Source organism: Apibacter muscae, assembly GCF_007845635.1.
GTDB lineage: Bacteria > Bacteroidota > Bacteroidia > Flavobacteriales > Weeksellaceae > Apibacter > Apibacter muscae.
Window position 1 is genome coordinate 1 of record NZ_SELG01000032.1, and the last position, 115343, is coordinate 115343.

Here is a 115343-nt window from a genome sequence, read left to right on the forward strand (position 1 = left end):
TATGCTCTTTCTTTTGATTTTTATTCTCATCTGTTCTAATCATTTTTCTCTATATATTTTATATGCGCTTTTTAATTGCTAATCCCCCCCCCAAAAAAAAACAGGCTGATAAGACAGCCTGTTGGTTTTTTATTTTTTTAATTACATTCGATTTGGACTTTCAATTCCTAATAAATATAAACTTAATGCTATTACTTGTCCTGTGAACTGTGCTAGTTCTAATCTTAAATGTTTTTGTTCAATTGATTCTGAATTTAATATGGGATAGTTTTGATATAAATGATTAAATTCTTTAACTACTTCGTACACATAGTTTGCAATTATGGATGGATTTAGATCATGAGCTGATTTTTCAATTGCTTCTGGAAAATATGATAATTGAATTATTAAATTTTTTTCTACTTCATTCAATTTATTATCATTATTAACAGTATCTTGAGGCTGTTCTTTTCTTAATATAGATTGTATTCTTGCATACGTATATTGAATAAATGGACCTGTATTACCATTAAATTCTACACTTTCTTCGGGATTAAATAAAATTCTCTTTTTGGGATCTACTTTCAATATATAGTATTTTAAGGCTCCTAATCCTACTGATTCATTTATCTTAGATTTTTCTTCTTGTGTAAATTCGTCTAATTTTCCTCTTTCAATTGAAATTTGTTCTGCTGTTTCAATCATTTCCTGCATTAATTCGTCTGCATCAACTACTGTCCCTTCTCTAGATTTCATCTTTCCACTCGGTAAATCTACCATTCCATATGAAAGATGATACATATGATCCGCCCATGTGTATCCTAATTTTTTTAGCACTAAAAATAAAACTTGAAAATGATAATCTTGTTCATTGCCCACCGTATAAATTAGCTGATCTAATTTATATTTAGCAAAACGTTCTACTGCAGTTCCTAAATCTTGAGTCATATAGACTGAGGTTCCATCTGCTCTTAGTAATAGTTTTTGATCTAATCCTTCTTCAGTCAGATCAGCCCAAATGGATCCGTCTTCTTTCTGCAAAAGAATCCCTTTTTCTAATCCTTTTTCAACTATATCTTTACCCAATAGATAGGTATTACTTTCGTATTGAATTATATCAAATGATACCCCTAACTGTTTGTAAGTCATTTCAAATCCTTGATAAACCCAATGATTCATTGTATGCCACAATTCTCTAATTTCAGTATCTCCTTCCTCCCATTTTCTTAACATCTCTTGAGCTTCCAATAAAATTGGTGCTTTTTTCTTAGCTTCTTCTTTTTCATACCCTTTGGTAACAAGTTCATTCACTTGTTTTTGATATTCCTTATCAAAGATTACATAATATTTCCCTACCAGATGATCTCCTTTAAGTTTTGATGACTCCGGCGTCTCTCCTTCTCCATATTTTTGCCAGGCTAGCATAGATTTACAGATGTGTATTCCTCGATCATTTATTATTTGCGAAGTGATGACTTCATTACCTGCTGCCTTTAATATTTTACTAATGGAATACCCTAATAGATTATTTCTAATATGCCCTAAGTGAATTGGTTTATTTGTATTTGGTGATGAATATTCTACCATTATTTTATTTCCAAGCTCTTTCTTTATACCAAATTCTGGGTTGGAATAGTTGTTATTCAAAAAATTTATGAATAATTTGTCTTGTAGGGTGATATTTAAAAATCCTTTAACAACATTATATGAGTGTATTATCTCCTTTTCTTCTAGTAAAGAATTTCCAATAGTATTTGCAATTTGTTCAGGCTTTTGTTGCAAATATTTTACTAGGGGAAAAACAACTAAGGTATAATCTCCTTCAAATTCGTCTTTGGTTTTTTGTATTTCTATTGTATCTATTTCTAATCCGAAAATTCTTTTTATAGCTTTGATGCATATTTCTTTTAGTAGAGATTTAGGATTCATTATTTTATAATATTGTTTAAAACTTAATTTTTTTTTTATTAAAAATATGATGTAGATTTAATCTAGTTTTTAGTATTGAAATACATTAAAATATTGTCTGATATATATTTTAATTGTTCATCCTCTAACTCAGAATGCATAGGCAATGAGATCACTTGATTAATTAATTGATCTGTAATTATGAAATCTTGATCTTTATAATCATCACTAAAATAGGCTTTCTGCTTTCTTAATGGCACTGGATAATATATCATGGCTGGAATCTCTTTTTCAAGTAGATATTTTTGTAATTCATCTCTATTTGAATTTACAATCTTAAGAGTGTATTGGTGAAATACATGAGTTGAATATTCCGCTCTCGTTGGTACTTGCAAATTTGGATGGTTAGCAAATTCTTTGTCGTAATAGTCTGCTGCATTCATTCTTTTTTTATTATACTCATCTAAGTGTGGTAGCTTTGCATTTAATACTACGGCTTGTAAGGTATCTAATCTTGAGTTAACTCCTATCTCGTCATGATAATATCTTTTATACATTCCATGATTCACAATTCCCCTAATTTTATGTGCCAAATTTTCATCATTAGTATAAATGGCTCCTCCATCTCCATAGCAACCTAAATTTTTGGATGGAAAAAAAGAAGTGGTTCCAATTGTACCAATAGTTCCAGATTTTTTAGTTGTTCCATCACTAAATATATAATCTGCTCCTATGGCTTGTGCATTATCTTCAATAATATATAGATTATGTTCTTGAGCAATTTTCAATATTTCTTCCATATTGGCGCATTGACCAAATAAGTGAACTGGAATAATAGCTTTTGTTTTGGGGGTAATAGCTTTTTTTATTGCTTCTGGATGAATTGTAAATGTGTTGTAATCTACATCGACCAAAACGGATTTAAGGTTTAAAAGGTTAATCACTTCTACAGTAGCTGCAAAAGTAAAATCTGCTGTAATTACTTCATCTCCGGGTTTTAAATCTAAAGCCATTAAAGCAATCTGTAACGCATCTGTACCATTGGCACAAGGAATAACGTTTTTAACCTGTAAATAATTTTCCAAATTATTTGCAAATTGGGTAACTTGTTGTCCATTAATAAATGAGGCTGTATTTAATACTTGATCAAATCCTTTTTGTATTTCTGCTTCTATACATTTGTATTGGCTAATTAAATCAACCATTTGTATTTTTTTCATCTTCAGATTGCATTTATAAATACAAATTTACTAAATGATTGTCAACTGCTTTAGTTTAAAATAAAAAACTCTTATAAATATTTATAAGAGTTTTTTATTTTAGTAATAATTATAATTTATTTTTTTGGTTGCTGAGATTGAACGTTTAAATCTTTATTTTGTTCCTCATCCATTTGCTTTATACCTCCTTGTGGAATCGCTTGTTGATCTTTTTTAGAATCTGGTTTAAAATCTACCAATTCAACTTCAAATATAAGCGTTTGATTAGGACCTACAGGACCATTTTCTCCATAAGCCAATTCAGAAGGCACATATAAGGTGTACTTACTACCTTTATTCATTAGCTTAACGCCTTCCTGCCATCCTGGCACTACTTGGTTTAACGGTATATCTACAGGCTTACCATTAATTTTTTTTGAATCATCCGCTACATATCCATCAATAGTTTTAAGTACATAGTTAACAGATACAATGTCTTCACTAGTTGGATTTGCTCCTGTACCTTCTTTTTCAACCTTATATTGTAAACCGGATGGTGTGGTCTTAACACCTGATTTCTTTTTATTTTCTTCTAAAAATTTCTTTCCTTCTTCAGCATTTGATTTCTTTACTTTTTCTGCATGATCTGGAATATAGGTTGTCATGAAAGATTGTATCGAATCTTCCGGAAACAAGGATTTTTTCCCTTCAAGTTTGTCTTTAATTCCTTGCATAAAAACATCCCAATTTATAGTTTTGTCAAAACCTTGAGCTTTAAGGTTTTGAGCCATGTTTGAACCAATAATATAAGACGCTTTTTCATCATTAGTTTTTAAAGTACTAACGGAAGCAGAATTTCCAGACTTTTTATCACAAGAAACAACAGCCATACCTACGACTGCTAGTAAGAATACTTTTTTAATCATTGTTGAAAATATTAAAATGATTTTATAATTTATTTGTTATTCTGAATGCCTTGCACCTCCTGTGCATCTTGTGGTTGAGCTTGGAAATCAACTAAATCAACATCAAAGATTAATACAGAATTAGGACCAATTTCTGAACCTGCTCCATTTTCTCCATACCCCAATTCCGAAGGAATATAAAATCTATATTTAGAACCTTTGTTCATAAGTTTAACTCCTTCAGTCCATCCCGGTATAACTTTATCTAAAATAAATTCTACAGGTTGTCCGTTGTTACTTTTATCGGAAGAATCAAATACTTTTCCATCCAACAATTTCCCAGTGTATTTAACTTTTACTTTATCGGTTGCATTTGGAGTTTCTTTACCCGTACCTTTGGATAAAACCTCATATTGTAGTCCTGAAGCTGTAGTTATAACTCCTTTTTTCTTTTTATTTGCAGCTAAAAATGCTAATCCTTCTTCTTTATTTTTTTTACCTAAAATCTCTCTTTTTTGCTGTAATTCTGCCATTTTTTTCTGACCAAATTTTTGCATGAAAACATTTATAGAGTCTTGGGTAAATAACAATGGTTTTTCAGCAAAAACGTCATTCATCCCCTGACCTAAAACTGTAACATCAATATCTTCAGATAAGTCTTGTGCTTTTAAATTTTCAGCTATGTTAACACCTATAGAATAAGAAAGTTTTTCCTTATCTGTAGTTATTTTTGTTGTTTTTTGAGCAAATGCCGGTAGTGCATATACACATAATGCTACCGCAATGATGTTTTTCTTCATTTATTTTTTATTAATATTTATAAATTCCTAAATAACGTTTAAATGATAAGTTAAGAATTTAAATTTTACGTATTTTTTAAGTGTCAAATAATATGCCAAGCGTTTAATACAAAACCTTATTGATTTGTTAAAATTATATATTAAATTAATTTATAATTATATCATTTACTTTGTTCTATTAAATCCTCCAATTCTTCAATTTATTTTCTGTATAGTTCTATCTGCTCTTCATATTGTTGAATTAACTCTGCATTTTTTGTTGGAACTATTTGCTCTTCTGGTTTAGTCATGGATATAAAATCAACCAATTCAACTTCAAATATAAGTGTTTGATTGTGTCCTACAAAGCTATTTTCACCATAAGCTAATTTAGCATGCACATATAGGGTGTTCTTACTACCTTTATCCATTATCTTAACACCTTCCTGCCATCCTGACACAACTTGGTTTAACGGTATATCTACAGGTTGACCATAAATATTTTTTGAGTTTTCCACTACATATCTATCAATGGTTTTATGAATATAATTGACTAATAAAATGTCTTCGTAAGTGGTTTTCGCTGCCCTACCTTCTTTTTCTACCTTGTATTACAGACCGGATGGTGTGGTCTTAATACCTGATTTCTTTTTATTTTCTTCTAAAAATTTCTTTACTTCTTCAGCATTTGATTTCTTTACTTTTTCTGCATGATCGGGAATATACGTTGTCATGAATGATTTTATTAAATCTTCTGGAAATAAGGATTTTTTCCTTCTAGTTTGTCTTTGAATCCTTGAATAAAAACATCTCAATTGATAGGTTTGTCAAAACCTTGAGCTTTATGATTTTGAGACATGCTTGAACCAATAATATAAGATGCTTTTTTATCATTGGTGTTTAATTTTAATAACCTTTGGGATAAGGTAAAAGTTGTTGATAGTAAAGCAATTAAATAACTAGTTGGTTTTATAATTTTATTATATTTTAAATTTTATTTAGAAATCAAGCCTGAAATCATTTCTTAATTTCTCCAGCCAAGGATTTTCTTTTAGCATTTTTTGGTATTTGTCTTTTTCTGACAATGATATATTTACAGTTGATTGTTTAATCTGGTAGGTAAATTCAATGGAAAAATTATTTAATTTATATTTCAACTTTTGAAAAAAATCTTCTCGTAAAGTCTCAAATTCTTCGTAAGAAGAATTTGAAGGAAATTCAAAACTAATTAAATATTTGTCTTTTAAATTGCATTTAGCTGAATTTAAAGCATTAAAGAGAATTGGCTCTTCTAATTTTAATTTTTCTAAATAGTCATTCCAAAATAATATAACTTGCTCTTCATTGAACTCATCTTTTGGTTTTTGCGTGGTATCTAAACTTAAATTTTTATCAATTTTTTCTTCTGTAGTTTCTAGTATGTTCTTAATTGAAAGTAAAGAGTTAGTATTTGACAATTTACTTTTAGGTAATTTTATTTGCTGGGGTAGTTCAATATCCTTGCGTTTTTCTTCAATGGTATGGTTTATAACCTGTGAAGTTTTTAAAGCATTTAATTGATTTTCTGTTGGAACGGATTTTACCGTATTAAAATTTCTTAATCTTTGTGGTAAAATTATTCTAAACTTTTTTTTTTACTCGAAGTAAATTCGTCAGTAGTTATGGATGCAAGTTGCATTAAAGCAATTTCTATAGACAACCTTGAATTTTTTGAACTTCTATAATTTATATCTGCTTGATGACATATTTCGATAGCATTTATTAAAAATTTAGGTTTACATACTTGCGCTTGTTCGATATACTTTTTCTTTGTAGACTCCCCAACTTCTAATAATGATATGGTTTGAGGGTTTTGGGCAACCATCAAATCTCTAAAGTGACTACCTAAAGATGCTATAAATGATTGAGGATCAAACCCTTTTTTTTCAATTTCATTAAAAACAAGTAGTAAATTTGGTATATCATTATTTAAAGCCATATCTGTAATTCTAAAAAAACAATCATAATCTAATATGCTTAAATTTTCAGTTACTGCTGACAGGGTTAAATTTTTTTGTGTAAATGTAACTAATCGATCAAAAATTGATAACGCATCCCTTAAGCCTCCATCTGCTTTTTGAGCTATGATATGAAGAGCATCTTCTTCGTAATTAATTTTTTCTTTTATAGCGATTTTTTGTAAATGCTCCTTGATATCGATTACTTCAATCCTTTTAAAATCATAAATTTGGCAACGAGATAGAATTGTTGGTATTATTTTTTGTTTTTCTGTCGTAGCTAAAATAAATATGGCATGTGCCGGAGGTTCTTCCAATGTTTTTAAAAATGCATTAAAAGCTGCATTGGATAACATATGAACCTCGTCAATTATATAAACTTTATATTTACCAACTTGGGGTGCATATCTAACTTGTTCAATTAAGTTACGTATATCATCCACAGAATTATTCGAAGCTGCATCTAACTCAAATATATTAAAAGCAAAGTCATTTTCATCAGTCTCTCCAAATTTTTCGTTAATTTTTCTTGCTAATATACGTGCACAAGTAGTTTTTCCTACACCTCTAGGTCCGCAAAAGAGTAAAGCTTGAGCCAATTGATTATTTTCAATAGCGTGTTCTAAAGTATCTGTAATATGACTTTGTCCTACTACAGAATCGAATTCTAAAGGTCTATATTTTCTTGCAGAAACAACAAAATTATCCATACCTTACAAAGGTACTATTTTAATTTAAATTGTGTTTAATATGAAAAATATTTCTGTATTTGTACTTTAATATTAATAAAATCTAATAAAGATAGATAATATTTGATAATAATAAATATTAAATATGAACCCTGAAATTTTCATTAATTAATAATCCGGCAAATACATATACTATTTAAAATTTCTAACATTATAAATAATACATAAAAATTTACCATAAAACAAAATATTCAGTACAAATACATTAATTGTATAGGAATTTTTAACAAAAAAAGTTAGTACAATGCACTAACTTTAACAATAAAAAATTGATATATTTTATATTAATTATCTTTTAGCTCTATAGTCACTAACTGACAATTGTTTTCTGCCTTTAGCTCTTCGTCTTGCTAAAACTTTTCTTCCATTAGGTGTAGACATTCTTTCACGAAACCCGTGTTTGTTTCGTCTCTTTCTTTCTGAAGGTTGAAATGTACGTTTCATTGTATATTATCTTATATCGTTATTCGTTTCTAAAACTTTTCAAGGGTGCAAATATAATATTAATTTTTAATAATACTGCTTAAATCTATTTTTTTATTCAAATATAAAAAAATAATTGTTAAATTAAGTATAGATTATTTTTAAAGCCAATTATTTGTTTGTACTTATGAGTATAATACTATCCATTTTCATTTTTAGATAATCTTTTTTTCTTTTGTAATTAGATTTCAATTCTTCCTTTCTTTTTTTATATTTATTTTTAGATAAACTATTTTCTTGTCTCTCTAACTGATCTTTTTGTAGATCATATTCATTTTCTAACTTATCTAATTGTAGCTCAAGCTCATTAAATTTTTGATATTGCTGAGCCAATTCAGGATTATCATAAAATGCAGAATTCAAACCTGATTGCTCTCCATTTATTAATTTATTTATTTCACTTAAATATTGAGATTTCAATTTCCTCTTCTCTACCCCTTTTTCATAACCTGAAAGTTTAGGATCCATACCTATTGCTTTCATTTTGAATCCCAATTCTTTTTTAAGAATTGCAATTTGCGATTTCTTTTCAGCACTTATGTTATGATTATTTTCAAAGGGTTTGAAATCATTCTCCCAATCAACCTCATCACTTAGACTATTGGATGAAGTTATTTCTTTTGAAGATAAATCAGCAGGACTAGAATCTTTATTATTAGAATTGCACGATAATAATAAAAAAGAAATACTATAAATCAATATATGATTAAATTTCATAATTTATAAATTAAATTTTATTTAACAAATATAATTATAAACTTATGTTATTTAAATAATTTTTGAATTAGCTGAAATATAAAAAGCAAATCAATAAGCCGGATTCTGTCATTTTTTATTTCTAAAAAAGCCTTGTTATTTATCTAGAATAAAGATTACTCTTTATTTCGAACTGCCTACCCCTCAACAACGGGCGGATCACCCTTAAAAGCTGATATACATAGCATTGCACCTTATAGAGTTTACCTGATTTCACTACAGCCTAACTGTACATTCTTTCTGTTGCACTTGTCCTCACTTTACAGTGGACGGGCGTTACCCGCTATAATATCCTACGGTGTCCGGACTTTCCTCTTTTACTAATGAGTAAAAGCAACAAGGTTGATTTGCTTTTTTGCAAAAATACATTATTAGAATTTCTGAATCTAATATTTAATCAAAATAATTACTTTTGTTTAAATTTTAAAATTTACATGTACACATTAGAGCAGCTTCAAGAAGGCATTATATATTTAATTGATAAACCTCTAGATTGGACTTCCTTTGATGTAGTAAATAAAATTAAATGGAGAATTAAAAGACATTTTAATGTAAAAAAAATAAAAGTCGGACATGCCGGAACTTTAGACCCTAAAGCTACTGGGTTGTTAATTGTTTGTGTTGGAAAATACACTAAAAAAATACAGGAAATACAAAATGCTTCTAAAGTTTACACTGGTACTATTAAATTGGGAGTTCAAACTCCTTCTTATGATTCTGAAACTAATGAAATAAATCCTAAAGATTATTCTTATTTAAATAAATTATCTATTAATGATGCTACCAAAAGTTTCATTGGTTTACAAATTAACCAAACCCCACCCTTATATTCTGCTTTAAAAAAAGAGGGTAAAAGATATTACGAAATAGCTAGAAAGGGAGAATCTATTGATATATCTGCACGGAAGATTAATATATACGATTTTACCATCACAGAGATACAATTACCTTTTATAAAATTTAAAGTTCATTGTAGCAAAGGAACTTATATTCGATCGCTAGCTCACGATTTTGGAAACTTATTAGGTTGTGGAGGATATCTTACAGAGCTTCATCGTGAGAAAATTGGGGATTTTGATGTTGAAAATGCTAATAATTTAATTTTAGTAAAAGAAGATTATTTCTCATAAATTTACTTAGCTATAATTACTTCAATCCCTATATCTTCAAGTCTTTGTAAATCAGTAGTTGAAATACCATCGTCTGTAATTAATACATGAATTTTCTCAAGTTCTACAATTTTCCCAAATCCACGTTTGCTAATTTTCGTAGAATCAGCTAAAACTATTACTTTTTCAGAGTTTTCAATCATCATTTGATTTAATTTAGCTTCCATAGTACTTGATGTTGACAGACCAAAATCAAAATCTACTCCATCTGCTCCTAAAAATAGCTTATTACAAGAATAATTACTAATCATAAGTTCTGCATATGGACCCATTACTGAGCCAGACTTAGTTCTCACATCACCCCCTAGTTGAATGACATTAAAATTGGGATTTCCGTACAATGATAGAGCTGGCTTTAAAGACGACGTAAGAATCGTTAGCTTTTCATACTGACTACCTATCACTTGAGCAATCATTTGAGTAGTTGTTCCCGAGGATATAGTGATAAAATCATTTTCTTCAATTAAACTTAATGCAGCCTTTGCAATCTTCGTTTTTTCTTCCACTTGAAGAGTCTCTTTTTTGTTTATGTTTCTTTCTTGTACAATAAACGACTCTCTAGTAGCGCCTCCATGTGTTCTATAAAGCTTACCTATTTTTTCAAGATGAGTTAAATCTTTTCGTATGGTTACAGCAGAAACATTTAATTTTCTACATAAATCTGCTACAGAAACATAATTGTTGTATTTTAACTCATCTAATATTTCTTGCTGTCTGATATTATTAATATTATTAGGGCTTCTCATATATTCATCAAGTATAATTAATTTTCTAATAATTTTTTTATTTTTCAATTAATAAGAAATAAAATCTAAATTATTACTATGCAAAAATAGTAATTTTTATATAAAATGAAAGTTTAGTGCTAATATTTGAGCAAATTTAGGTGAAATAATTTTCGTTATTGAAATCTTAAACGCTCAAATCTATTTTACTATATGTAGTTAAATGCTAATAAATGATTAAAAATAAGAATCCTAACTAGCTACAAACAAAATTTACTGCATGCATAAAAAAAATTGCGTTTTATTATTGTTTTGTTTCGATTTAGTAAATATATTTGCTATACTTAGATTATTAAAAATAACATCAACTAAAACTCAAAATTATTAACTAAAACCAATACAAAATTATGGACTCAGTACTAACAACTAAATTTATAGGAGAACTATTAGGTTCTTTCACACTAATCGCATTAGGATGTGGTATAAATATGAATTTGACATTAAAGAAATCTTATGGTGAAGGAAACACATCCTCGGTAACAGGACCTCTAGCTTGGGGTTTTGCAGTTGCGATGGCTGTAATTGTATCCTCTCCTTTTGATACCGGTGGACATTTCAATCCCGCTGTAACTATTGGTCAATGGGCTGCGGGCGTTTTCCCTAAAGAATGGATATTAACCTACCTCACCGCTCAATTTATTGGATGTTTTCTGGGAGCATTGGCTGTATCCTTTATTTATAAAGGACACCTAGATCAAACTGCTAGTGAGCCAGCAAAATTATTAGGTGTTTACGCAACTAATGCATCTATTAGAGAAAATAAAATCCAAAATTTTTCATCCGAACTTTTAGCTACTTTTTTCCTTATATTAATAGGTTTATGTATGGGAGCAAATCATGCAGGAGTAATTATCGAAAATTCCACTGGAATCCCTCAATTCACACATTCTGTAGTTGGGTTTGGTTCGTTAGGAGCAATCCCTGCCGGATTTATGATTTTTGCTATAGGAATGGCTTTCGGTGGTATAACCGGATGGTCTTTAAATCCTGCAAGAGATTTAATGCCGCGTTTAGTTCATCAAATTCTACCTTTAAAAGGTAAAGGAGATAGTGATTGGGGATATGGAATTGTATATGCATCTATAGCACCTATGATTGGCTGTTTATTAGCTGCAGGAATATATTTAATTATAAAACCATATTTTGGTTAAAATAAATACAACCTTTAAAAATAATAAAATGAAATTTTTTATCGACACCGCTGATCTAGATCAGATTAAAAAAGCACAAGATTTAGGAGTTCTTGATGGAGTAACTACCAATCCTTCTATAATGGCAAAAGTTGGAATTACTGGCAAGGATCAGATTCATGCACATTATAAAGCAATTTGTGATATAGTTGATGGAGATGTTAGTGCAGAAGTACTCTCTGTTGATTATGACGGAATTATTAAAGAAGGAGAAGAACTTGCAAAAATAGATAATCAGATTACGGTAAAAGTCCCTATGATTTATGATGGAGTAAAAGCAATTAAATACTTATCTAGCAAAGGAATCAAAACCAACTGTACATTAGTTTTTTCTCCTGGTCAAGCACTTCTTGCAGCTAAAGCTGGAGCAACCTATGTATCTCCATTTCTTGGTAGACTGGATGACATTTCTACAGAGGGATTAAATTTAATTGAAGATATCCGAACCATCTATGACAACTATGGATATACTACTGAAATTTTAGCTGCCTCTATAAGATCTCCTATGCATATTATTAATTGTGCTAAAATTGGAGCAGATGTAATTACTTCTCCTTTAGCCTCTATTATTAATTTATTAAAACATCCTCTAACTGATAGTGGTTTAGCTCAATTTATTGAGGATGCTAAAAAATTATAAATTGTAATAACTGAAAATTGCTCTAAAATTACATAGGGCAATTTTCGGTTTTAAATTCATTTTGATTAATTATAAATTGAAAAAACATGTCTAAAGAAAGTATAGCTTCTGCTCTTAAACAAGCTACCGAAACCAAATTCTTAGAAATAGAATCTGGAATACTAAATCAAGTTCCTAAAATTTTTTCAGAACAATTCCCTGGTAAAAAAGGAATTATTATTGCTGATCCTAACACCTACCGGGTTGCTGGAGAAGAAATACATGAAGAACTAAAAAAAGCAGGATTAGAAGGTGAAAGCCCTTATATCTTAGATGATCCTAATTTATATGCAGATTATATTTTTGTAGAAAAAATAAGAGATTATTTAAAAGATAAGGATGTAACCCCTATTGCTGTTGGTTCAGGAGTTATCAATGATCTTGTAAAAAGAGCAAGTTCTGAATTAAAAAGAAAATATATGTGTGTTGCTACCGCAGCTTCAATGGATGGATATTCATCAGCCGGTGCTTCAATAACTAATAAAGGAGCTAAAATCACACACGCATGTGAAGCTCCACAAGTTTTAGTAGCAGATATAGATATTATTGCTGCAGCCCCACCATTAATGACAGCATCTGGTTACGCTGATTTATATGCAAAAGTTGTATCAGGCGCAGATTGGTTAATTGCTGCAGAATTGTACGATGAAAAAAATCCTAAAAAAGGTATTGAACCCTTAACTAGCGCTTGGCATACCGTTCAAGATGGATTGGCAGAATCATTATCCGATCCAGAAGGTGCAAAAAATGGAAATGCCAAAGCCATTGAATTATTAACAGAAGGTTTAATGTTGGGGGGATTCGCAATGCAATCCATGGAATCTTGGGGAGCAGGGGTAAGTCGACCAGCTTCAGGTGCAGAACACCAATTCAGTCATCTTTGGGATATGGAACATCATACTTTCCAAGGAGAGATGGCTAAAAGATTCGGTTTATATCCTAATCAAGATGAACAGGCACCTTCTCATGGATTTAAAGTTGGCATTGGTACTTTAGCTATTACAGCTTTATATGAAGTTTTATTAAAAACTCCAATTGAAAATTTGGACATTGAAGCTGCTGTTGAAAAATGGCCTACATTAGAAGATCAGCTAAGTGAAATTAATGAAATGTTTGGAGGAACAGAAATTTTACCTTTTGCAATCAACCAAACTACCGATAAATATGTTACGAAAGAAGAGCTTAGGGAACAATTAACTAAAATTAAGAATAACTGGCCTTCATTAAAAGAGAAAATTCAAAAACAAATTATTCCTTTTAACGAAACAAAAAGACGTTTGTCTGCAGTTGGAGCTCCCGTAGAACCTGAAGAAATTGGTATTACCAGGGATAGATTGAAAAAAAGTTTTTACAGAGCACATAAAATTAGAAGTAGATATACCATTCTAGACTTTGCTTATAGGGCTGGATATCTTGATCAATGGGTGGATGAACTCTTTAATTCTGGCGTTTTAAAAGGATAATAAATCTAAAATTTCAGTACATATTAAAAAGATTATGTACTGAAATTTACTTAAAAACCACAAAAATATGAACTCTCAAAATAGAATTGACAAAGCTTTATCCAAAGCTACCGAAACTAAATTTTTACTTATTGAAGCAGGAGCAATAAATAAAGTTGCAGAAATATTTAAAATACAATTTCCTGATAAAAAAGCTATTATAATAGCTGATCCTACAACTTATGCTATTGCAGGTGAAAAAATTACCAAAGATTTAGAAAAAGAAAATTTATTAGGGGAAAATACCTATATATTGAAAGATCCTAATCTTTTTGGTGATTATGTATATGTTGAAGAGCTAAGAGAGCATTTGAAAGGTAAAGGTTTAATAATAGTTGCGGTTGGATCTGGCGTTATCAACGATATATGCAAGAGAGCAGCTTCTGAATTAGAGACCCCATACATGGTAGTAGCTACTGCTGCTTCTATGGATGGATATTCTTCTTCAGGCGCAGCTTTAACAAATAAGGGTTCTAAAACCACTCATCCATGTGAAGCTCCACAAGTAATTGTTGCAGATTTAAACATAATATCTAAAGCACCGAGTTTAATGACTGCATCTGGATACGTAGATCTATATGCTAAAGTACCTGCAGGTGCAGATTGGATTCTCGCCTCCGAATTGTATGATAAGAATAACCCTTTAGAAGGAATAGAGCCTATAACTGAGGCATGGCATACCGTACAAGACGGTTTAGCCGAAGCCTTGGCTGATCCAGAAGGAGCTAAACGAGGAGAACATAAAGCTATACAATTATTAGTAGAGGGGCTTATGCTAGGTGGATTTGCAATGCAAGAAATGAAAGAATGGGGATTAGGAGTTAGCCGACCAGCCTCAGGGGCTGAACATTTATTCAGCCATATTTGGGAAATGGAGCATCATACATTTCAAGGAGAAATGGCAAAAAAATTTGGAATTTATCCCCACAAAGATAATCAATCTCCCTCTCACGGTTTTAAAGTTGGCATAGGTATATTAGCAACTCTTGCCTTTTACGAATTATTATTTCAAACACCTGTTGAAAATCTGGACATAGAAAAGGCTGTAGAAAATTGGCCAAGTTTAGAACAACAAAATCTAGAAATTGAAAAATTATTTAAAGGTTCAGATATCTTACCTACCGCACTTAAACAAACTAAAAGTAAGTATGTTAGTAAAGAGATTTTAAGAGAACAACTTACTAAGATTAAAAATAATTGGCCTAAAATTAAAGAAAGATTACAAAATCAACTAATCTCTTTTGAGGAAACTGTTGAAAGATTTAAGCAAGTAGGTGCACCTACGAAACCTGAAGAAATCGGACTAACGAAAGAAGACCTAAAGTTATGTTTCTATAAAGCGCATAAATTAAGAGCACGATATACAATTCTTGATTTTGCTTATAGAGCGGGGTATTTTGAAGACTGGGTAGAACATTTATTCACCAAAGGAATTTTTAAATAATTTAACAATGCTCACATGGGAAAAGACCAATACATTGTAGGTATAGACTTTGGAACCTTATCGGTTAGAAGTAGTGTTATAAGAGTTAGAGACGGATTTGAACGTGGTACAGCAGTTTCTGAATATAAACATCAGGTGATGGATCAAAATCTAACGGCCAGTGAAAATGAGCCACTTCCCCCTGATTTTGCACTTCAAAATCCCACCGATTATATTGAATCATTAATTGAATCTGTAAATCAAGCAGTCAAAGACTCTGGTGTTGTAGTAAAACATATCATTGGTATAGGAGTTGACTTCACCTCACCTACTGTATTGGCAACAAATTCCATGGGAGTACCTCTATGCAATTTTCCCGAATTCAAAAATCGGCCCCACGCTTATGCTAAGCTATGGAAACATCATGCAGCAGATGACCAAGCTAAACGTTTATTAAAAGAAGCACAAGATAGAAAAGAAGATTGGTTAAGTTTTTATGGAGGAGGATTATCTGCGGAAAATACTGTTTGTAAAATAATGGAAACTTATGAAAAAGATAGAGAACTATATGATCAAGCAACCAATTTTGTAAATGCTGTTGATTGGATTGTATGGCAACTCACAGACCAACTAATATTTTCATCTGCAGACACAGGTTTTAAAAAAAATTATCAAAACGGTAAATATCCAAGTTATGATTATTTAGAATCCGTATCAAAGGGGTTTGGAAATATGTATAAAGAAAAGATGAATGCTCCTATACAAGCCATAGGCACAGAAGCTGGAAAACTAAGTAAGGTAATGGCAGAAAAGCTAGGTTTATATCCTGAAATTTCTGTTGCCGTTGGTCTAAATGACGGACATGTAACCCCTGCTGCTGTAAAAGCGGTAAGACCTGGTATACTTTCGGCTATTCTAGGAACCTCTGGTTGTTACTTTATAAATTCAGAAAAGTTTAAAGAAGTTCCAGGAATGTTAGGAATTGTTTATGAAGGTGTAGTAGAGAACTTGTGGTGTTTTGAAGCTGGACAAACCTCTTTCGGCGATACTTTTGCTTGGTTTACGAAAAATTTTGTTCCCTCAGAATATCAAGAAGAAGCCAAAAAGCTGAATTTAAATCTTCATGAATATTTAACTCGTAAATGTTCAACTCAAAAAATAGGACAACATGGGCTTATAGCTTTGGATTGGAATAATGGTAATAGATCTATTTTATGCGATGCTTCCTTATCAGGTTTACTTATTGGTTACACTTTAACAACCAAACCGGAAGATATCTATCGTGCTTTAATGGAAGCCTGTGCATTTGGTGCAAGAAAAATTATTGAAACCATGAATCAATATGAACTTGAAATTAATGAAATTGTTGTTGCTGGAGGTATGCTGAAAAATAAATTTTTTATGCAAATGTTAAGTGATATCACCAGGCTGCCAATATCCATAACAAAATCTAATGCCATAGGAGCTCTTGGTTCTGCTATATATGGCGCTGTTGCCGCTGGCTGCTATCCAAATATCACAACTGCTTCTGATGCCATGGGAAATAAAGTTCCTAATGTTTTTAAGCCCAATGAAGAAAAAGCTGCTGCTTATGATTTATTGTATGAACAATACACTGCATTATATACTTTGTTTGGTGAGAAACAGCCCGAAATTATGCATCAATTAAAGAAAATACAAAAAAACTCTACTTTAACAATAAATAATAAAAATTAGATTTATAGAACATGAAAAATCATATTACCGATATTAAGACAGTTCCTCAAGAAATTCTTGAAAAAATACAAAAAATAAAGCATGTAGCTCTAGATATGGATGGTACTATATACAACGGTTCTACCCTTTTTCCATATACGATTAGTTTTCTTAACCAATTGAAACAACTAGGAGTAACATACTCATTCCTAACGAATAATCCATCCAAAAGTATATCAGATTATTTAAAAAAATTAGAACATTTAGGAATTCCTGCAACCGAAGAAGAAATGTATTCTTCTGCGGTAGCTACTATAGACTATCTAAAAAATAATCACCCTGAAGTTAAAAAGTTATTTCTATTAGGAACCCCAAGTATGATAGAGCAGTTTGAAAACGCGGGTTATATTTCAACGAAAGATTCTGCTGATGATGAACCAGATGCACTTGTAGTAGCCTTTGATATGAGCTTGACTTATGAAAGATTATGTAGAGCTGCTTGGTGGGCTAAGCAAGGAAAATTATATTTAGCTACCAACCCGGATAGAGTTTGTCCTACGGATCAACCGGTAGTCTTAGTAGATTGTGCATCTATATATGCCTGCATTGAAACAGCGACTGGTAGAAAACCAGATCTTGTTTTAGGAAAACCACAAAAAGAAATGCTTGATGGTATCTTAGAATCTAAAAAATTAAAACCTGAGGAAGTAGCCATGGTTGGAGATCGTATCTATACAGATATGATGATGGCATACAACGCCGGTGCATTCGGAGTTTTAGTTCTTACTGGTGAAGCTACTTTAGATGATGCTAAAAATGCTAATCCTGAATTAGACATCATCCTTCCAAGCATTAAAGAACTAGGAAATTTAATTGAAATTACTCATTCTAAATAATACATCATGTCAAAATACAATCGTATAAAGGAAGAAGCTTATCATGGAAATTTACAATTGTCAAAATTAGGTTTAGTATTATTTACATGGGGAAATGTAAGTGTTGCAGACCATAGTGAAAAGGTTTTCGCTATAAAACCTAGTGGTGTTCCTTACGAGAATCTTACAGTAGAAGAAATGGTAATCGTAGACTTTGAAGGAAATGTTATTGAAGGTAAACTTAGACCTTCTTCAGACACACCTACCCATGCTGTTTTATATAAACATTGGAATGATGTAAATTCCATTGTACACACCCATAGTACCTACGCAACCGCTTGGGCACAATCTCAATTAGATATTCCCATTCTTGGAACCACCCACGCTGATCACAACACCTCAGATATTCCATGTGCACCTCCAATGAGTGATGAGATGATTAAAGGAAACTATGAATATGAAACTGGATTTCAAATCCTAAATATTCTAAAAGAAAAAAAATTATCTCACACAGAAATGGAGATGGTTTTAATAGGAAATCATGCTCCCTTTACTTGGGGTAAATCAGCTGAAAAAGCAGTGTATAATAGTGCCGTACTGGAAAACGTTGCTAAAATGGCTTACCTAACCAAACAAATAAATCCAAACGCTCCAAGACTTAAAGATGCTCTCATTAACAAGCATTATGAAAGAAAACACGGGACAAATGCCTATTATGGACAAAATTAAAGCCTTCTTTGCTTGAAAACAATTTAAAACTATATAAAAAATGAGTATTTCTAATCACTTAGTTATCGGAGTAGACTACGGTTCCGATTCTGCTAGAGCTATATTAATAGATGCAGAATCTGGGAAAGAGCTAGCCTTATCCGTCAAAGAATATACAAGATGGAAAAAAGGAATGTATTGCGATCCTGTAAATTATCAATTCCGCCAACATCCCTTAGATTATATTGAATCTTTAGAATTTATTATAAATGATGTAATTAACAAGGTACCTGGCTCAAGAGATAGAGTGAAAGCACTAGCCATTGACGTTACCTGTTCAACTCCCATTGTTGTTGATAAAGAAGGTACTCCCTTATCACTAAAACCAGACTTTGCAGAAAATCCCAATGGGATGTTCATCCTATGGAAAGACCATACCGGTATAGAGGAGTGCGATTATATTAATGAATTTTCACAGAAATGGCATACCGATTACACTAAATATGCCGGTGGAGGTGGAAATTATTCTGCTGAACATTTTTGGGCAAAAGCACTCCATGTATTTAAAACTGATCCTGATGTTCGTAAAGTAGGACATTCTTTTGTTGATGCGTGTGATTGGCTATCAAATGTTATTGTGGGTATAAATAAACCTGAAGAATTAAAAAGAAATATTTGTACTGCTGGCTTTAAAGTTCTTTGGAATAAAGAATGGGGAGGATATCCACCCAATGAATATTTTAAAGCTTTGGATCCCGTATTGGATGGTTTAGTAAATACCTTTTCGAAAGAGGTTTATACCTGTGTAGAACCAATTGGGCATTTAACGGAAGAATGGGCAAAGAGATTAGGTTTAACTACAAACGTTATAGTAGCTGCCGGTAATATTGATGCTCACGCCGGTGGAATTGGCGCCGGAGTCAAGAATAAAGCCATCGTACAGATTATAGGCACATCCACTTGCGATATTATTGTAGGTCCTAAAAGTAACGGAGATAGATTAATACCCGGAATTTCAGGACAAGCAGATGATTCAATTATTCCTGGAATGATTGGTTATGAGGCCGGACAATCTGTATATGGTGATTATTACGCTTGGTTTAAGAAGGTGTTAATGTGGCCTCTTAGAGAAATATTTGCTAAAACTTCTTTGGTAGATGAGGAAACAAAACAAAAAGTTATAGATGAGGTATATGCTGAAATGATACCTACCTTGGCAGAACAAGCAAAATTAATACCTACAAAAGATAGCCATATTATAGCTACTGATTGGATTAATGGAAGAAGAACTCCAAATGTAGACTATACCCAAAAGGGTACAATTACAGGTTTAGCACTTTCCAGCTCAACCCCTCTTATTTATAAAGCAATTGTTGAAGCTACTGCCTATGGATCCAGAGCGATTGTTGAACAATTTATAAACAATGGAATTGAAATTGAAGAAATTATTGCTGTAGGAGGAATCTCTCAAAAATCACCTTATGTAATGCAAGTTCTTTCAGATGTATTAGGAATGCCTATTAAGGTTATTGCTACGAGAGAAGCTTGCGCTCTTGGAGTTGCCATGTGTGCTTCGGTAGCTGCTGGGATTTATCCAAAATTAGAAATTGCACAAGAAAAGATGGGCATGGGAATATCAACCGTTTACACTCCTAACCCAGACAATCACGCCCATTATAACAACGAATATAAGAAATATAAAAAATTAGATTCTGTAAAAGAATTGACTCAATAAAAAAATAAAAAATGAAACTATCAGATAATTTAGTCATTGGATTAGACTATGGAACAGACTCAGGAAGAGCAATGTTAATGGATGCTGAAACCGGTAAGGAATTAGCATTATCAATCAAAGAATATCCTAGATGGAAAAAAGGGATGTATTGCGATCCTATAAAATCTCAATTTAGACAACATCCTTTAGATTACATAGAAGTACTAGAATTTATAGTTAAAGATGTATTAGAAAGAGTTCCGGGTGCTGCGGAAAAAGTTAAAGCTATCAGTGTTGATATGACAGGATCAACCCCTGTAGCTGTTGATAAAAATGGTACTCCATTATCTTTATTGGAAGGATTTGAAGAAAATCCGGATGCCATGTTTATCTTATGGAAGGATCACACCGGACAAAAAGAGAATGATTATATTAATGATTTTAGCAAAAAATGGCATTTAGATTATACTAAATCATCAGGTTGTGGAGATTATTCTACGGAACATTTTTGGACTAAAGCCTTACATATTTTCAAAATTCCTGAAATAAAATCCGTTGCACATTCTTTCGTAGAGTCTAGTGACTGGTTACCAGCTGTTCTTTGTGGGATAACAAAACCTGAAGATATAAAAAGAGGGATGGGAATCGCAGGTTCGCGTGTAATGTGGAATAAAGATTGGGGCGGCTACCCACCCAACGAATTTTTTAAAGCTTTAGATCCTGTTTTAGACGGATTGGTTGATACTTTTAACAAACAAGCATACACTTGTGACCAAGAAGCTGGTACCATAACTGCAGAATGGGCAGATCGTTTAGGTTTACCCAAAAATGTTAAAATAGCTGTAGGGAATCTGGATTGTCACGCAGGAGCGATTGGTGCAGGTGTTAAAGATAAATCTATGGTAGAAATTGTAGGTACATCTACATGTGCTATAACGGTAGGACCCAAAAGTTTAGGTAATAAATTAGTCCCTGGAATTCCACAACAGGCGGACGATATTATCCTTCCAGGATTGGTAGGTTATGAAGCTGGTCAATCTGCCTTTGGAGATCTTTACGCTTGGTTTAAAAAATTGCTAATGTGGCCATTAGACAATATTATGCTTAATTCTAACATTAGCGACGCTGAAACCCGTAAAGAATTGAGAGATGAAGTTTATGCAGAAATGATTCCAGCACTGGCTAAGGTTGCTAAAACTATACCTCCTAAAGATAGCCATATAATTGCTACCGATTGGATTAATGGAAGAAGATCACCCAATGTTGACTATGAACTAAAAGGCACCATTACTGGACTAGCACTATCAAGCATTGCTCCTTTGGTTTACAAATCTTTAGTTGAAGCTACTGCTTATGGAGCTAAAAATATTATTGATCGTTTTATAAATAATGGTGTTGAACTGAATGAAATTATTGCAGTAGGTGGAATTTCTCAAAAATCACCGTATGTTATGCAAGTTATGGCAGATGTCATTGGTATGCCAATAAAAGTTATTGCTACTCGTGAAGCTTGTGCTTTAGGTGTTGCCATGTGCGCATCTGTAGTAGCAGGAATTTATAAAAATATTGAAGAGGCACAACAAAAAATGGGCATGGAAATTTCAACCATATATTATCCGAATCAAGAGCATCATGAACATTATAAAATAGAATTTGATAAATACCTTCAACTGGAAAAAATAAAGGATATTATTCATTAACTATAATTTTCAGTTAATTCTTAAAAAAGAACCTATGAATGAATTCATAGGTTCTTTTTTAATACTTTTAAATAATCAAGTTCATTTAAAATGATGTATAAACTAAAATTTTATAAATCACCTATTCATTCCTATATTTTTAATAAAAAACAATTAAATACTAAATTAAAATCAAGACATTACAATTATTTAACTTTTGAGTAGTTAAAAATTTTAGCTATAAAAATAGGCACCATCCTTAAAAAATAAAGGATGGATAACAATTTTTTAATTATATATATTGGATAAAGATAAGGCAATAATTGTTGCTGAAATAACCCCTATAAGCCCTGGAACCATAAAACTGTGATTTAATATATATTTACCAATGTGGGTAGTTCCAGTACGATCAAAATTAATGGTTGCTAAATCTGAAGGATAAAAGGCAAAAAAGAAATAGGCATAGGAAGCCGGTATACAACCAATCAAAGTCGCTATTGGAATGTTTAGCATAAAACCTAAGGGCATCATTACTAAAATAGTTGCTGCCTGGCTTTTAAGAAACATAGAGACGCAAAACATAGCTATCGCAAAAGTCCAAGGACGTGCCCTTACAGCATCACTTATTAGAGATAGTAAGTAACTCTCATTATTTTTTATAACTGTTTCACTCATCCATGCAATTCCAAAAATCATAATTACAGCAATCATCCCTGCGTTAAAAACCTTTGTATCGGAAATTGCTTTTGCTTTAACCTTGGTACAAAATACTATTACAGCTCCTACTCCCAGCATTACAAATTGCAAAACACTGGTCATAGCCAAAGGCTTTCCATTATTTTTAGGTAAAATGGAATCTGGAAACAACGCAATGATAATAATAAATAGTATACCTAAGAAAAATAACGACAAAGATACTTTTGCATCTTTAGATGGAGTTCCATTAGACGTTTGTTCTAGATTTCCTACTATGTAAGCTCTCTGTTCTGGATCTTTCATTTTTTCTAAATATACAGGATCTTTGTCTAAATCTTTACCTCTATTTAAACTCCACGTGGCTGCTAAGATCATACCTATAAAACAGGAAGGTATAGTTACAATTAATATACTTAACAAACTTATAGTTACCCCCGAAGCAAGCGCTACACTTATCATTGCAGCTGATGCTGCAGCTATAGGGCTAGCGGTGATTCCCATCTGGCTAGCAATTGAAGCAACTGCCATAGGACGCTCCGGTCTTATTTTTTGTTTGTATGCTATGTCATAAATCACAGGAAGTAAAGGATAAACTGCATGTCCAGTTCCTACTAACATGGTTAATAAAAATGTAGACATTGGAGCTAAATAAACAATGTACTTAGGGTTTTTCCTTAAAATTTTTTCGGCGAATTTAACTAACATACCTAAAGCACCTGTGGCTTCAAGGGTTGAAGAGGTAGTAACAACAGCTAAAATTATTAGCATTACATCAATGGGGGGCATACCGGGTATATCTCGGAAAACAAACACTAGAATAGCTACTCCGAATCCTCCTAATAATCCTAAAGATACTCCTCCTTTTTTAATCCCAAAATAGATAATTACTAATAAAAATATAACTTGTACTACAAATTTTATGGGAGCATTTTTGGGAATTTCGTGATTTATAGAATTTTTAGATATCTCTTCCTTGGAACTTGTAGCTGTTTTAATAGTTTCCTGCTTATTTGTATCTGTATTTATAGAAGATACATTTTGTATGGATACAATAGTTTGAGGTGTTAAAGAATAAGTTTTACTAGGTAAAGTAAACAGCAATAAAAATATAATAAGGCTAAAACATGAAAGTAGTTTTGTTTTCATCTTTTTTGTGTAAAAATATTATAAATTACTCAACGAAATAAGTCTATAAATCATGAAATAACATGATATATCGCATAAAATATTTAATCATTATTTTTACTTATAATTTAAAATCTTTTAAAAGTATTTAAAAATATATTAACTAATTTTGTTGTAAGTTAATGAGTTTACATTCACTATGAGAAAATTTTTAGTTTTATTTATAACATTTTTTATTTTTCAAGGATGTATGGTAAGCCAATCAAAAAAAATTAAAAATATTTCTTTTCAAGTTTTAGATTCTGGTTCTTATAGCAATGTTGCTGATAAAAGTATTAAATTAGTCAATGATCAAAAAGAATTTGATTTGCTTTTTTCTAAAATCTATGGTACAGGTATAAAAGTACCTTTTGATTATTCCATAGAATGTAGCTATATTTTTATATTCTTTAAAGAACAAGCCTCTGGAGGTTTAAATTATAAAGTTACTAATGTTACACAAAATAATGATTCTATAAATATTTACTTAGATGTTGTTAAAAATGATGATATACCTACAATAAGTACTATGGCTATTTCTCATCCATTTATTGTGTTAAAAATAGGTAAATCTCAAGCTAATGATATAAATGTACTACTAACTAATGATTAATTTTAAGTAATTTTATGGCTACAAAAAAAATATATTTAGACAATGCTGCTTCCACACCTATGGATCCTAGAGTTATTGAGACTGTATGGGAATCCATGAAAGAGAATTTTGGAAATCCATCCGCCAGTCATAGTTTTGGACAAACCAGTAAATCTAAAATTGAAATAGCTAGAAAAATTATTGCAAAAGAATTAAATGCACAACCTTCTGAAATAATTTTTACTTCTTGTGGTACAGAAGCTAATAATCTTATTTTAAGGTCTTGCATAGAAAATCTTGCTATACAAAGGATCATAACTACTAAAATTGAGCACAAAAGTGTGGGTGAAACGGTTAAGTATTTAAAAAATAAACCTAATTTTGATATTATTTATTTACCCGTTAACTATAAGGGTGAATGGCAACTCTCAGATTTAGAAAATCTTTTACAAGACGGCACCCCAACTTTAGTTACACTTATGCATGCCAATAATGAAATTGGAAATTTAATAGATCTTAAATCAGTGGCGAATCTTTGTAAAAAATACAACGCTTGGTTTCATTCAGATACAGTACAATCCATGGGACATTATTCTATGAATTTCTCTGATGTGCCCATTGATTTCGCATCCTGTAGCGCTCATAAATTTCATGGTCCTCAAGGAATTGGATTTGCTTACATACGAAAATCAACAGGAATTAAAGCAATTCAAACTGGGGGTGGACAAGAAAGAGGTATGCGTTCAGGAACTGAAAATATTGCTGGAATTGTGGGTTTAGGTAAAGCTTTTCAATTAGCCATGATAGAGTTAGAAGAAAGGAAAAAAATTATTGAAGAATTAAAATTATACGCAATCACCCAATTAAAAAAATACATTCCCAACATTAAATTTAATGGTAAAAGCGATGATCTCAATCAAAGTATTTATACATTAATAAGTATTCTACTTCCATTTTCAAATTCTATGATTGGCTTTCAACTAGATATGAAAGGTATTGCAGTCTCACAAGGAAGTGCTTGTTCTTCAGGTGCAGTTAGTCCTAGCAGCACGATTCAAGAATTACTTACAGTTGAAGAACTAAGTTCTTGTAGTATTCTTAGGATCTCATTTAGTCATTTTAATACTAAAGAAGATATTGAACATTTGGTTATGGCTTTAAAAAATATTTATGAGCAAGATAAATCCAATGCTCGGGTTCATAAATCTTAATAACTATTTTTTAAATCTAATTTCTACCGCTCCAAACCTATACTTAACTATATCAGCCTCTAAAAATTCAATTTTAGGAATTGTTTTTAATAATTCATAAATTTCTTTTTTTAGTATTCCTTTCCCTTTGCCATGAATTAATATAAGTTTGTTCAAATCATCCTTTCTAGCCTTTTCAATTTCAATTATAGCTTGATTGATTTGTCTTTGTAGCATTTTATGAGGAGGAATATCTTTTATATTATCGATTAAATGTCCAATATGTAAATCAATCTCTCTTACTTGTACTTCTTTCTTGAGAATGTTTTTATATATCTCTTTGGATTCACTACTATCTTTGCATGTAATTGAATCATTATTTAATGTTTCATAATATAGATTTGCGTTATTTTCGATATTCAATAATTTATGTTTGGGGTATACATGCTCAAATCCATAGGTATCCACAACAATTACCTTATCAGAATATATCTTTTTAACCGTATAATACTCTTGTTCATCAACGATTGAAACCTTATTTCCTACACTTAATTTCATAGTAAAAAATAGAAGAAAAGGCTATCTTTTAAGGATAGCCTTTGATTTATTTTTAATTGTTTATTTATTTTGGAATTTTATTTTTAGATCCCCTTTGTGTTCTAGTTGAAGAGGACTCTTTTCCTTTATGGTCTTGAGCTACACGGAAACCAACCCAAACTGCTGATTCATTTTCACTCATGTATCTTCTTTGTCCCGGATCTAACCAATAAGCCGTATCGTTCCATGATCCACCTTTTATCACTCTTAAATCATTGCTAATTTGTGAAGTTCTAGACTTAGTATCTTTTTGAAGTACTACTCTTCCTTTTTCATCTACCACCCAATTTCTAATTGGTGAATTGTAAAAGTTATAACTACCACCTTCATTAGATATTCCTGCTCCAGCTTCTAAAGATGATTGTAAATCTCCATCTCTAAAATTTCTTGCATCTTCCACAACTTCCGTTTCAAATTTACCTGGTAAATTTTTGTAAACTAAACGTCCATCTGCTAATGTATCGTATTGTATAGAACCGTCATCTACTTTTTTAAATCTACCCGCTTCTCCACTTTCGTCATTTATAAACTGTTGATAAACATTACCTCTAAAGTAATTAAAATCGTTATAATCAGTATCTATAAGTGGTCGGTAAACATCTTGTGTCCATTCTGCAACATTCCCGTACATTCCGTAAAGACCAAAGGAATTAGATGGATAAGCTCTTACGTCGGAGGTTATCGCATTACCATCATTTCCAAATCCACCAATACCTGAGTAATCTCCTCTTCCTCCTGATTTGAAATTTTCTAAGAATTGTCCTCTATTTCTTCCTTTCTTACCTCTTAAACGATTAATCATAACATCTTTACCTTCTACTAAATTATATTGCCTATTGTCCGCTTCTGCCAATGCAGCATACTCCCATTCAGCTTCAGTAGGTAATCTGAATTTTTGTACTAAATTTCCTTGGGCGCTTTTATTTACCGATATTATTCTTTCATTTTTATTGGTTATACCACTTCTTTTAGCTACTTTTTCTTGATTTACAATTCCTTCCAAGGAGGGATCGTTGTACTTGTATTTTTCAACATTAAAAGAATTAGATCCTACATTATTTTCTGGATTAGAATAATAATCTTTAGGAATTATTCCTTGATTCATCAATTCTCTTTCATTTGCTCTATCCGTCAACCAATCGCAATATCTTTGTGCTTGCAACCAACTTACACCCACCACTGGGTAATTGTTAAATTGAGGGGCTCTGAAGTAATCTTCTGAATAAATATCGTTTCTTGATAATTTATTTTGCCATACTAAGGTATCTGGCAATGCTCCAAAATATATGTCTTTATAATTTTGATCTGTGGGTGAGTAAACATACTTAAGCCAAGTTACGTATTCCCTGTATTCATAATTAGTTACTTCGGTTTCTCCAATAAAAAAAGATCTTACTTGCATTCTTGTGGGTGTGTTGTTCCAATCATGCATAACATCGTCTTTAACTAAACCCATTGTAAAAGTACCACCTTCGACGAACACCATACCGGTCCATCCCTTCTCAGTTTTCTTTTTATTACTAAAAAACCAACCATTTTTATCATTGGGCTTCCATCCGGATAAACTCTGAGTATTCCTTGTACCTCCACCAGGTTTTGACCTTCCACTTCCTCCACCACAACTTGCTAGAGTCAATAATAAAGGAGATACAGTAGCTAATAACAAAATGAATTTTCCTATTTTCATTGTATTTATTTTCATCTTTTAAGTAAGCAAAAGTAATATATATTTTCTATTAGAATTTGATTTTTTTCACCTTCCACTATTACCATCATTAAACGTTAATGTAAAACTAATTATTGTATTCTTATATTTAAAATTAATTTATAATTCAATTAAATATTACAGTTAAACAATTTTTACATTTATCTTACGTTATTTTTTAAGTAAAGTAATAAATTGTATCCATCTGTATTCTAAAAAATATTATTTTTATAAAAAATTTAACTATAATAAAAAATAGCCTTAATTTGAGTTAAAAATTAACTCCTAAATTGTTTTAATTTAATTAAAATTCATGAAAAAAAAATTATTATTTCTATCTCTACTTAGTGTCTCGTCTTTATTTCAAGCTCAAAATAGGAATTACGCAATTGTAACGGGTGCTCCTTTTTTAAGGATATCTCCGGATGCTCGATCTGGTGGTATGGGTGACCAAGGGGTAGCCACTTCTCCGGATGCTTTTTCACAGTATTGGAACCCGTCTAAATATTCTTTTAATACTAGTTATTCCGGATTGGGAGTTTCCTATACTCCGTACATGAACAAGCTAACCAATGATGTTTTTTTACTAAATGGTACTTTTTACACTTTCTTAGGTGAGGAAGAAAGAAGTACATTATCCGCCAGTGTATATTACTTTAATATGGGTGAAATCCAATTAAATGAGCTTATGGGTAATAATATTGTTGAAAAAGGGATTTCTAAACCCAACGAATTTTCAATTGATGTTGCTTATGGTTTAAAACTAGCAGATGTTTATTCAATGGCTGTTACTGCGAGATATATACGCTCAGATTTATTTAATAATGTGGATAATTCTTACGCTCAAACTAAAGCAGCAAATACTTTTGCGGTTGATGTTACTGGTTACTTTCAATCAGAAAAAGGATCTTCCTTTAGTGGATATGAAGGCAGATGGAGAGCCGGTTGGGGAATTTTTAATATGGGTCCAAAATTAGATTATTCCAACAGTAGTCAAAATTCTAGTTATTTACCTACTCAACTTCGTTTAGGGGGGGGATATGATTTATATTTTGATGAAGATAATAAATTAGGTTTAACCGTTGAAGCTAGCAAATTATTGGTACCTGCCCCTGAGAAAATGACTGATCCTGATGGTGCTATCTATTACCAAATCCCTGACAAAAGTTTCCTTTCTGGAATGTTCAGTTCTTTTGGTAACAAAGATGTGGGTAAAGAAATTACTTATAGTATAGGTGCTGAATATACCTTTAAAAATGCATTTGCTTTTAGAACGGGTTATTTTCATGAAAGTCCTGAAAAAGGTGCTAGACAATATATAACTCTAGGAGCCGGTCTAAAATATCAATCTTTTGGAATTGACTTTTCATATTTAATTACTACTGCAAGCATTAATAATGCCTTAGATAATACTTTAAGGTTTGGATTAACTTGGGATTTTGGTGGAGAAAGCTCTAACGCTACCGAAAACTATTAATTCTAATCTTTTATAAATTAATTAAAAGATCACTTTTTATAATTAAAAGTGATCTTTTATTATAATATTCTTTTAAAAAAATTAGTATATGTTTTCACAAGAGGAATTATCTAAAATAAATAAACTCATAAACACGAGTAAAAATATATTAATTTTATCACACCATAATCCTGATGGAGATGCTATTGGATCCTCTTTGGCTTTAAATCTACTACTTTCAAACTTAGGTGTTCATTCAACTATTATAGTACCCAATGAGTTTCCAAAATTTCTTAAATGGTTACCGGGAGCTAAAAATATTGTTATTGCTGAACAGCGTCTTAAATTTACAGAAATAGCATTTGAAAATGCTGATTTAATATTTTGTTTAGATTTCAATAGTGCTTCTAGAATTAATCATTTAAAGGATAAATTAAGTCAATCTAAAGCTATTAAAATTCTTATAGATCATCATCAGCAGCCTGATGTTTTTGATTATGTATATTCGGATACTTCCCAACCTGCAACTTGTCAAATGATATTTAAATTCATTGAAGCCTTAGGAGAAAATAGTTTAATTGATAAAAATATAGCCACTTGTATCTATACAGGAATTTTAACTGATACAGGTAGTTTTAGATTTAGAAATACTACCGCAGAAACTCACATGATTATTGCTAATTTAATCGAGAAAGGTATTTATCCTGATGAAATAGCTTCTAATGTATTGGATAATAATACGCCTGAAAAAATTAAACTTTTGGGTACAGTTTTGGATTCTTTACAAATAATTCCAGAAAAAAATACAGCAATTTTATCACTAACACGCAATCAATTGAAATTATTTGGCTACCAAAAAGGGGACACTGAAGGTTTTGTAAATTATGGTCTTTCCATAATTGGTATTAAATTTGTCGCATTTTTCATGGAAGATATTCATAATAATTTTATTAAAATTTCTTTTCGATCTAAAGGTGATTTTGATGTTAATCAGTTCTCAAGAAAATATTTTAGCGGTGGAGGGCATATGAATGCGGCTGGGGGTAGAAGCGATTTAGACATGAAAGACACTTTACAAAAGTTTAAAAATATAATCAACACAGAAATTGATGAAATCTCTTAATTTATTAACTTTTCTTTTGATTCTTCTTTGTTTTTCCTGTCATAAAAAAGAGGCTTTTCAACCAATTAAAAGCAAATCCGCCTCAGAATTCATAAATATATCTAAAGAGTATTCTAAACAAAGAGAGGAAAAAGAAAGAAATTTTTTGCAAGATTGGATAAATAACCAAAAAGATTCATTGGGTATCGCTTATATGCCTACTGCCTCTGGTTTCTGGATTCGATTTATAACTAAAAACAATAACCCAAGAGCATTAAAAAATAATTTCGTTAAATATTCTGCTGAAATTAAAACCCTGACAGGCGAAACTATTTATAACTCTCAGGAATTTGGTTTTAAAGAGGGTGTAATGGGCAAATTCAAAGATATAAGAGGGATTGAAAGCTCTTTATATCTCATGGGAAAAGGAGAAACTGTTGAATTAGTTCTACCTTCTTTCACAGCCTATGGTTTTTTTGGAGATGAAAATAAAATAGGTGCAAATGTTCCTTTACTTGTTCTACTAACCTTAGATGATGTAAAAACCTTACCATTTAAATAATCCTTAAATTATATTCCCAACTATGGAAAAAGAAATTTTATCAAATTTATTGAAAGCTTACGATCTAGCCATTCTTGAATATAATGATTGGATTCTTGTTAACGAACAGCTTCCAGCTATTAGAGCAAATACCCAAGGATATAAAGAGTTCGACCAAGGGGTTAGTATTCGTTTAGATATTAGTGTACTTCTAGCGGATAAGAAGGTTATTAATGAAAGTTACCCAGGGATAGGTAAAGATAAAAAAGCTGCTATACAAAATGCTTTTCAAAATTTTATATCAAACTCCTTTTATATTTTTTTAGCATCTTTTTGGGAAATAAGGGAAGATGACCAAGTTGGAATTGAAAATTGGAATATAAATAATAATAATTGGAATATATATATCGGTAATTTTACTTGTAAAGGAGATTTTAATATTCCTTCAAACTTATTTAAAACTATTGAAGAGGTTGTAAAAAATGAATGCTTGACTGATGATATTTATTGGTTCCGCTTCTACTATGCTCATTTAAATACGGGTGAGATTATGATAGAGGCCTTAAAGAATAATGAGGATTGGAATGATTTAAAAGATAGCGTCAAAAACGAAGTACAGTGGGAAGATTCAGATAAATTTTATAGTCTTAGAAGTTTTATTTTGATAAAAAAAGTATAGCAAATATGGAGCATGTAATTTTAGTTAATAACAGAGATGAAGTGATTGGTGAAATGGAAAAACAAGAAGCTCATATTCAAGGAGTTTTACATCGCGCTTTTTCCGTATTTATATTTAATAGCAATCAAGAATTATTATTACAACAAAGAGCCTCTACCAAATATCATTCTCCATTAAAATGGACAAATACCTGTTGCAGTCACCCTAGAAAAGGAGAAAGTTATCTTAAAGCAGCCCATCGAAGATTACATGAAGAATTAAATTTTGATTGTGATTTGTATGAAAAATTTTATTTTATTTATAAAGCGGATGTTGGAGATGGACTTATTGAACATGAATTTGATAGAGTATTTATCGGTGAATACTCCGGCAAAATAAATTTTAATAGAAATGAAGTAGCTTCAGTAAAATGGATGAGCTTGTTAGACCTAAAAAACGATTTAAAACTAAACCCTAATCATTATACTGAGTGGTTTAAAATAATTTTTAATCAATACGAATACCAAATTCAGTATCATAAATTCTAACATATTTCCCCTTCATTTCTTTTATAAAACTTAAAATAAATAGTTAGTTACGTAAATTTTTTAATATAATATTCTTTTATAAAAATATTATATGTAGCTACAATATTTAACTAGGTTATTCTATATGTAATTCCTATATATAAATTATTTTTCCAATATAATCATTTTATTATCAATAGAATCTGTGAAGAAAGCATTTAACAAACAATTATTCAAAAAAATTTATTGAACCATCTAATAAGTCTGAATCATAAATATATTAAAAAAGAAATATCATTGTTATATATAAAAAATGGAAGGTAATAATACCTTCCATCTATAATAAATTTTCAATATTCTTTATTGATTGGTCTGTGCATCCCTAATCATTTTATCATTTGCAGTAATTGAAAACTCAACCCTACGGTTTAAAGCTCTTCCAGCATCAGTATTGTTATCTCCGATAGGATCTTCTTTTCCAAAACCTTTTGTTGATAGACGGTTACTTGCAATTCCATGAGCTATTAAATAATCTGCTACGCTCTTTGCTCTTCTTTCAGATAAATTTAAATTATATTGATCTGCTCCTTTAGAATCCGTATATCCATATATACCTATGTTTGTATCCGGATATTGTTTAAACACAGTTATAATTTTATCTAAATTTTGCTGAGCCGAAGAGGTAAGTGTTGATTTATCAAAATCAAATCGAATAGCATTTTCATTTAATACAACTTTAATCCCTTCTCCTACTCTCTCCACAGAAGCCCCTGGTATGCTTTGCTGTATTTGACGAGCTTGTTGATCCATTTTATGACCTATCACACCCCCAGTTGTACCACCAACAGCAGCGCCAATAACGGCACCTAAGGCTGCATTATTTTTATTTCCAATATTGTTACCTATAACCGCCCCTAATACTCCTCCTGCAACTGCACCTAACCCTGCACCTTTTTGAGTATTGTTTGCATTACAGGATACTAATAAGATACTTATAGATAAAATAAATAAAGTTATTTTAGAATAAAGTGTTTTCATAATTTAAATAATTTAATTTTATAATTTTCCAGTAGATAATCTTGTAAAATGATAACTTATTTTTACTCCGTTAATCACTTGGTTTAATGTAAACTCATTTTCTGAAGAACTTTGAAACTGATAAATAGTTCCTGTAGTTACTTTTCTTGCTTTGTCTCCATCATTTAATAATTTTAAAACCAAAGCATCTTGGTTATTGATATACCAAGAAAAACTTTGTACTCCGCTTGGACAATTATTTCCCCCTTGAAGTGTAAAATTACCTGTATAATTGTTAGAAACAAAATACCATGTACTATTGGTTAAACATTGTGCATCAAATTCATCAAATGCCTTTACTTTAACCATATTCTCAGAATATGTAACTTTGTCTAAGTTCCAAGTTCCTCTAACAATTCTTTGAGAGGATCGATTTACAGCATCGTTGTTACTTGTAGAGCAAGAATAAAAAAATAACATACTCAATACTCCTAATAAAATAAATTTTTTCATATTTAAATTCTTATATCTATGGGTTATTTAATTAAAAATTTACTCTTCCTGTTTCTGAACCTTTTTTACAAACTAAAGATTTTCTCTTACCATTAACTAAAAAACTTATAAAATTTTGTTGATCTGGAAAGTTATTTATAAGTATAGAATTTTTAATGGTTATTGAGTTAATAAGACCTTCTAAATTAGTTGCTTCATAATAAACCCAAATTACGTTCCCATCAGGATTATACGAAGAGAAATTGAAGGATACAGGAACATCATTTACAGAAATTTTTACATTCTGTTGCAAATATTTACTTAAACTTGAACCAAATGTGTTAGTACTAGCTTTTACACCTAAAATTTTTTCAATATCTAAGGTATTAATTTTCGTAGATAATTTTAAAGTTTTATTCCCTTGAATATATTCGACCTTTGTAATAGAGGTGTGAAATTGATCTGAGTTTAATTTATAAAACGATAAAAATATTAAAGGCAATAATATTAAAATAGCTTTACTTAAGTATTTCTTTTTCATAAAATTATTTATGTTTATGTTTTAAAACAAATTTAATGCCAATATGAAATCAAAAATTCTGTTTAATGCTATACTTATCATAAAAATCTCGAATATGATTTACAACCTCATCAGCACTATCTGCAACTTTAAACAGTGAAAAATCCTGTTCATTAATATTTTTTTCCACTAACATTGTATCTTTCAACCAATTCAACAAACCTTTCCAGTATTTTGCACCTACTAATACTATGGGGAATTTACTTGTTTTTTTGGTCTGTATCAATGTTAAAGCCTCGAAAAGCTCGTCCAATGTACCAAAACCACCAGGCATAACAACAAACCCTTGCGAATACTTTAAAAACATAACTTTTCTAACAAAAAAATAATTAAAATCCATGCTTAGTTTATGGTCTACATACGGGTTACTTCCGGTTTCAAAAGGAAGTTCTATATTTAGTCCAATGGACTTTCCACCAGCAGCTTTCGCCCCCTTATTTCCAGCTTCCATAATTCCTGGACCACCTCCTGTAATAATACCAAAACCAATTTCTGTTAGTTTATAAGCAATTTCTTCTGTTAACTTATAATAATTATTATCCGCTGGTGTTCTGGCTGATCCAAATATAGAAACGCAGGGTCCTATTTTAGTCATGGTCTCAAAACCATTGGTAAACTCAGCCATAATTTTAAACAACATCCAACTATCTTTTGTTTTTATTTCATTCCAATTTTTTTGATTAAAATTGGTAGATATAAAATTTGTATTTGATTCATCCATGCATTTACTTTTTAACAAAAATACACTTAAATAAAATTATAAGAATAAATTATTGTGATTTGAATTTTATATTCATCAATTATGAGAGGATAAACAAGGTTAAATTTTTAATGGTAATAATATTTTATTTAATTGAAACTATATTTATGAATATATTTATGAATATATTTATAGTACAAGTTTCATCTTTATTTTTATCTAATTAAATGAAATCTATATTTTTAATTACCTTTGTTTAGAAAAAAAATATAAATGATCGATTATTTAGTACGTGAACCTAAATCTGCCATTGAAAATCCATCTTTATTTCTTTTATTACATGGATATGGAAGTAATGAAAAAGATTTATTTAGTTTTGCTGATGAACTACCAGACGATGCTTATGTAATAAGTCTTAGAGCTATTAAAAAACTTCCCATGGGTGGATATTGTTGGTATGAGTTGGATTTAAGCAAAAATGTACGCATTTTAGATATTGAGCAAACTCAAAAATCTCAAGATATAATCTTAAAGTTTATAGATCAGATACATGATAAATATCCTTTCGACAAAAATAATATATCTTTAATTGGTTTTAGCCAAGGTGCTATCCTATCATTTTCTTTAGCACTTCATAATCCCCATAAATTTAAAAAAATTCTTTGTTTAAGTGGTTATCCAGATCCTGATCTTCTTGCAGATGTTGATATGGGTTCAGACTTTTCTGATTTAGAATTTTATTTTTCTCATGGAATTGAAGACCCTATCATCCCCGTACAATGGGCTAGACAATTTAAATCCATCGCTGAAGAGCTTGATCTACATTTTGAATACCATGAATATCATCAGGGGCACGGTATTAATTCTGAGAATTATTACGATTTATTAAATTTCATTCAATAAAATGAAAATAGGCATAGTTTGCTATCCTACGTACGGTGGAAGTGGAATAGTTGCTACACAATTAGGTATGGAAATGGCTTCCCAAGGGGATGAAGCACACTTCATAAGTTATAGTTTACCTGCTAAATTAGATATTACTCTTCCTAATATTTATTTTCATCAAGTAAATGTTAAACCATATCCCCTTTTTGAATACCAACCTTTTTCACTAGCACTTTCAACAACCATTGTAAACATTGTAGAAACGTATAAGTTAGATTTATTGCATGTTCATTATGCCATTCCACATGCGTATGCTGCCTATTTTGCTAAACAAATATTAAAAGAAAAAGGCATTGAACTACCTGTAATTACTACGTTGCACGGTACAGATATAACCTTGGTTGGTCAACACCCAATTTATAAATCTGCTGTAGAATTTTCAATCAATCAATCCGATTATATAACTTCTGTATCAGACAGTTTAAGAAAGGAAACTTACCATCAATTTAATATTCATAAAGAAATTGAAGTAATACCTAACTTTATAAATAATGCTGAAATAAATGAAAATTCTCATTGTTTAAAGAAAAACTTTGTTAGCAATGATGAAAAATTATTGGTACACGTGTCAAATCTTAGAAAAGTAAAGAGAATAGATGATGTAATGAAAATTTTCAATTTGGTACAAAAAGAAGTTAAATCAAAATTATTAATCGTGGGCGAAGGTCCGGAAGCTGAGACTATCGACAGATATACTTATAAATTCAAATTAGGCGAGAAAGTCAAAAATTTCGGAAAAATTCAAGATGTTCAAAATGTTCTTCGCATTACAGATCTTTTTTTACTACCCTCGGAACAAGAGAGTTTTGGTTTAGCTGCATTGGAAGCTATGGCTTGCGGAGTACCTGTAATATCCAGCAATGCGGGGGGAATCACAGAAGTAAACAAAGACGGGTATTCAGGTTTTGTCTCTCCTATAGGAGATGTGGAATCAATGGCTAAAAATGCCATAAGACTTCTAAAAGATGAAGATTTATTGCTTAAATTCAAAAAACAAGCTAAGAATGAAGCTTTACTTTTTGATAATAGTACAATTATACCCAAGTATAAGGAATTGTATAATAGAGCCTTAAATCAAAAGCTAAAACCAAATATTTAATTAGGAGAAGTTTTGCATATCAATTAATTTCTTATAAATACCATCAATGGCTAAAAGTTCTTGATGAGTCCCTTGCTCCATAATTTTCCCATGCTCCATTACAATTATGATATCAGCCTTAACAATGGTTGATAGTCTATGTGCGATAACAATAGATGTCCTGTTAGACATTAAATTTTCGAAGGCTTCTTGTACTACACGCTCACTTTTAGTATCTAAAGAAGCTGTTGCTTCATCTAAAATCATGATGGGAGGATTTTTCAATATAGCTCTGGCTATCGTAATTCTTTGCCTTTGTCCTCCGGAAAGTTTCATCCCCCCCTCTCCTACAGAAGTTTCAAATCCCTCTGGCAATTGCTCAATAAACTCCAAAGCATTTGCCGCCTTTGCCGCACTAACCACTTCTTCCATTGTAGCATTGGGATTACTAAGCCTTATATTATTGATAACAGAATCATTAAATAAGATATTTTCTTGGGTTACCATTCCCAACAATTTTCTATACTCCTTTAGATCCAACGATTTTAAATTGTGGCCATCAATAAGTATTGAACCGCTATCTACATCATAGAATCTAGCTAGCAAATTAACCAATGTTGTTTTACCACTTCCGCTTTGCCCAACAATAGCTACTGTTTTACCTTTTTTTATTTCTATGGAAACGTTGGTTAAAATAGGATGATCTTCTTGATACTGAAAAAATATATTATTAAAAGATATGCTATCCTTTAGTCCCGTTAATTTAATAGGATTTTCAGGTTCATGTATTTGTATATTCGTATCTAAAGTTTCCACTAATCGGTCAGTAGAGGCTGAACCTTTATGCAAATTTGAAATTGAGGTTGACAAGGTTTTGGCTGGCTCTAACAATTGAAAAAATAAGGCTATATAAACTAAGAAAGAGGCTAAATCTAGTCCTTTATTTCCATCCAAAATTAAGACTCCTCCATACCAAGTGATAAAAATCATAGCTACCGATCCTAAGAATTCTGATGAAGGAGAAGCCAACTCATATTTTTTCATCATACTTATCGATAACTTTCTTAAGTTGCTTACGCTTTTTTGGAATCTATTTTTCATAGATTCTTCGGCATTGAAAATTTTTATAATTTTTGCTCCATTTAATGTTTCATCTATTATTGATAAAACATTTCCAGATTCTGTTAATCCTTTTCTAGCATCTTTTTTTAAACTTTTTCCTATGGAAGATATTATCCAAGCCATAAAGGGCAAAACAATTAAGGCAATTAAGGTGAGTGATGGACTTATGATTAATAAGGTTATTAAGGTAAATATAAGGGAGAAAGGCGTTCTCCATAGCTCTAGTATAGCATTTAATGTATTTCCTTCTATTTCAGTAACATCATTGGATAACCGAACCATAATGTCTCCCTTTTTCTTTTCAGTGAAAAAAGAAACTGGTAGAGTCAATATTTTATTATATAAAGCAGACCTAAGATCTTTAGATACTCCACTTCTTAATAATACTATAAAGTACTGTGCTAAATACCTAAACACATTTCGAAGAAAAAAAAGAAGTATAACTGATACACAGAGAATACTTAGAAATTTTTTTTCTCCCATATTATGTATATTGTTCTGAAGAAATAAATAAATTTGATACTTTAGTTCAGAAAAAAAACCATTTTCCGCTTGTTCTTTTACATGATCTAAAGTTTCTTTTTGCTTAACACTTCCTCCCAATAACATATCTAATATGGGCATAATTGATACTACCGAAACAATTGAAAATAGTGAATAAAGAATATTAAATGTAATACCTAATATAAAATCTTTTTTATATGGAGATGCAAACTGCTTAAGAATTCTTTTTAATGATTTCATTTAAAATTGTATAATCTGTGGTCATTGACAAAAGTAGTTAAATTTTTAAAATTAGTCCCTTCAACCATTTGGATAAATTTAATACAAATTCCTTGCATTAGTAACTAATATTTTGCTTTCTAAATAATTAAATCTTTTCTAGCAAACATTACTTAAATGTTTGAATTTGCATACTTAGAGATAAAAATTCATCCGAAAAAGAAATTAAATCTAACCTTTTGCATAAATATCTAACCAACTAGTTTTAAAGTTTGATTTATTAATATCAAAAAATAATGAAATAATTAATTATTTCATTATTTATAGCATATCTTTTATTTACTTATTTAGTAATATTAATATTTCTTTCGTAGAGATAGTAGGGTTGATACCCTTCTTTTGAGACGATTAATTGTCCCCTTTGAGAAGTACTAAACCGAAGAAAGCTACTGCCTATACCAAAACCATTCTCAGCGTTAAGAAGATAGATTCTTCGGGTAAACGGATATTTATTTGATTTGAAGCTTTCTAGATTAGGAGATATTATTTCACCATCTTTAGATCTAATTGGCAAAATCTTTATATTATTCAAAATCTTTTTAAAATTCTCATCATTAGAATAATTCAAAGTTGAAAGTCCGGTTATACCAATGTAGGAAGGATTATTATCAATATAATTTATTAACTCTTGGGCATCTTTGAATGAATTGATCTTTTCTCCTTCTTTAAATTTAAATTTTAATATATTTTTCAACGTATTATAATTACTTGTATAAATTCCATCAAAAACATACTTACTGTTTTCAGAAACTATATCTGTTTTCAATGTCTGTATAGATAATTCGCTAATGTTATTTTTTTTGGAAGTAATAAAGATGACTCCATCACAAGCGATTTGAGCTGACTTATATTTTTTCTTTGTGCGATTAAATATAAAATTTGCTTCTTCATCGGTTAAATTTCTTCCAACCATAATTACGGTTGCATTGCCATTAATAAAATTATTAATTGCTAGAGCCTCAGCCTGTGGTTGAACATCAATAATAGCCTTAGGATAAACAGTATTAAAGACTTGATTTAAAGATAATGCCAATTCATAAAATGAAGGATCAACCGACAAATCAACTTTTCCTTTTTTATAATATTGTTCTTTACTTTCTTCTTTGGAACAAGAATTAAAAATTATTATTACTAAACTATATATAAATATTTTATAAAAATTATTCTTCATTATTCTTCATATATTTTAATGCTCTATAGGCTCTATATAAACCATATATCACTAATAATAATCCTAAAGCTAAACTTCCTTGATTGGAAAGTGGTAAAAAAAATTTTTTGTATAATAGAACAAGCCCCCCAATAACTATATATGAAATACCTATAAGCAAAGAAAGGGTTTTGTAATCCCATTTAAATTTCATTGTGAATCTTATTTTCTCTCAAAAGTACAACAAAAATAAATTTATTGTATTTTTGTTATTTATACTTTATATTTTACAGACGAGATTTAATTTATACCTAAAACTTAATGTATATATACTATGAATAAATTAATTCATAATTTAAATGAATTGGAACAAGTAGCCGAATCTATCATTACAAATTCAAAATTTAAAATATTCACTTTACAGGGTAATTTGGGTGCAGGAAAAACTACATTGGTAAAATTTTTATGTAAATATTTAAACTGTGAAGATAATATAACGAGTCCTACATTCTCACTTGTCAATGAATATACTTGTCCTACTTCAAAAATTTATCATTTTGATCTATATAGAATAGAACATATTGAAGAACTTTTAAATATAGGATTTCACGAATACATTAATTCTGGAAATTATTGTTTTATAGAATGGCCGGAAATATCCGAAAATGAATTGGCAGAGCATCATAAAATTTCTTTAAATTTGGAAGGTCAAACAAGGCAATTAAGCTTTAGCTAGGAAATATTTATGGGCATTTATTCACCTTTTACTGCAAATGAACTTATACCTCAAGAAGAGAAAATTGAGGTGGTTAAAAAAGGTGGAAAAATTAGCATAGGAATACCTAAGGATGACGAAGTCTATGAAAACAGAATTGCTCTTACCCCAGATGCTGTTTCTACTCTTACTTGTAACGGCATTGAGGTCATTATTGAGCAAGGAGCTGGAGAAGGAGCTCATTTTACTGATATTCAATACTCAAATGCCGGAGCTAAAGTAAGTCAGAATCCCAAAGAAGTTTTCTCACAACCAATAATTTTAAAAACAGCTCCTCCTACCTTAGAACAAATAGACTTATTGCAAGTCAACTCCTACTTAATATCTTCGGTTCAGATCAATACACAAACCAAAGAATTTTTTGAAAAGCTTTCTAGTAAAAAAATAACAGCTCTTGGTTTTGAATACATAAAAGATAATCACAACGAATTTCCTATAGTAAGAATACTAGGTGAAATTGCTGGTATGGCATCCATACTTATTGCCGCAGAATTATTATCGTCAACCGCGAATGGCAATGGTTTATTATTGGGTGGAATTGCAGGAGTTAGACCTACCAATGTTGTAATTATTGGGGCTGGAAATGTTGGTATAAATGCAGCTCGATCTGCCCTTGGCTTAGGTGCAACCATAAAAATTTTTGATAATTCTATAAAACGTTTAAGGCGATGCCAAGAGATATTAGGAACAAAGATATATACTTCTACCTTAGATCCTAAAGAATTAAGAAAAGCACTTCTCCGTTGTGATGTTGTAATAGGGTGTTTACGAGGAGAGAACCGCTCTCCCATTATAGTTACAGAATCTATGGTCAAACAAATGAAATCAGGAGCTGTAATTATTGATGTTTGCATTGATAACGGTGGTATTTTTGAAACTTCTCAAATTAAAAAAACAAACGGTCAATCATATACTGAACATGAAGTAATTCATTATTGTAACCCAAACATTACTTCTAAATATGCTAGAACGACATCAAAGGCATTAAGCAATTTTTTTCTTAGTTATTTTTTAGATTTAACCAATCAAGGTGGATTTGAAACGATATTTACGAAAAACAGAGGCTTATATAAAGGAATTTACATGTATAAAGGAAGAATAACCAATCAGCAAATATCTCAATGGTTTGCTTTACCCTACCAAGATATTAATCTTTTAATCACTGAATTATGAATTTTTTTAAAAGGCTAAGGTTATATTTATCTGGCGTTTTCTTAGGCTTAATCTTCCTTTTATTTATGTATGGAGATAAGGTTTTTTCCTGGTCTTATTTACCTAATGATAGAGTACTGGCAGAAATTAAATTAAAAAAAATTAGTTTTTCACCGCAAAGTGAAAGTTATTTAATTAAAAATAATTTAAGTACCTCTTTTATTTTAGATACAGTGTTAGTTAAAGGATCTATAGATTTTAATGAAAGTAATGCACAAAATAAACCTTGTCCTTACTACACCTTATACCATAATAACATTAAGGTAACTTTCACTAAATGCAAGGATTCGGTTATTATTAACTCTCTTAAACATAAATAATTGCATTTAAAATTTAAACCAATTAAATATTATTGCATAAAAAATAGATTTTTTAATTTTTTACTATCTTTACGACCTTAAATATATAAATATAATAAATTTATGGGATGGTTTACTAGAAGTAAAAAAAACATCAACACTAGCGAAAAAATGGATGTTCCTAAAGGGTTGTGGTACAAAACACCTTCTGGGAAAATTATTGAAACAGATCAATTAAAAGCCAATTTCTACGTTAGCCCCGAAGATGATTTTCATGTAAGAATTGGTAGTAAACAATACTTCGAAATCCTTTTTGATAAAGGAAAATTTAAAGAACTAGATGAAAAAGTTACTAGTAAGGATCCCTTAAATTTCACAGATACAAAATCTTATAAAGACAGACTTAAAGAAGCTACTAGTAAAACAAAGCTCCAAGATGCTATACGTAACGCCGTTGGTAAGATCAATGGTATGGAAATATGCATTTCTTGCATGGATTTTAGTTTTATTGCTGGATCCCTGGGCTCAGTTATGGGGGAGAAAATTAGACGAGCGATCGATTATTGTCTAGAAAATAAACTCGCATACGTTATTATTTGCCAATCTGGAGGAGCACGAATGCAAGAAGCGGGAATTTCCCTGATGCAAATGGCTAAAGTAGAAGCTAAATTAGCCCAACTAAGCAAAGCAAAGCTTCCCTATATCTCTGTATTGACGGATCCATCGTACGGTGGTGTAATGGCCTCCTTCGGATCTACCGGTGATTTAATCATTGCTGAACCCGGTGCTTTAATTGGATTTGCAGGTCCAAGAGTAATAAAAGAAACCATAGGTAAAGACTTACCACAAGGATTTCAATCTGCAGAATTTCTCTTGGAAAAAGGGTTTGTAGATATCATTTCTCATCGTAGAGATTTAAAAGATACCATATACAAATGTGTAGACATGCTTACTAATACAAAATAATACTTATTACAATATTGGTTAACTATGGCTCTTAATTACATTTGGATTGCTTTTTTTGTATTATCTTTTATAGTTGGGTTAATCAAACTTATATTTTTAGGAGACACTTTAATTTTCAAAGAAATGGTTGATGGGCTTTTTAGCACGACCAAACAATCTGTAATGGAAATAGCTTTACCATTGGCTGGAATGATGACATTTTGGCTAGGTATAATGAAAATTGGGGAAAACGCAGGAGCCATACGTTTTCTGTCCAAACTTGTAGGACCCTTTCTCAGTAAATTATTTCCCTCTATTCCTAAGAATCATCCTGCCATTGGAAATATGATGATGAATTTTAGTGCTAATTTACTTGGATTAGATAACGCTGCAACTCCTTTAGGACTAAAGGCTATGGATAGCTTACAAACATTAAATCCTAAAAAAGATACAGCCACAGATGCACAAATCATGTTTTTAGTTCTCCATACTTCTGGGCTTACATTAATACCTACTTCCATTATGCTTTACAGGTATTTAAATGGAGCTCAAAACCCTACGGATATTTTTATTCCATGTATTGTTGCAACTTTTTGTACCACTCTTTTTGGAATTATTATTGTCAGTTTAAAACAGAAGATAAACTTATTTTCCCGAAATATTATATTAGGTTTGGGTCTAAGTCTACTTTTTATAATTTCAATGTCATTTTATATAAAAAAAACTTCGGCAACTTATGAAGCAAAAGCTAGTGAGTATGTAAATAAAATAACCCCAGATTTAATAAATTATAAAATAAACAATACAGAGGATTTAAAAAATCTTTATCCTTCCTCTTTTCAAAAAGAATTTGAAAAAAATCATAAGGAAGAAAGTCTAACACCTGAATTGATAGCAAAAAGCAATCGAGAATATATAAATTTTGAATCTGCTACAGCTTCACGTGTCTTGAGCAATATTTTATTGTTATTGATTCCTGTAACTTTTATTTCAGGTGCATTTGTTAAAAAAGTAAATGTATTTGAAAGCTTTATAGACGGAGCTAAGGATGGGTTTAATGTAGCAGTTAAAATTATTCCTTATCTGATAGCAATGCTTGCTTCTATAAGTCTTTTAAGAACTAGTGGAATCATGGATTATTTACTTGATGGCGTTGCCTATTTATTTTACACTTTAAAATTAAATACAGAGTTCATACCCGCTTTACCCACAGCTTTTATGAAACCTTTAAGTGGAAGTGGAAGCCGAGCATTAATGATTGAAGCCATGCAGAATTATGGTGCTGATTCTTTTGTTGGTAGATTAGCTTGTATATTTCAGGGTAGTGCAGATACCACTTTTTACATTATTGCATTATACTTTGGTAGTGTTGGAATTAAAAAAATTCGTTATGCTCTTTCGGCGGGGCTTCTTACAGACTTATTAGGAATTATAACTTCTATTTTAATAACCTACTATTTCTTCTAATTGGTTGTGGTTAATATTAAAAAATCTTATGGATTATTAAAATATTAATATATTTGTATTAATATTTTTAATAAATCTAATGAATAATTTTGATTGGAGCCAATTTACTTGGGGGCAGTTAGTTAATCCGGAATTTTACATAAAATTGGGTGGATTGTATTTAGTTCTTTTTATAATTTTTGCAGAAACTGGTCTTTTTGCTGGTTTTTTTCTACCTGGTGACAGTCTATTATTTCTTTCTGGCATTTATAGTAAAGAACTAATTCAGGAATTTGTATCGATTGATTCCGATTTCCTTAATGTGTTTTTGTTAAGTAGTCTTGTAGCAACCGCAGGGATTATAGGAAATGAAATTGGATATTGGTTTGGAAAAAAAAGCGGTCCTTACCTATTCCAAAAAAAAGATACATTCTTATTTAAGAAAAAATATTTATTTCAGGCTAAAGAATTTTACGATAAACACGGAGGAATGGCTATAATACTAGCTAGATTTTTACCTATCTTAAGAACTTTTGCTCCTATAATTGCAGGTATAGTACAAATGAGCAAAGGAAAGTATTTTCTCTATAACGTAATTGGATCTGTAGCTTGGTCTTTTTCTTTAATTTTTGCTGGACACTATCTAAATCATTTTTTCTTAAAAGAATTTAATTTCGATTTAAAACAACATATTGAGATGATCGTTTTAATAATGGTATTGGTTACCACAGCACCAGTTTTATATAAAATATTCTTTAAAAAAGAGACAAAGAAAGGTGAAATGAATTTAAATGATTAAATTGCTAATACATTAAATCTATTCTATTTTAGAAATTGGATTAAACAAAAAACAAGGATAAACTACTAATTGCAGTTTATCCTTATTTTTTTTATAGTTTTTAAATCAATAATTTTTAAACTCTTAGAAAAATCCAATAAAAATTTTATTGTATAGTCTGAAGGACCAGTAGAACCTTCTTTTAAATTGATAGATTTGAAATACATATAAAAAAATTCTTTATATGTATAACGTAATTCAATCTTGGTTATTTTATCAAGAAAATGTTAAATTTTTATTTTCAATCAATCTTCTTAAATTAATGATAGCATACCTCATTCTTCCTAAAGCTGTATTAATACCAACTTTAGTTTCCTCAGCAATTTCTTTAAAACTCAATTCTTTATAAAATCTTAGTTTTAAGACTTCTTTTTGATCGTCAGGTAATAGTTCAATTAGTCTTTTAAGATCAATCTTAGTCTGTTCACTAATCATTAAATCCTCTATAGATAACTCTGAAATTTTCACAAAATCAAAAATATTATAATCATCATTACCTACAGATTCATTGACAAGTTTAGTTTTTCCTGAAACTCTAAAATGGTCAACAATTAAATTGTGAGAGATTCTTAATACCCAAGGAAGAAATTTACCTTCTTCGTTGTATTTTTTCTCTTTAAGTGTAAGTATAACCTTTATAAAGACATCTTGAAATAAATCTTCAGCTAATTCAGAATTATTAACCTTTTTATTTATATAATTATATATCTTTAACTTATGTCTATAAAGCAATGTTTCAAGAGCTTTTTCATGCCCATTCATATAGGCATTAACAAGTTGGCAATCAGTTTTCTTAACCATACTCTAAAAATTTAAATTTTTATTTAAATAGAGTAAAATTATATATCAATAGTATTGTTTTTTTATTTGTGCAAAAATACGCCTTTTTTATTTAAATACATCGATTAAAATGAAATTAAAACTAATTTAAAAAACTTTGTAATTTTATTTAATTGTTTAATTCTCTTATCTAAATTAATTATTCTGAATATTCCTACGATCTATTAATGTTAAATTTTTATTGCTATAATTACTTTATTTATAAATGGTAATAAAAATTTAAATATTTTGTTTGGATAAAAGGTTATCTTTAAACTTAATATTTTTTAAATATGCAACAAATTTATATATTGCACCATTAAAAGAAACTATTGTAAGAACTAAAAAAATATGAATAAAAATAAATATCAATTAGAATTTGACATGAAGTGTTCTACTACACTTCTTTTTGAATATATAGGCACATCGTCAGGTATGAGTGAATGGCTTGCAGATGATGTTATTGAAAGAGGTGATGAATTTACATTTATATGGGGAGACCAGAGTGAAATCGCAAACTTAATTAAATATAAAGAAGAGTCTTTTGTGCGTTTTCGTTGGGAAGAAGATGAAGGCACTAAATATTATTGGGAATTAGCAATTCATGTAGATGAGGTTACCAACGATGTAGCGCTTGTAGTTACTGATTTTGCTGATGAAAGTGATTTAGAACATTCTAAACTTTATTGGGAGAATCTTATTGATGATCTAAAGAAAATTATAGGTTCATAATTTTATTTCTTACCTATTATAAAATCATTTTGATATTTTATAAAAAAAAATACAAATATCTAGGTATACCAATCGATATATGGCGATTATATTTAATGAAGAATATTTAGAAGAAAGCCCAGATTTCTTTGATAATACTAAAAAATCAATTTTCTCGGGTTATTATGTAAACTCTTTCTGCTGGCTTTTTCAAGGAAATTTAATATTTTGGGAGGATACGTATTTTCAATTTATGGCATCTTTAAGAAAGATGCGAATGGAAATTCCTATTTCATTCACTCCTGAAATGTTTAAAAACCAAGTACTTTTATTATCTGAAAAATTATCATTAATGAATGGTCTAGCTAAAATTTCTGCTTTTAGAGATGATTCTAAAAATGAAAAACTATCCTTTATCATTGAATTAATTGATAAAAATTTCTTAACTAGTTGTAAAGAAGGTGAAATAGATTTTTTCAAAGAAATCCTTATATATCCAAACTTATTATCAGCTATAGAAATTTTTCATCCTATAAATGAAGTTGCAAGTCAATATGCTAAAGAAAATGAAATGGTTGACGTAATTCTTCTAAATAATGAAAAAAGAATTGCAAGGAGCATTAAGGGAAATATTTTTTTAATTAAAGAAAATATTATTTACTCTCCGCCTATTTCTGAAGGAGCAATGATATCTTCAATAAGAAAGAATTTTATTCCATTTTTAAGAGAAAAAACAAACTATATTTACAAAGAGGAGGCCATGTCTCCTTTTACTGTTCAATCTTCCGATGAAGTTTTCATATTGGGGGATAAAACCGGTACAATTTCTATCTTAAAAAGTAGAAAAAATTCTTTTTCAATCCATCAAACAGAGCTTCTAATGAAAAAATTTATTGGATATGCTGTATCTAATAAGGAAGAATAAAAAAGGTCGCATGAATGCGACCTCAAACTAAAACCACAAAAAAATGAGAAAGAGATTTTCATACAAAAAAAATATCTCTTACTTTCTGATGCAAATCTAACTTCAAAATTCACAAAATCTTTACTTATATTATAAAATAAATTTATACCTACAATAGAAATTTTTATTAAATTTTCTTTTTTATGTAAATTTTTATTTTATGTTTCTTTTAGCTTTGAATTATAAATATGGTTGGCTTTTTATGTATATCAGGCTTTACAGTTTTCCATTGCTTGCATGATAAAGTTTGAATTGCTTCATCTGGTAATGTAAGGTTGGTAGCTATACAAAGCATTGTTAATGGTGATAAATATTTCAATAAATCTTCAAACATTTTTTGATTCCGGTATGGGGTTTCCATAAATATATGAGCAGATCCATCTTTTCTACTTAAAGTTTCAAGCTTTATAATTTCTTTCTTTTTATCATTGTTTTCAATAGGCAAATATCCATGAAACGAAAAATTCTGTCCGTTTAGCCCACTTGATATTAAAGCTAAAAGGATAGACGATGGACCATTGATTGGAACTACTTTAATCTTGTTTTGATGACACCACATAACTAACTTGTTGCCAGGATCTGCAATACAAGGCAAACCCGCTTCTGAAATAAGTCCCATATCAATACCTTTTTCCAATGGCTCTGTCAACTGCAAAATTTCCTCATCGGTAGTTCTCTTATTTAGTATAGAAAAAGATAAGCTCTTTTGATCTATATCTGGACAAATAAATTTTATAAATTTCCTCGCTGTTTTTTCATTTTCAGAAGCAAAAAATTTAATCTCTTTTAAAGTATTTTTTAATTGTTGTGAGAATATTTCTGATGATGAATTTTCCCCTAAATAAGCAGGTAGCAAATATAAAACAGCCATATATTTATTTATAAAATTATCTGAATTTTTTTCTTCTTAAGAATATTAATACTCCACCAATCATAAATATTCCTACTAGAGGGAGCAGCAAATTCAACCACTGCCAGTATGATTTATCCATTACTATGGTTTGTTTATCTAGCATTCTCAATTCAACACTTCTATTTCTTAATGACATTAAACCGCTATCGTCTAGTAAGTAATTTAATGAATTGATTAAAAATTCTTCGTTTCCATAATCCATATTACCTGTAGAGATGTTAAAACCAAGTGGCAAAGGTTGACCTTTGATAATAGGATTTCTAGCTACATCACCGTCAGAAATTACAATCATTTTATTATTTTTTGATTGGTTTTTAAAATGTTCTACTTGCGATGACTCAATTCTATCCTTGTAGGCAGATGAAAACTCTCCTTCTAATAAAACTGCCAAAATTTGGGGACCTTTATTATACAAATTTACATTTACACTGTCTTTATTGGAAATTTTTGCTTCTTCCAAAGATATGTATGATGGTATTCCTTGAACTCCACTATAAGGTGAGCTTTGATATAAAACAGTTTTTTTAATACCTGGGGTTGATAGGGTATCTATAGGAGAAGGAAATTCAAAACGTACCGGATTTAAATTTTTAGTTATCGGATGACTAAATTTTTGTGGAAAGGCTAATGGAAAGTATACCCAAGGAACTCTCCTATTTTGAGGATTTCCCTGTACCGATCCTACTTGCAAATTAATGTAATCTGGTCTTTGCAAGTCTTTAACCACTGAGGAGTTCACTCTTATACCATAGGAAAACAATAAATCGGTTAGATTAAGATCGTAAGGATAAGCTAAAATCTTACTAGATTTCAATAAAGTATCCATTTCGGCATTTACCTGATCAATAGCCCAAAGTGTTTTGCCACCATTCATGATGTATTGATCAATTACTACTTTTTCTTCATCGGTAAAAGCCTTTCTTGGTTTAGCAATTATTATCGCATCAAACTTTTTTAATGTGGGTAAATCTTGAATTTTAAGAGATTGTTCATCTTTAGGAAAAATAGGACCAAAATTATAATTTTGCACAATTCTATTAGCTAGACTAAACATTTCTAATTTGTTTAATTCTGCTTGATTAACCAAAATACCAACATTTTTGAGATGTTTATTGGATAATTTATCGATGGAATTAATGAATCCGAACTCTAAACCTTCCATGGATTTAGCCATCTGTTCCTCGGCATTTATTCCAGTTTGTTGAGTAATTAAGGGAACCGTCTGTCCATATCCTTTGTATTTAATTGTCGCATATGGAAATAATATGATTTGAGTGGATATTCCTTCTTTTTCAACTTGTAAAGCAGAAGGAGACATCCCCATGGCTTCCAGAGTGTCCTGGGATATTTTTTGTTTTACCGGATCAATTAATTGATAAGATATATTAGGATTTATTCGTTTAAATTCATCTAAAAGAGTCAGCGTTTCTAATTGTAATTGCTTGAAATCTGCAGGAAAATCTCCTTCTAGATAAACATCTATTTCCATAGGTTTATCTATTTTTTCAAGTACATTTCTTGTAGCTTCTGACAATGTATATCTTTGGTCAGAGGTTAAATCATATCTTTTATAATAAACTCCAGAGGCTAAAAGAATGCCTATGAACATCAATATCAAAACTATGATGTTATTTTTTATAAACCTCATTTTACTATTTTTTTAATTTGACTAATTGAATTGATGCAAATACAAATAAAGTAGTTATAAATAGAAAATAACCTATATCTCTAGTATCTATAATTCCTTTGGTAAAACTCGTATAATGTTGGTAGAATCCCATTCTTTGTAACCAATAATCATAATTTCCTAATAAGTTGTAGGAAGCTAGATTTTCAAACCCGTAGAAACAAAAAAAACAAAGAAATACCCCTACTATGTAAGACAGAACTTGATTTTTAACCAAAGAAGAAGCAAATATTCCTATAGAAATAAAAGCAGTGCTTAGAAATATTAATCCAACATAGCCACTGTATATAGCCCCTAAATCAATATTCCCTTCAGGCATACTAATATTATATATGGTAAAAACATAAATAAGTGTTGGGAAAAGTGTAAAAATGACTAATATGCTAATCGCTAAGAATTTACCAGCTATAATAGATTCAATGGATAAAGGTTTAGAAAATAGCCAAACCAATGTACCCGTCTGCTCCTCTTCTGCTATGGATTTCATGGACAATGCAGGAATCAAGAAAATGAATAGCCAAGGAGATAATACAAAAAAATTATTTAACGAAGCCAACCCTACATTAAATATATTAAAAGTATCAAATTTACTATCAAAAAACCATAGGAATAAAGAACTTATAAGTATATAAGCAACCGCAACTATATAAGCACCTAAGGTTCCAAAATATGCCCAAAGTTCTTTTTTTAAAATTGAAAACATTGATTTATTTTTTCTTATTTCTATTAACGAATTTAACAACCAACATAATTGTTAGAACCAATACAATGAAGCTGATTAGTAAACTAACCCACATACCCATAAAAAATTGTTTGAACATTACAATAAAAACAACAGCAAATAATATAATGGTGGCGACTTCATTCATCATTCTTAATTTTATGGACGTTGTAGTGAACTGATCATTTTTTATTTTTTTAATACTTTTCCAGCTCCAATAATGGTAAAAAGCTAATCCAATAAGAAACACTATTTTTATATGAAACCATTTTTGGGTCAATATATAAAAAGGGATGTCTCCTCTTGTATTGGCTACCATAAATAAGCCTGTTAGCGTCATGATGATTCCTGCCGGTATAATTATAATGTCCCACAAACGGGAAATCATATATATGTACTGTTTTTGTAGAATTTGTTTTTCCAATTCCGGCTTTTCTTTCGTCTCTATATAATAGACAAAAAGCCTTATTAAATAAAATATCCCCGCAAAATAACTAACCATAAAGATAATATGTATTGATTTTAGAGCGTAATAACTGGGTATATCTGGAATATGCATTTAATGTTTATTATTTCATGCGAATTTAATAATATTTAAATAATTGAATGCTGTGATTGATCGATGATTTAAAATGTCTTATAAGTTTTAATTGACTAACATTTCCTATCTATTAAATAAACTTAATGCTCTTATTCATATAAATAATAACATTTTAAATTTTATAAAATCGATTTTAATATTAATTTTGCCTAAAAACGTAATATGAACGGTAAGATTGATCCTTCAAGAATTAGATTAAAAGTTGCTATATGGGTGGGTATAATTAGCGGAATTGTTGGTGCAATTATTAAATTTGGTTGGGAAGTTCCTTTCCCTCCTAGAACCCCACAAAGAGATTTAACCAATCCACCCCAACAATTGTTAGAACAGCTGGGGATGCCTTACGATTTATCTCATGCAGTATATTATTTCAATGAAAATCCTAGACCTATAATGAGCTTTATTGTTCATTTTCTATTCGCTATTTTTTTTGCTGTTGTGTATTGTGTGGTCGCAGAATATTACCCTAAAATAAAATTATGGCAAGGAACTCTTTACGGTATATTTCTAAATTTCCTATTTCATATCATTCTTATGCCCGCTTTAGGAACCATTCCTGCACCATGGAATCAACCCCTAGAAGAACATTTTTCAGAATTGTTTGGTCATATCCTATGGACTTGGGTTATAGAAATTTTCCGAAGGGATTTAAGAAATAGAATAACTAAAGAACCAGATGTTGAAATTCCTTTAACATCTTCTTTTAGATAGAAATATTTATCTAAATTAGATAAAAAGAAAGACCTTGAGAATTATATTCTTAAGGTCTTTTTTATTTAACAACTAAATTACTTTTTTGTCATTAAACATTTGTTCTATATTTGTTATTCACAATTAGACTTTTCAAATAAAGAGATATGACACCAAGTATAGCTAAAGGTACTAGAGATTTTTCCTCCGAAGAAATTTATAAAAGAAGATATATAATTTCTGTTTTACAATCTAATTTTGAAAAATTTGGATTCAACCCTTTAGAAACTCCTTCCTTTGAAAAATTGCAAACCCTAACTGGTAAATATGGGGAAGAAGGAGATCGTTTAATTTTTAAAATTCTAAATAGTGGTGACTTTCTAGATAATGTAAAGGAGAAGGATTCTGAAGTTTCTACTTGGAACTCAAAAAATATCATACCTCTAATTTCTGAAAAAGCTTTAAGATATGATTTGACCGTACCCTTTGCTCGATATGTTGCGATGAATCATGGAAAATTAACCTTCCCTTTTAAAAGGTACCAAATTCAACCCGTTTGGCGGGCAGATAGACCTCAGAAAGGTAGATTTAGAGAATTTTTTCAATGTGATGCCGATGTTGTAGGTTCTGAAAGTTTATGGTACGAAGTTAATTTTATTCTGCTGTACGATTCCGTATTTACGGAACTTCAATTGCCTGTTGAAATTCATTTAAACAACCGAAAACTACTAGCTGCCATTGCAGAATATGCAGAGATTGAAGACCAATTGATTGAATTTACCATTGCCCTGGATAAATTAGATAAAATAGGCTTAGATAAAATATTAGAGGAAATGGCTTCTAAAGGAATATCACAAAAATCATTAGATAAACTTGTTCCTATAATTAATCTTTCCGGTTCTTTTGAAGAAAAATTAATTCAACTCAAGGAAATATTTCAAGATGTTGAAATTGGTTTAGAAGGTATTAAAGAATTAGAATTTATCTATAATTCTACTATGCAAATAGGCTTACAAACTGCTGATCTTCAATTTAATTTAACACTTGCTAGAGGCTTAGACTATTATACCGGAACCATTTATGAAATAAAATCTAAAAATGTAGTCATGGGCTCCATTGGCGGAGGAGGTAGATATGACAACCTTACTGAAATTTTTGGAGTTAAAAATATGTCTGGTGTAGGTATCTCTTTTGGTTTAGATCGTATATATTTAGTTATGGAAGAACTTAATCTATTTCCTAAATCTACGCAAAAAAACAAACAAATACTTTTCTTTAACTTCGGAGACCATGAAAGCATTCATGCCTTAATGCTTATACAAAAAATAAGATTGATGGGTTTTGCTTGTGACCTTTATCCTGAAAAGACAAAATTACAAAAACAATTTTCCTTTGCTGAAAAAAATAATTTTGAATATGTTGTGTTTTATGGGGAGGAAGAAATAAAAAATCAAACCATCACAATCAAAAATATAATCACTGGCAAACAAGAAAATATAGCTACTGATCAATTGTCTGATTACTTAAATGACTAGGTGATTCAGATTTAATATAAAATTTTAGGAAATGAAAAAATTTATCACTCTGCTATTTTTACTATCCATCAATTTGTTTTTTTCTCAAAAAATCTTAATTGATTCTATACAAAATGTAATTAAAGATAAGCAAGCAACGGTAGGAGTTGGAGTTATATACCATAACAATGATACGCTTAGTATTAACAATCAGTATCTCTATCCAACAATGAGTGTATACAAATTTCATCAAGCCTTGGCAATATTGAATTATTTAGAAAAAAATAAACTTTCATTAAACACCTCATATTTTATAAAAAAAGAAGATCTTGATCCTAATACTTACAGTCCTTTGTTTAAAGAAAGACCAGAGGGTAATTTTAATATTTCTATCAAAGATTTATTATATTACAGCCTTTGTTTAAGTGATAATAATGTAAGTAATTACTTATTTAATTATCTAGTCAGTCCCGTACAAACAGAAGATTATATTAAAAGTCTAGGTACGGATGAAATTAGCATTAAAGGTACAGAAAAAGAGATGAGCCAAAACCACGACAATCAGTATTTAAATTGGACTAGACCTTTGGCTACAGCAATTTTGTTTAATAAAATCTTAAATAAAAAGATTTTTAAAGATGAATACCAAGATTTCCTCATAGAAACTCTTATAAAAACCAATACGGGTGAAAATAAAATTAAAGGATTGCTCCCTAAGGATTTAATTGTGGGACATAAAACAGGAAATTCCTATAGAGACAATGGTATTAAGGTGGCAGATAATGACGCTGGATTTGTCTTACTTCCTAATGGGAAAAAGTATACTTTAGCTATTTTTATTATGAATTCTAAAGAAACTGATGAGGTAAATGCATCTATGATTGCGAAGATCTCTCGTCTAATTTATAATTATTATTCAAAATTATAACTTTTTAATCTCTATAGTCTTCCTCTAGAAGAATCCAAGGAGAATGACTAAAATAGTTCCAATGCGCCTGGGTTAGATCTACTTGTTTATTTATAAACATTTTAGGGCTATGATTGTTAACGGATACGTACGAATTGGCATAAATTTCTACTTCATGCCCCTTTTTAGCTAAATCATCTTTTATATATCTAGCCGCCTGCCAAATAAAATCAGGATATGCATTGATTCTACTGATTTGCTTAGGAGTAAATAAATCACTTAAATTATAAGAAATTATTTCCTTCGTTTTTTTATCAACAATTTTAAAATAAGTACTACCGCTCCTTTGCCGTAGCATCATTCTCCAACTTAAACGATGACCTTCTTCGGTCCAAAAAACGTTTCCTTTAATTAAATAATGTCTAAGAGGGAGTAAAATTTGTAAGGTGAAAAATAGCGCAAAGAAATACTTTGTAAAATACGGTATTGATTTCACATACTCTTGCGGCTCAATTTTTAGGTGTTTTTTAAAAAATATTTTCCTTATAGTTTCTGGTGAATAAAAAAAAACGATAAAACTTAAGGCAAAATATGGAAATATACCCACTTGAAGTATTAAAGAGTTAGAAAGGTGAAAAATCAAACTCGCAATCAAAGCAAAAGTTCTTGTTTTTTTCCATAGTAAAAAAGGAACTACCAATCCGTCAAACATTAACCCCAAATAGGCTATAGGTATATAGAACCACTTTTCTTTAAACCATTCCCCTATTATGGGTAAATGTGATTTATTGGCATAGAGAATCTGTGTAAAAGTACCATTTAACCAATCCGGATATAGCTTTGCTACAGTTGCAAAAAAATATAAAATGGAAACTTGGAAAATCATTACATACGAACACCATTGGGGCATAGTATACGATTTTAGAGTTCTTTTTTGTTTTACATCGTAAGAAGCATAGGCATTGGCCGGTAATAATAACATTATAATGCAGACCAATAGTAGAAAATAGTAATGATTATTATAAGAGGTTTTTTGCATTAAATATTGTGCCGTCCACAAAAAAGTAAACAATAATAAACTAAGTCTATATCGGTAACCAATCATGACTAAAATACCGAGAATTCCCATCGTAAAAAAATAAATATACATTCCAAAGCCCGGCAATGGGTGTAACCATTCAAAACCTATGAATGGAAAAAAAACTTTAGGAATCATTAAATTTTCCTTCACCCAACCGGTAAGAATTGCTCCAAAAGTTTCTGCTGAAAGTAAAAATCCAAAAAAGATTCGGAAAATTATTAACGGAGAATTATCAATCTGCAATAAAAGTTTCTTATTTATGGTTTCCACGGATTTAAAATTACGCTTCTAATTGGAATAAAACTAAGAATTTTCTTAGTTAATTTATGTAATTTTGCTATTGAATATATATAAAAATATACATATGAGAGTTTTAACGGGGATACAAAGCACAGGAACCCCTCATTTAGGAAATCTTTTAGGAGCCATTATGCCAGCGATTGAATTAAGTAAAGATCCTAAGAATGAATCTTTCTTTTTTATTGCTAATTTGCATTCTATGACGCAAATAAAAGATGCAGATATTCTCAAACAAAACACCTACGAAATTGCTGCTTCTTGGTTGGCCTGTGGTTTAGATCCTGAAAGAACTTATTTTTATAAACAATCTGACATCCCTGAAGTAACTGAACTTATGTGGTATTTACTTTGTTATTTTCCTTATAGTAGACTAGCTCTTGCTCATGGGTTTAAAGACAAAGCAGATCGATTGGAAGATGTAAATTCAGGTTTATTCACCTACCCTATGCTAATGGCCGCCGATATTCTACTATACGAAGCTCAAATTGTACCGGTAGGTAAAGATCAATTGCAACATTTGGAAATGACCAGAGATGTTGCTCAGAAATTTAATCAAATTCATCCTGATCTTTTAGTTATTCCGGAGGCGAAAATTCAAGAAAATACTATGTATATTCCTGGGCTAGATGGAAATAAAATGAGCAAATCTAGAAATAACACCATCCAAATTTTTGCTCCTGAAAAAATTTTGAAAAAGCAAATTATGTCCATTGTAACCGATTCTACGCCTCTTGAAGAACCCAAAAACCCCGAAACTTGTAACGCTTTTAATATTTACAAATTAGTTGCCAAAGAGCATGAAATTGATAATATGCGCGAACAATATTTAGCCGGTGGGTATGGATATGGAAATGCTAAGAAAGAATTGTTAAATGTTATTCTAAGAGAATTTTCTGAAATAAGAGAAAAATATGATTATTACATGAATCATTTAAACATTCTAGATGAAATCTTATCCGAAGGAGCTAATAAAACTAGAAAAATAGCTTCACAAAACCTACATAAAATTAGAACTTCCTTAAAGTTTTCATAATTTAACTTTACCTTCTTTTTTAAAATTAATAAATTTAAAAAAGAAGGTTATTTTTTGTGTATTTTATTCCTTTTCCCTAAAATATAACTCATTATTGGTTTATTTTATTTTTTTTTCGTAGATTTGCATTACATTAATTAACAAAGTTAATTTTTTAAACTCCGTATAGTGCGGGCACTAAAGTTTTAGGTGAAATTATATTTTACTATTTTCAATTTTACATCTTAAACAGATTATCTTTAGTGAAGTGCAGATAATTTTTATTTTTTCTAATCGAACATTGGGTGAATTCTCGCCCTACAAAGCCTAGCTTTCATTATAAAAATTATCTTATAATATAAATCGTATAAATAAAATTATTTATGAGCAAGATCAAGGTAAAAGATTTGTACCTGATTTTTGGATTTGCTAAAAATCAGGCAATGAAAATGCTTAAGAAAGGTAAAAGCAAAAAAGAAATCCATTCAAAAACCAAATGTACTGTAGCCGTTAATAATGCTAACTTGGAAATACAAGAAGGTGAAATATTTGTAATTATGGGACTTTCAGGTAGTGGCAAATCTTCATTATTAAGATGCTTCAACATGTTAAACACTCCTACTTCCGGTTCTATTCTTGTTGACGGTGAAGATATAACAAAAATGGATCGTAAGCAACTTCTGAATCTAAGAAGAAAAAAAATAGGTATGGTTTTCCAACATTTTGGCTTATTGCCTCACAAAACCATTCTAGATAATGTAGCTTTTGGATTAGAAATACAAAATATTCCACTTCAAGAAAGATATGCGAAGGCTAAAGAAGTTTTAAACTTGGTAGGTTTAAATGGTTATGAAAATTCCTATCCTGATCAGTTAAGTGGTGGTATGCAACAAAGAGTGGGAATTGCACGTGCAATAGCGGCTGATTCTGAAGTTTTATTAATGGATGAAGCGTTTAGTGCTCTGGATCCTCTGATAAGAACTCAAATGCAGGATGATCTGCTAGAAATTCAACAGAAACTAAAAAAAACGATTATTTTCATTACCCATGACTTAGATGAGGCTTTAAAACTTGGAAATACCATCGTGATAATGAAAGATGGAGTAATTGTGCAACAAGGAGCGCCAGAAGATATTTTATTAAATCCTGCGAATGATTATGTGAAAGACTTTATTGGTAACGTAGACATGTCTAAGGTTATTACTGCTTCTTCCATTGCAGAACCTTTTAGAGTTAAAATCACTATTGGAAAAGAAGGACCGGCATTAATTTATAGATTAATGGAACGACTAAATACTCGTCTTTTACCCGTTATAAGTAATGATAAAGAGTTTTTGGGATATATTAGAAAAAAAGATGTGTTGAATCTGATTCTATCAAAATCCACGGATTTAAATTCTATTCTTATTGAAATTCCTAGAATACGAGAGGATATGTCTGTCTCTGATACTTTACCTCTATTTATCAATCAAAATTATCCATTAACGGTGGTGAATGAAAATAATTATCCTTTAGGATATATTAGTTATTCTGATGTTGTATCCTTAGTCACAGGTTATGATGAAGAGGAAGTAAAAACAATTATTGAAAATGCAAATTAAAATTATGGAAAAACTAGATTTAGGAAAATATATTGAAAAATTTGTTGATGTAGTTTCTATAAAAGGAGCACCCATTTTTAAACAAATTACTATTATTATTGAAAATTGCATAGACGTATTACAAGGCATTTTGCTTAGTTTGCCTTTTTATATAATCATATTATTGATGGTCTTACTATCTTTTGCACTAAAAAATAAAGGATTTAAAAACATAAAATTTACACCTAGTAATGCTAGAAAGCTTTTAGAACTACCTTTGTTCTCCTTATTAGGTTTAGTTCTCATTTATTGGATGGGATTTTGGAAAGAAGCCATGGATACTCTTGTTTTAGTCATAGTTTCAACCTTTATTATTCTTATTATAGGTATTCCTCTAGGAATTATTTGCGCAAGAAATAAAAAAGTAAACTTACTTGTACGGCCTTTACTAGATTTTATGCAAACCATGCCAGCTTTTGTATATCTTATCCCTGCCATTTTATTCTTTTCAGTTGGAAATGTTCCCGGAGTTATAGCTACTGTTATCTTTTCACTACCCCCTGCTGTACGAATGACGGCCTTAGGAATTAGAGATGTACCTAAAGAAACGGTTGAAGCTTCCATTGCCTTTGGATGTACGAAAACTCAAACCTTATTTAAAGTTCAGCTTCCCTTGGCAAAACCAACCATTTTAGCAGGAGTTAATCAAGTAATTATGCTGGCATTATCAATGGTAGTAATTGCTTCCATGGTTGGAGCCGGAGGTCTTGGAGAAAGCGTTTATGCAGCCATACAACAAGCCGATGTTGCTTTAGGATTTGAAGCGGGGTTATGTATTGTAATTCTAGCAATAATTTTAGATCGAATGACACAATCACTTGGAAATAAAAAGTAATAAACATGTTTAAATATAAATACATTCTACTCTCGATAGTGTTAGCTCTGGGCTTTACTTCATGTAAAAGAGTAAAAAAATATGATGTTTCTCTTCTTTACCCCAATTGGGCTGACGGAATCGCAATTACTTATCTTGCCAAAAACATCATTGAAGATAAAGGATATAAAGTAAGTATGAAAAGATTAGAACCGGGGCCTATTTTCGCATCGATTGCACGAGGTGATGAAGATATATATATGGATGCTTGGCTGCCATATACCCATAAAAATTACTGGGACAGATTTGGCGATCGTGTTGACCTTTTAGGTTCTGTCTTTGACGATGGTTCTACCGGGCTTGTAGTTCCTGAATATGTTACTATCCAAGATATTGAAGAACTGAATAAATATAAAGATAAATTTAACAATAAAATTTACGGTATATCTTCCGGTGCCGGAATTTTTGCGAATACTAATAAGGCTATCAAAGAATATCGTTTAGAATATTCTCAGTTGCCATCTTCCGAAACTTCAATGGTTGCCGCTTTAAAAAAGGCTATAAACGAAAAAGAATGGATAGTTATTACTGGATGGAAACCTCATTTTATGTGGTCACAATTCCATTTAAAACTTTTAAAGGATTCCAAAAATATCTTTCCTACTGATAAAATTTCTATAATTTCAAGAAAAGGCTTTGATAAAGATGAACCTGAACTTACTGAATTTTTTAAAAATTTTAATTTGAACGAAGATATGCTTAATGAATTAATAAGTACAGTATCTGAATATAATGACCCCAATATAGGTGCTAAGAAATTCTATCAGAAATATAAAAGTTCTCTAAGCCAATGGTTAAAACCTAATCCCAAAAATGCTAACTGAACTTTAAACAATTATTTAAAATTATAAATTTCCATCAAACTATATAGGATTTAATAGTTCGTTCATTACAGAGGATATAAATTCATTCAATATATAAAAGTTTTATATTTGTTTAGATTAAATTATATTATGTATTAAAATGACTATTGAAGAACTATATTCTATATATCTACAATCTAGTGGAGTAACCACAGATACGCGAAAAATAACCTCTAAAAGCATTTATTTTGCATTAAAAGGTGAAAATTTTAATGGCAATTTATTCGCCAATGAAGCCATTGAACTTGGGGCACTAGCAGCTGTTGTTGATGATAAAAATTTATCAAATCCTAGTAAAGGAATTTTTTATTTTGAAAATAGCTTGCTGTGTTTGCAAAATCTAGCCCGTTACCATAGAGAACAATTAAATATTCCTATTATTGGCTTAACCGGTAGTAATGGTAAAACAACCACCAAAGAATTGATGGCTAGTGTTTTAAAAGAGAAATTTAATGTATGGTATACTCAAGGAAATTTAAATAACCATATAGGTGTTCCATTAACTCTTCTTAGCATTAATCAAAATCATGAGATTGCTATTGTTGAGATGGGAGCCAATCATTTAAAGGAAATTGAACTACTTTCAGGGATATGTCAACCCACCATCGGTTATATCACTAACTTTGGAAAAGCCCATTTGGAAGGTTTTGGAGGTATGGAAGGGGTTTATAGAGGAAAATCGGAATTATATTCTTTTCTTAGAGAAAACCATAAAAAAGTTATTGTTAATACTGATGACACTAAACAGATGGAATTATCTAATGGGATTGATTCTATCTCCTTTGGCACAGAAGGAGATTATACTTATTCTTATCAAGAAAATAGCAATCATACGATTAGTCTTATATATCAAAATTGCTTGATTAATTCTCAATTAACTGGAAAGTATAATTATACCAATCTTTGTGCTGCAGCTACTCTAGGTTTATATTTTGGAATAGAGATTGGAAAAATTAAAGTTGGAATTGAAAATTATCTTCCACAAAATCAACGTTCACAAATCGTTAAACTGGGTAATAAAACTTTGGTTTTAGATACTTACAATGCAAATCCAAGTAGCATGGAAGCTTCTTTAAAAAATTTTTCTGTGTTTGAAGGCTCAAAAACTATCATTCTAGGAGATATGTTTGAGCTGGGCAAGGAGTCTGCATATGAACATAGTAAAATTGTTTCTCTAGCTTTAAATACAAACTTTGATAATATATTCTTAGTGGGGGAGAATTTTTATTCAACTACTATAGATGACTTTAAAATTAAAAAATTCAAATCCACGGAGGAAGCTAAAAATTATTTCAAGGAACATTCAATTGTTACTAAAAATCTTTTATTAAAAGGATCTAGAGGAATGGCTCTTGAAAAATTATTAAATGTAATTAAAGAATGATATTATAAACCAATTAAATTTATAAATGTTAATTGGTTTCCTGACAAATTAAGATGGATAATAAAAAAAAAGGAGTTTCATTAAAACTCCTTTTTTTTATTTTGTATTGATTGTTAGACTAGTATTTAAAGCCCTAATTTAGCTTTTACACTTGCCAAAATATTTGGACCAGCGGCATAAATCAATGAAGGTTGAGAAGTATCAAAAACATATAGATAACCTTTTTCTTTTGCTACTGCATCTACCGCTTCTTGAGCTTTTTTCATTATTGGATCGTACAGCTCCGCTTGTTTTTTATCCAATGCATTCGCTGCATCTTCTCTAAGTGTAGCTAAATTTTGCTGATCTGATTGTAATTCTTGTTCGTATTTCTGAAGTTGATCTTTCATAGAATCCAATTCAGTCTGAGACTTTTTACTCAAATCTTCTTGAATTTTATTATACTTAGCTGCTAGAGCCTCTTCTTGTTTTTTAATACCTTCTTTCTTTTGGTCTGCCAATTTTTTTAATTGCTCATCCGCTGCTTTTTTTTCAGGCATGGAGTTTAATAATTCCATGGAATTTATATAAGCAATTTTACTTGCATCTCCAGTTTGTGCCTTTGCTAACTGAAAAATACCTACGAATGCGGATAACATTACTACTAGTGTGATTTTTTTCATTTTATATGTATTAATTATGTTTAAATTTTATTACTTATTACTGTTTGCAGTCTTTTTCTTTGGAACATATTTACTTCCATAGCCTTTATTGGGTTGTGCGGTAGTCGCTTTTTTAACCTCCGGATTTTCTTTGGGTTTCTCCACCTCGGCTTCAGCAGTATCAGTTACCTCTTTATTATTATTAAGTTTATTTTCTTTGGATTTATTATTAGTTTTATCAATCTCTTTATCTCCATTTTCTTGGATCTCAACTGCCTGTTTTTTCTTTTTAGGTACATATTTACTTCCGTATCCAGATTTCGTTTGATCTTTTTTGTTTGACTTTTCTTTTACATTAATTTCATTGTTATCCTCATTTGATTCCTGAATTATATCCTCGGTTTTAGAAATTTTCGATGGTGAGTTAGAATTGGTTTGAGATTCCTTTTTCTTACTTTGTTTAGCATCTAAACCCATTTGTTTTAAAACCTTATCCGTAATGTCGTACTTAGGATCAGTAAAAACCATAATTAAATCAGATGATTTGTCGAAGATAAGTCCATATTTATCTCTGGATGCGACAGTATTTATAGCATTCCAAATCTGATCTTGTAGTGGTTTAACAAAATTCATTCTTAATCGAAAAGAATCTCCCTCGGATCCAAATTTTTTATCAATAAAGTTCCGAATTTTAATCTCTGAACTATCAATGATAGACAATCTATTTTTCTGCTGATCATCCGTTAATAATATTTTCTCATTTTCATATTCAACTCTTAGCTGATCTAATTTAGATTGTTCTTTCTGAATTTCCGTTTGCCATTTTTTAATTTCATTATCTAACCTTTGCTGCGCTTGTTGATACTGAGGCATTTGATTTAAAATATATTTAGTATCTACATAAGCCATCTTTTGAGCAGTGCCAGAATAGAAGAGCAAAAATAAAAAAATATAAGTAAGTAGTTTTTTCATTATAAATATCTTAAAGTATTTCTAAAATCGTACCAATTTTTATTCTATTTTCATTACTAAAATTTATTACTATTATAGCTGTTGACCAAATACAAAGTGTGTTTGCCATCCACTTGCTCCTGTTGAATTGATTGCTGGATCAAAACCTTTAGCAAAGTCAAAACCTAGAATTCCAAACTGTGGCATAAATATTCTAAATCCAACTCCGGCAGATCTTTTTAATTCAAATGGATTAAATGAGTTATTATTGGACCATACATTTCCTGCCTCCACAAATGCTAAAGCGTAAATTTTTGTTGCTCCTCCCAACAATAATGGATACCTCAATTCCATTAAAAATCTAGCGTAAGACGTTCCTCCTCCTAACGGAGTAATATCTTCATTGGGCTGACCTCCAAAAGCGGTAGGATCTCTATACCCTCTCAAAGGAATTATTTCTCTACCGTCATATCTATTCCCGTACATTCCTGTTCCTCCTAAGTAAAATCTTTCAAATGGAGGAATTCCTACTTTAGAATTGTAATCACTTAAAAACCCAAGTTCCCCTCCAGCTTTTAAAACTGCTTTACCGACTAATTCTTGATACCAATAGGCTTTTAATTTTACTTTAAAGTACTCCAGCCATTTGTATTTTTCATTATCTGTTTTATTCCTATAATCTTCATTATTAAACAATGAATAAGGCGGTGTAGCTTTTAATGATAATTCAAATTCAGACCCCATGGTTGGAAAAATAGGGTCTAATCCTGCCGAATATCTTCCTATAGAAGCATAAAAACTAAAATTATTACTTTGACCATTCGACCAAGTGGTATTTGATACATTGAACGGATAATTGTGAAAGGAGTACAATTGATAATTTATACCATAAGAAAGTCTAAAATAATCATCCGGCCAGTTCAGACGTGTAGTTAAGCCCACCTGAGCTCCATATATATCTAATCTGTTTTTACCTTCCTGATAATAATCTCTATAATTTAAAAATGTGGTATAAAAGGATACAGAAAGAGAGGTTGGACGTTTACCAGTAATCCATGGTTCAGTAAACGATATACTATAATTTTGATAATTGCTACCTGCTTGAGCTCTTAAAGAAACACTTTGTCCATCTCCGGTTGGAATGGGTTTCCATGCTTTTTTCTTAAAGAAATCATTAAAAGAAAAATTACCAAAAGTAAGTCCTAAAGTACCTATAAATCTATTTCCTCCATAGCCCCCTTGCAATTCAATCTGACTATTCGTTCCTTTTTCTTCTAATTTATAATTGACATCAACCGTTTTGGTCTCAGGATTAGGAGTTATTTCAGGCACTAATGTTTGAGCTTCAAAATATTGCATTTGTGCCAATTCCATCATAGTTCTTTGCACTTCTTCTTTTGAAAATAAATTACCTGGAACCGTTCTTAAGGATCTTTGTACTACATGATCATGGGTTTTAGTATTTCCCGTAAAGGTTACCTTGTCCCAATACGCTTGTTCACCTTCTCTTATCTTTACTTCTACATCAATAGTGTCATTTCTTACAGCCTTTTCAATAGGTACAACGTTTGAAAATACATATCCATTGTTATAGTATAAAGTAGCTATATCATCATTTTTTTCAGAACCTGTAACTTTTTTATTAATCCCAACGGCATCATAAGGATCTCCTTTTTTGTACCCTAAAATTTTAGATAACAATTCACTGGAATATTTTGAATTCCCTGAGAAAGTTACATCTCCCAAATAATATCTCTTACCTTCTTCAATATCTACCTTTATTTCAAAATCTTTGTCATCTTTTCTATAAACTGTATCTGATACTATCTTAGCATCTCTATAGCCAAAGGATTGGAAAGTCTCTATGACTTTTTTTAAATCATCCTCATATTTTTTTGGTACATATTTGGATTTTTTCCAAAATCTAAAGAATTTCTTTTCTTTAGTATTTTTAAATGCTTTTGACTTTATTTTAGAAGGCTTTAAAACTTCATTGCCTTCTATAATAATTTTACCTACTTTTACCCTAGGCCCTTTGTTAACCATTACATTCCAATTGATTAAAGACGCATCAGATTTATTTGGCTGTTCTTTTATTTGAATAATTGGGAACGGATAGCCTTTTTCAGTATATTCTTCTTTTAAAGAATTTTGAAGCTTACTGCGTAAATCATCGGTTATCTTCGTTTTTGTTTTTAAATTATTTTGTTTAATTAATTTTTCTCCTTTTGATTTGCTGATTCCATAAAATTTCACATTCCCTAAGTCTGGCAGAGCTCGCAAATTAATTCTTAAATAAACCGATTTACCTTCTATTTTTGAGAGATAAATTTCTACATCAGAAAACAATTTAGAATCCCATAATTTTTTTACTGCCATATTGATTTGCATGCCAGGAATTTCAACATATTCTCCTTCATACAATCCTGTATATCTCATTATTTGATTTTTTGTGTACTGGGTAGTACCCGTAACATTAACTTCTTTTATCAAATAAGAATTCTCCTGTGGCTCAAGGTATGAAGTTTCTTCTTTAAGTGTATCATTATCTATAGTAACGGTATCTGAAATGGACGGCGGAGTCTGAATACTATCTTTAATTTGTCCAAATATGAATATATGTAATATGCCTAATACTGAGGCCAATAATTTCTTCATAATTTAATCTGCGATTCTTTTTTTACTTAACTTTTAATTGTTCACTGGTTTTTCCAAATCTTCTCTCTCTGGTAGCATAATATTTAATGGCTTCTAAAAAATCTCCTTTATTAAAGTCTGGCCATAATACATCTGTGAAATATAATTCTGAATAAGCAATTTGCCATAGTAAAAAATTACTAATCCTACATTCCCCACTGGTTCTAATTAAAAGATCTACATCAGGAATATCTTTGGTATATAAATAACTGCTAAAAAGATCTTCATTAATTTGATCTTCTGTGATTTTATTACTTGCAAAATCCAACGCTATTTTTTTTGTTGCTTCTATAATTTCTTCTTTAGCTCCATAACTTAAAGCTAAAATTAAGGTCCCATTTTGCAAATTTTCTGTAATTCTTATTAATGATTCCAATTCATTATAAACATCTTTAGGCAACTTGGTTATATTACCTATAACTTTGATTCTTACCCCTTTTTCAATAAGAGTTTTTGTTTCTTTTTTTATAGTGTTTACTAATAACGACATTAGTGCATTCACTTCAAAAGTTGGTCTATTCCAATTTTCGGATGAAAATGCATATAAGGTTAAATAAGGAATTTTCATATCTTGACAAAACTCAATGGAATCTCTAACGGATTTAATTGCGCTTTGATGCCCAAACGACCGAATCATCCCTTTCTTTTTTGCCCACCTGCCATTGCCATCCATAATAATAGCTACATGTCGTGGCATTTCAGTTTTAGTAATGTCGATTTCTTTTTCTTTCTTCTTAAACATTAATTAATTTTTAATTGCATAGACACGGAGGTCTGCCAAAAGTATAGGTTAAATTTACACCCCAAACTAAATACCAATCATTACTTTTAAAAGTATTTCCTGTTTGATAGCTTTCTTTAATATCTGAATTTCTTTTATTAATTTCTTCTTGAATGGACGAAGATAAATTGCCTTGTTGTAATAACCTAGGATCTATATTACTAGTAAAATTTTTGTCTGCCAAATTACTGTAATCCAAATTATTTTGTGTTGTATATCTAGCTCCTATTTCAAATCCTAACAACCAATTATAATTAAATTTAAATTTATAACCAATTCCAAAAGGAATACTTACATCTAATTTTGTGGAAGTGCTCTTTTCAATAGAAGATTCAAAATCGCTGGAATTCATTGGTGGTTTATAAGTTCCGTCTGAATTTTTTATTAATTGGTGATTGATAGTATACTTTGGGTTTTTATGAGTGAATACGCCTAAACCTGCAAAAATATATGGAGAACTGGCAAAATTTTGGATATTGTTAATATCAAAAAAATAATATTCAAATAGTAATGATGCTTCGATAATATTATTCATCCCTGAAAGCTTTCTATCAATCCTATAACCTTCAGAAGCTTCATTATCATCAAAAAAGACTTTGTTATATGATAAATTAAAACGTAAACTTTGTCTATTGTTTAAATTATATCTATATAGCATACCAATGGATATTGGAGTATTTGCACCATCAGCCTTAAACTGTATAAAATTAGTTTTACCTATATCTGCAATAAGATTGGGTTGACCTAAAGAAATTCCTATTTCGTGGCGTTGAGCATTTGTCCATGCATTCAAAGACATAAATATTAATAGCACTAATAAGAATTTATTTTTCATATTTTAATTATTCTCTAAATGAATAAAGCCATGTTTATCACTTAAATTTATCTTCATCTCACTTGAAAACGTAAACAAGCAAAATTTGTTGCCTTATTAGATTTAATTTTTTTGAAGACAAATATAATAAATTCTTTTTGGTAAAGTATTTAGCCTACATTATATATAATTATTTTAACATTTACTTAATAGGTAAAATCATAAATAGAAGCCATTTTTTTGTACTAATCTATTTTTTAATTCTGAATTAATTATTTTTATTTGCTTTTATTCGTTCTTATATTTAAACATAGCTAAAATTAGGTAAATAAATTATTTTTATATTTGATAAAAATAAATCTAAAAATTCTTATCTAATTCCATAAATGTCAAAAATCGCTGAACAAATTAAAATTCCTATTGCAGAAGAAATGTTGCTTTTTGAAAAAAGATTTTATCAATCTATGAAAAGTAAGGTTCCCCTTTTGGATAGAATTACCCAATTTATTGTTCGACGAAAAGGTAAACAAATGCGTCCAATGTTTGTTTTTTTAACCGCTAAGTTGACAGGAGAAATTTCTGACAAAACTTACAGAGCTGCTTCTTTAATTGAACTGATACATACGGCTACTTTAGTGCATGACGATGTAGTGGATGAAAGTTATATGAGAAGAGGATTCTTTTCAATCAATGCCCTTTGGAAAAATAAGATTGCAGTTCTTGTAGGAGATTATTTACTATCAAAAAGTGTTTTGCTTGCGACCGATAATAAAGATTTTGATTTATTATCGATTATATCTAGAGTAATTAGAGATATGGCTGAAGGCGAATTGTTACAGCTAGAAAAAAGCCGTAAATTAGATATTACTGAAGAGGTATATTTTAATATTATTAAACAGAAAACTGCAGTTCTTATTTCTGCTTGTTGCGAGTCTGGAGCTTGTTCCACCAATGCGGATGATGAAACTATTCATAAACTTCGATTGTTTGGTGAATACACAGGAATAGCATTTCAAATTAAAGATGATTTATTTGACTATAATAGTAAAAGTTTTATCGGAAAACCGGTAGGTATAGATATTAAGGAAAGAAAGATGACTTTACCATTAATCTATGCCATTAATAATGCAGATACTACCAAAAAAAAGTGGCTTTTAAATTCAATTAAAAATCACAATAAAGACAAAAAAAGAATATCGGAAATTATAGCTTATGTTATCGAGTCTGGCGGTTTGAAGTACGCCACTTCACAAATGAATGAATACAAAGAAAAAGCTTTAAATATTTTATATTCATTCCCAAAAAATTCCAGTAGAGATTCCCTTGAATTATTATTAAATTATGTAATTCATAGAAATAACTAATTAACATAAGATTTATCATATTTAAAAGGATTAAAAACTAACTTTTTTTATAATTAATTGATATATTAGCATTTTTCTTTAAAAAAAAATTAGTTATACATTAAAAAAAATTACTTGAGTAAACTTTTTTTTAGTAACAATGTTTTAACGAATCATTATAACTTCACTGATTGTTGCTAATTACATAAATTAAAATCATATTTATTTTCATTTATAATTAGGAAGCTTATTTTTTATGACCAAATTCACTGATATAACTATTAATAAAACCAAAACAACTTTAGATTAAATTTTTCTCCTAAAAATTATACAGCCTTCATAAAAATATTATTGAAACAAGTATTCCTTTATCCAAAAAATACAATCTAAAATGTTATTTCATATAGACTTATAAGAGCCTTGTTTAAGAAAATTTATCAAGATTAAATAAATCTAATCTAATAAATTGATTTTCCTTGAAAATATATTATTAAATAATAATTTTAGATTTAAACTAAATGATGGATTATATTGGGATTGTTTTTTTTTTATCATTATGATAGAATTAAACAATAATCAATTAAATATGAAGTCATTATTCACCAATTTTACCTAAAATTAGATTTAAGAAAATTCTACCTATAGACTATTTGAAAATTGGTTGATGAAATTTACATTCAGTTTCTAAATATTAAAAAACATATACAAATTCAGAATATCAACATTATATCTAAAAATCAAACAGAATTTAATGATTTAATTAATAAAGAATAGATAGTTTATATATTATATTCAATAAATAAATTTAAATATACATATATTCCAGCTTAAGATAAACTAAGCACCTACTTATACAACCATTACTCTATAAAATATCACTTTAACTTTGACTGAAGTTTAAACAAATAAGAACTACAACCTTATATTTTCACTTTACATCTTCTCTAATAATTACTTATTAATAAAACTAATTTTATTACTACATATATTATAAGTCTCTAACTTAACAAAGTTAATCTCGTTTATTTAAAACATTTACAGATTTATACCGATAAAATTCAAAATTATAGCATCTTGAATTGGAAATATTATTAAACACAACTAAGCTTAAGTTATCATACAATTTTGTTTCATTTTAAATCAAGGTTAGTCTAATTTCAAATCATATTTATTAGATGAAATTACAAATCGAGAATATTTAAAAAGTAATAAATATAAAAATAGACACAGCTAATTCAAAAAAAATATAGCTTATAATATCAATAACTTTAAAATTGTTGCAAAAAAAACAATAAATTTATTATTTTAAAGGAGACAGATGATTACAATAATTCAATTCCTATAAAAACTTAATATAATAATTAAAATCAGAAATTTGTCAAATAAAAAGCGAACTTAAAAAGATTTAAGTAAAATATTTAAATTACTAATAATCGTCAGGAAATCTTCATTAGTTAGATATAATTATGTAGTTTATTCTTGTGAATTAGGCTATAATTCTTCAATAAAATCAAATTTATATATTTTTATAAATTTTCAGCCATCAATGATTATAAGATTACGATTTACATTAAATAATTTGATAATATTATCTAAATGTTTATTTTATAAGATAACATTTTAAATCATTAAAAAAAATTCAACTTAGATTATTCTAAATTTATAATACTAACTAATAGTTATTATTTATTGTTGATCTATTTAAGACAAACAAGAAATAGAGAACTATTATGTATATAAAATTTTATATTGATGATTTAATTTATTTTTTTTTGTATAACATAGATTGATATTCAATTCCACAATATTGCAACTATTTTTAAACAATAATTTAAATTTTGCATACTTAAAAATAAATAAAAATAAATTGACACATAATTAAAAAATTGTAATTTTACAGCCGCTCAATAAATCACTTATTATGTATAAAAAGAAAATTAAACTTATATTATTAACACTTTTATGGGGAGGAACATTTTCTCAATCCTTATTAAGTCAAGTTATTATAACTTCTTCAAATGTCAATGCTGATAGTAAAACAACTTCTAAATCTGCCGATTTAATATTAAATTCGCCAGATAAAAGTTTCTTACCTAATAGAGTGGCTTTATCCTCCTTGAATTCTCCTTTACCCTTGGCAGAAGATTTAACTGAAATTCAAAACGGAACAATTGTATATAATACCACAACCAACCTTGGCTTTTCCTCTGGATTATATTTATGGCAAGATAATAAATGGAATGTATTGCTAACTAGTCATGGTAAAAAACAAGATTTTTCAAATTTAGTTTACAAACAAACAAAGAAAGGAGAACTATATCAATTACCCTATGTAAGTAGTAATGGTTCAGGAATTGAAATACCAACTTTTACTGAGAAATTTGTTGCACCTAAGGATGGTACAATACTAATTTCTACATTAATTTATACACAAATGTCTGCAGATGCTAGCACATTTGCTCAAATTGGCAATACCTTCTTTACAATACAAATTACTGATATAACTCCAGGAACAGCCGAACAAGGAACTGTTACAAAATTTTATGCTGGATGTACTCCACTATCTATGAGACCCATTCCAGGAAGTTCTTCTATTGGTATAAACAATAACCCAACAAGTGCTACTGCATTTACTTCTATGAGGGTAATTGCAAATCACAATTATGAAGTTAAAGTTTTAGGTGAAGAGGGATGGAATCAAGCAGCAACTGTATATGCGGGTAATTTTGAATGGAATATATATGAAGCAAATTCTGCTCTTAAAATAGACTTCCAATCTGATGATTATTAATTAATTGTTTTAAAATTAAAAAAAAATTTACTATGTTATTAAATTTCAATCTATCTATCAAACATATAACTATTTTTAACCTTTTATTCTTCATGTCTCAATTACTGCAATCTCAAATAACTATTGGTGATAAAGACATAAAACCAAATTCTTCTACTGATCTAACTTTAACTTCACCCAATAAAGGATTTCTTCCTAATAGAGTTTCTCTTAAGAGTTTAACAGATTCACAGACAGTACCTAATGTTAAAGAGGGAGCTGTAGTTTATAATATTCAAGAGACTGCTGATCTTGGCAAAGGATTATATGTCTGGAATGGAACTCAATGGGATCGTTTGCTTATGGAATATGGAAAAAAACAAAATTACCAAACTTTAGTATATAAGGAAACGGGACCAAGTGATGTGGTTGCTTTTAGAAAGATGACTCCAAATCCTACGGAAATAAAAGCTTTACAAACGTCTTTTGTAGCTCCATGGGATGGTATCATATATATTTCAACCTTGATCTATGCCTATGCTAGTTTTATTGATACACCCACCTATAAATATTCAACAGTAGCAAATACTTTCTTCACAATAACCACAACAGAGGTAGAAACGGGTAAAGTCACAACCTTTTATTCAGGATGTTCCCCTGTAATTATGTATGATGTCGAAGCAAAAGTTTTTAAAGGAAATTTCCCTTCAACTGCGTCCTCAATTTCAACTATGCGGGTGGTTAAAGATTATAATTATAGTGTTAAAATAACTGGAATTGAAGGTTGGAATGCTGATATGATAATAAATGCAGGTACTTACAATAAAAATAATTCTTCTACCCTTAAAATTGATTTTATTTCTGACCCTCATTAAACCTTAATAAACATCCAATTTAAATAAGAAAATATTATTCACTTTTAATAATTATAGTTATGTTCTTTAAAAAAAACATCTTTCTCAAAAAAAAGTCATTTTTGTTGTTATTTTCTACACTGCCGATCATTAATTCAGCACAAGTAGGTATTAACACTTTAAATCCAGATTCTAGCACGGATTTAACGTTAGGGTCTAACAATAAGGGTTTCTTACCTAACCAAGTAAATTTAGTTTCAATAGACAATTCTGCGCCCTTATCAAGTACAGATATTAAGGAGGGTACAACTATTTATAATACTAATGCAACCTTAAATAAAGGAATATATGTTTGGGACGGTACTCAATGGAATACTATCTTGTTTAATGATGGAACAAGAGAAGAATTTATAAATTTAGTAAACAAACAAACTGGTACTGATCCTAGTGAAGAATTATACATTCTTACAACTACAAATGGCATAGAAATCAAATCTTTAGGTGACACATTAACAGCTCCAAGAGATGGAAAATTTTATATTTCAACCGTTTTTTATTCTAAAAATACAACTGGAGTTGCATATGATTTAATAACCACAAAAACTTTTTATAGAATTGAACTAACAGACTTAACCGATTCTACAATTCCTCCAGTAAATTTTAATTCCGTGTGCACTAATGTTATTGCTTCAATCCCTGGGTCCATTAATGGATATGGTAGTGCTGGAAGTAATCCTGGCAGTGTTTCTTCAGATTTCATTGCGACAGCAAAAGGTGGACATCAATACAAAATTAGAGTTATAGCTACACGATCGCCAGATGATATCAATAATATAAATTATATAAATTCTTACACAGGAACCTATATTTGGACAAATCCAATGAATAATAACAAATATATGCTTTTTTCAAACTTAAAGGTTGATTTCCTATCAGATTCCTTCATTCAGTAATTTATATAAAATTACAACAAATAAAAACACAATGCTTATTCGGCATTGTGTTTTTATTTTTAAAATTGAGCAAATTTATTTCTCACCATTCTATACTTAAAAAGTTAAGTAATATATCTATTAAATAGAATTTATTCTTTCAAATTAAATTCAAAGACATCGAATTTCGCATTCTGCAAATCAATATAAAATCATTCCATTAACATTTTTTTTTTAATAATTACACCTCATCATTTAAACAAAAAATTAAACTTTAAAAATTATTTAAATGTTTTATAAACATATTGTATGTGTTAATAAATGATTTTTTAATCAAATTATAGAATATTTTAATTTAATTTTTCTTGATTTAATACTAATTAATTATTAATAAAATAATAAATTATAATACAAATATTCATTATAATTTTTTTTTATTTTATATTAAAAAAAAATATATAATTTATATATTCAATATAATTAATATATAATTTAAAATTTATAATTTTACCGCACTCAATTAAAATTATAATTATGTGTAGGAAAAAATTTAGTTTAGTTTTATTTTCAGTTTTTTGGGGATTAATTTCTCCAACCTTATTTAGTCAAATAATTATTAATTCATCAACTAAAGATGACCTAAAAATATCGCAGTCTAATTCTGCTGATTTAATTTTAAATTCTCTTGATAAAAGCTTCATGCCCAATAGAGTGGCATTAATCTCACTAGACTCACCTTTACCTTTAGCTCAAGATTTAACAGGTATTCAAGAAGGTACTATTGTGTATAATATCTCTGATGCTCCTGGTTTATCAGCAGGATTGCACGTATGGCAAGACAGCCGTTGGAATATTTTATTAACAAAACTTGGTAAAAGACAGGATTATTCAAATTTAGTTTATTTACAAACTGGATCAGGAGATAATGTAGGGGCTGATGACATAACTACCATCCCTTATGTTAATACTACAAGCCCAGGTGTTGAACTTGCAAAGTTTACTTCAAATTTTACTGTGCCCAAAAATGGCAATATTATGATTAATGCTTTAATCTACGTTCAAATGTACGTACAAACATATGGAGTCTCACAAGTTGCAAATACATTTTTCACCATACAGGTTACAGATATAACTCCTAATTCACCAGATCAGGGAAAGATTCAAAAATTTTATACTGGCTGTACCCCAATCTCTATGCGTCAAACTCCTGGAGCATCAGTAGCAGGTATAAACAATAATCCAACAAGTGCTATAGTATTTTCGACTATGAGAGTTACTGAGGGACATTCATATGAAGTAAAAGTACTAGGACAAGAAGGCTGGAACTCAGCTGCTGAAATAAAAGCTGGCACTTTTCAATGGAGACCTTCAGCAAGCTTAGTTTATAATGCTAATTCAGTATTAAAAATTGATTTTCAATCAGATCCATATTAAAATTTATTAATCATAAAATTATTAATTATAAATTATATATAAAATTTTTACTATGTTTATAAAATTATACAAAAACAAAAAACAATTATTTCTTTTAAATATTTTTATATTTATATCCCAAACATTTAATTGCCAAGTGGCAATTGGAACACCTAACGTTAAACCTTATCCATCCACTGACCTTACTTTAACCTCTAATAATAAAGGATTCGTTCCCAATAGAGTTTCTCTTACCGGTTTAAATGATATTCAAACAATTCCTAACATAAAAGAAGGCGGGGTGGTCTATAATACAAATATAACTTCTGAACTTGGTAATGGATTATATGTTTGGGACGGCACACAATGGAATCGATTATTAATGGATCCTGGTAAAAGACAGGATTATCAAACTCTAGTCTATAAACAAACAGGACCTACAGACATTACAAGTCTTACTAAAGATATACCTCAAGAAATAAGTTCATTAACTACCAATTTTCAAGCTCCTTTGGATGGTTTAGTATATATATCTACTTTGATTTATGCCTATGCCAATGTTATAACTCCCCCCAATTACAATTTTTCATCTATTGGGAATACATTCTTTACTATTAATACTACAGAAATTGAAACTGGTAAAGTTACAACCTTCTATTCAGGATGTACACCCTTAATTATATATAATCCAACTACAAATTTATTTGTTGGAAATTTTCCAGTTACAGCTCCCTCAATTTCAAAATTAGAGGTTAAAAAAGATTATAATTATGAAATTAAGATAACGGGAGTAGAAGGTTGGAATCAATTTATACAAGTAAATGTAGGAACATTTAACAATAATTCTTCCCCTCTAAATAATCTATATTCTACGGTTAAAGTTGATTTTATATCCAATCCTCATTAAATTAAAATCCTCAATTTTAACAAAAATTATAAAATTAAAATAATATTTATCATTAATACGATTATTATGTATCTAAAAAAAAATATACTATTAAGATTAATTATTCTATTAGGATTTATTCTAATGCCCACTATATATAAAACTCAAGTGGGTATAAATACTGAAAATCCTGAAATAAATGCCGATTTAACATTGGGTTCTAATAATAAGGGATTTTTAACTAACAAAGTCTCATTATTAAAACCAGACGACCCTTCTCCTTTATCAAATCTAGATATTATGGAAGGTACTTTAATCTTTAATACCAATCCTAATACTTTACTTAAAAAGGGATTATATATATGGGACGGGACTAATTGGAATACTATTATATACAATAACGACGGTTTACAACAAGATTTCATAAATTTAGTTAATAATAAAACCAATGATAATACTAGCACAACTCAAACTTATGACCAAAAAAATGTTGTTTTATTAAATAGTATAGATCAAGAAATAGTTCCATTAGGAACTATCGTTCAAGCACCTAAAGATGGGAAATTTTATATTTCTACAGTTATATATTCTAAAATAACAATAGGCCCAATTTCAGATTTTACAGCTGTCTCAACCTTTTATACCATTCAAATTACAGATCTTACTGATGGTACTCCACCTACAAATTTTTACTCTGGATCTAGCAATGTTGCAGCATCCATATCAATCCCTGGAGGCGGTACAGGAAGTGCGAGTAACAACCCTGCTCTTGTATCTTCTGACTTTATTTATAGTGTTAAAGAGAATCATCAATATCAAATTAAAGTATTTGGTAAAAGTGATGGAAACGGAAATTCATCATTACAAATTCTTGCAGGAACATATGCATGGAGGAATCCTATAAATTCCAACATATATCAACTATACTCAACTTTAAAAGTAGATTTTCTTTCAAACGCTTATACACAATAAACTATTGAGAATTATTTCAACTCTAATATATAAACACAATACTTATTTGTATTGTGTTTATAAATATAATGCATTATAAAATTAGTATTATTCTCTATTTTGAGAATCTATAAGAATAGTCACCGGACCATCATTCATTAATGAAACTTTCATATCTTCTCCAAATCTCCCTGAAGATACTAAGCCCGTAAACGAATGTTCTAACTTTTGTAAAAAAGTTAAATACATTTGATAAGCAAATTCGTTACTAGAGGCTCTTTGATAACTAGGTCTATTGCCTTTTTTTGTAGAAGCAAAAAGTGTAAACTGACTAACTACTAAAATACCTCCTTGTATGTCTTCAACTGATAGATTCATAACCCCTTGGGGATCATTAAAAATACGAAGGTTTATAATTTTTCTTACTAACCATTCTACATCCTCCTCTGTGTCTTTGTCCTCTACCCCAAGCAACACTAATAATCCTTGATTAATTTCTCCTACAATCCTATTTTCAACTTCTACAGAAGCTTCTCTAACTCTTTGCAGAACAACTCTCATAAAAAAAGTTTATTTAATTTTAATTATTTACAAATGAAATCTTAGAATATCTATTGACTTTAAGATTTATAATTTAAATAATTTACTCATTAAAGTTGATTTAAAAGCTTATTAATTTCACTTAAATTAGGAGCAATGATAATATCAACTCTTCGGTTCAAAGCTTTGCTTGTAGGATTTGAATTACTTGCAATTGGTGCGTATTGACTTCTTCCTGAAGCTGTCATTTTTTCTGGAGATATACCTTCCGATTGTAATATTTTAGTAATTGCTGTTGCTCTCATTACCGAAAGATCCCAGTTGTCTTTGATATTCCCATTTCCTATGTATTTGTCTGAATCAGTATGTCCTTGAATGATAATATTTAAATTTTTATCTTTAGCTAGTACTTTAGATAATTCGTGTAAAGCCTTTAATCCTTGAGGCTCAACAGTCCAACTCGCAGATGGAAATAACAATTTATTATCCATAGAAATGTAAATATATCCGTCTTTTTCTTCAACGGATATTCCTTTACCTTCATAACTTTTCAAAGCGGTTTGCAAGTTCTTTTTTAAAAGGGAAACAGATTCTTTTTGTTGATTAATTAAACCTTCAAGTTCATTAATTCTTTGAATCTTTTGATTTAATTGCCCTTGTGCTTGGGCCAACTCTCCTTCAATTTTCTGCTTTTCTTTTAAGGCAGTTTCAGAAATTTGAGAATTTTTATTCTTTAAATCTTCTAAATCTTTGAGCTTGTTGGTATATTCAATTTGCAAATCTGCATATTCATTATCCAACTGTACTTTTTTTTGTGCTAAAGCTTCTTGTTGTGCTTGCAATGAAGAGAATTGATCGGTCAATGCTTTTAAATCAGCTTCTCTCGCTTCAATTTCTTGTTTATTTTTAGACTCTCCTTGTAGAGCTGCATAATATTTTTTTTCTAAATCTTTATATTTGGCTTGAGGCACACAGGCGGTCAATAAAACTAATACAAAGAGTGAAATACCTATTTTTTTCATGATATTTTAGTAGGGTATGATTTCAATTATTCATTTATAATTTTACAATTCAAATTCTATTCCAACAGGAGCATGATCTGAATGGATGGCTTGGGTTAATATATAAGCTCTTTGTAACTTTTTTTCAAGAGTTCGAGTAACAAAATTATAATCAATACGCCAGCCTTTGTTATTGGCTCTAGCTGTCTTTACGCGATAGGTCCACCAAGAATATTGAAAAGGTTCTTGATTAAATAAACGCAATGAATCCACTAATTTGCATTCTTGTAAAAAACGATCCAACCACTCTCTTTCCTCAGGTAAAAACCCAGAGACCTTCGAATTTCTAACCGGATCATTAATATCAATTGGCGTATGACAGATATTAAAATCTCCATTAATAATTAAGTTTGGAAATTCTTTTTTCAATTCTTTAACATAAGTCAAAAAATATTCACAAAAATCCATTTTAAAGCCTAATCTATCTATATTGGTTGCCGATGGAACATAAACACTTAAAACTGAAAAATTTTCAAAATTCACCTGTATAACACGCCCTTCCTTATCATAAAATTCATTATCACAACCGTATTTTATTGAGTTCGGAGCTATTTTAGAAAGAATAGCAACTCCGCTATATCCTTTCTTTTCTGCCGGAAACCAATAGCTATGATATCCTAATTCTTCAAACTGAGAAACATCAAACTGATCTATATTGGCTTTAACTTCTTGTAAACATAATATATCTGGGTTCGTTGCTCTTAACCAAGTAATAAAATCTTTATTTAAAGCTGCTCTTATACCGTTTAGATTATAACTTAGTAGTTTCATAGAACAAATGTAAGTGTAATACACACATTTAACATTAATTTATACAATTAAAATTTTTAATTAATTTAAAAATAATACAATACTAAAAATCATCGTTTACCTTATCAACTTTTGTTAATATTCTTTCATCTACTACTATTTTCCATTTTCCATTTTCTTGATAAGGGGTTTTTGATACTTTAAATTTTGTAGTAATTCCTAAAGCTCCAACGACAAAATCATTGCTATCAAATTGTTGAATGGGCGCTTCAATACTTTTGCTTAGGCTCCCATCCTTAAAACTGTATTTCACTGAACCGTTTTTTTTAATGGATAATACAATTTCCGGATCTTGGCATATCCAAGTTCCTACATAATTAGTTTTATCACTAGGAAATTCAATGCCCTTTAAATTTTTACATGCTATAAGAATGAATCCTAGAGACAATAACCCAATAGTAATTAGTTTTTGCATATATATATATTTAGTATAATTTTTCTAATAATTCAACAACTGAGTAAAATTCTATATCTTCAATTTCTTTAAAAAAATCAATTTCCTTGTTATGAGGTAAAAAATCAGAAATAACTCTAATGATTAAATCCTTGGGCTTTTTTAAACACATAAAAGTATAATCCTCCATATTAATTAGAGTTCCTATAGGTAAATCTGTAGATCTTATAAATTGATCTGTAGTTAAAGAAGATAAACACGGTAATGAAGTTCTAGAATTTGTTAACTTAATGGATCCATTTTCAAAAATTTCTCCCTTATATCCATAAATTGAAGTTGAGGTAACTTCTACCAATTTTCCTTTTTTTAGTTCTATGGGCAAAGTTTTTTCAATTCCTGTAATGGCTGTAAACCCAACCAATACTGTCAAGTCTGATTCTTTTTTTTCAAGAAATCCCTTAGCCATATTTTCTCTACCTACCCCAGTTTCAATTATTTCATAAATATGTCTTAAGGAAGAATACTGCTGGAAAGCTTCTAACATTTTTTCTTTTTCTTCCTTCATCGGAAGTAAAAGGGTTATTTTCATTATAAAAATTTTTATAAAAACGAATTTATCATTTTTTAAACTTTTAAACGAATGGGACAAGAATTTCTTACCCTAAATCAACAAAATCTTACTTGAAGCTGTCGGATATTTGTGAAATAAAATTTAAATACCATGAATACTATTTTATTTCCATCTGATAGCAGAGGACACGCCAACCACGGATGGTTGAACACTTACCATAGTTTTAGTTTTGCCAATTATTTTCATCCAGATCGTATAAACTTTGGAGCTTTACGAGTACTCAACGATGATTCAATTGCCGGAGGAAAAGGTTTTGGATCTCATCCTCATAGTAATATGGAAATTATAACAATCCCTTTGTCAGGAAGTATTCAACATCAGGATAGTATGGGACACACTGAGGTAATTAAACCTGGAGAAGTACAAGTCATGAGTGCTGGCAAAGGTATTGTACACAGCGAGTTCAATGCTGACAATGTTAATGAACTTAAATTATTCCAAATTTGGATTTTGCCCAATGAAAAAGATGTTGTTCCTAGATACGATCAAAAATCATTTAATTTTTCAGTCAAAAATGAATGGATTTCTATTGTATCTCCTAAAAACTTTAAAGATGCTAATCTATGGATTCACCAAGAAGCTTGGTTACATTTGGGCTATTTTGATAAAGATTTCAATGTTGAATATTACCTCAATAAATCTGACAATGGTATATACCTTATGGTAATTGAAGGAAGTTTTTCTGTTAACGGACAAAATTTAAATGCAAGAGATGCTATCGGAATATGGGAAGCTGGCTTTGTCACTATACAAGCAACAAGTAAAAATTCAAGAATTTTACTCATAGAAGTTCCTATGATTTCCATAAATTAAACTTATAAAATTGCTATTCATTTGCTTTACTCAAATAAATTTACATACCCCTGACAAAGTTTATTTTGGTTTAAATTTTGCTCTTGAATTCTACAGATATATTTAACACATTAAAGATCATTTTTTAATTTTAATATAAAAAGAATAGATTGTATATGGCATTTATTGATTATTATAAAGTTCTAGGCTTGGATAAAAATGCATCTGCTGACGATATTAAAAAAGCATATCGAAAGTTAGCAAGAAAGCATCATCCAGACCTAAATCCCAATGATAAAGAGGCACAAAAAAAGTTCCAACAAGTCAATGAAGCTAACGAAGTTTTAAGCGACCCAGAGAAAAGAAAAAAATACGATCAGTACGGTGAAAACTGGAAACATGCTGAACAGTTTGAACAAGCCCAACAACAGCAGGGAGGTAACGGGCAGTATTATTATGAAAATGCAGGCAATCCTTTCGATGGTTTCTCTCAAGGATTCGGCACTGAAGATTTTTCAGATTTTTTTGGGGATTTATTTGGTGCAAAAGCTGGGAATAACCAAAGAAGCAGAACTTCCCAGTTTAAGGGACAAGATTATACAACAGAATTGCACCTTTCTTTAAGGGATGCAGCAACCACTCATAAACAAACCTTAAACATCAATGGTAAACAAATAAGAATAACCATTCCTGCCGGTGTTTCCAATGGGCAACAAATAAAACTTAAAGGACAAGGCGGTGAAGGGCTGAATAGCGGTCCAAAGGGGGATTTATATATCACTTTTATAATCTCTGAGGATTCTAATTTTAAACGTTTGAATGATGATTTAAATACTACGGTTGAAATTGATCTTTATACGGCTGTTCTTGGAGGCGAAACAATGGTTGATACGTTGGACGGGAAAGTTAAATTAAAAGTTTCTCCGGGCACCCAAAACGATACCAAAGTTCGACTTAAAGGTAAGGGATTTCCTGTTTATAAAAAAGAGAATCAATGGGGGGATTTATTTGTAACCTATAAAGTTAAAATACCTACCCAACTTACACCTAAACAAAAAGAATTATTTGAAGAATTAGCAAAATCCTAAAAAATTACCTCATGGAACATGAATTAATCAATCTTAAAGAATATTGTTTTCATTATAAAGTGGAATCTTCCTTTATTCATGAACTAGAAGAAATGGGTCTTATACGCGTTTTTAAACAAGAAGAGGAGCGATTTATATCCATGGATTCATTAAAGGAACTTGAATCCTATAGTAGGATGCATTACGATCTTGAAATTAATACCGCTGGCATCGATGCTATAAAAAACTTACTCAATAAAATTGAAGTTTTAGAAAACGAAATGAATAATTTACGCAATCGATTAAATCTTTACGAATAAATCTATATAGATCCATATTTTAAAACCGTAGAACTTAAGAAATGGTGATTGGTATTGTTTGCTATTGTTTCTAAAGTTCCTCGGTTTTATTCTACTTATTATTGATAAAAAAATTATTAAAAGTTAATCCAACTTCTAACCATCTACCAGGCATAGGAACCAAGTTGGTTTCAGTGTATTGGGTGTTAAATATATTATTTACTTGCAGGTACGATTCTAGTCTACGATTTTTAAAAGATAAACGTGCGTCTAACAACTGATAACTATCTAAGGTTAAACGATCATTATATCTATAAATCCATTGATTAGTCCAGTTTTTAAACAATCTTTGCTCAAATTTAACCACTAATTGGTGCTTTAAATTATCTAATAAATATTTTGAAAAATTAGCTGTTGAATTTTCCAGCTTATTATCTAAATATGTATAACCAATATTTATGGACGAAAAAAGTTTATATCCAAAATCATAATTTAGTTTTACTTCTACTCCATTCGTATTAACTCTAGCAATATTTTCAGGCGTCCATTTACTATCCTCGTTTTCTCTAACCCAATCAATTAAATTATTAGCCTCTCTCCTAAACAAACTTATTTCAGAACTTAGTTTATTTAAATTAGCTTGATATCCAATTTCATAAGACCATGCCATTTCAGGCTTTAAATCAGGGTTTCCATTGTTTAAAGGATCTGTGTAGAATAAATCCGTATATGATGGTATTCTATACGTTTTCCCAACATTTAAGAAAATTATATTTTTGGAATTTATTTTATATCCAATATCAATTCCCGGATACCAAAAATTTCCTTGATCCGAATAATTTACAAAGCTGATTCCTGGACTAATATCTAAAGCATTATTAAATAACAAAAAGCGATGCTCTAAAAAAAATAAACTTATGGTTCTATTTTTATCCTCTAGGTTCGTTGAGTTAATAAATTCTCTCCTAACATCTGCACCAACTTTTGCAATACCCAATGAATATAAATAGGAAGCCTCAGCCTTAGCTCCTATTGTATTTCCTAAATGCAAATTTCGATAAGCAGATGGATTTTTACGATTAAATATATACTCATCTTGAGATCTTCTCCAAAAAACATGGGACTGTAATTTAAAGTTGGAGAATTGCTGGTTCCAACCTAAACTAACTAATGAAGTTTGAATTTCTTCGTATTGTTCTTTGGCTTGAGAAGAGGAATAAAAGCCATTGGCTCCGAATTTTTTCTCAAAAAAACCAGATTGAAACCAGAGTTCTCCTTTATCTAGAATGTATCGGTTCTGATACCATATGTTCTTTTTAGTAAAGTCTGTATTATAACGATAACCGTCTGATTGTGCATTTCCTATTTGTATAAACTGAGAGAATTTTTCACCGTTTAAATTTGCATTTGCAGATAGAGAATATGTACCATAATCCCCTCCATATATTGATATCCCTAGTTTATTTTCTGTAGATGGTTGAGTAATTATATTCACCACTCCTGCATAGGCATTTAAACCAAAACGACGTGCTGCAGGACCTTTCACTATTTCTATTTTTTGAACCGATGCCAAATTTAATGGCAAACTTAACATGTTGTGAGCCGTTTGACTATCATTCATAGGGATGCCATTCACTAAAACAAGTACTTGTTCAAAAGAACTCCCTCTAATACTTATATCTGCCTGTATGCCGTGTGCACCTCTCTGCCTAATATCAATTCCTGAATAATAAGACAAGAGTTCTTCAATCGTAGAAGCAGGACTGTTTTGAATCTCTTTTTTTTCTATGGTTTGTATATTCTGCGAAATATTTTCTAAACTTAGTGACGTTTTTCTACCTGTAACAATAACCTTTGATAATTCTCCTGTCTTTTGAGCATAGGTAAGAGAGATAAAAAATAGATTAAATGCAACAACATTTATTAATTTTGGTAAGGTATAAAAGTTAACGATATATTTCATTGTAAGACTTAAATATAAAATTTAAAACAAATTAAGTAACTTTCCGGATCATTTAAACATACCACTTTTTTAAAAATGGATAGTCCGGATACAATTCCTTTTCAAAGTTTTATTCAAATAGATCGTAAATCCAATACTGCTATTTATTTACAAATAGTAACCCAAATGATCAACGCCATTCAAAGACAATACCTCTACAAAGGAATGAAACTTCCCGGTACAAGGGTTTTAAGTAAAATTCTAAATGTAAATCGTAATACCTTAGTCTTAGTCTATGAGGAACTTGCTTCTTTGGGATGGATTGAAATTATTCCTAACAAAGGAACATTTATTCTAGCTAAAGAAGAAAATGTAGTTAACAGAATTAAAAACACAACCCCTGTTAGGTATACGACCTACCCAAATTCAACAGGGTTTAGATTTAAAAAATCTATGATTTTAGATTCGCCTTTTGAAACTCCTACATATTCATTTATACTAAATGATGGAATTCCAGATTTACGTTTGTTACCTATTCAACCTTTGGCTAAACTATATTCAACTAGTTTGAAAAGAAAAAAAAATATTGATTGGGCTTTTCATGAAAGCAAAGATTTTTTTAAATCTCATTTATCTAACTTTCTAAATCTTACCCGTGGCTTGCATATTACCAAAAAAAATATGCTTGTTGCTAGAAGCATTGAAACTTGTTTGTACATATCTTCTGAAATACTTATATCTCCTGGAGATAAAGTAATAGTTGGAGAACTAAGCTACTTTCTTCCTAATATGATTTTTCAAAAGGCAGGAGCACAGTTACTAACTATTCCTATTGATAAAGAGGGTATTTTAATTGAGCCTTTGAAACATTTATGTAAAAAAAATAAGATAAGAATGCTTTACTTAACGCCCCATCATCACTACCCTACCACGGTAACGCTTAGTGCAGAAAGACGCATTGCTTTGCTTGAACTTTCAACCCAATACGGATTTATAATTTTGGAAGACGATTATGATTATGATTTTAATTATACCAATAGCCGTACATTACCACTAGCGAGTGCTGATAAGGATGGAATGGTAGTTTATATAGGCTCTTTTGGAAGATCATTGGCTCCTGGTTTTCGCTCAGGATTTATTATAGCTCCACAAAATTTAATTCATGAAATGAATAAATTATTAGGTATTATTGATCGGCAAGGAGATGTTTTCATGGATTTATCTCTCGGTGAAATGATTGAAGAAGGGGAAATTTATAGACATTTAAAAAAATCTACCTATATATATAAAGAAAGAAGAAATTCACTTACCCACCTACTCTCCCACCATTTTAAAAATGAAATACGGTTTACACCACCTAGCGGAGGCTTAGCTACATGGATAGAATGGAATTTCCCCATTAATTTGATGCAAATAAGAGAAAATTGTAAAAAGGAAAATATTTTTATTCCAAAGTCTTTGCTTTATCAATCAAAAAAAGTTACCGCTCTTCGTATGGGATTTGGTAATTTTTCAACCAATGAATTGGAAATGATCGTAGAAAAATTGAAATTTTGCACGTGCAAATAATCTATGATATTCTTATAAAAATGTAATATGCCTAACTAATTCAAATAATTTCACTTAAGCTATGTTACAGTTACAAAAAATTTTCAATAAATTTGAATTATGGATTGGTTTGCAAAATGGTTTAATACACCGTATTATCATATTTTATATAAAAATCGTAACGAGGAAGAAGCTCAAGAGTTTATAATTAACTTAATTAAATATCTTTCGCTCCCGATTGATAGTAAAATTCTTGATTTAGCTTGTGGAAAAGGCAGACATAGTATTTTCTTAAATAAGTTAGGATACAACGTTACGGGGGTTGACCTAGCAACTAAAAGTATTGAAGAAGCCAAAATACAAGAGAATGAAAAATTGCATTTTTTTGTAGGAGATATGCGTGAAACTAATTTCCCTAATGAGTTTAATGCAATTCTAAATCTTTTTACAAGTTTTGGCTATTTTAGTGATGATGCAGATAACCTAAAAGTTTATCAATCCGTATATGAACAATTAAAACCTCAAGGGATTTTTGTCATGGATTTCATGAATGCTTCATTAGCGGAAACTAATCTAGTTGAAAAAGAAGATAAAGAAGTGGATGGAATATTGTTTCATCTTCAACGGAAAACTGAAAATGATTTTATAATAAAAGACATTCATTTTAGTGACAATGGCGAAGATTTTCACTTTCAGGAAAGGGTTAAAGCCTTCAAACTTGACTATTTTGAAAATTTAGCAAAGATAGTTGGATTTAAGTTAAAAAGAGTTTTCGGTGACTATCAACTAAATGAGTTTGATTCTAAAAGATCTCCTCGTTTAATATTAATATTTGAAAAGTAATGGAATATGTTGTACTAATAGTTGCTGTAATTATTGGAGCCTTTATTGCATATTTTTTTCAAAATAACCATAGATTCAGTAAAAAACTTTTAATGTTTAGTGCAGGGCTTCTATTAGCGATTACTGTTCTAGATATGTTTCCAACCCTGTATTCTTCCCATGAAAAAGTAAATGCCGGGCTATGGGTAATTGTCGGTGTTTTTTTACAATTGTTATTGGAAGGTTTATCTAAAGGCATAGAACATGGACATGTACATACTCATAGCCATGGTCAGGTAGATTCTATTGTTCCTTTAAGTGTAATGCTTGGATTATTCATTCATTCATTTTTAGAAGGTGCACCCATTGAAGCTCATCACCATGGACACTCCCACGAACATTCTAATATTTTATGGGCGTTAAGCATCCATAAAATATCTGAGACTATTGTACTTTCAACTTTTGTTTTTTCACTTAAAATTAAAAATTTATATAAATTTTTAATTTTGATATTATTTGCTATATCTGCTCCAATTGGAACATTAGTTGGCTCTATTATACCAAACAAATACTTTCCTGAAATTATTGGAATAGTATCTGGTATATTTCTACATACATCCTCAGTTATCATTTTTGAAAGTAATGAGAAACACAATTTGAATTTTCAAAAATTATTCTTGGTATTCATGGGTATGTTGGTGGGATACTTAATAACTCTTGGATAATATAATAATTTGTACCCTGTTTTATTCATTATTGAAAAAAATGCAGAAATCAATTAATCAGCTTGAAATAAAAAAATCATATTTATTAGCGATAAGTGGAGGTATTGATAGTATGGTTCTTTTGCATTTATTTCAACAAACAAGTTTATCTTTTAGTGTAGCACATTGCAACTTTAATCTAAGAGGGGAGGATTCATTAAAGGATGAAGCATTTATTCGAGAATATTGTGAAAAACACAAAATAAAACTACACGTAAAAAGTTTCGACACTTTAAAAATTAAGCAAAAAAAAGAATCTATTGAAATGGTTGCTCGAGACTTAAGGTATCATTTTTTTTTAGAATTAATAAAGAAATATAATTATAATTACCTAGTAACGGCTCATCACCTTAATGATCATATCGAAACCTTTTTTATTAATTTATTTAGAGGTGCTGGTCTAAAAGGACTTTCCGGCATAAAAAAAAAGAGAGATTATATTATAAGGCCGCTGCTAAATTTTTCTCGGAAAGAAATTTTAGAATATGCTCAAAACAATGTTATAATTTGGCGTGAAGATTATACTAACCAAAGCACAGACTTTTTAAGAAACAAAATTAGACATACAATAATTCCTAATTTAGAAGACATAAAACCTAATTTTATATATTTAGCTAAAAAAAGCCTCTCAATTATAGATGAATCTCAAAAATTTATTCAAAAGCAAGTGAATCTCTTAAAAGATGATGTTACTTTAAAAATTGATTCAAATATATCTGTGATTGATTTAAATAAGCTTTTAAATGCTGAATCACTCTTAGTTTATTTATTACTGGCTGAATTTGGATTCATAAATAAAAAAGATTGTGAAAATATACTTAAATCAAAAACAGGCAGTATTTTTTTATCTAAAACCCATAAATTATGGGTAAATCGGAACGAGATATTGGTCGAGGCATTACAAAATAGAACGATTTATGAATCTGAAATAAATTTAAAAATTAATTCCATCCCTTGGGAAATTGATCATCCTTTACATGTATCGCTCTATACCTCAAAGAAACATGAAAAAAGTGAATCCCATGAAATTTTAGATTTAAACACAATATCTTTTCCTTTATATTTTAGAAATTGGAAATCTGGAGATTTCTTTTACCCTATTAATGGGAATGGAAAGAAGAAAGTAAGTAAATTTTTAAAAGACCTGAAAATTTCCAATTATGAAAAAAATAAAACTTTCGTTTTATGTGACGGCTTAGATCGAATAATTTGGCTGGTTGGTTATCGTTTAGACGATCGTTTTAAAATATCCAATAATACTACTGATTTACTAAATTTAAGATTACATAAAAATCTTACATCTTATTAAACCCGTTTATAATAAGAAAGAAAATTCCACATTTTACGTGTTTTTAAATATGTGAAATTTAAATCATTCGCATAAGCTTCCTTTTCAAAACTAATTTTCTTATACGCCAACTGAAGATTTTTATATTTAACTACATTGTATAAATACTCTGTCAAATACCACAAAAAGAAAAAAATCCATAATAATTCAATTTGTTGTCTCAAATGAATTTTTTCATGATTAATTAGACGCTTATCGTATAACATATGTTTATAACGCACAAAAATAAATGGGAATATTGCCATTCCTTGAAAGCTACCTATAAATATAAACGGTAAATAAACAATCATTTATTTCTATGTTTTTCAAGTAAATTTACTAGCGAATCGCTTAACCCAATTTCCATTTTTCTACAAAATAAAGCTTCTGAATTTATAATCTTTTCAAAATCATTAGGGTCTAAATTTCTAGGATTATTTATACAATTTGTCCAGTCTATATACCTTAAATTGTTATTAATAATTTTTTCTTTGAAATGAGAGTTAAGAAGCACAACTTGAAAAAAGACTTCATCTGAACACCATGTTGTTTTAAAAAAATTGATTATTTTTTTATCTTCGGCAACCTGTAATAAAAACTCTATAACTTCCTTGGATAAATTCCACCAATTAGACCCCCAATAACAGGTATAATTATTAATCATTTTGATCTTGTATTCCTTTTTGGTTAAAAATTTATACATTAATTTAAAAGCAGTATGGAATTTTCTCTCTATAATTCTATGACTAGGATAATGTTTACGGTCTACTCTGTATAAATACTCGTGATATTTATTATTCTCAGTAACTAAAAAATACTCTAAAAAATTATTACTTAAATTGTTATTAAAAAACTCATCAATATCAAAATTACTTTTTATAGGATAATCTTGTCCAGAAATAAAGATAACGTGAGAAAAATCTTTTTGTTCTTCAACGATTTGCCTTAATGAATTTAGGGTTGATTCAACTTGTGAATATTCACCCCAAACCACTGAAACCCTTTTTTTAATCAATACAGCTTTACTAGATATTTTATTAATATTAATACTTGATTTTTTATCAATATTTACATATATAGTAAAAGTAGGATAATCTAAGGCGTCAATTAACCTATTGAGGTGATCTAAATTTTTGTGCGCATGAATCAATATTATTTTCTTCATTCTTTTGAATTATAACTATGATTAGTTTTGTTTGTATGGAAATAAATTTTAGGTAAAATTACTACCTTTGCTTTACTTTGAAAACTAATTTAATTAAAAGCTTATTAAGCTCTCATTTAAAAGGAACTCTTTTAGATGAGGAAATTCATTTATTATCAGAAAATAAAATCTTAAAATTATCTGTTAAAGGCGCTGTTGGTTCCTTTATTAATTTGTTTTGTAGTTATTTACATGCTGCAACAGACAAATCTATTTTTTTGTATTTTGCTGATAAGGAAGAAGCCATTTACGCTTTAAATGAGATTGAAAGTCTTTTTGGAAAGGAGAAAGTACTATTTTATCCCTCTTCTCACCTAAATCCCTACCAAGTAGAAGAAGTGCAGAACGCAAATGTTGTTTTGCGAACTGAAGTCTTAAATAGCATATTAAATCATAATAAATCTAAATTTATAATCTCTTATTCTGAAGCTTTATCAGAAAAAGTTTTAAGTAAAAAATCTTTAGAAAATGTAACTCAAAAAATTTCTGTTGGAAATAAATTAAATCCTGACTTTTTAAATGAAGTTTTATTTAGTTTCAATTTTCAACGAACGGATTTTGTAACTCAGCCGGGTGAATTTTCTTTGCGTGGAGGAATTTTAGATATATTTTCCTTCTCCGATGAAAAACCTTATAGAATTGGTTTTTTCGGAAATGAAATTGAATCTATACGAAAATTTAATATTGAGACACAACTTTCAGAAGAAAGTGTTACTGAGTTTACTATTGTTCCAAATATTGATACCTCTTATCATAACTCAGAATCAAAAATTAATTTTTTAGAATATCTGCCTGAAGATATTATTTTTATTGCTAAAGATTTAGATATTTCTCTATCTGTAATTGATAAAAAATTTCAAAAAGCTGAAGAGGTATATTCATCACTTACTAGTATTATAAATAGAGAAAAGCCGAAAGATTTATTTATAGACTCTAACGATATTTTAAAAATAATTGAGAAGTTTTCATTTATAGAGTTTTCATCACTCCCACATTTTTTAAACTTTAAAACGATTCAACTCAACCAATCAGAACAACCAAGCTTCCATAAACAATTTCATTTATTAGGAGAAGATTTACTAAGTAAAGAAAAAAATGGTTTTGTAAATTATATTGCCTTCCAATCTGAAAAACAAGAAGATCGATTAAAAGAAATTTTTTCTACCATTGAACATGAAGTTCCTTTTAAAGGAATTCACGTAAATATTAGTAAAGGTTTTATTGACTATGACTCTAAATTTCTTATATATACAGATCATCAAATATTTGAACGCTATCACCGATATCAAGTTAGAAACTCATTTTCTAAATCTGAATCGCTAACCCTTAAAGAATTAACTGACTTAAAAGTTGGAGATTATGTCACCCATGTAGATCATGGTATTGGAAAATTCATGGGGCTTGTAAAAATTAAAAATGATGATAAAATTCAGGAAACCATCAAGCTTGTTTATAAAAATAATGATATTCTATATGTAAACATTCATTCATTACATAAAATTTCCAGATTTTCAGGCAAAGACGGTGTAGAAATAAGTTTAAACCAACTAGGCTCTCCCGCTTGGAAAAACTTAAAAAATAAAGCCAAGAAAAAAGTTAAAGAGGTTGCTTTTGATTTAATTAAATTGTATGCGGAAAGAAGGACTAAGGAGGGCTTTGCTTTCTCTCCAGATGGATATCTTCAAAACGAGCTAGAAGCCTCCTTTATGTACGAAGACACTCCAGATCAAGAAAAGGCAATTCAAGAAGTTAAAATGGATATGGAAAAACCGATTGCCATGGATCGATTGGTTTGTGGTGATGTGGGCTTTGGAAAAACAGAAGTGGCCATTCGTGCAGCTTTTAAAGCTGCCACTGACGGAAAGCAAACGGCTATTATGGTTCCTACTACAGTGTTGGCTCTTCAACATTATAAAACTTTTTCTAAAAGGCTTAAAGACTTTCCTGTTCGGGTGGAATATTTAAATAGATTTAAGACAGCTAAACAAAAAAAAGAAATTATACATGATTTAGGTGAAGGGAAAATTGATATTGTAATCGGTACACAACAGTTGGTAGGAAAAGATATAGTTTTCAAAGACTTAGGATTATTAATTATAGACGAAGAACACAAGTTTGGAGTTTCTGTAAAAGATAAACTTAAAACTTTAAAAACTACTGTTGATACTCTTACTCTAACTGCAACCCCAATTCCACGAACCCTGCAATTTTCTTTAATGGCTGCACGGGATTTGTCTGTTATAAAAACACCTCCTCCCAATCGTCAGCCGGTACAAACTCAACTGATGGGCTTTAATGAAGAAATGATTCGAGATGCTGTCATGTATGAACTAAACAGAGGTGGACAAGTATTTTTTATAAATAATCGAGTTGAGAGTTTAGCAGTTTTAGCAGGAATGATTCAAAGATTAGTTCCCATGGCTAGAGTTATCACTGGACATGGACAAATGGAAGGTAAAAAATTAGAACAAATTATGGTTGACTTCATGGAGGGGGAATACGATGTACTTATTTCAACAACTATAATTGAATCGGGATTAGATGTTCCAAATGCCAATACTATTTTCATTAATGATGCTCAAAGATTTGGACTGGCAGATTTACACCAGATGCGAGGGAGAGTTGGAAGATCAGACAGAAAAGCCTTTTGTTACTTAATTACCCCTCCTATTGATGTGTTAACCTCTGAAGCAAGAAAGCGTTTACAGGCAGTTGAACAATTCTCAGATTTAGGATCTGGTTTCAATATTGCCATGAAAGATTTAGAAATTCGAGGCGCGGGAGATCTGTTGGGTGCTGAGCAAAGTGGTTTTTTTAATGAAATTGGATTTGAAACTTACCAACAAATTCTCAACGAGGCTATTGAAGAATTAAAAGAAAATGAATTTGCTGAACTTTTTGAAAACGAAAATAAAACTAAGGACTTCGTGTCAGAAGTACAAATTGATACTGATTTTGAACTACTAATACCTGACGAATATGTTAATAAAGTGGAAGAGCGTTTTTCTCTATATCAAAAACTTTCTGAACTTGAAAATGAAAGTCAATTAGAAATTTTCAGTCAAGAACTCATAGATCGATTTGGTGAATTACCTAATCCTACGAAAGATTTACTTGAAAGTATTCGATTAAAATGGCTCGCTAAATCTCTAGGCTTTGAAAAACTTGTCATAAAAAATAATATCTTATTGGCTTATTTCCCCACCAATTCTCAATCCAAATACTATCAATCTAATTTTTTTAAAGGTATATTAGAGTATTTAAATAAAAATTCAGAAGAAGGAATATTTAAACAAAAAAACACCAACGATGGTTCAATCTTATATTTTAAAAAGGAAAATATATATTGTATTAATACTATACTAAACTTTTTTAATCAAATTAAAAATTTTATCTCTCATATTTAGATTCTTATCCTGTATATTTGCATTTGTTTTATCTTATGAGAAATATTTTAAAATGTAACATTTTTAATAAAGTACTTATAATTGCATCTATTCTTGCATTATTACCATTTTTACTTTTGTGCTTATTTACCCAACCAACCTTAGATGATTTTGGTTATGCTTTAAATTTATCAGATAAATCTTTTATTGAGACTCAAATCAATATCTACATGAACTGGAGTAGTAGATATACGGCAACAGGTCTATTAATACTTAACCCCATTCAATGGGGCTTCTGGAGTGGCTATAAATTAATATCCTTAGGCATGATAGTATTGTTTGTTATCGCAACATTTTATATGTTTTATAAAATTTCAACTAATAATGCTATAACAATTATATTGAGTTGTTCATTTATATTTTGCTATTTGTTTATGGTGCCTGAAATTGTATCCTCTTTTTATTGGCTAGCTGGTTCAGCAACTTATCATTTTGCCAATATATTGTTGATTTTTTTTGTAGGACTTTCAATATCATATTACAATCAAAAATCTTTAATAAAGATACTAATGCTATTTTTATTAGTATTTCTAATTATTGGATGCAATGAAATCTCAATGATTTACTTGGATATCTATATATTTATAATATTTATATATTCCTATTTAAAGAAAAAAAAACTTAATTATAGTTGGTTATTTCTACTTGTTTGGGCTGGATTCTTAACCTTATTAATTTTATTATCTCCAGGTAATGCTAAGCGTTCTTCTTCCATAATTCATCACATTCCTTTACTTGAAAGTTTTTTTATGGCTGTAAAAAAGTCTATAGTTATAATTTTTAGATATGGAATCATCGTCTTCATTATTAACTTATTGGTATTTTATAATTGTAGAAATGATTTAAAAAAATATAATTTTTTGATATTAAATTTTCCTTTTTATTTTTACATAATTGCACTATTTATATTTTTATTCTTAGGCTCATTCCCTAGTTTACTAAGCATTGGAAGTTATCCTCCACAACGAACAGTCAATGTGATTTTTTTACCCCTACTTATTTTCTCAATGATTATTAGTTTTAAAATGGTGGTATCAACCTATATATATAACTTAAAAATTTCTCCTAATAAACTAAGCTTCATACTACTATTTATTATTTTTAGTTATTCTTTTATAGTTGGAAATAAAGAGTTTTTAAGTGTTCATAATAATTTATATTTGGCTTATTATGATCTTATAAGTGGAAAAGCTTATAAATATAATAAAGAAATAGAAGCTAGATATAAAAAGATTGAATGCTCAAACAATGAAAATATTGTATTATCTCCATTAAAATATAGACCTAGATCAATTTTCATCTCTGATTTAAGCCCTGATCCAAGTTATTTCTACAACCAATCTATGGCTAATTTTTTTAGTAAAAAAACTATTTCTATTATTGAAAAATAATTCTCATACAAAACATATGACTAAAAACTGTGTAATAATTCCCTGTTACAATGAAGAATTAAGACTTCCCATTTCGGAATTCGAAGAAAATTTAACTTCTCAAAATTCTCTATATTTTTGTTTTGTCAATGATGGAAGTTCAGATGGTACATTAAATATTCTAAATAAAATTAAAAGCAGATACCCAAATCAAATATATGTTATTGATAAAAAGAAAAATGCTGGCAAAGCTTCTGCTATATATACAGGAATAAATGAAATGCTTAAATTAAATTACTTTGATGTAGTTGGATATTTAGATGCTGATTTAGCAACTTCCATTCAAGAATACGAAAGAATTTGCACCTACATACATCCGCCCATTGAATTTGTTTTTGGATCAAGAATAAAAAGAATAGGTTCTCACATTAATAGAAAACTGCATAGACATCTTATTGGAAGAGTTTTTGCTACCTTATCTAGTACAATGTTAAATCTTCCTGTCTATGACACCCAATGCGGGGCAAAAGCTTTTACTTCTAAAACAGCAAAACAAATTTTTAATGAACCTTTTATTTCTGATTGGAGTTTTGATGTTGAAATATTTTTTAAATTCATACATTTAGTGGGTAAAGATAAGGTTGAAGAAAAAGCAAAAGAAATACCATTAGAATCTTGGAGAGATGTTGGAGATTCAAAGGTAAAGCTTTCTTACTCTTTAAAATTACCCTTTGAATTATTAAGAATTAAAAGATATTACAAGAAAAAATTTAAATAATGAATAAGTTTCTTATAGTCGGATTAGGAAATATTGGTGAAGAATATATTTATACCAGACATAATATAGGTTTTTTGATCTCAGACTATTTAGCAGAAAATTTAAATGCAACATTTAAGCCCTCAAATTTTGGTCAATTATGTGAAACTTCTTTTAAAGGAAGAAAAACTTTTATTCTAAAACCTAACACATTTATGAATCTTAGTGGAAATGCTGTGAAGTTTTGGCTTGCAAAAGAAAAGATACAATTAGAAAACTGTTTAGTTATTTGTGACGATTTAAGTATACCTTTTGGACATATCCGTTTAAAGCCTAAAGGGAGTAGCGCTGGGCATAACGGGTTAAAAAGCATTGAAAATAACATTCAAAGCCAACAATATCCACGATTACGTTTTGGAATTGGTAATGATTTTCTTAAAGGTCAACAAATTGACTATGTTTTAGGTAAGTGGACTGAGGAAGAATATACCAAATTAAATACTAGAATAAACGTTGGGGTAGCAGCCATTAGATCATTTATTTTTTCAGGAATAAATAATACTATGAATGAATTTAATGCAAACAAAGAGGGATTATAAGAGTGTATATTATTGCTATACCTAAAGCATCATTACCCCCTCTATTAAACTTACTTCTTTGTAATAATTTATTATTGAGGTAGAATCTACAGCGTATATATTTACACTTATACTTGTATATTTATTGTTTTTACTCTCCCTCATTGAAAATGTTGGAGAAGCAAATTCAAAAATTTTTTGAATTTTAGCGATCTTGCTACTCTCCGTAGGAACTATAAATTTAAACATATATTTACCTGGAAGAGTATTACTTTCATCCAATTGAATTTTCAACTTATCATAAAATTCTTCTGAATTCTTATTATTGATATCCTTTGAATTAATTTCATTATTACTCATATAAATTTACGATCAAAACTTAAGCCAAATAAATATCTTTATTGAAATAACTTATTTTTTCATTTATTAATTGATTCAAAAATACAATTTTTAATATAGATTATAAATCTAATGTAATTTATGAACCCCTGAAATTAAGACTATGAAAATTATACTTTTATTTTATTTAACATTTATTATACAATTAAAATAAAAGCCAAACGTTAAGAGATAAAATAACCTCCAATAAAAATAAATATTATGATAAAATATTTTTTTTCAATTATTACTCTAATTGCATTCTACAGTTGTTCAACATCTTTTAATAATGGATTTACCAATGGCAATAGCGAAAAATTAAATCAAAGAAATATTTCACAGTTGAATGGAACTTACGAAATTTTTGCCTCCGGAAAATATAATGAGAATGGGCGGTTTACTGCTGTAAGTACTAATAAAAAAAAATACTCATTCTATAACAAAATTGAAAATAAACTTCCAAATATGAAAGTAAAAGACTTGGGAGATATAGGCAATATTTTAAAAAATCCTCCTATTGATTCAATTCCAAGTTTAACTAGTAATTACGAAGCTTTTGAAGTTAAAATAAAACCAGATGGTTACCTTACATTTAATTTTCTAAAAAATGATCAAATTGCTACATCATTGACATATAAAGGCAATATTAAGGATGGATTTATTTATCTTCCTAAGGAAAAAAATTGTACAAAAATTTACTCTTCAAAGAATTGTGTCATAAGTCAACGAAGAATAGGTTTAGCGGAAGATGGAAGTATTATTCTTCAAGAATCAAACAAAGTGGATGCATCTTCTCAAACCACATCAGTTTTACTTTCATTATTTGAAGGTAATGGAGAAAATGCTTATAAGTATAAAAAGATAAATTAGTTACAATTAAGTATTTCTATATTACTAAATAAAAGCAGATAATTTTATGGATTATCTGCTTTTATCATCTAAAAAACCTAAATTCATTCTTAATTCCTTAAGATGTATTTCATAAAATATAATTATTGTATCTTTAAAAAATAAAATAATTTCTAAGAATGAATGTTTCAAGGCTATTTGATATTCCTTATTTTCAACTAGTAAATGCTCCACAAGAAAGCTCTTTGGTTACTAAACATGCTGGTAAATGGGTGGTAATCTCCACTCAGGAACTTGTTCAACTAATTAATCAAGTGAGTAGAGGTTTATTAAGATTAGAAGTAAAAAAAGGAGATCATATTGCCATTCTTAGTCCAAATAATAGTACTGAATGGTTAATAATTGATTTTGCGATCCAACAAATTGGAGCTGTTACGATTCCCATATATCCCAATTTAAGTGATCCTGATTTAAAGTTTATCTTAAAACATAGCAATAGTAAGTTTTGCTTTGTTTCAGGAATGGAGTTGGTGAATAAAATTCAACGAATCAATTTGGATAGTATACACTTAAAAAACATATTCACATTTGAAAATTTAGATCATTTAATTTCTTTAGATTCTATAAAAGAATTAGGTAATGATTTATCCAATCAAAAAGAGGTTGAGAAAATTAAACAGAACATTCATCCAGAACATTTAGCAACAATCATATATACTTCCGGCACTACTGGTTCACCTAAAGGTGTAATGCTTAGTCATAAAAACCTATTGTCTGACGCTTTAAATACTCATGAAAGAGTGATTATTGAAAATAGCGGTATTATAAAAATGTTAAGTTTCCTTCCCATATGCCACGTACTTGAAAGAATGGTCGTTTACTTAGCTATGTATCGTTCTTATAATATCTATTTTGCAGAAAGTATAGAAAAAGTTCCTGAGCACTTAAAAGAAATTAAACCACATATAATGACTGTGGTTCCCCGGGTAATTGAAAAATTATATTCTACTATATATCAAAAGGGTACCTCGTCCGGTTGGATACAAAAACATATATTTTTATGGGCATTAAAAATTGGACATAATTTTCAACCTTTTACATCTACTTCATTATCCTATAAAATTGTAAATCAACTAGTTTTTAAAAAATGGAGAGAAGGTCTAGGAGGAGAAATTAAAACAATTATTTCAGGAGGAGCACCACTCTCTAAAAATTTAAACAAAATTTTTTTCGCTGCAGGTTTACCCATTTTGGAAGGTTATGGATTAACAGAAACTTCTCCAGTAATTGCAGTCAATGGAAAAGATAAAAATTTATTTAAGTTCGGTACTGTAGGACCTCTCTTAAAAGACATGAAAGTCAAAATCGCTGAAGATGGGGAAATATTAACACAAGGTCCTAATGTTTTTATGGGTTATTACAATGAAGAAGATAAGACTAAAGAAGCTTTTACGGACGATGGATGGTTTAAAACTGGAGATATTGGAGAGATGGATGGAATTTTTCTAAAAATTACAGATAGAAAAAAAGAAATATTCAAGACTTCCGGAGGTAAATTCATTACTCCTCAAATCACTGAAAATCTATTAAAACAATCTCGCTTTATAGAGCAAGCAATGGTAGTAGGTGCCGGTGAAAAAATGCCTTGTGCGCTTATTCAACCTAATTTTTTATTCATCCAAAAATATTTAGTACGTAAAAACCTCATAGAAAATAAAAGGGAATTTTCAAATCAGGAATTAATTGAAAATGTTACTATCAAAGACCGAATATGGAAGGAAGTTGAAAAAGTAAACATGACTTTAGGGAATTGGGAACAAATAAAAAAAATTGAATTAACTCCTTGCATTTGGTCTATGGAAGGTGGAGAATTAACGCCTACTTTAAAACTAAAAAGAAAATTCATCAAGGAAAAATACATTGATTTGTATAACAAAATGTACGAGAAAAACTTATAATTACAAATTTATATTTCTTAATAAAAGTTGATTATACGTAGCTTTATTTTCAAACGATATTACTTTGATTAAACATTGTTAAAGTATTTCTCTTAGTTTATAAATCTTTATAATTAGATTCAAGTATAAATCATTTAATACCACAAAGCTTATATTTAAACACAATTTTACTATGAGACTAAATGAGCTAGATGCTAAGATGAGATGTTTTGAAATTTCAAACGATTTTGAAATTTTACCTGAAATCTATATGATTGCAAGATTAGACGGAAGAGGTTTTACTAAACTTACCAAAGAAATACATCCATACAAAAAACCTTTTGATTTAGAATTTAGTAATTTAATGGTTGAAACTTCTAAACATTTAATGAATTGCGGTTTTCATATCTTGTATGCTTATACACAAAGTGATGAAATATCTCTTCTATTTCATAAAAAGGAAACAGCTTTCTCAAGAAAAACTAGAAAGTACATCTCTATACTTGCAGGTGAAGCAAGCGCAAAATTTTCATTGTTATTAGGAAGTACTGGTGTTTTTGACTGTAGAATTTCTCAGTTACCCCATAGAGAGCTAGTGATGGATTATTTTAGGTGGAGGAGCGAAGATGCATTAAGAAATTCTCTTAATGCCTATTGCTATTGGAAATTGAGAGAAGAAAATAAGACTGCAACACAAGCTTTTGATTTTGTTAAAGGTATGTCTATTTCAAATAAAAATGAATTTCTTTTTAAAAGAGGTATAAATTTTAATGATCTGCCCTTATGGCAAAAAAGAGGTATCGGTATTTACTGGAAAACCTTTGAAAAAAAATGGATAAATAAAGATATTAGTAAGGAAGTTATTACAAAGCAAAGAGAGTTAATTATAAATCAAGAATTGCCTATGAAAGAAAAATACTTCAATCTTCTGAATGATATTATACCTTTTACATAAAAAATTAGCGTTATTAATTTAATAACGCTAATAAGCATTTTATATATTTATTTATTACCATTGAAACAAAGGTCTAGAACTCATTAAAGCATTTACTTCATCTTTAACTCTTGCTAATACTTTTTCATTCTCTGGGTCTGCAACCACCTCTTGTACATAGTCTGCAATTTTAACCATTTCTTCTTCTTTCAATCCTCTAGTAGTAATCGCAGCAGTTCCAAATCTTATCCCTGAGGTTACAAACGGACTTCTATCGTCATAAGGAATCATATTTTTATTACAAGTAATATCTGCCTTTTCTAATGCTTTTTCAGCAGCTTTACCTGTTATATTTTTATTATGTAAGTCAATAAGCATTAAATGATTATCAGTTCCACCAGAAATAATTTCAAAACCTCTATCCATCAAGGCTGTGGATAAAGCTTGTGCATTTTTAAGAACCTGTAAAATATATTTAAAGTACCCATCGCTTAGGGCTTCTTCAAATGTTATTGCTTTTGCAGCAATAATATGTTCTAAAGGACCTCCTTGAATTCCTGGGAATACAGCACCATCAATCACTTGAGACATTAATTTAATCTCTCCTTTAGGAGTTTTATGTCCAAAAGGATTCTCAAAATCTTTTCCTAACATTATAATCCCACCTCGGGTACCTCTTAAAGTTTTATGGGTTGTGGTTGTAACAATATCACAATAAGGAATAGGATCTTTAAGTATACCTTTAGCTATAAGTCCTGACGGATGAGAAATATCTGCCATAAGAATTGCTCCAACTTCATCAGCTACTTCTCTAAACTTAGCATAATCTAAATCTCTTGAATAGGCAGAAGCTCCTACAATTATCATTTTAGGTTTTTCTTTTCTTGCCAAAGCTTCCATTTCTTCATAATCAATTCTTCCATCTTCTTTTTTAACTCTATAAAAGACAGGGCTGTAAGTTAAACCGGAAAAATTTACCGGTGAGCCATGCGTTAAATGACCTCCATGCGATAAATCCAATCCCATTACTTTATCTCCAGGCTTTAAACAAGCTAAAAACACAGCTGCATTCGCCTGAGCACCAGAATGAGGTTGTACATTTACATATGCAGCACCAAAAAGTTTTTTAGCTCTATCTATGGCTAATTGCTCAATTTGATCAACTATTTCGCATCCTCCATAATATCTTCTCCCTGGATAACCTTCTGCATATTTATTAGTTAAAACAGATCCTGCTGCTCTCATAACATCCTCACTTACAAAGTTTTCAGAAGCTATAAGTTCAATTCCTTTAAGCTGTCTTTGCTTTTCTTTCTCAATTAAATCAAATACTATTTTGTTATCCATGGGTTTTAAAGGTTTTATGTTATATTATGGTTACTTCAAATATACAGAGTTTCTTTAAAATTGATATAATTTCAAAGAAAAATTTCACTGGTTTCTATAGTTCTTTTCCCAATTCCACGAATCTTTAACCATATCATCTAAAGACAGTTCTGTTTTCCATCCTAAGATTTCATTGGCTTTTTGGCTACTGGCATAAATACTTGCTACATCACCATTTCTTCTTTCTCCAAATTTATATTTAATTTTAACTCTATTTACTCTTTCAAAAGTTTCAACCATATCTAATACAGAATAGCCTTCTCCGGTTCCTATATTAAATACATCGTAAGGTAAATTCCCTTTTCCATTGAGTAAAAAATTACAAGCATACACATGTGCTTTGGCTAAATCAACCACATGTATATAATCTCTTATACAAGTTCCATCCGGAGTATTATAATCTTTACCAAAAATGGTTAGCACTTCTCTTATACCTATGGCTGTTTGCGTTATAAATGGCATTAAATTACTGGGTATTCCTTTAGGTAATTCTCCCAATAACCCTGACAAATGGGCTCCTACTGGGTTGAAATATCGCAAGGCTAGGGCGTTTAACCAACGAGTCGCAGCTACTTTTTCCAGAATATCTTCCGCCATTTGCTTGGTGCTTCCATAGGAGGAAAGTGCTTTTTTTATAGGGAAAGTTTCCTGAACAGGTAAATGTTCTGGTTCACCATAAACGGTTGCAGACGACGAAAATACAAAATTGTGTATTTTATATTCTTTCATTAAATCAAGAACATTCAATAAAGAAACTAAATTTTCTCTATAATAAAGCAATGGTTTTTCCATGGACTCTCCTACTGCTTTTTTTGCTGCAAAATGGATACAAGCTTTTAAATCTTTATTTTCTTCAAATATTGATTTTAAACTATTTATATCACAAATATCAGACTTGTAGAATTTAGGTTTTTGTCCGGAAACTTTATAGATGTTGTCTAAAATAAACAATTCAGAATTACTTAAATCGTCAACGATAATAGGCTCAAATCCAGAATTTATTAGTTCAACTACCGTATGTGAGCCAATATAACCTAATCCACCTGTTACTAATATTTTAATTTTATTCATAATAATTAATACTATCTATATTTAATATATTCGAACCCTTTTAATTCTATTTTTATATATAACATCTGTTAACATAGGCACTTGCTCTACTTCTACGTTATAACTATCCAAACCCAAAGCGGAAGTATCCGAGATCCCCATATATTTAACCATATTATAAAATCTTAAAATGAATCTTTCTTTGATTGATAAAAGATATTCTTGATTAAATACCCGATCAATCAATATAAATTTAAAATCCGCAGGGATATCATGCTTTCGTAATGACGGATATTTACTAATTAAATTTATTTTCCCTGAAACTTTTAAATCTTCTAGTACTTGTGCAAAATATATATTAATTAATGGTTCTACTTTAAAACCTAATCTAAACTTGACCTGATATAAGGTATCGGGAATCAATTCCATAACGTCGTATTCGAAAGTATACGGATTTAAATCATTTTCCACTTTCAAAAACCAATAGTAATCCGCTCGTTTTGGGTTTTTATTGATGATTGAAAATATAATTTTAGCTTCAATTTCGTTGGGACTATTGGATCTACTTATATAAACTAAATTCGTTGCATATTTAGATAGACTTGTATCTACCTTCATATCTTTTATTATCGGTAAGCAAGGTTTTAAATCTACATATTGTACGTACTTATTTTTTAATTTTCTTCCATTGAACCAAACATACATACAGACCGCTATTAAACCTGCTAAAAACATGGTGATCCAGCCACCTTCTGCAAATTTTAAAACATTTGCATAAAAGAATCCCCCTTCTATTATAAGATAAACCGCTCCAAACAATACAATTAAAAGTGCATGCACCTTTTTTAGCTTTAAATAAAATACTAAGAGTATTGTAGTCATTAACATAGTTATTGTAATGGCTAATCCATAAGCTGCCTCCATTTTAGCAGATTCTTTAAAATGCAGTACAACGAAAATACAAGATACTAAAAGCCCCCAGTTAATTGCCGGTATATACATTTGCCCTTTCTCATGGGTGGGATATTCTACTCTTTGACGTGGCCAAAAATTCAGAGACATTGCCTCACTAAAGATAGTGTAAGAGCCTGTTATTAATGCTTGGCTAGCAATAATGGCTGCTAAAGTTGCCATAATTACCCCTATAATTAAAAAAGTTTCTGGCATCATCATAAAAAATGGGTTACCTCCACTTTGAGCTTGCTCTGGGTTTGCAAGAATCCAAGCTCCTTGTCCTAAATAATTTAGTATTAAGCAAACTTTAGCAAAAATCCAGCTTATTCTTATATTCTTTATTCCACAATGACCAAGATCTGAGTACAAGGCTTCTGCTCCCGTGGTACATAAAAAAACAGCTCCCATAATTAGTAAAATCATATGCTTCCCTTCAGTGACTGAACCTGCGTTGCTGGAGACATCCATCATTAAATGGATTGCATAGTATGGATTAAAGGCTTTTATTACATACAAATGTGGGAGAAATTCAATCAATCCTAAAACCCCTAACATAATAAACCATAAAGTCATTATTGGTCCATAAAATTTACCGATAGACTGAGTTCCAAATTGTTGAATTACAAATAGTGCTATAAGTATAAAAATAGTTATGGGTACGACTTGTGTATTGGGATTGTAATTTTTTAAACCTTCAATGGCAGATACAATTGTCATTGATGGTGTAATAACACCATCAGAGACTAAGGTGGCTGCCCCTAAAATGGCTACCAGATAAAGCCATTTTTTTTTCATTTTCTTTACTAATGAATATAAAGCTAAGATACCTCCTTCTCCTTTGTTGTCTGCTCTAAGAGCAATAATTACATATTTAATAGTGGTTTGTAAGGTTAGGGTCCAAATAATACAAGATAAAGCACCTATGATAAATTCTTCCGAAATATGAGGCATATGATTTGCGGCTACAATTGCTCGCATTACATACAATGGAGAAGTTCCAATATCCCCAAATACTACTCCAACGGTTACTATCATTCCGATAATAGATAATTTTGAAGTATTCACGTTATTTGTTTGCACTAGTTTTTATTTTAAAAGTAAGAAACAAATATATATAAGTTTTTATTGTATAAACCTTTTTATCAATAGTTATTTTATTCTTTTATGGATTCAATTTCATTGTAGCAAAAACAGGGTAATGATCTGAAAAATGAACGGTTCTATCTACATAACAACTAATTGGCATAAATTTATTATTGGTAAATATGTAATCTATTCTAATTGGATAAAAATAATCGTAAAAGGACAATCCTAAACCTTGTCCTTTGGTTTCAAAAACATCGATTAAGTTTTCATTTAACATTGTAAAATATTCATAGGATAAAGGAACCGAGTTCATATCCCCACAAACAATTGTAGGATGAGGGGATTCTCTTATATATTTAGTAAGTAATTCTAATTGTTTCTGATGCTTTTTAAACCCATTAACTAATTTTTCGGTTACTATTTTAGTTTGGTCTTTAGCTTCATCTATTTTACTGAACTTAAAAAGACTTTTATTTAGATACATGGGCTCTAAATATATATTTATACACCTGATCGTATCACTCCCTTTTAGAATATCTGCCATACAGGCATAGCCTTGATCGGGTAAAATTATTTTTTGTTTATCGATGATTGGGTATTTAGATGATATTCCAACCAGATCAAAGACTGCGTTATACCTATCTACTAGAAAAACTTCTTTGGATCTCCATTGCCTAGTATAAATCTCTTGGAAAAAAGCCACATCTACATCTTTAGATTTAATGAATTTTTCTAAGGATTCTAAATCTCTATTCCCATTTGCATATCTGAGATTATAAGTAAGAACTTTGAGTTCTTCTTTCTTATCACTTTCATTTAATAATGATAAATTCTTTTGATTTCCAAAATGAATATATTTTTTTACAGGAAATAATAATAAAAAAGTTAAGACCAAGAAAGGAATAAATATCATCTCTTTTTTAATAAGCCAAACAAAGGTGAATAGGAGATGAAGAAGAACTAATATTGGAAAGATTAAGGCTACTATTCCAAAGTATGGGAAATCTTTAGGGGTTATGAATCTATTAACATATACTGAAACCAAAAGAATCGCTACAATACTATGGATGATTAAATATATGTAACTACTCTTTCTACGTTTAATAAATATCATTATTATTTTTTAAATTTAAACAAAATATCTTTTTCCTCCTTGGTTAGATTTTCATAACCTCTTTCTGATATTTTATCTAAAATTGCATTGATTTCATTTTGTTCTTGTACCTTATTTCTATTAAACTCTTCATCAGACATGGGTCTTCGACCGTCAAAAGTATTCGTTTTTCCACCTCCTTTCTCCTTTTTTAAATGAGACTTTTGCCTTAATTTAAATAAATTTTTCACTTTCATTAATGAATGGAATGAAGGAATAAATTTTCCAAGAAAATCATTTCCAGATTGGAAAGCTCTCATATATAAATATCCAAAAATTGCAGCGCTAACTCTGGATATAAGAAATCCCCCCCCTCCAGGTTGTGCTGAAAGTTGGAGCAAATCTAATCCAACAATTACTATTCCTAATATGTAAAGCGGAAATTCAATAGGCAAAAGAAATAGAGTTACTTTCATTTTAGGATTGTACGAAATAATAGCAAATAAGCAACTATATACCCCTAAAATAGAACCTGAAAGATAACCATAAGTCGATGTTGCATATCCAAATAGTAAAAATAGTATTCCCCCCACCCAATTGCCTAGTATGAAAAATTTCAAAAAACTTTCTCCATTAAAATACAATCTAAATATTTTCTCTGTGTAATAAATCATTACACAGCCAAAAAGCAAATCCATGAATTTCACATAGAAAATAGGAAAGGTTAAAAATGTCCAAATATTTGGTATAAAGGCATGTGAAGATAAAAGAAAAAAACTTCCGACAGAGACATTGAATATTTTCTGAAAAATAAATTCTAGTATCCAATAAACAACTGAAGCAATTACACTAAAATAGATAATTTTAACTCCTTCTGTGCCTGTTTTATAATAATAAAATAACTTATCCATCATTAATTATATATGTAGTTAACCTTAATTCCATCGATACCTATTTTTCAACCAATGCCTTACTAGAAAAAATCCAAATATTGCGCCACCTAAATGTGCAAAGTGCGCTACATTATCTCCTGGTTGATTTTGAAAACCAAAGAATAATTCTAATATTATCATTATAGGTATAAAAAATTTAGCCTTCATGGGTATCGGTGGAAAAAGTAACATTAAAACAGTATTAGGATACATCATTCCAAATGCCACCAACACCCCGTATATAGCTCCACTAGCTCCTATCATTGGAGTTCTCCACCCCCTAAACAATTCAAATAATAACTGCACATTTACCCCCGAAGGCATAGCATTAAGCCATTCTTTAACCTCTGTGATAGTTATATTTTTAGCTTCTATTGGACTTAGCTTGGTATAACTGTACAGCTCTCCTAAAGGTGCTCCTTGTTCTATTAAAACTTCATAGATTTTTTTGTATTCATAGAAATTCACTAGATTATATAGGACGAAAGCGCCTAATCCACATACGAAATACAAGATCAGATATTTTTTTATTCCTAAAGCTTTTTCCACCGCAGACCCAAACATCCAAAGGGCAAACATATTAAACACAAAATGCATGAAATTGCCATGCATAAACATATGAGAAATGATTTGGTACCATTTAAAATTAGGAGACGCCGGAAAGAAAGCTCCCAAAACAACGTCTAAATCAATTCCTTGCATAAGCAATAGAAATTTACCAACAAAAAAAATGGTATTTAATATTAGTAAATTTTTAGTTACTGGGGGTATATATCTATTCATTATTTTTCTATCTTATTTATTCAAAATTAGGAATACTTATAATTTCGTAATTTTTTTTATTCAACGGATTCAAATAAGGCATTTCTAAATTTTTGAATTCTTCCCAAATCGGACGTATTTGTGAAGATTGAATAAATTCATTCCTTTTTTTTGCTGAAACTTTTGAAACAGATTTACTAAAGAAAACCGAAAATTCTTCCTCTGAATGTTCAGTGAGCTGATATAACAATTCTTCTATAATATCCAAAACTTTTTCCTGCAAAATATCAGAAGGAATTGCAGTAATCGTTAACAAATCATCTTCAATCTGCATATCAAATCCCTGAGCGAATAACTTAGATTGTATAGAAATTAATTTTTCTTTTTCCAAGTCATAGACCGGTCTTTCTAAAGGAAATAAAAGTTGTTGACTAAGGGCATGATTTTTTATACTTTTTATATACTTATTATATAAAATGGTTTGATGTATACGGTAGGGATCAATACACCATAATTGCCCCTTATGTTCAATCATCCACCTTCCATTCATTAATCGTAAAAAATTTTCTTCGTTGTTAGCTGATGGTGCGTCAAATAAATCACTGGTAATATCATCGTTTCTAAAGCTTGAATAAAATTCCGTTACATTCAATTTTTCCGCCTTCGTAAATGGTTTAGAATTTTCCTTAAAAGGGTTATATGCCGGATTAATTTTTATTTTGGGTTCTTCTATCGGGCTATCTTTTTTGGGAATTGAAAATACCCAATCCTGATTTTGTTCAAAATCCAAACTTGGTGCTACATGGTAAACTCCTAAAGATTTTTTTATAGCTGTTCGAAGCAATGCATAAATAGACGATTCATCTTCAAATTTTATCTCTGTTTTAGAAGGATGAATATTAACGTCAATGCGTTCAATATCAATTTCAATATAAAGAAAAAAGGATGGTAAGTAACGCTGAGGAATCAGCCCTTCAAAAGCATCTTGCACTGCTTTGTTAAAATAAGTAGACTTAAAAAATCTATGGTTCACAAATAAAAATTGTTCTCCTCTTGTTTTTTTTGCACTCTCTGGCTTTCCTACAAATCCGCTAAGCCTTACCCATTCCAACTCTTCAGAAATGGGAATTAACAAGTTTTGTATTTTCCTCCCAAAAATATCTGAAATCCTTTGTAACAAACTCCCGGAACGCAACCTCAATAGTTCCTCTCCATTGTTATACAACTGAAATTGAATATCTTCATGAGCCAAAGCGACTCTATGAAATTCATCCAATACATGTCTAAATTCAACAGAATTCGATTTTAAAAACTTTCTTCGTGCTGGAACGTTGTAAAAAAGATTTTTAATTTGAAAAGATGAGCCTGTGGGTGTATGAATAACTTCTTGACTTATTAATTGTCCTCCTTCAATGATAATCTGAGTTCCTACTTCCTCCTCTTCTTTTTTGGTTCTTAATTCAACCTGAGATACAGCTGCAATTGAGGCCAAAGCTTCTCCCCTAAAACCTTTGGTTTTTATGTGAAAGATATCTTCAGTATTTGCTATTTTTGATGTTGCATGCCTTTCAAAAGACATACGTGCATCCGTAGCACTCATGCCCATACCATTATCCACTACTTGAATGAGATTTCTTCCGGCTTCTTTTACCATTAATTGTATCTGTTTAGCATTTGCATCTATAGCGTTTTCTAATAATTCCTTAGCCACAGAGGACGGTCGTTGAACAACTTCTCCCGCTGCGATTTGGTTAGATACATTGTCTGGCAACAATCGGATTATATCAGGCATATATGCAAAGTTATTAAATCTTTTTTTTTTTAAATTGACTATTTATTTGTGCATGGTTATATATCCCCAAACATACAAATATTTTTACCTAATATGAATTTATCTCAATACATAAATATGCACGAAACTTAATCATCCAATCAAGTGGCTTAGTTTTTGTATCTAATATAACATAAAAAAATTTTATGTGCAAATCCTTTTTAATACCCATTTTTTTTATTGTATCTTACGTATGTTTGGGACAAACGGAAGTTATTAAGAATGTAGGTGATTTTACTTCTTTGCGAGTTTTCGATAAAATACCCGTAATTTTAATACGCTCAGAAAGCCCAAGAATTGAAATTCTTGGAAACAAGTCTGAAGATGTACAAGTTATTAATAAAAATGGGGAATTAAAAGTACGTATGTCTACGTTAAATCTTCTAAGTGGGGATGACACAGTTGTTAAAATTTATTACTCTGAAATTAACAACATTGAAACAAGCGAAGGCTCCTCAGTAAAAAGCGAAGAAGAGATTGAATCTCAAACACTTACTTTAAACGCAAAAGAAGGAGCCGCAATTACTCTTACATTAAATGTAGAACAGTTGAATATAAGAGTTAATTCCGGTGGAGTGATAAATGCTTCTGGTAATACCATAGATCAAAACATTTTAATTACTTCCGGAGGAAAATATTTGGCTAAGAATTTAAATTCAGATAATGCAAACATTAACCTTACAGCAGGAGGAAATTCGGTGATATATGCTTCCAAAAGTGTAATTGCTACCACACGCGCAGGAGGGAATATTGATATTTATGGTAGCGCTGAGGTTCAACAAAAAACTATATTGGGAGGTACGATTACTGTTCACTAAATTTCTTAACGGAAAAAATCAAAGATATTTAATGCACCTTTAAAATTAAAAATATTTGATTTACTTCTGAATTGATATTTTTAAGACAATTATTAACTTAATTCTCACCTTAGATAAATTATATTGAAATTCTGTTATTCTTTATTAACCAAAGAATCTATAGCGTTTTGAATCAATTCAAATTCATATCCCTTTTGGATTAAATAGCTGATTAATTTCTTTTTTTTAATTAGGCTGGATTCATTCTTTAAAGAATTCCATTTATTCTCTGCAATCTTTTCTAATGATTTCATATAGTCTTGCTCATCAATTTCTTCAAAACTTAATAAGATTAAACGTTCAGGAATTTTTTTTTGTTTAAGTTTTTGTCTAATCTTTATTTTCCCCCATTTCTTTAAATTGAACTTCCCCCTCGTATAAGACAATGCAAATCTCTCTTCATTTAAAAAATCATTTTGTATTAACCATACTAAAATCCCCCCTTTTTCCTCATCATCTAAAAAATAATATTCTTTCAACTTTTCTTCCACTTCCCAATGGCAACGATCTTGATAAGCGCAATAACTTGCTAATTTTTTTTTAATGTCTGATACGGTATACAACTGTATTAAATTAATTAGTTCTTAAAAAACAAAAATAGATATTTTCAAATTTGGTATATTATTACTTCTAATAGTTTTTAAATTAAGAGAATAACATAAATTATTTATTATACTATTTTAAATAAATAAAAAATAATTTAATTAATAATTAGGATAAATTAAATATATTATTATCTTTACCATGTATTTAATTCTTAAGTTAAATAATTTTGAGAAAACCTATTGCAATAAAATTAATTTTATTGCAATAAATAGCAGCTAATGAATTAGCTGCTTATTTTTTATTTCCCTTTTTTTATCGTGTATAGAAGATATAAAAGAATTATTAACCCCAAACTCATTAGAAAAAATGAGAGTGCAGGTATTCCAAGTAAAAATGGAGGCAATGGAGATAAAGATAGAATAGCAGAGCTAACTAGCAAAGATAGAACTATCAAGGATAATGTTAAACAATGTATTGTTTTTATAAAACTATTATTATTTTCAAAATCGTATAGAATTTTAAATTTTCCCTCGTTAGCGTTTTTTATAAAAATTTTTAACTCGTTGGGAATTGAAAGTATATCGCTACTGATCTCTTGTAATCTATGTATACCTTTGGATAATAGATGATTAGGATTTAGCCTTTTACGTATAATTTTTAACACATAAGGTTCTATACTTTCAATAATATTAAAGTCTAAAGATAGATTTCTACCAATGCCTTCCATAAGTAGAACCCCCTTTCCGAGCAAATAAATATGTGAGGGCATCAAAATCTCATTTTTATTTAAAATGTTTAAAAGTTTTTCAATCAAAGCCTTTAAATCTATATCTTTTAAGGAATTTTGATCAATAAAATTTAAAAGCTCATAAATATCTCTTTCTAATTGCTTTTCATCCGGAATTGAATATTTAATTGCTATTGATTTTATACTAGTAATTATTTTGGGTACATCTTTTTTAATTACATGAATAAGCATATTTTCTATTTGCTCTTGATCAGACGGCATTAACATACCCATGGTACCAAAATCTATGTACACAATTTTTCTATTTTGTAAAACAAATATATTCCCTGAATGAGGATCAGCATGAAAAAAACCATACTCGATAATTTGCTTTAAATACAGGTCTATCCCTCGAATCGCTAATTCTTTTAGATCAAAACCCTGTTTTATAAGCTCTTCTTTGTCAGATATTTTAATACCCTCGATAAATTCCATACATAGAATATTATTGTTGGAATATTCTTTGTAAGTCCTAGGTACATGTATGTGGGGATTATTCTCAAAATTCTTCGAAAATTTTTCAATATTCTCAAGCTCTTTCAAAAAAGACAATTCTTGTAAAATTGATTTTTCATAAGTATCAATGATATAAACTAAATTTATCCTCTTCGCCCAATCATAGTTATTTTCAAGAATTACAGACAAATCCTTCATTAATAATAGGTCAGATTCTATTACTTTATGAATATTACTGCGCTTAACTTTTAAAACAACTTTTTCTCCATTTTTTAAAATAGCAAAATACACTTGTGATATTGATGCAGCTGCAATTGGATTGGGATTTATAACCTCAAAATATTCCTTAGGGTCTTCTCCTAACTCTTCTTCTAATTTATAAATAATATTAATGTTTTCTGCTTCTACTCGATCTTGTAATTTTCTAAACTCTTGTATTAATTCTTCAGGAAATAAATCAATAGTGCTTAAAACCTGTCCTAACTTCACATAGGTAGGTCCTAACTCCTCCATAGCCATTCGAATTCTTTCGTAAATTGTTTTTCCTTTGGCTACTTTAATCGTACCCTCTTCTTTAGATTGCCATGATTCAGGAATTAATTTACTGATACCGCTTTTTATAACTAATTCGTCAAAACCATACTTAGTAAGTATATATATTAAACGCGCTGACCTGTGAATTTTTTTTCGATTATCCTGCATAATAAATCTTTGATAATATTATATGATTTAAAGGTACAGCAATAAAATGATACTATAATAGAGAAAAAGTATAGATTTATATCTCTTTTATTTTTTACAGTAAGTATTTTTGTTAAATGGAAGCAAGTTTTCATTCTTATGATTTACAATTTAAAACTCCCGCAGGAACTTCGCGTGGAGTTCTAAAAAGTAAAACTACTTATCTACTACATGTTAAGTATTTTGAAAAAGAATACATTGGGGAATGCGCCTTATTTAAGGGACTAAGTGCAGATTCAGAACTTGAATACGAAGATAAATTACACTGGGTTTGTAAACATATAAATGAGGATAAAGATTATTTAATAGATTCATGTAAAGAATTTCCTTCTATTCAATTTGGTTTAGAACAAGTATTTCTGCAAATTGAAAATAAAAAAAGTGGATTATTTTTTGAATCGGATTTCATTCATGGGAACACGGGAATTCAGATCAACGGTTTAATATGGATGGGAGATTTGGATTTCATGCGAGAACAGATTCAAAATAAAATTGAACAAAAATTCGATTGTATAAAGTTAAAAATTGGTGTTAATTGGGAAGGAGAATACTCAATATTAAAAAGTTTAAGAAAAGAGTTCCCGGCTCATAAATTAGAGATTAGAGTGGACGCCAATGGTGGATTTACATTTGATGAAGCACCAAAAATTTTGGAACAATTAGCAGGTTTGCAGATTCATTCCATAGAACAGCCTATTAAAGCTGGACAGATAGAACCAATGGCTGAATTATGCAAAATTAGCCCCACACCTATAGCTTTAGATGAAGAATTAATTGGAAAATTTTCTTTAACAGATAAAGAAATTTTGTTAAAAAAATTGAACCCTCAATTTATTATACTTAAGCCAGCCTTAGTAGGTGGCTTTAAAGGTTCCAATGAATGGATTAATTTGGCTAAGAATTATAAAATTGGTTGGTGGATAACCTCTGCCCTAGAATCAAATTTAGGATTAAATGCTATAGCCCAATGGACTGCAACTTTAAATAATCCTCTACCCCAAGGACTAGGAACCGGAGGTCTTTATACCAATAATTTCCCTTCCAATTTAGAAGTTCGAGGAGATCGATTATACTACAATCTTTAAAAATTAGGAATTACTTACATGTGTAATATAGAATTAGACTTTTCCAAAGAGATACATCTTAATAAAATTCCTACCCATGAAGCTTGGCTAAATAACATAGTTAGTTTTTTAACAGAATGGTATGATAACTCTGACATTATAAAAACCAATACTTCTGGCTCTACCGGAATCCCTAAAACCATTGAACTCACCAAAGAAGCTATGGTAAAAAGTGCTGAAATGACGGGGAAATTTTTAAATTTAAAAGAGAATGATTCTGCTCTTTTATGTATGCCTGCCTTGTTTATTGCTGGTAAAATGATGCTTGTAAGAGCCATCGTTTGGAAATTAAAATTGCGCTGTATACAGCCGTCTTCCAATCCATTGAAGAACATTAAGAATGAAATTTCCTTTTCTGCTATGACTCCTATGCAAGTGGAACATTCTTTAGATAAACTTCATTTAATAAAAAAACTAATAATCGGGGGTGCACAAATACCCACCCCCTTATCCAAACAATTGAACCAGTTTTCTACTAGCATATACGAGTCATTTGGTATGACTGAGACCATTTCTCATATTGCTTTAAAAAAGGTTTCTAAAAATCCGGAAGAAAGATTTAAATTATTACCTAATACTAAAATAGATTTAGATGATCGAGGTTGTTTAACTATAAAAACACCTTTCTCTAATGAGGAAATTATTACCAACGACTTAGTAAAAATGCATTCAGAAAATGAATTTGAATGGCTAGGAAGATTGGATAATGTTATTAACTCCGGGGGTATAAAAATATACCCTGAAAAAGTAGAGAAGCAATTAAAAACTATTATTCCTAATGAGTTTATAA

General features: G+C 29.8%; 109 protein-coding genes and 1 other RNA gene (1 of these 110 running past the window's edge). 59 read left to right on the forward strand and 51 right to left on the reverse strand.

The features are described 5' to 3' along the window. Positions 1-141: 141 nt before the first annotated feature. The 11 genes from argS to rnpB form a co-directional block, all read right to left on the reverse strand. Complete coding sequence (gene argS / locus ETU08_RS05090) at positions 142-1908, reverse strand: arginine--tRNA ligase (protein ID WP_146261946.1); 1767 nt, start codon at positions 1906-1908, stop codon at positions 142-144. Between the two features lie 62 nt (positions 1909-1970). Beyond that, positions 1971-3107 carry a DegT/DnrJ/EryC1/StrS family aminotransferase gene (locus ETU08_RS05095; RefSeq protein WP_146261947.1) on the reverse strand — a complete coding sequence of 379 codons (1137 nt, stop codon included), beginning with the start codon at positions 3105-3107 and terminating at the stop codon, positions 1971-1973. 116 nt (positions 3108-3223) lie between these two features. Beyond that, on the reverse strand, positions 3224-4012 hold the full coding sequence (locus ETU08_RS05100) for an FKBP-type peptidyl-prolyl cis-trans isomerase N-terminal domain-containing protein (RefSeq protein ID WP_146261948.1): 789 nt from the start codon (positions 4010-4012) through the stop codon (positions 3224-3226). 29 nt (positions 4013-4041) lie between these two features. Then, positions 4042-4791, reverse strand: coding sequence for a BamJ family beta-barrel-assembly machinery protein (locus ETU08_RS05105; RefSeq protein ID WP_146261949.1), 750 nt, complete (start codon positions 4789-4791; stop codon positions 4042-4044). Positions 4792-4991: 200 nt separating this feature from the next. Then, positions 4992-5333 carry an FKBP-type peptidyl-prolyl cis-trans isomerase gene (locus ETU08_RS05110; RefSeq protein WP_146261950.1) on the reverse strand — a complete coding sequence of 114 codons (342 nt, stop codon included), beginning with the start codon at positions 5331-5333 and terminating at the stop codon, positions 4992-4994. A gap of 48 nt (positions 5334-5381) precedes the next feature. Beyond that, complete coding sequence (locus ETU08_RS12035; protein ID WP_185145285.1) at positions 5382-5585, reverse strand: FKBP-type peptidyl-prolyl cis-trans isomerase N-terminal domain-containing protein; 204 nt, start codon at positions 5583-5585, stop codon at positions 5382-5384. 183 nt (positions 5586-5768) lie between these two features. Next, positions 5769-6227 carry a hypothetical protein gene (locus tag ETU08_RS05120; RefSeq protein WP_146261952.1) on the reverse strand — a complete coding sequence of 153 codons (459 nt, stop codon included), beginning with the start codon at positions 6225-6227 and terminating at the stop codon, positions 5769-5771. Between the two features lie 158 nt (positions 6228-6385). Next, positions 6386-7477: a DNA polymerase III subunit gamma/tau gene (gene dnaX, locus ETU08_RS05125; protein ID WP_146261953.1), complete on the reverse strand. Its 1092-nt coding sequence runs from the start codon at positions 7475-7477 to the stop codon at positions 6386-6388. A 327-nt stretch (positions 7478-7804) separates the two neighbouring features. Then, positions 7805-7960, reverse strand: coding sequence for a 50S ribosomal protein L34 (rpmH, locus tag ETU08_RS05130; protein ID WP_146261954.1), 156 nt, complete (start codon positions 7958-7960; stop codon positions 7805-7807). Positions 7961-8110: 150 nt separating this feature from the next. Beyond that, complete coding sequence (locus ETU08_RS05135) at positions 8111-8716, reverse strand: hypothetical protein (protein WP_146261955.1); 606 nt, start codon at positions 8714-8716, stop codon at positions 8111-8113. A 78-nt stretch (positions 8717-8794) separates the two neighbouring features. Then, positions 8795-9109: RNase P RNA component class A (rnpB, locus tag ETU08_RS05140), an RNA gene on the reverse strand. Between the two features lie 80 nt (positions 9110-9189). Between rnpB and truB the strand changes: the two genes are divergently transcribed. Continuing rightward, positions 9190-9885 (forward strand): tRNA pseudouridine(55) synthase TruB, encoded by a 696-nt coding sequence (gene truB / locus ETU08_RS05145; protein WP_146261956.1) that lies wholly within the window; start codon positions 9190-9192, stop codon positions 9883-9885. Between the two features lie 2 nt (positions 9886-9887). Here the strand turns inward: truB and ETU08_RS05150 are convergent, their stop codons facing one another. Continuing rightward, on the reverse strand, positions 9888-10670 hold the full coding sequence (locus tag ETU08_RS05150; protein ID WP_146261957.1) for a DeoR/GlpR family DNA-binding transcription regulator: 783 nt from the start codon (positions 10668-10670) through the stop codon (positions 9888-9890). A 386-nt stretch (positions 10671-11056) separates the two neighbouring features. Here ETU08_RS05150 and ETU08_RS05155 point away from each other — a divergent pair, with 386 nt between their 5' ends. The 9 genes from ETU08_RS05155 (at position 11057) to ETU08_RS05195 (ending at position 22195) form a co-directional block, all read left to right on the forward strand. Then, positions 11057-11860 (forward strand): MIP/aquaporin family protein, encoded by an 804-nt coding sequence (locus tag ETU08_RS05155; RefSeq protein WP_146261958.1) that lies wholly within the window; start codon positions 11057-11059, stop codon positions 11858-11860. Between the two features lie 28 nt (positions 11861-11888). Beyond that, positions 11889-12539 carry a fructose-6-phosphate aldolase gene (gene fsa / locus ETU08_RS05160; RefSeq protein WP_146261959.1) on the forward strand — a complete coding sequence of 217 codons (651 nt, stop codon included), beginning with the start codon at positions 11889-11891 and terminating at the stop codon, positions 12537-12539. 86 nt (positions 12540-12625) lie between these two features. Next, positions 12626-14041, forward strand: a complete 1416-nt coding sequence (locus tag ETU08_RS05165; RefSeq protein WP_146261960.1) for a sn-glycerol-1-phosphate dehydrogenase — start codon at positions 12626-12628, stop codon at positions 14039-14041. A gap of 67 nt (positions 14042-14108) precedes the next feature. Beyond that, a complete protein-coding gene (locus ETU08_RS05170; RefSeq protein ID WP_146261961.1) occupies positions 14109-15524 on the forward strand; it encodes a sn-glycerol-1-phosphate dehydrogenase in 1416 nt (471 codons plus the stop codon). A 15-nt stretch (positions 15525-15539) separates the two neighbouring features. After that, entirely contained in the window at positions 15540-17219 is a 1680-nt protein-coding gene (locus ETU08_RS05175; RefSeq protein WP_146261962.1) for a ribulokinase, read from the forward strand. An 11-nt stretch (positions 17220-17230) separates the two neighbouring features. Beyond that, positions 17231-18094 (forward strand): HAD-IIA family hydrolase, encoded by an 864-nt coding sequence (locus tag ETU08_RS05180; protein ID WP_146261963.1) that lies wholly within the window; start codon positions 17231-17233, stop codon positions 18092-18094. A 6-nt stretch (positions 18095-18100) separates the two neighbouring features. Next, positions 18101-18802, forward strand: a complete 702-nt coding sequence (locus ETU08_RS05185; RefSeq protein ID WP_185145286.1) for an L-ribulose-5-phosphate 4-epimerase — start codon at positions 18101-18103, stop codon at positions 18800-18802. 40 nt (positions 18803-18842) lie between these two features. Next, the gene (locus ETU08_RS05190; protein ID WP_146261965.1) at positions 18843-20516 is read left to right on the forward strand and encodes a ribulokinase; all 1674 of its coding nucleotides are present in this window, start codon (positions 18843-18845) and stop codon (positions 20514-20516) included. Between the two features lie 11 nt (positions 20517-20527). After that, the gene (locus ETU08_RS05195) at positions 20528-22195 is read left to right on the forward strand and encodes a ribulokinase (protein ID WP_146261966.1); all 1668 of its coding nucleotides are present in this window, start codon (positions 20528-20530) and stop codon (positions 22193-22195) included. A gap of 267 nt (positions 22196-22462) precedes the next feature. Here the strand turns inward: ETU08_RS05195 and ETU08_RS05200 are convergent, their stop codons facing one another. Beyond that, positions 22463-24016, reverse strand: coding sequence for an anaerobic C4-dicarboxylate transporter (locus ETU08_RS05200; protein WP_146261967.1), 1554 nt, complete (start codon positions 24014-24016; stop codon positions 22463-22465). A 178-nt stretch (positions 24017-24194) separates the two neighbouring features. Between ETU08_RS05200 and ETU08_RS05205 the strand changes: the two genes are divergently transcribed. Then, on the forward strand, positions 24195-24647 hold the full coding sequence (locus ETU08_RS05205) for a protease complex subunit PrcB family protein (protein WP_146261968.1): 453 nt from the start codon (positions 24195-24197) through the stop codon (positions 24645-24647). A gap of 14 nt (positions 24648-24661) precedes the next feature. Continuing rightward, entirely contained in the window at positions 24662-25837 is a 1176-nt protein-coding gene (locus ETU08_RS05210; RefSeq protein ID WP_146261969.1) for a cysteine desulfurase family protein, read from the forward strand. 3 nt (positions 25838-25840) lie between these two features. Here ETU08_RS05210 and ETU08_RS05215 read toward each other — a convergent pair whose 3' ends face one another. Beyond that, the gene (locus tag ETU08_RS05215) at positions 25841-26374 is read right to left on the reverse strand and encodes a Smr/MutS family protein (RefSeq protein WP_146261970.1); all 534 of its coding nucleotides are present in this window, start codon (positions 26372-26374) and stop codon (positions 25841-25843) included. 64 nt (positions 26375-26438) lie between these two features. Beyond that, the gene (gene gldJ, locus ETU08_RS05220; RefSeq protein WP_375764690.1) at positions 26439-28115 is read right to left on the reverse strand and encodes a gliding motility lipoprotein GldJ; all 1677 of its coding nucleotides are present in this window, start codon (positions 28113-28115) and stop codon (positions 26439-26441) included. A gap of 316 nt (positions 28116-28431) precedes the next feature. On the opposite strand from gldJ, the gene porV reads away from it, so the two are divergent. From porV to idi, 5 genes are all read left to right on the forward strand, one after another. Beyond that, positions 28432-29595 (forward strand): type IX secretion system outer membrane channel protein PorV, encoded by a 1164-nt coding sequence (gene porV / locus ETU08_RS05225; protein WP_146261971.1) that lies wholly within the window; start codon positions 28432-28434, stop codon positions 29593-29595. An 88-nt stretch (positions 29596-29683) separates the two neighbouring features. Continuing rightward, complete coding sequence (locus ETU08_RS05230; protein WP_146261972.1) at positions 29684-30697, forward strand: DHH family phosphoesterase; 1014 nt, start codon at positions 29684-29686, stop codon at positions 30695-30697. Continuing rightward, on the forward strand, positions 30684-31238 hold the full coding sequence (locus tag ETU08_RS05235) for an FKBP-type peptidyl-prolyl cis-trans isomerase (RefSeq protein WP_146261973.1): 555 nt from the start codon (positions 30684-30686) through the stop codon (positions 31236-31238). The genes ETU08_RS05230 and ETU08_RS05235 overlap by 14 nt, the downstream gene beginning before the upstream one ends. 22 nt (positions 31239-31260) lie before the next feature. After that, positions 31261-31896, forward strand: coding sequence for a DUF6348 family protein (locus tag ETU08_RS05240; RefSeq protein WP_146261974.1), 636 nt, complete (start codon positions 31261-31263; stop codon positions 31894-31896). A 5-nt stretch (positions 31897-31901) separates the two neighbouring features. Further along, complete coding sequence (gene idi, locus ETU08_RS05245; protein ID WP_146261975.1) at positions 31902-32423, forward strand: isopentenyl-diphosphate Delta-isomerase; 522 nt, start codon at positions 31902-31904, stop codon at positions 32421-32423. 339 nt (positions 32424-32762) lie between these two features. Here idi and ETU08_RS05250 read toward each other — a convergent pair whose 3' ends face one another. The 4 genes from ETU08_RS05250 to ETU08_RS05265 are packed head-to-tail and all read right to left on the reverse strand — an operon-like array spanning position 32763 to position 35212. Continuing rightward, entirely contained in the window at positions 32763-33440 is a 678-nt protein-coding gene (locus ETU08_RS05250) for a YiaD family glycine zipper/OmpA-like lipoprotein (RefSeq protein ID WP_146261976.1), read from the reverse strand. Between the two features lie 18 nt (positions 33441-33458). Further along, complete coding sequence (locus tag ETU08_RS05255; RefSeq protein WP_146261977.1) at positions 33459-33932, reverse strand: lipocalin family protein; 474 nt, start codon at positions 33930-33932, stop codon at positions 33459-33461. 31 nt (positions 33933-33963) lie between these two features. Continuing rightward, positions 33964-34452: a DUF6702 family protein gene (locus ETU08_RS05260; protein ID WP_146261978.1), complete on the reverse strand. Its 489-nt coding sequence runs from the start codon at positions 34450-34452 to the stop codon at positions 33964-33966. Between the two features lie 49 nt (positions 34453-34501). After that, the gene (locus ETU08_RS05265) at positions 34502-35212 is read right to left on the reverse strand and encodes an LOG family protein (protein WP_146261979.1); all 711 of its coding nucleotides are present in this window, start codon (positions 35210-35212) and stop codon (positions 34502-34504) included. A gap of 252 nt (positions 35213-35464) precedes the next feature. Between ETU08_RS05265 and ETU08_RS05270 the strand changes: the two genes are divergently transcribed. Next, positions 35465-36094: an alpha/beta hydrolase gene (locus ETU08_RS05270; RefSeq protein ID WP_146261980.1), complete on the forward strand. Its 630-nt coding sequence runs from the start codon at positions 35465-35467 to the stop codon at positions 36092-36094. A 1-nt stretch (position 36095) separates the two neighbouring features. Beyond that, positions 36096-37235, forward strand: a complete 1140-nt coding sequence (gene bshA, locus ETU08_RS05275) for an N-acetyl-alpha-D-glucosaminyl L-malate synthase BshA (protein ID WP_146261981.1) — start codon at positions 36096-36098, stop codon at positions 37233-37235. Here bshA and ETU08_RS05280 read toward each other — a convergent pair whose 3' ends face one another. The 3 genes from ETU08_RS05280 to ETU08_RS05290 form a co-directional block, all read right to left on the reverse strand. Next, on the reverse strand, positions 37236-39080 hold the full coding sequence (locus ETU08_RS05280; RefSeq protein WP_146261982.1) for an ABC transporter ATP-binding protein: 1845 nt from the start codon (positions 39078-39080) through the stop codon (positions 37236-37238). A 322-nt stretch (positions 39081-39402) separates the two neighbouring features. Further along, on the reverse strand, positions 39403-40290 hold the full coding sequence (locus ETU08_RS05285) for a PstS family phosphate ABC transporter substrate-binding protein (RefSeq protein ID WP_146261983.1): 888 nt from the start codon (positions 40288-40290) through the stop codon (positions 39403-39405). Continuing rightward, the gene (locus tag ETU08_RS05290; RefSeq protein WP_146261984.1) at positions 40280-40483 is read right to left on the reverse strand and encodes a C4-dicarboxylate ABC transporter; all 204 of its coding nucleotides are present in this window, start codon (positions 40481-40483) and stop codon (positions 40280-40282) included. The genes ETU08_RS05285 and ETU08_RS05290 overlap by 11 nt, the downstream gene beginning before the upstream one ends. 120 nt (positions 40484-40603) lie before the next feature. Between ETU08_RS05290 and tsaE the strand changes: the two genes are divergently transcribed. The 6 genes from tsaE (at position 40604) to ETU08_RS05320 (ending at position 45745) form a co-directional block, all read left to right on the forward strand. Beyond that, positions 40604-41005 (forward strand): tRNA (adenosine(37)-N6)-threonylcarbamoyltransferase complex ATPase subunit type 1 TsaE, encoded by a 402-nt coding sequence (gene tsaE / locus ETU08_RS05295; protein WP_146261985.1) that lies wholly within the window; start codon positions 40604-40606, stop codon positions 41003-41005. 9 nt (positions 41006-41014) lie between these two features. Beyond that, on the forward strand, positions 41015-42217 hold the full coding sequence (locus ETU08_RS05300; RefSeq protein WP_146261986.1) for an alanine dehydrogenase: 1203 nt from the start codon (positions 41015-41017) through the stop codon (positions 42215-42217). After that, a complete protein-coding gene (locus ETU08_RS05305) occupies positions 42214-42576 on the forward strand; it encodes a hypothetical protein (RefSeq protein WP_146261987.1) in 363 nt (120 codons plus the stop codon). Before ETU08_RS05300 ends, ETU08_RS05305 begins: the two co-directional genes overlap by 4 nt. A 102-nt stretch (positions 42577-42678) precedes the next feature. Next, on the forward strand, positions 42679-43521 hold the full coding sequence (gene accD / locus ETU08_RS05310) for an acetyl-CoA carboxylase, carboxyltransferase subunit beta (protein ID WP_146261988.1): 843 nt from the start codon (positions 42679-42681) through the stop codon (positions 43519-43521). A gap of 24 nt (positions 43522-43545) precedes the next feature. Then, positions 43546-44967 (forward strand): nucleoside recognition domain-containing protein, encoded by a 1422-nt coding sequence (locus ETU08_RS11960; protein ID WP_221410539.1) that lies wholly within the window; start codon positions 43546-43548, stop codon positions 44965-44967. Positions 44968-45046: 79 nt separating this feature from the next. Next, on the forward strand, positions 45047-45745 hold the full coding sequence (locus ETU08_RS05320; protein ID WP_146261989.1) for a DedA family protein: 699 nt from the start codon (positions 45047-45049) through the stop codon (positions 45743-45745). A 255-nt stretch (positions 45746-46000) separates the two neighbouring features. On the opposite strand, the gene ETU08_RS05325 is transcribed toward ETU08_RS05320, so the two are convergent. Continuing rightward, entirely contained in the window at positions 46001-46585 is a 585-nt protein-coding gene (locus ETU08_RS05325; protein WP_146261990.1) for a sigma-70 family RNA polymerase sigma factor, read from the reverse strand. A 369-nt stretch (positions 46586-46954) separates the two neighbouring features. Between ETU08_RS05325 and ETU08_RS05330 the strand changes: the two genes are divergently transcribed. Continuing rightward, positions 46955-47335, forward strand: coding sequence for an START-like domain-containing protein (locus ETU08_RS05330; RefSeq protein ID WP_146261991.1), 381 nt, complete (start codon positions 46955-46957; stop codon positions 47333-47335). Positions 47336-47414: 79 nt separating this feature from the next. Beyond that, entirely contained in the window at positions 47415-48239 is an 825-nt protein-coding gene (locus ETU08_RS05335; RefSeq protein ID WP_146261992.1) for an aminotransferase class IV, read from the forward strand. 208 nt (positions 48240-48447) lie between these two features. Here the strand turns inward: ETU08_RS05335 and ETU08_RS05340 are convergent, their stop codons facing one another. From ETU08_RS05340 to ETU08_RS05355, 4 genes are read right to left on the reverse strand one after another with little or no spacing between them, the layout of a single operon-like run. Further along, the gene (locus tag ETU08_RS05340) at positions 48448-49149 is read right to left on the reverse strand and encodes an SAM-dependent methyltransferase (RefSeq protein ID WP_146261993.1); all 702 of its coding nucleotides are present in this window, start codon (positions 49147-49149) and stop codon (positions 48448-48450) included. 16 nt (positions 49150-49165) lie between these two features. Continuing rightward, a complete protein-coding gene (gene gldG, locus ETU08_RS05345) occupies positions 49166-50839 on the reverse strand; it encodes a gliding motility-associated ABC transporter substrate-binding protein GldG (RefSeq protein ID WP_146261994.1) in 1674 nt (557 codons plus the stop codon). 4 nt (positions 50840-50843) lie between these two features. Next, positions 50844-51581, reverse strand: coding sequence for an ABC transporter permease subunit (locus tag ETU08_RS05350; RefSeq protein ID WP_146261995.1), 738 nt, complete (start codon positions 51579-51581; stop codon positions 50844-50846). 4 nt (positions 51582-51585) lie between these two features. Then, positions 51586-52158 (reverse strand): CopD family protein, encoded by a 573-nt coding sequence (locus ETU08_RS05355; RefSeq protein ID WP_146261996.1) that lies wholly within the window; start codon positions 52156-52158, stop codon positions 51586-51588. Positions 52159-52362: 204 nt separating this feature from the next. On the opposite strand from ETU08_RS05355, the gene ETU08_RS05360 reads away from it, so the two are divergent. The 3 genes from ETU08_RS05360 (at position 52363) to bla (ending at position 55332) form a co-directional block, all read left to right on the forward strand. Continuing rightward, on the forward strand, positions 52363-52911 hold the full coding sequence (locus ETU08_RS05360) for a YagU family protein (protein WP_146261997.1): 549 nt from the start codon (positions 52363-52365) through the stop codon (positions 52909-52911). Between the two features lie 146 nt (positions 52912-53057). Then, a complete protein-coding gene (gene hisS / locus ETU08_RS05365; RefSeq protein WP_146261998.1) occupies positions 53058-54425 on the forward strand; it encodes a histidine--tRNA ligase in 1368 nt (455 codons plus the stop codon). 31 nt (positions 54426-54456) lie between these two features. Continuing rightward, positions 54457-55332, forward strand: coding sequence for a class A beta-lactamase, subclass A2 (bla, locus tag ETU08_RS05370; RefSeq protein ID WP_146261999.1), 876 nt, complete (start codon positions 54457-54459; stop codon positions 55330-55332). 4 nt (positions 55333-55336) lie between these two features. On the opposite strand, the gene ETU08_RS05375 is transcribed toward bla, so the two are convergent. Beyond that, positions 55337-56662 carry an HTTM domain-containing protein gene (locus ETU08_RS05375; RefSeq protein WP_311388698.1) on the reverse strand — a complete coding sequence of 442 codons (1326 nt, stop codon included), beginning with the start codon at positions 56660-56662 and terminating at the stop codon, positions 55337-55339. Positions 56663-56756: 94 nt separating this feature from the next. On the opposite strand from ETU08_RS05375, the gene trpS reads away from it, so the two are divergent. The 5 genes from trpS (at position 56757) to ETU08_RS05400 (ending at position 62465) form a co-directional block, all read left to right on the forward strand. Further along, positions 56757-57725, forward strand: coding sequence for a tryptophan--tRNA ligase (gene trpS, locus ETU08_RS05380; RefSeq protein ID WP_146262000.1), 969 nt, complete (start codon positions 56757-56759; stop codon positions 57723-57725). 362 nt (positions 57726-58087) lie between these two features. After that, on the forward strand, positions 58088-59305 hold the full coding sequence (locus ETU08_RS05385; RefSeq protein ID WP_146262001.1) for a quaternary amine ABC transporter ATP-binding protein: 1218 nt from the start codon (positions 58088-58090) through the stop codon (positions 59303-59305). A 4-nt stretch (positions 59306-59309) separates the two neighbouring features. Beyond that, positions 59310-60179 carry an ABC transporter permease gene (locus ETU08_RS05390; protein ID WP_146262002.1) on the forward strand — a complete coding sequence of 290 codons (870 nt, stop codon included), beginning with the start codon at positions 59310-59312 and terminating at the stop codon, positions 60177-60179. 5 nt (positions 60180-60184) lie between these two features. Further along, positions 60185-61042: a glycine betaine ABC transporter substrate-binding protein gene (locus ETU08_RS05395; protein WP_146262003.1), complete on the forward strand. Its 858-nt coding sequence runs from the start codon at positions 60185-60187 to the stop codon at positions 61040-61042. A 139-nt stretch (positions 61043-61181) separates the two neighbouring features. Further along, the gene (locus tag ETU08_RS05400) at positions 61182-62465 is read left to right on the forward strand and encodes a UDP-N-acetylmuramoyl-tripeptide--D-alanyl-D-alanine ligase (protein WP_146262004.1); all 1284 of its coding nucleotides are present in this window, start codon (positions 61182-61184) and stop codon (positions 62463-62465) included. A 125-nt stretch (positions 62466-62590) separates the two neighbouring features. On the opposite strand, the gene ETU08_RS05405 is transcribed toward ETU08_RS05400, so the two are convergent. From ETU08_RS05405 to porG, 5 genes are all read right to left on the reverse strand, one after another. Next, positions 62591-63127 carry an OmpH/Skp family outer membrane protein gene (locus ETU08_RS05405; protein WP_146262005.1) on the reverse strand — a complete coding sequence of 179 codons (537 nt, stop codon included), beginning with the start codon at positions 63125-63127 and terminating at the stop codon, positions 62591-62593. Between the two features lie 30 nt (positions 63128-63157). Continuing rightward, on the reverse strand, positions 63158-64078 hold the full coding sequence (locus tag ETU08_RS05410; protein WP_146262006.1) for an OmpH/Skp family outer membrane protein: 921 nt from the start codon (positions 64076-64078) through the stop codon (positions 63158-63160). A 72-nt stretch (positions 64079-64150) separates the two neighbouring features. Then, positions 64151-66715 carry an outer membrane protein assembly factor BamA gene (gene bamA, locus ETU08_RS05415; RefSeq protein WP_146262007.1) on the reverse strand — a complete coding sequence of 855 codons (2565 nt, stop codon included), beginning with the start codon at positions 66713-66715 and terminating at the stop codon, positions 64151-64153. A gap of 22 nt (positions 66716-66737) precedes the next feature. Next, entirely contained in the window at positions 66738-67496 is a 759-nt protein-coding gene (locus ETU08_RS05420) for an undecaprenyl pyrophosphate synthase (protein WP_146262008.1), read from the reverse strand. A gap of 10 nt (positions 67497-67506) precedes the next feature. Continuing rightward, positions 67507-68370, reverse strand: coding sequence for a type IX secretion system protein PorG (gene porG, locus ETU08_RS05425; RefSeq protein WP_146262009.1), 864 nt, complete (start codon positions 68368-68370; stop codon positions 67507-67509). Positions 68371-68735: 365 nt separating this feature from the next. On the opposite strand from porG, the gene ETU08_RS05430 reads away from it, so the two are divergent. The 7 genes from ETU08_RS05430 (at position 68736) to ETU08_RS05460 (ending at position 77519) form a co-directional block, all read left to right on the forward strand. Further along, complete coding sequence (locus tag ETU08_RS05430; protein ID WP_146262010.1) at positions 68736-69713, forward strand: polyprenyl synthetase family protein; 978 nt, start codon at positions 68736-68738, stop codon at positions 69711-69713. A gap of 1900 nt (positions 69714-71613) precedes the next feature. After that, positions 71614-72483 (forward strand): hypothetical protein, encoded by an 870-nt coding sequence (locus tag ETU08_RS05435; RefSeq protein WP_146262011.1) that lies wholly within the window; start codon positions 71614-71616, stop codon positions 72481-72483. Between the two features lie 92 nt (positions 72484-72575). Continuing rightward, positions 72576-73337 carry a hypothetical protein gene (locus tag ETU08_RS05440; RefSeq protein ID WP_146262012.1) on the forward strand — a complete coding sequence of 254 codons (762 nt, stop codon included), beginning with the start codon at positions 72576-72578 and terminating at the stop codon, positions 73335-73337. A 101-nt stretch (positions 73338-73438) separates the two neighbouring features. Next, positions 73439-74269 (forward strand): hypothetical protein, encoded by an 831-nt coding sequence (locus ETU08_RS05445; RefSeq protein ID WP_146262013.1) that lies wholly within the window; start codon positions 73439-73441, stop codon positions 74267-74269. A gap of 513 nt (positions 74270-74782) precedes the next feature. After that, complete coding sequence (locus tag ETU08_RS05450) at positions 74783-75682, forward strand: hypothetical protein (protein WP_146262014.1); 900 nt, start codon at positions 74783-74785, stop codon at positions 75680-75682. 52 nt (positions 75683-75734) lie between these two features. Beyond that, on the forward strand, positions 75735-76568 hold the full coding sequence (locus tag ETU08_RS05455; protein WP_146262015.1) for a hypothetical protein: 834 nt from the start codon (positions 75735-75737) through the stop codon (positions 76566-76568). A gap of 66 nt (positions 76569-76634) precedes the next feature. Further along, entirely contained in the window at positions 76635-77519 is an 885-nt protein-coding gene (locus ETU08_RS05460) for a hypothetical protein (RefSeq protein WP_146262016.1), read from the forward strand. Positions 77520-77606: 87 nt separating this feature from the next. Here ETU08_RS05460 and dtd read toward each other — a convergent pair whose 3' ends face one another. From dtd to ETU08_RS05485, 5 genes are all read right to left on the reverse strand, one after another. Beyond that, complete coding sequence (gene dtd, locus ETU08_RS05465; protein WP_146262017.1) at positions 77607-78059, reverse strand: D-aminoacyl-tRNA deacylase; 453 nt, start codon at positions 78057-78059, stop codon at positions 77607-77609. Between the two features lie 89 nt (positions 78060-78148). Continuing rightward, on the reverse strand, positions 78149-79060 hold the full coding sequence (locus ETU08_RS05470) for an OmpA family protein (RefSeq protein WP_146262018.1): 912 nt from the start codon (positions 79058-79060) through the stop codon (positions 78149-78151). Between the two features lie 42 nt (positions 79061-79102). Next, positions 79103-79870, reverse strand: a complete 768-nt coding sequence (locus ETU08_RS05475) for an exodeoxyribonuclease III (RefSeq protein ID WP_146262019.1) — start codon at positions 79868-79870, stop codon at positions 79103-79105. Positions 79871-79952: 82 nt separating this feature from the next. Further along, positions 79953-80324 (reverse strand): hypothetical protein, encoded by a 372-nt coding sequence (locus tag ETU08_RS05480; protein ID WP_146262020.1) that lies wholly within the window; start codon positions 80322-80324, stop codon positions 79953-79955. 10 nt (positions 80325-80334) lie between these two features. Then, positions 80335-80892: a hypothetical protein gene (locus ETU08_RS05485; protein ID WP_260391066.1), complete on the reverse strand. Its 558-nt coding sequence runs from the start codon at positions 80890-80892 to the stop codon at positions 80335-80337. 132 nt (positions 80893-81024) lie between these two features. Here ETU08_RS05485 and ETU08_RS05490 point away from each other — a divergent pair, with 132 nt between their 5' ends. The 3 genes from ETU08_RS05490 to ETU08_RS05500 all read left to right on the forward strand — a co-directional run bounded on the left by ETU08_RS05490 (position 81025) and on the right by ETU08_RS05500 (position 83113). Next, positions 81025-81747: a pirin family protein gene (locus ETU08_RS05490; RefSeq protein WP_146262021.1), complete on the forward strand. Its 723-nt coding sequence runs from the start codon at positions 81025-81027 to the stop codon at positions 81745-81747. A 155-nt stretch (positions 81748-81902) separates the two neighbouring features. Continuing rightward, a complete protein-coding gene (locus ETU08_RS05495; protein WP_146262022.1) occupies positions 81903-82814 on the forward strand; it encodes a DnaJ C-terminal domain-containing protein in 912 nt (303 codons plus the stop codon). Positions 82815-82825: 11 nt separating this feature from the next. Further along, the gene (locus ETU08_RS05500) at positions 82826-83113 is read left to right on the forward strand and encodes a chaperone modulator CbpM (RefSeq protein ID WP_146262023.1); all 288 of its coding nucleotides are present in this window, start codon (positions 82826-82828) and stop codon (positions 83111-83113) included. Positions 83114-83204: 91 nt separating this feature from the next. Here the strand turns inward: ETU08_RS05500 and ETU08_RS05505 are convergent, their stop codons facing one another. Next, positions 83205-85055 carry a TonB-dependent receptor plug domain-containing protein gene (locus ETU08_RS05505; RefSeq protein WP_146262024.1) on the reverse strand — a complete coding sequence of 617 codons (1851 nt, stop codon included), beginning with the start codon at positions 85053-85055 and terminating at the stop codon, positions 83205-83207. A gap of 75 nt (positions 85056-85130) precedes the next feature. Here ETU08_RS05505 and ETU08_RS05510 point away from each other — a divergent pair, with 75 nt between their 5' ends. The 4 genes from ETU08_RS05510 to tilS all read left to right on the forward strand — a co-directional run bounded on the left by ETU08_RS05510 (position 85131) and on the right by tilS (position 89477). Next, a complete protein-coding gene (locus tag ETU08_RS05510) occupies positions 85131-86603 on the forward strand; it encodes an aminotransferase-like domain-containing protein (RefSeq protein ID WP_146262025.1) in 1473 nt (490 codons plus the stop codon). Between the two features lie 99 nt (positions 86604-86702). Next, positions 86703-87425, forward strand: coding sequence for a class I SAM-dependent methyltransferase (locus ETU08_RS05515; protein ID WP_146262026.1), 723 nt, complete (start codon positions 86703-86705; stop codon positions 87423-87425). Then, on the forward strand, positions 87425-88129 hold the full coding sequence (locus tag ETU08_RS05520) for a ZIP family metal transporter (RefSeq protein WP_146262027.1): 705 nt from the start codon (positions 87425-87427) through the stop codon (positions 88127-88129). Before ETU08_RS05515 ends, ETU08_RS05520 begins: the two co-directional genes overlap by 1 nt. A 40-nt stretch (positions 88130-88169) precedes the next feature. Further along, on the forward strand, positions 88170-89477 hold the full coding sequence (gene tilS, locus ETU08_RS05525; protein ID WP_146262028.1) for a tRNA lysidine(34) synthetase TilS: 1308 nt from the start codon (positions 88170-88172) through the stop codon (positions 89475-89477). Here the strand turns inward: tilS and ETU08_RS05530 are convergent. Beyond that, positions 89474-89806, reverse strand: a complete 333-nt coding sequence (locus tag ETU08_RS05530) for a hypothetical protein (protein WP_146262029.1) — start codon at positions 89804-89806, stop codon at positions 89474-89476. The two genes, tilS and ETU08_RS05530, sit on opposite strands and share 4 nt — an antisense overlap. Then, on the reverse strand, positions 89803-90660 hold the full coding sequence (locus ETU08_RS05535) for a beta-1,6-N-acetylglucosaminyltransferase (RefSeq protein WP_146262030.1): 858 nt from the start codon (positions 90658-90660) through the stop codon (positions 89803-89805). The genes ETU08_RS05530 and ETU08_RS05535 overlap by 4 nt, the downstream gene beginning before the upstream one ends. A gap of 77 nt (positions 90661-90737) precedes the next feature. Here ETU08_RS05535 and mfd point away from each other — a divergent pair, with 77 nt between their 5' ends. From mfd to pth, 4 genes are read left to right on the forward strand one after another with little or no spacing between them, the layout of a single operon-like run. Further along, on the forward strand, positions 90738-94106 hold the full coding sequence (mfd, locus tag ETU08_RS05540; protein WP_375764691.1) for a transcription-repair coupling factor: 3369 nt from the start codon (positions 90738-90740) through the stop codon (positions 94104-94106). A 35-nt stretch (positions 94107-94141) separates the two neighbouring features. Next, positions 94142-95536, forward strand: coding sequence for a DUF6056 family protein (locus tag ETU08_RS05545; protein WP_146262031.1), 1395 nt, complete (start codon positions 94142-94144; stop codon positions 95534-95536). A gap of 16 nt (positions 95537-95552) precedes the next feature. After that, entirely contained in the window at positions 95553-96293 is a 741-nt protein-coding gene (locus ETU08_RS05550) for a glycosyltransferase (protein ID WP_146262032.1), read from the forward strand. Beyond that, positions 96293-96871, forward strand: coding sequence for an aminoacyl-tRNA hydrolase (pth, locus tag ETU08_RS05555; RefSeq protein ID WP_146262033.1), 579 nt, complete (start codon positions 96293-96295; stop codon positions 96869-96871). Before ETU08_RS05550 ends, pth begins: the two co-directional genes overlap by 1 nt. 21 nt (positions 96872-96892) lie before the next feature. Here the strand turns inward: pth and ETU08_RS05560 are convergent, their stop codons facing one another. Beyond that, the gene (locus ETU08_RS05560) at positions 96893-97210 is read right to left on the reverse strand and encodes a DUF493 family protein (protein WP_146262034.1); all 318 of its coding nucleotides are present in this window, start codon (positions 97208-97210) and stop codon (positions 96893-96895) included. Between the two features lie 240 nt (positions 97211-97450). Between ETU08_RS05560 and ETU08_RS05565 the strand changes: the two genes are divergently transcribed. The 3 genes from ETU08_RS05565 (at position 97451) to ETU08_RS05575 (ending at position 100969) form a co-directional block, all read left to right on the forward strand. After that, entirely contained in the window at positions 97451-98098 is a 648-nt protein-coding gene (locus ETU08_RS05565; protein ID WP_146262035.1) for a hypothetical protein, read from the forward strand. 158 nt (positions 98099-98256) lie between these two features. Further along, complete coding sequence (locus ETU08_RS05570; RefSeq protein WP_146262036.1) at positions 98257-100035, forward strand: AMP-dependent synthetase/ligase; 1779 nt, start codon at positions 98257-98259, stop codon at positions 100033-100035. A 172-nt stretch (positions 100036-100207) separates the two neighbouring features. Continuing rightward, on the forward strand, positions 100208-100969 hold the full coding sequence (locus ETU08_RS05575; protein WP_146262037.1) for a tRNA(His) guanylyltransferase Thg1 family protein: 762 nt from the start codon (positions 100208-100210) through the stop codon (positions 100967-100969). Between the two features lie 54 nt (positions 100970-101023). Here ETU08_RS05575 and glyA read toward each other — a convergent pair whose 3' ends face one another. The 7 genes from glyA to mutL all read right to left on the reverse strand — a co-directional run bounded on the left by glyA (position 101024) and on the right by mutL (position 110003). After that, complete coding sequence (gene glyA / locus ETU08_RS05580) at positions 101024-102295, reverse strand: serine hydroxymethyltransferase (protein WP_146262038.1); 1272 nt, start codon at positions 102293-102295, stop codon at positions 101024-101026. A gap of 84 nt (positions 102296-102379) precedes the next feature. Next, positions 102380-103405, reverse strand: coding sequence for a UDP-glucose 4-epimerase GalE (galE, locus tag ETU08_RS05585; protein ID WP_146262039.1), 1026 nt, complete (start codon positions 103403-103405; stop codon positions 102380-102382). A 21-nt stretch (positions 103406-103426) separates the two neighbouring features. After that, positions 103427-105373, reverse strand: a complete 1947-nt coding sequence (locus ETU08_RS05590) for a KUP/HAK/KT family potassium transporter (protein ID WP_146262228.1) — start codon at positions 105371-105373, stop codon at positions 103427-103429. Positions 105374-105500: 127 nt separating this feature from the next. Then, on the reverse strand, positions 105501-106538 hold the full coding sequence (locus ETU08_RS05595) for an endonuclease/exonuclease/phosphatase family protein (protein ID WP_146262040.1): 1038 nt from the start codon (positions 106536-106538) through the stop codon (positions 105501-105503). 2 nt (positions 106539-106540) lie between these two features. After that, positions 106541-107431 carry a DUF6576 domain-containing protein gene (locus tag ETU08_RS05600; RefSeq protein WP_146262041.1) on the reverse strand — a complete coding sequence of 297 codons (891 nt, stop codon included), beginning with the start codon at positions 107429-107431 and terminating at the stop codon, positions 106541-106543. A 21-nt stretch (positions 107432-107452) separates the two neighbouring features. Beyond that, positions 107453-108232: a rhomboid family intramembrane serine protease gene (locus ETU08_RS05605; RefSeq protein ID WP_146262042.1), complete on the reverse strand. Its 780-nt coding sequence runs from the start codon at positions 108230-108232 to the stop codon at positions 107453-107455. Positions 108233-108248: 16 nt separating this feature from the next. Beyond that, positions 108249-110003: a DNA mismatch repair endonuclease MutL gene (gene mutL, locus ETU08_RS05610; protein ID WP_146262043.1), complete on the reverse strand. Its 1755-nt coding sequence runs from the start codon at positions 110001-110003 to the stop codon at positions 108249-108251. A 185-nt stretch (positions 110004-110188) separates the two neighbouring features. Here mutL and ETU08_RS05615 point away from each other — a divergent pair, with 185 nt between their 5' ends. Continuing rightward, positions 110189-110860 carry a head GIN domain-containing protein gene (locus ETU08_RS05615; RefSeq protein WP_146262044.1) on the forward strand — a complete coding sequence of 224 codons (672 nt, stop codon included), beginning with the start codon at positions 110189-110191 and terminating at the stop codon, positions 110858-110860. 134 nt (positions 110861-110994) lie between these two features. Here the strand turns inward: ETU08_RS05615 and ETU08_RS05620 are convergent, their stop codons facing one another. Together ETU08_RS05620 and ETU08_RS05625 are read right to left on the reverse strand one after the other, a co-directional pair. Continuing rightward, on the reverse strand, positions 110995-111462 hold the full coding sequence (locus tag ETU08_RS05620; RefSeq protein ID WP_260391067.1) for a regulatory protein RecX: 468 nt from the start codon (positions 111460-111462) through the stop codon (positions 110995-110997). A 281-nt stretch (positions 111463-111743) separates the two neighbouring features. Next, entirely contained in the window at positions 111744-113390 is a 1647-nt protein-coding gene (locus ETU08_RS05625) for an ABC1 kinase family protein (RefSeq protein ID WP_146262046.1), read from the reverse strand. Positions 113391-113506: 116 nt separating this feature from the next. Between ETU08_RS05625 and ETU08_RS05630 the strand changes: the two genes are divergently transcribed. Next, a complete protein-coding gene (locus ETU08_RS05630) occupies positions 113507-114514 on the forward strand; it encodes an o-succinylbenzoate synthase (protein ID WP_146262047.1) in 1008 nt (335 codons plus the stop codon). Between the two features lie 18 nt (positions 114515-114532). Continuing rightward, a protein-coding gene (locus tag ETU08_RS05635; protein ID WP_146262048.1) for an AMP-binding protein crosses the window boundary here: on the forward strand, positions 114533-115343 show its 5' portion. Its footprint extends 206 nt past the window's final position; the window shows 811 of its 1017 coding nt (coding positions 1-811); its start codon is at positions 114533-114535; its stop codon lies beyond the right edge, outside the window.

Excerpts from the sequence above, each read along its gene's own strand:
- porV (WP_146261971.1), top strand. The coding sequence starts at position 28,432 with ATGAAAAAAAAATTATTATTTCTATCTCTACTTAGTGTCTCGTCTTTA.
- tsaE (WP_146261985.1), top strand. The coding sequence starts at position 40,604 with ATGAATAAATTAATTCATAATTTAAATGAATTGGAACAAGTAGCCGAA.
- ETU08_RS05455 (WP_146262015.1), top strand. The coding sequence starts at position 75,735 with ATGTTTATAAAATTATACAAAAACAAAAAACAATTATTTCTTTTAAAT.
- ETU08_RS05430 (WP_146262010.1), top strand. The coding sequence starts at position 68,736 with ATGTCAAAAATCGCTGAACAAATTAAAATTCCTATTGCAGAAGAAATG.
- ETU08_RS05480 (WP_146262020.1), bottom strand. The coding sequence starts at position 80,324 with ATGCAAAAACTAATTACTATTGGGTTATTGTCTCTAGGATTCATTCTT.
- ETU08_RS05625 (WP_146262046.1), bottom strand. The coding sequence starts at position 113,390 with ATGCAGGATAATCGAAAAAAAATTCACAGGTCAGCGCGTTTAATATAT.
- bla (WP_146261999.1), top strand. The coding sequence starts at position 54,457 with ATGAAAAAATTTATCACTCTGCTATTTTTACTATCCATCAATTTGTTT.
- ETU08_RS05460 (WP_146262016.1), top strand. The coding sequence starts at position 76,635 with ATGTATCTAAAAAAAAATATACTATTAAGATTAATTATTCTATTAGGA.
- gldJ (WP_375764690.1), bottom strand. The coding sequence starts at position 28,115 with ATGAAAATAAATACAATGAAAATAGGAAAATTCATTTTGTTATTAGCT.
- ETU08_RS05305 (WP_146261987.1), top strand. The coding sequence starts at position 42,214 with ATGAATTTTTTTAAAAGGCTAAGGTTATATTTATCTGGCGTTTTCTTA.
- ETU08_RS05335 (WP_146261992.1), top strand. The coding sequence starts at position 47,415 with ATGGCGATTATATTTAATGAAGAATATTTAGAAGAAAGCCCAGATTTC.
- ETU08_RS05495 (WP_146262022.1), top strand. The coding sequence starts at position 81,903 with ATGGCATTTATTGATTATTATAAAGTTCTAGGCTTGGATAAAAATGCA.
- ETU08_RS05410 (WP_146262006.1), bottom strand. The coding sequence starts at position 64,078 with ATGAAAAAACTACTTACTTATATTTTTTTATTTTTGCTCTTCTATTCT.
- ETU08_RS11960 (WP_221410539.1), top strand. The coding sequence starts at position 43,546 with ATGGCTCTTAATTACATTTGGATTGCTTTTTTTGTATTATCTTTTATA.
- rpmH (WP_146261954.1), bottom strand. The coding sequence starts at position 7,960 with ATGAAACGTACATTTCAACCTTCAGAAAGAAAGAGACGAAACAAACAC.
- ETU08_RS05385 (WP_146262001.1), top strand. The coding sequence starts at position 58,088 with ATGAGCAAGATCAAGGTAAAAGATTTGTACCTGATTTTTGGATTTGCT.
- ETU08_RS05135 (WP_146261955.1), bottom strand. The coding sequence starts at position 8,716 with ATGAAATTTAATCATATATTGATTTATAGTATTTCTTTTTTATTATTA.
- ETU08_RS05390 (WP_146262002.1), top strand. The coding sequence starts at position 59,310 with ATGGAAAAACTAGATTTAGGAAAATATATTGAAAAATTTGTTGATGTA.
- ETU08_RS05570 (WP_146262036.1), top strand. The coding sequence starts at position 98,257 with ATGAATGTTTCAAGGCTATTTGATATTCCTTATTTTCAACTAGTAAAT.
- ETU08_RS05490 (WP_146262021.1), top strand. The coding sequence starts at position 81,025 with ATGAATACTATTTTATTTCCATCTGATAGCAGAGGACACGCCAACCAC.
- ETU08_RS05325 (WP_146261990.1), bottom strand. The coding sequence starts at position 46,585 with ATGGTTAAGAAAACTGATTGCCAACTTGTTAATGCCTATATGAATGGG.
- ETU08_RS05400 (WP_146262004.1), top strand. The coding sequence starts at position 61,182 with ATGACTATTGAAGAACTATATTCTATATATCTACAATCTAGTGGAGTA.
- ETU08_RS05605 (WP_146262042.1), bottom strand. The coding sequence starts at position 108,232 with ATGAATAGATATATACCCCCAGTAACTAAAAATTTACTAATATTAAAT.
- ETU08_RS05405 (WP_146262005.1), bottom strand. The coding sequence starts at position 63,127 with ATGAAAAAAATCACACTAGTAGTAATGTTATCCGCATTCGTAGGTATT.
- ETU08_RS05290 (WP_146261984.1), bottom strand. The coding sequence starts at position 40,483 with ATGAAATTTAAATGGGATTACAAAACCCTTTCTTTGCTTATAGGTATT.
- ETU08_RS05505 (WP_146262024.1), bottom strand. The coding sequence starts at position 85,055 with ATGAAATATATCGTTAACTTTTATACCTTACCAAAATTAATAAATGTT.
- ETU08_RS05285 (WP_146261983.1), bottom strand. The coding sequence starts at position 40,290 with ATGAAGAATAATTTTTATAAAATATTTATATATAGTTTAGTAATAATA.
- ETU08_RS05470 (WP_146262018.1), bottom strand. The coding sequence starts at position 79,060 with ATGAAAAAAATAGGTATTTCACTCTTTGTATTAGTTTTATTGACCGCC.
- porG (WP_146262009.1), bottom strand. The coding sequence starts at position 68,370 with ATGAAAAATAAATTCTTATTAGTGCTATTAATATTTATGTCTTTGAAT.
- ETU08_RS05600 (WP_146262041.1), bottom strand. The coding sequence starts at position 107,431 with ATGATGGATAAGTTATTTTATTATTATAAAACAGGCACAGAAGGAGTT.
- ETU08_RS05300 (WP_146261986.1), top strand. The coding sequence starts at position 41,015 with ATGGGCATTTATTCACCTTTTACTGCAAATGAACTTATACCTCAAGAA.
- ETU08_RS05560 (WP_146262034.1), bottom strand. The coding sequence starts at position 97,210 with ATGAGTAATAATGAAATTAATTCAAAGGATATCAATAATAAGAATTCA.
- ETU08_RS05105 (WP_146261949.1), bottom strand. The coding sequence starts at position 4,791 with ATGAAGAAAAACATCATTGCGGTAGCATTATGTGTATATGCACTACCG.
- ETU08_RS05565 (WP_146262035.1), top strand. The coding sequence starts at position 97,451 with ATGATAAAATATTTTTTTTCAATTATTACTCTAATTGCATTCTACAGT.
- hisS (WP_146261998.1), top strand. The coding sequence starts at position 53,058 with ATGACACCAAGTATAGCTAAAGGTACTAGAGATTTTTCCTCCGAAGAA.
- ETU08_RS05270 (WP_146261980.1), top strand. The coding sequence starts at position 35,465 with ATGATCGATTATTTAGTACGTGAACCTAAATCTGCCATTGAAAATCCA.
- ETU08_RS05475 (WP_146262019.1), bottom strand. The coding sequence starts at position 79,870 with ATGAAACTACTAAGTTATAATCTAAACGGTATAAGAGCAGCTTTAAAT.
- truB (WP_146261956.1), top strand. The coding sequence starts at position 9,190 with ATGTACACATTAGAGCAGCTTCAAGAAGGCATTATATATTTAATTGAT.
- ETU08_RS05175 (WP_146261962.1), top strand. The coding sequence starts at position 15,540 with ATGGGAAAAGACCAATACATTGTAGGTATAGACTTTGGAACCTTATCG.
- ETU08_RS05510 (WP_146262025.1), top strand. The coding sequence starts at position 85,131 with ATGGATAGTCCGGATACAATTCCTTTTCAAAGTTTTATTCAAATAGAT.
- bshA (WP_146261981.1), top strand. The coding sequence starts at position 36,096 with ATGAAAATAGGCATAGTTTGCTATCCTACGTACGGTGGAAGTGGAATA.
- ETU08_RS05500 (WP_146262023.1), top strand. The coding sequence starts at position 82,826 with ATGGAACATGAATTAATCAATCTTAAAGAATATTGTTTTCATTATAAA.
- ETU08_RS05190 (WP_146261965.1), top strand. The coding sequence starts at position 18,843 with ATGAGTATTTCTAATCACTTAGTTATCGGAGTAGACTACGGTTCCGAT.
- ETU08_RS05535 (WP_146262030.1), bottom strand. The coding sequence starts at position 90,660 with ATGAAGAAAATAATATTGATTCATGCGCACAAAAATTTAGATCACCTC.
- bamA (WP_146262007.1), bottom strand. The coding sequence starts at position 66,715 with ATGAAGAAATTATTGGCCTCAGTATTAGGCATATTACATATATTCATA.
- ETU08_RS05395 (WP_146262003.1), top strand. The coding sequence starts at position 60,185 with ATGTTTAAATATAAATACATTCTACTCTCGATAGTGTTAGCTCTGGGC.
- ETU08_RS05265 (WP_146261979.1), bottom strand. The coding sequence starts at position 35,212 with ATGGATGAATCAAATACAAATTTTATATCTACCAATTTTAATCAAAAA.
- ETU08_RS05200 (WP_146261967.1), bottom strand. The coding sequence starts at position 24,016 with ATGAAAACAAAACTACTTTCATGTTTTAGCCTTATTATATTTTTATTG.
- ETU08_RS05615 (WP_146262044.1), top strand. The coding sequence starts at position 110,189 with ATGTGCAAATCCTTTTTAATACCCATTTTTTTTATTGTATCTTACGTA.
- galE (WP_146262039.1), bottom strand. The coding sequence starts at position 103,405 with ATGAATAAAATTAAAATATTAGTAACAGGTGGATTAGGTTATATTGGC.
- ETU08_RS05350 (WP_146261995.1), bottom strand. The coding sequence starts at position 51,581 with ATGTTTTCAATTTTAAAAAAAGAACTTTGGGCATATTTTGGAACCTTA.
- ETU08_RS05280 (WP_146261982.1), bottom strand. The coding sequence starts at position 39,080 with ATGAAATCATTAAAAAGAATTCTTAAGCAGTTTGCATCTCCATATAAA.
- trpS (WP_146262000.1), top strand. The coding sequence starts at position 56,757 with ATGAGAGTTTTAACGGGGATACAAAGCACAGGAACCCCTCATTTAGGA.
- ETU08_RS05255 (WP_146261977.1), bottom strand. The coding sequence starts at position 33,932 with ATGAAAAAATTTATTTTATTAGGAGTATTGAGTATGTTATTTTTTTAT.
- ETU08_RS05250 (WP_146261976.1), bottom strand. The coding sequence starts at position 33,440 with ATGAAAACACTTTATTCTAAAATAACTTTATTTATTTTATCTATAAGT.
- ETU08_RS05095 (WP_146261947.1), bottom strand. The coding sequence starts at position 3,107 with ATGAAAAAAATACAAATGGTTGATTTAATTAGCCAATACAAATGTATA.
- ETU08_RS05485 (WP_260391066.1), bottom strand. The coding sequence starts at position 80,892 with ATGAAAATAACCCTTTTACTTCCGATGAAGGAAGAAAAAGAAAAAATG.
- ETU08_RS05210 (WP_146261969.1), top strand. The coding sequence starts at position 24,662 with ATGGCTACAAAAAAAATATATTTAGACAATGCTGCTTCCACACCTATG.
- ETU08_RS05520 (WP_146262027.1), top strand. The coding sequence starts at position 87,425 with ATGGAATATGTTGTACTAATAGTTGCTGTAATTATTGGAGCCTTTATT.
- ETU08_RS05165 (WP_146261960.1), top strand. The coding sequence starts at position 12,626 with ATGTCTAAAGAAAGTATAGCTTCTGCTCTTAAACAAGCTACCGAAACC.
- dtd (WP_146262017.1), bottom strand. The coding sequence starts at position 78,059 with ATGAGAGTTGTTCTGCAAAGAGTTAGAGAAGCTTCTGTAGAAGTTGAA.
- pth (WP_146262033.1), top strand. The coding sequence starts at position 96,293 with ATGAATAAGTTTCTTATAGTCGGATTAGGAAATATTGGTGAAGAATAT.
- tilS (WP_146262028.1), top strand. The coding sequence starts at position 88,170 with ATGCAGAAATCAATTAATCAGCTTGAAATAAAAAAATCATATTTATTA.
- ETU08_RS05595 (WP_146262040.1), bottom strand. The coding sequence starts at position 106,538 with ATGATATTTATTAAACGTAGAAAGAGTAGTTACATATATTTAATCATC.
- argS (WP_146261946.1), bottom strand. The coding sequence starts at position 1,908 with ATGAATCCTAAATCTCTACTAAAAGAAATATGCATCAAAGCTATAAAA.
- ETU08_RS05170 (WP_146261961.1), top strand. The coding sequence starts at position 14,109 with ATGAACTCTCAAAATAGAATTGACAAAGCTTTATCCAAAGCTACCGAA.
- idi (WP_146261975.1), top strand. The coding sequence starts at position 31,902 with ATGGAGCATGTAATTTTAGTTAATAACAGAGATGAAGTGATTGGTGAA.
- ETU08_RS05150 (WP_146261957.1), bottom strand. The coding sequence starts at position 10,670 with ATGAGAAGCCCTAATAATATTAATAATATCAGACAGCAAGAAATATTA.
- accD (WP_146261988.1), top strand. The coding sequence starts at position 42,679 with ATGGGATGGTTTACTAGAAGTAAAAAAAACATCAACACTAGCGAAAAA.
- ETU08_RS05450 (WP_146262014.1), top strand. The coding sequence starts at position 74,783 with ATGTGTAGGAAAAAATTTAGTTTAGTTTTATTTTCAGTTTTTTGGGGA.
- ETU08_RS05205 (WP_146261968.1), top strand. The coding sequence starts at position 24,195 with ATGAGAAAATTTTTAGTTTTATTTATAACATTTTTTATTTTTCAAGGA.
- ETU08_RS05100 (WP_146261948.1), bottom strand. The coding sequence starts at position 4,012 with ATGATTAAAAAAGTATTCTTACTAGCAGTCGTAGGTATGGCTGTTGTT.
- ETU08_RS05215 (WP_146261970.1), bottom strand. The coding sequence starts at position 26,374 with ATGAAATTAAGTGTAGGAAATAAGGTTTCAATCGTTGATGAACAAGAG.
- ETU08_RS05420 (WP_146262008.1), bottom strand. The coding sequence starts at position 67,496 with ATGTTTAAGAAGAAAGAAAAAGAAATCGACATTACTAAAACTGAAATG.
- ETU08_RS05590 (WP_146262228.1), bottom strand. The coding sequence starts at position 105,373 with ATGATAGTAACCGTTGGAGTAGTATTTGGGGATATTGGAACTTCTCCA.
- ETU08_RS05435 (WP_146262011.1), top strand. The coding sequence starts at position 71,614 with ATGTATAAAAAGAAAATTAAACTTATATTATTAACACTTTTATGGGGA.
- ETU08_RS05575 (WP_146262037.1), top strand. The coding sequence starts at position 100,208 with ATGAGACTAAATGAGCTAGATGCTAAGATGAGATGTTTTGAAATTTCA.
- ETU08_RS05550 (WP_146262032.1), top strand. The coding sequence starts at position 95,553 with ATGACTAAAAACTGTGTAATAATTCCCTGTTACAATGAAGAATTAAGA.
- fsa (WP_146261959.1), top strand. The coding sequence starts at position 11,889 with ATGAAATTTTTTATCGACACCGCTGATCTAGATCAGATTAAAAAAGCA.
- ETU08_RS05340 (WP_146261993.1), bottom strand. The coding sequence starts at position 49,149 with ATGGCTGTTTTATATTTGCTACCTGCTTATTTAGGGGAAAATTCATCA.
- ETU08_RS05355 (WP_146261996.1), bottom strand. The coding sequence starts at position 52,158 with ATGCATATTCCAGATATACCCAGTTATTACGCTCTAAAATCAATACAT.
- dnaX (WP_146261953.1), bottom strand. The coding sequence starts at position 7,477 with ATGGATAATTTTGTTGTTTCTGCAAGAAAATATAGACCTTTAGAATTC.
- ETU08_RS05185 (WP_185145286.1), top strand. The coding sequence starts at position 18,101 with ATGTCAAAATACAATCGTATAAAGGAAGAAGCTTATCATGGAAATTTA.
- glyA (WP_146262038.1), bottom strand. The coding sequence starts at position 102,295 with ATGGATAACAAAATAGTATTTGATTTAATTGAGAAAGAAAAGCAAAGA.
- ETU08_RS05260 (WP_146261978.1), bottom strand. The coding sequence starts at position 34,452 with ATGAAAAAGAAATACTTAAGTAAAGCTATTTTAATATTATTGCCTTTA.
- ETU08_RS05235 (WP_146261973.1), top strand. The coding sequence starts at position 30,684 with ATGAAATCTCTTAATTTATTAACTTTTCTTTTGATTCTTCTTTGTTTT.
- gldG (WP_146261994.1), bottom strand. The coding sequence starts at position 50,839 with ATGAGGTTTATAAAAAATAACATCATAGTTTTGATATTGATGTTCATA.
- ETU08_RS05320 (WP_146261989.1), top strand. The coding sequence starts at position 45,047 with ATGAATAATTTTGATTGGAGCCAATTTACTTGGGGGCAGTTAGTTAAT.
- ETU08_RS05155 (WP_146261958.1), top strand. The coding sequence starts at position 11,057 with ATGGACTCAGTACTAACAACTAAATTTATAGGAGAACTATTAGGTTCT.
- ETU08_RS05545 (WP_146262031.1), top strand. The coding sequence starts at position 94,142 with ATGAGAAATATTTTAAAATGTAACATTTTTAATAAAGTACTTATAATT.
- ETU08_RS05360 (WP_146261997.1), top strand. The coding sequence starts at position 52,363 with ATGAACGGTAAGATTGATCCTTCAAGAATTAGATTAAAAGTTGCTATA.
- ETU08_RS05240 (WP_146261974.1), top strand. The coding sequence starts at position 31,261 with ATGGAAAAAGAAATTTTATCAAATTTATTGAAAGCTTACGATCTAGCC.
- ETU08_RS05515 (WP_146262026.1), top strand. The coding sequence starts at position 86,703 with ATGGATTGGTTTGCAAAATGGTTTAATACACCGTATTATCATATTTTA.
- ETU08_RS05330 (WP_146261991.1), top strand. The coding sequence starts at position 46,955 with ATGAATAAAAATAAATATCAATTAGAATTTGACATGAAGTGTTCTACT.
- mutL (WP_146262043.1), bottom strand. The coding sequence starts at position 110,003 with ATGCCTGATATAATCCGATTGTTGCCAGACAATGTATCTAACCAAATC.
- ETU08_RS05180 (WP_146261963.1), top strand. The coding sequence starts at position 17,231 with ATGAAAAATCATATTACCGATATTAAGACAGTTCCTCAAGAAATTCTT.
- ETU08_RS05530 (WP_146262029.1), bottom strand. The coding sequence starts at position 89,806 with ATGATTGTTTATTTACCGTTTATATTTATAGGTAGCTTTCAAGGAATG.
- ETU08_RS05230 (WP_146261972.1), top strand. The coding sequence starts at position 29,684 with ATGTTTTCACAAGAGGAATTATCTAAAATAAATAAACTCATAAACACG.
- ETU08_RS05195 (WP_146261966.1), top strand. The coding sequence starts at position 20,528 with ATGAAACTATCAGATAATTTAGTCATTGGATTAGACTATGGAACAGAC.
- ETU08_RS05630 (WP_146262047.1), top strand. The coding sequence starts at position 113,507 with ATGGAAGCAAGTTTTCATTCTTATGATTTACAATTTAAAACTCCCGCA.
- ETU08_RS05440 (WP_146262012.1), top strand. The coding sequence starts at position 72,576 with ATGTCTCAATTACTGCAATCTCAAATAACTATTGGTGATAAAGACATA.